This is a genomic window from Roseateles sp. AC306 (genome assembly GCF_979253795.1).
On sequence record NZ_CEEDEB010000008.1, the window covers coordinates 112,937 to 226,954 of the forward strand.

The following is a 114,018-nucleotide window of genomic DNA, read 5'->3' on the forward strand; positions in this document are numbered from 1 at the left end:
AACGGCGCGGTGCTGCCAGGCCTGGTGCGCTTCGGCAACACGCTGGCCACGAGCAACGAGCGCTTTGCCGCCTTCACGCAGGACGAGTGGAGCCCGAGCAAGCAGTGGTCAATTTACGCGGGGCTGCGCTACGAGCGCATCGAGACCACGGTCGCCGCCGCCGGCTCGCTGCCCGAGACCCGCAACCTGTCCCAGGTCACTTCACCGCTGCTCCACATCCTGTGGAAGCCCGAGGCCTTCCCCAAAGACCAGGTGCGCCTGAGCCTGACGCGCAGCTACCGCTCGCCCAACCTCAACGACCTGGCCGCCCGGCCCAGCATCAACACCACCTACCCCGAGGGCCCCAACGAGCAGACCCACGCCGACCGCGCCGGCAACCCCGACCTCAAGCCCGAGCTGGCCACCGGTGTCGACCTGAGCGTGGAGCACTGGCTGCCCACCGGCGGCATCATCTCGGGCACCGCCTTCTTGCGTGACGTCACGAACATGATCCGCCGGGACGTGCTGCTGGAGACGGTGAGCTGGGACACCGCGCAGCGCTGGGTCATTCGCCCGCGCAATATGGGCACCGCGCGCATGACGGGGCTGGAGTTCGAGTTCAAGGCCCGCATGGACGAGCTCTGGGAAGACGCGCCGGCCGAACTGCAGATGATGCTGCTGCGCTTCAACGCCGCTGTGTTCAAGAACAAGGTGCAAGGCTTTCCGGGCAACAGCAACCGCGTCGGCGACCAGCCGCGCGGCAGCTTCAACTTCGGCATCGACCACCGCTGGAAAGCCTGGGGCCTGAACTTCGGCAGCGGCTTCAACGCCAACTACGTGCCCGCCACCCGCGAGCAGGTGACGGAGACACTGCGCCGCGACATCACGGCGCGCCGCCAGTTCGACGCCTACCTGTCCTGGAGCAGCGGTGCCGTGCGCGACGGCATCAACTGGCGCCTGACCATGGCCAACCTGATGCCGCGCGACGCTGAGGACAGCTCGGTAGGCCTCAGCCCCAAAAGCGAAACTCAGCCCGAGTACCTGACCGAAAGCTGGTCGCGCAACAAGACCTTCCGCGTCATTTCCCTCCGGGCCGACATGCGCTTTTAAGGCACTGGCGAGAATGCGGCCATGACACGCCGCATCCTCTTCTTCTGCATGGGCAACATCTGCCGCAGCCCGACGGCCGAGGGCGTCATGCGTGCCAAGCTCAAGGCTGCCGGGCTGGATGTCGAGGTCGACTCCGCGGGCACCCACGGCTATCACATCGGCGCGCCGCCTGATGAGCGCAGCCAGGAGCATGCGGCCCTGCGTGGCTACGACCTCAGCGCGCTGCGAGCGCGCAAGCTGCTGGCTGAAGACTTCGCCCGCTTCGATCTGGTGCTGGCTATGGACGAGGACAACCTGGCCCACGCCGAGCGGCTTTGCCCGCCCAATCAGCGTCACCGGCTGAAGCTGTTGATGGATTACGCGCCGCATGCCGGGAATCCGCATGTGCCAGACCCGTACTACGGCGGCGCGGCAGGGTTCGATGAGGTGCTGGACCTGGTGGAATCGGCCTGCGACGGGCTGATCGCCTCGCTGCGCAGTCGCTGAGGAGGACTGCGCCAACGTAAACGTCAACCGCTGACTATGCGCGTGCCGCCGGCGCCGCCCCGTGCGGGGCCAGCTTGTTGTTCCCCCAGCATTCCTCGTACTTCCAACCCGTCAGTTCCTCGGCCACGGCACGGGCCTCTGGCGGCGCGTCGGCGATCAGGCCACCGGCCTTGATGCGGGCGATTTCCTGCAGCAGGACGGCGTGGTTCTTGCGGTCGAGCTTCATCTGGTAGGTGTAGTAGATGCCGCCCAGTGCCAGGCCGATGACGCCAAAGCAAAAGATGCCGACGATGGCGTTGACGGCGCTTTCCGGCTGGGTGGCCTGGCCGGAAAGGAAGCCGAACTGGCCGAGCATCCAGCCCATGGCGAAGACAACGGCCGAACGGGTGATCTTGCCGGCGAAGGTCATGGCGCCGGCATAGATGCCTTCACGCCGCCGGCCGGTCAGCACTTCGTCGACGTCTGCCAGGAAGGTGTAGACCGTCCAGGGGATGTAGTAGACCCCGCCGGTACCCAGGCCGAACACGGCCGTGATGGCGAAGAGTGCGATGGCAGTGGTCTGCTTGGACCAGCCCAGGTAGAACAGCGCGGTATAGGCCAGCACGCTTGCGCAGACGATCAGCAGTGCGATGCGGTAGGGACGTGCAAAACCGAATTTGATGCACAGGCCGATGAATACCATGGTCGATATCAGCTGCATCACTGAGCTGAAGCTATTCAGATAGCCGACAACCGATTTATCCTGCCCCATGCTGAAGACGATCAGATAGGTGAATATCGAAGCAAACAGCCATTCCGCGCCAAAGCCCAGCAGATACATGCCCAGGTGTTTGCGGAAAATCTTGAGGTGAAACGTGGACAGCATGTCCATGCAGAGTTTCTTGAGGGCCTGGCCCAGGCTGCCGGCGCGCTCCTGCACCACCTCGTGCACGGGCCGCTCCCAGGAGGAGAGGTAGAGGGCCGTCATGGCGCCGCACATGATGAGGGCGTAGATGATGCCGGTGAGCAGGAAGGGTGTGGCCGACTCCTTGCTGTAGATCAGGAAGAGCTGGGCCGGGATGAAGGCGGCCAGGAAATTGGCGCCCTTGCCGAACATGGCCTTGGACCCCGTGAGTTTGGAGCGGACGGCAAAATCGTCAGTCATCTCCGTCGCCAGGGTTTCATAAGGCACCATGATCATGGTGTAGACCAGCTCGAACAGTGCATACATGCTCAGGTAGTACCAGAACCCGAAACCCTCGATCCACATCAGCGGATACAGCAGCACGGCGGGGATGCCGACCAAAATGAAAAATCGGCGGCGTCCGAATTTTCGGCCCAGGCGCGTGTTGTAGAAGTTGTCGCTGATATACCCCATCACGGGGTTGCTGATGGCGTCCAGGATACTGGCCACCGAGAAGATCGTGGCGGCCTCGACGACCGTCAGCCCGCAGAAGGTCGTGTAGAAATAGAGCAACCAAGCCGCCGCGATGGCCAGGGCGCCGCTGCCCAGCAGGTTCGCACTGCCGTAGCTCAGCGTGTGCCTCATCGAGATCGTTTTGCTCATGACTCTTGCTGCCTCTTGATTCAAATGGAATTACGTTCCATTTTTTGTGGCCTATTGTTCCAGCACGCAAGTATCACATTTCCGGGTCCTTTAGGACCTGCCGTGAACCCTGGCCGGTTGCCGCCGGCTCACCAGGGAACGTCTGGTTTCCCCGGGTAAACCGTATTTGTTCGACCATCGAACAAAACGACGATATCGACACGAGAACAAGCCGTTTGAGAGACATGAACCCCATCAAGCCCCTGCTGGGCGCCCTGCTGCTGGCCGTCACGTCGGCGCATCTGGCCCAGGCTGAGCCACCCAAGGGCGAGCCCTACCAATGGCGCCCGGTTGCCATCGTCGGCGGCGGATTTGTCGACGGCTTTGCCTTCCAGCCGGCCGTGCCGGGCCTCGTGTACGCCCGCACCGACATGGGCGGCGCCTACCGTCGCGACACCGCCACCGGCGCCTGGCAGCCGCTGCTGGACTGGCTGCCGCTCGCCGAAGTGAATCTGATGGGCGTCGAGAGCCTGGCCGTTGACCCGAACAACCCCGACGCCCTCTATCTGGCCTGCGGCACCTACACCAACCCCGCCGTGCCCAATGGCGCCGTGCTGCGCTCGAGGGATCGCGGCCGCACGTTCCTGCGCACCGACCTGCCCTTCAAGCTCGGGGGCAACGAAGGCGGGCGCGGCAACGGCGAGCGCCTGGCCGTGGACCCCAACGACGGCCGCGTGATCTATCTGGCCAGCCGCCTCGCCGGCCTGTGGCGCAGTGGCGATGCGGCGGCCAGTTTCCAGCGTGTCGACGCCTTCCCCGACGCCGCCTGGCGTCGCAACGAGACCGACGGCCCGCCGCCCAGCTGGGGCGGTAGCGACGGCAAGGCGACCATCAACTTCGTCCTGTTTGACCCCACGAGCGGCACGCGCGGCAAGCCCAGCCGCACCCTCTACGCGGGTGTCTCGGTCGTCGGCCGGCCCAGCCTGTGGATCAGCCGCGATGCCGGCGCGACCTGGGGCCCGGTCCCCGGCGCGCCGACGCAGCACCGCCCCATGCGCGCCGCGCTGGCCAGCGACGGACGCCTGTACGTCGCCTATGCCAGCGAGCCCGGCCCGCACCGCATGCAGGACGGCTCCGTGTGGCGCCTGGACACCCGCAGTGGCCCCTGGGCCGACATCACGCCCGAACGCCCCAGCGCCACTGACCTCTTCGGTTACGCCACGGTGGCCGTCGACCCCAGCCACCCGCAGCGCCTGCTCGCCAGCACGGCCGGCCGCGGCAAGGGCGACCAGCTGTTCCGCAGCACGGACGGCGGCGCCACCTGGACGCCGCTCTTCCCCGCCGCCCGCTTCGACGCCACCGCCGCGCCCTACGTCGCCGACACCCACCTGCACTGGCTCTACGACGTCAGGATCAACCCCGCTAACCCCGACCACGCCCTCTTCACCACCGGCTACGGCGGCTGGGAGACGCTGGACCTGACCCAGGCCGACAAGGGCAAACCGACGACCTGGCGCGTCATGGCCACCGGCATCGAGGAAACCGTGGCGCTGGCCCTGCACAGCCCGACCAAGGGCGTGCCGCTGGTGACGGCCATCGGCGACTACTCCGGCTTCGTCCACACCGACCTCGACAAGCCCGCCCCGGGCAACCCCAAGCCGCCCTTCTTCGGCAACACGCACGACGTGACCGGCGCTGAAGCGGCGCCCGAGGTCATCGTGCGCATCGGCAAGGCGCGCGATGGCGCCAAGAACCTCGGCTACTCGCTGGACGGCGGCAAGACCTGGCGCGAGCCCGCCACCGTGCCCGACCCCAAGGCCGGCGACGGCTTCATCGCCGTGTCCGCCGACGGCAAGGCCTGGGTGTGGACGCCGAAATCCAGGGACTGGGGCGTCCCCTACGTCAGCCACGACCGCGGCGACACCTGGACCGCCGTGCAAGGCTTGCCCGCCGGCACCCGCGTCATTGCCGACCGCGTGAACCCCAGACGCTTCCACGCGATGGCGCTGTTCGACGACAAGCTCTACGCGAGTGATGACGGCGGCCTGACGTTCAAGTCTCAGCCGCTGGCCCTGTCCGACGGGGCCGTTGCCCGCACCGCGACAGGTAGCCACAACCTCACCGGCCGCGGCGACAACCGGGGCGGCCAGGACCGCCTCTACGCCACGCCCGGCCGCGAGGGCGACCTCTGGGTGGCGGCCTTCCACGGCCTCTACCGCGCCGCCAGCGGCCAGGCCTTCAAGCGCCTGCCCGGCGTCTCGCAGATCCACGCCTTCGGCTTCGGCCGCGCAGCGCCTGGCGCGGCCGACCCGGCCGTCTACCTCGTCGGCACCGTGTCCGGCCAGTACGGCGTGTTCCGCTCCGTCAACGGCGCCGCCAGCTGGCAGCGCATCAACGACGACGCCCATCAGTGGGGGTTGATCCTCCAGATCAGCGGCGACCCCAAGCTCTTCGGCCGCGTCTATGTCGGCACGCACGGGCGCGGTGTGCAGTACGGTGATCCCAAACAGCCTTGATCCTGGGTCGAGGCTCAGTACCGCTGCCCATCGACACGGCGCAGCGACGTCTTCACCAGCCGGTCATCCGCGCCGAACAGGCTGACCAGCTCCAGCTGCATCGGCGCGGGCGCCGCCTTGATCTCATGCAGATGGCGCTGCAGCCGCCGGCCTGATTCAAAGCGCGTGTCGTCGCCGGCTGTGCCCAGCCGCTGCGCGAGCTCGGCGGGCGTCAGGCCGGGTAGCAGAGCCAGCGCCGCCTTCGCCCAGTCGTCGGCCAGCGCCTGCACCGCCGCATCCGGCGGCACGGCGGGGTCATCCATGGCCTCGAAGACGACGCGCGTGTCGTCCGGCCAGCCGGGGTCGCCAATCGGCAGCCGGAACATGCGCTCGCGGAGCGAATAGCCCCAGTCGTAGTCCTTCGCGTCGCTGTCGCGCAGGCCGTGCAGCAAGCGCCCGCTGAGCGTCAGCCGCCGCTCGCCGTGCACCAGCGTGACGGCAAAGACGGGTCGGTCCGCAAAGTTGCTCGGGCTCCATTCGCGGTCGTCGCAGTCGTCGATGACCAGGGAGCGCAACCAGCCGAAGCCGGTCGCGCCCCGTGCGACACCGCTGCCAAAGCCCACGCGGCATTGCAGCCGCAGGTCGCCCAGCCGCCGCTCGCCGTCGGCCACGCCGGGCGTGCGAATGTCGGGCCGCCACGTCACGCGGCCATCCGCCAGGCGGCTGCGCAGCTCGGTGCGCTCAGGCAACGCGCGCCAGGCCGGGGCGATGACGAAGCGGTCGTCGGCATCCAGAGCCACCGGCTGCCGGCCGGCGGGCGTCATCAGGCCCAACTCCAGGCTGGGCGCCGACTCCGCCTGCTTGCGCGGGTAGACCTTGAAAGTCAGGGCGGCGGCAGGTGCGAGCGATCGGTACTGTTCGAACAGCGCCTCGGCCTTGAAGAGCTGCCCCAGCGTCTTCGTCTCCCGCACCAAGGTCGACTCGCCCTGGACCTGGACGCGGCCCAGCTGCGCGTCGGGCGGCGGCGCGCTGGCGGGCAGCGCGATCGCGCTGGCCAGCAGTGCCGTCGCAATGCCCATCACGCCACCGCGAACGCGTCCCGCGTCAGGTTCTCCGGCGCCTCGCCCGTCGCGCGGCAGGCCACGTCGTCCTCAATGCGGATGCCGCCGTAACGCGCCAGACGGTCAACGGCATCCCAATCCACGTTGCTGGCATGCCTGGACGCCCGAAGCTCACGAAGCAGCATCGGAATGAAGTACAGGCCCGGCTCGATGGTGACCACCATGCCGGCCTGCAGCGGTCGCGTCAGGCGCAGGTAGCGGTGGCCCTCGGGCTTGTCGGCCAGGCCGCCATCCTGGCTGGACATGAAGCCGCCCACGTCATGCACCTGCAGGCCCAGCAGATGGCCGATGCCATGCGGGAAGAAGGGCTTGGTGACGCCCTCGGCCACCATGGCTTCTTCGCTCATGTTGACGATGCCCGCACCGCCCAGCACGCGTGCTGTGCGGCGATGGGCGCTGAGATGGATGTCGCGGTAGTCCACGCCCTCGCGCACCTCGTCGACGAGGCCGAGCTGCTCGACCTCCATTGCCGCGATCAGCGCCTCGAACTCGTCATGGCCCGGCGCGGCCCAGGTGCGCGTGATGTCGCTGGCATAACCGTTCACCTGAGCGCCGGCATCGATGAGAAAGCTGCGCGACTGGGCCGGCGGGCTCTCGTCCTGGTACTGGTAGTGCAGCACGGCTGCATGCTCGTTGAGGCCGACGATGTTGCCGTAGGGCAGGTCACGGTCGGTGTGGCCGCTGGCGACGAGGTAGGCGCGGTGGATCCCGGCCTCGCTGGCGCCGGCCAGGAAGGCCTGGCGCGCGGCCCGGTGCGCCGGCACCGCGCGGCGTTGGGCGGCGCGCATCTGTTCCAGCTCGTACGGCGTCTTCACGCCGCGCGCCCAGTGCAGCAGGTTCAGCAGCAGCTCGGGGTTGTTCGGCGTGATGCCGGGCAACGCCGCATCCGTCTCGCCGACGATGGCCGTGCGCGGCGTGATGACATCGGCCAGCGCCTTGGCCGCGTCCTCTGGCTCGCGGATGACGATCAGCTCGACGGCATCCACCCACTCGCCGCTCGGCGCGCTGGGCGGCACATGCCAGTAGTCGTCGGGCTGGAAGTAGACGACGCGCGGCTTCATGCCCGGCCGCACGGCCAGCCAGGAGTGCGGATGGTTGGTCAGCGGCAGCCAGTGCTTGAAATGCGGGTTGGGCTGGAAGAGATAGGGCCGGTCGTCGAGAAAGGCGTATTTCTCGATGCCGGAGGCGATCAGCAGCGTGTCGAAGCCGGTGCGTTCAAGCGCCGATTCGGCCTGCTGTTGCAGTGTGGCGAGATGGTCGAGATACAGGCTCATGGCCGTCACCTCACTTGCGCACGTAGGTCAGCTTCTTCGTGCCGCCGTCGCAGCTGCCGACGACCTTGGCGTCGCCGACCTTGTCGTTCCCGACGGCCGTCAGCTCGTAACCCTTGACGCCTCTTTCATCGAGCTTGGTCGCGATCTCGGCCTTGAGTTCGTCGCAGGACTTGGGGGCGGCCTGAACGGATTGCGTCAGCAGCAGGGCGACGGTGGAGAGGATCAGCAGGGCCGGCTTGGACATGGCGGTTTGCTTGTGGCAAGTGAGGTGCCGGGATTGTCCGGCAGGCGCTATCTTCCCTTTTACGCTTCGCGGACATGCGCGTAGCTTGCGAAGGCCCATGCCGGGAGTCCCGCCCGGCAATGCAGAGAGTCGCGACAGCCCTCCGCAAGAGCAACCAAGCCAACGGCAACGCCCCTCACCCCTCCCGATCCCACACCACCCCCTCCTCCGTCAGCATCGCATCCAGCGCCACATCCAACTGACTCGGCTTCAGCAACGGCAAAAAGCCATGCGCATAGCCGATGCCCACCGACGCCGGCCGCGGGTCCATCTCGGCGAGCGTCTTGTCCATGAAGCCGCCGCCATAGCCCAGCCGCAGGCCGGCAGGCCCGAAGCCAAGGCAGGGCACGAGCATCAGCTGCGGCTTGAACTCCTCGGTGCCCTTGGGCTTGGGGATGTGGAAGGCGTCTTCCTCCATCGGGCAGCCGGGGTACCAGACGTGAAAGCGCAGCGTGCCGTGGACCTTGTCCACCACCGGCAGGCCGATGCGTCGGTGCGGGTGGGTCTCGCCCCAGCGGTAGAGGGCGGGCAGAGGGTCGAACTCGCCCTTGATGGGCCAGTAGGCGCCGATGGTGGTCTCGCGCCGGCGCAGCAGCCAGACGCTCAGCACCTCCTGCAACTCGGCCGCCAGGTCCAGCCGGTTGGGCAGGGCCAGGCGTTGTTCGATCAGCTTGTGCCGGATGGCGGCGCGGTCGTTGGCGTCCAAGGGCGTAGCCTCCTCGCTGGCCTGTGAATCCGGCCATTGTGGGCCAAGGCCCTGCGTCGGTAGAGTCGCGCCTCGCCACAGCCGCACCACGGCACGCAGGGAGAACAAGCATGTTGAACCGGATCAATCAACTCAGTGAATCGAGCGGCGCGCTCCAGCCGGGCAAGGGCCTGATCAGCGGCGTCATCGCGCTGTCGCTGGCCATCCTGTGCTTTCTGGGCGTGCTGGCCTTCCACTTCCCCGAGTACCTGACGACACCGCAGCTGCGCCAGTCCTACGACGTCGACGTGGTGCGCCGGCTGCTCTACTGGGCGCTGGTGCTGTCGGGCGGGCTGGCGCTGTTCAACATCGTCTTCAGCCGCTCGCGCTGGCTGGCGCTGTGGACCTTCGTGCTGCTGGGCCTGGCGCTCGCTTTAGGCGGGCACAAGGTGGAGGTGGACCCGAATTTCCCCGACAACACGCCTTACATCGGCCTGGACTGGTTCATCCTCGACCTGCTGGGCTCGACGCTGATCTTCGTCTTCATCGAGAAGCTGTTCGCGCTGCGCCGCGACCAGCCGGTGTTCCGCCCCGAGTGGCAGACGGACTTCCACCACTTCATCGTCAACCACCTGGCCGTGGGCTTCGTGATGCTGGCGACCAACCTGCTGGTGCACCAGTTGTTCGGCTGGGCGGCCAAGGACGGCATCCGCGCCTGGGTGCAGGACCTGCCCTTCCCCATCGCCCTCTTCCTCATCATCCTGGTGGCCGACTTGGTGCAGTACTGGACGCACCGTGCCTATCACGAGGTACCCACGCTCTGGCGGCTGCATGCGGTGCATCACAGCGTGAAAAGCATGGACTGGCTCGCCGGCTCGCGGCAGCACATCCTGGAGCTCGTCATCACGCGCACGCTGGTGCTGGCGCCGATCTTCGTGCTGGGTTTCAGCAAGGAGGTCATCGACGCCTACATCGTCGTCGTCGGCTTTCAGGCGGTGTTCAACCACGCCAACGTCAGCGTGCGGCTGGGGCCGCTGCGCTACGTGATCGTCACGCCCAATTTCCACCACTGGCATCACTCGCAGGACAACGAAGCGCTGGACAAGAACTACGCGGCCCACTTCGCCTTCCTGGACCATCTCTTTGGCACCGCCGTGCAGTCGGAGCGCAAATGGCCGGAGCATTACGGCGTGCTGGGCGACTACGTGCCCGACGGCTTCCTGCGCCAGCTGCACTTCCCCTTCACGTGGAAAGGTTGAAGGCTGACATGGACGGCTTCATCGAACTCTGCGTCGAGCTTCTCCAGCCCCTCGGCCCGGTGCGCGTGCGCCGCATGTTTGGCGGCCACGGCATCTACGTGGACGGCCTGTTCATGGCCCTGGTCATCCAGAACCAGCTCTACCTGAAGACCGATGACGTGACGCGCGAGCGCTTCGTCGCGGCCGGCTGCGAGCCCTTCAGCTACTCGACCAAGAACGGCGAGCGCCAGGTGATCAGCTACTACCAGCCGCCCGAGGAAACGCTGGAGTCGCCGCCGCTGATGCTGCCCTGGGCGCGGCTGGCGTTGGAGGCCGCGCTGCGGGCCGCGAACGCCAAGGCGACGCCCAAGCCAAAGAAACCAACGGTCAAATCAGCCGCCAAACAGCCGGCTGCCAAAAAGACCGCGGCTCGCCGAGGCTGAGCAGGGCGGCACCAGCAACTCGAAATCGGCCGCGGGCCAGGCTTCCAGCACGGCGGTTTGACCCGCTGCCAGCGCCACGGCCTCGCCGGCCTCCAGCCACTTGTCTTCGGCCGGCTCGGCGGCGGTGCCGGACAAGGTCAGCCAGACGCGGCCACGTGCCACTGCCAGGCGGCGCGCCTCGGCGCCACCGGCCAGGGTCATGGCCCGGCCACTGTCCAAATGCCATACAGATTGCGCATCGCTCATGATGAGACTCCTGGGTTGATGTGAGGGATTCTGCGTAGATCACCCAGGGCGGTCCAATGACTCCGCGGCGCGGATTGATACCATCCGCGCATGAATCAGCCCACCCAGCCCTTGCGGCAAAGGCCGCTGTCCATTGGCCCCCTGCGCGCCTTCGAGGCCGTGGCCCGGCTGCTGTCCTTTCGCGCGGCCGCCGAGGAGCTGAGTCTGACGCAGTCGGCCATCAGCCGGCAGATCCAGTCGCTGGAGGAGGAAATCGGCTGCACCCTCTTCCTGCGCGGCACGCGCAAGGTGGAGCTGTCCGGCGAAGGCGCCGTGCTGCTGCCCACGGCCGTGGCCGTGCTCTCCAAGCTCGACCAGACCGTGCGCCAGATCCGCCGCACGCGCGGCCGGCGTGTCGTCAACGTGACGACGTTCGCGTCCTTCGCGTCGCTGTGGCTGATCCCGCGGCTGGAGGCCTTCCAGCGCGAGCATGCAGACATCGACATCCGCGTCTCGGCCTATGACCGCCGCGTGGACCTCGAGGACGGCGAGAGCGACCTGGCCCTGCGCTACGACGACCGCCCGGCCGTGCCGGCGGACGCGGAGCAGCTGTTCGAGGAGACGCTGTCACCGACCGTCAGCTCCTGGTACTTGCAGAAGCCGCCCGCGCCGCTGAAGCGCGTGGCCGATCTCGCCGGCCATGCGCTTGCGGAGGAAGACGACCCGCGCCCCAGCGCCGAATACCTCGGCTGGCGCCGCTGGCTGACAGCCCACGGCGAGCCCGACCTGCAACCGCGCCGCTGGCTGTATCTCAACTTCACCTACCAGCAGGTGCAGGCCGCGCTGACCGGCCAGGGCGTGGCGCTGGCGCGGCTGCCACTGGTGCACGAGCAGTTGCAGCGGGGCGAGCTGGTCGAGCCCTTCGGCAAGAGCGGCCGACTGGGCAGCCCGTTCAGCTACTGGCTCATCGTCGGCCCGAACGCCGCGCGCCGGCCCGAGGTGCAGCAGTTTGTCGACTGGGTGCGCGAGCAGGCAGCGATCACGCGGGATCAGCTGGCCGGGGTTTGAACGGGAACGGCCACCACCCGCGCCAAGGCCTCGGCAAGCGCCTGCTGCGCCCGCAGCACATGGGTGATGCCGGCGTCGCGCAGCCACTGCGCTTCCTCTTCCGTGTGCGCCAGCACGGCGCAGCGCAATTGCGGGTTGAGCTGGCGCGCCAGTGACAGCACCGCCGGCACGCCGCGCACGTCTTCCAGCGTGATGACCAGCCAGGCCGCCTGGGCGATGTGGGCCTGCACCAGCGTCACGGCCTCCGCGGCGTCGCCCAGCACGGCGGCCTGGCCGGCGGCGCGCAGCTTCTCGACGATGTCGCGGTCCCGGTCGATGACGACGAGGGGCTGGCTGCCAAGCAGCTCATGCAAGGCGGTGCCGACGCTGCCGTGGCCGACGAGGACGATCTGCCCCGCCAGCGAGCTTTGCGGCGTGTCGGCCGGCAGCTCGGCCAGCGGGTCGTCGCGCGCCTCCAGCTTGCGCGCCCAGGCCGACCGCGCCAGCACCCAGCGCCGCAGCGGCTCGACGCCCGCAAACAGCACCGGGTTCAGTGCGATGGAGACGATGGCGCCGGCCACGACGAGGCTGGTCGCCTCGGGCGGCACGAGCTTGAGGCTGTGCCCCAGGCCGAGCAGGATGAAGCTGAACTCGCCGATCTGCGCCAGGCTGACGGCCACCGTCAGCGCCGTGCTGAGCGGGTAGCGCAGCAGCAGCACCAGCACGCCGGCCGCCACTGTCTTGCCGATGAGGATGACCGCGACCGTGGCCAGCACGGCGAGCGGCTGGTCGACCAGGATGCGCGGGTCGAACAGCATGCCCACGGCGACGAAGAAGAGCACCGCGAAGGCGTCGCGCAGTGGCAGGCTCTCGTGGGCCGCGCGCTCGCTGAAGGCCGACTCGCGCAGCACCAGGCCGGCGAAGAAGGCGCCCAGCGCCACACTCACGCCGAACAGCGCCGCCGCGCCCACCGCCAGGCCCACGGCCGCCGCCACGGTGGCCAGCGTGAACAGCTCGCGCGAGCCGGTGCGGTTGACCTGCCAGAGCATCCACGGCAGCAGTCGCCGGCCGGCGATCAGCATGACGGCGACGAAGGCGGCCACCGCGAGCAGCGTCGTGACGATGGTGACGGCGAGGTTGCCTTGGGAGCCGCCTTCGTTCTTGGCACCGAGCACCGGAATCAGCACCAGCGCCAGCACCATGGCCAGGTCTTCGACGATGAGCCAGCCCACGGCGATGCGGCCGTTGCCGGTGTGCAGCAGCTCGCGCGACTCCAGCGCGCGCAGCAGCACCACCGTGCTGGCGACGGACAGCGCCAAGCCAAAGATCAGCGACGCCGCCAGGTCCCAGCCCCACCACCAGTGCGCCAGTCCTGCGCCCATCGCCGTGGCCGCCGCCATCTGCACCAGCGCGCCGGGCAGGGCGATGCCCTTGACCGACATCAGGTCGCCCACCGAGAAATGCAGGCCCACGCCGAACATCAGCAGCATGACGCCGACCTCCGACAGCTGCTGCGCGAGGTGCACGTCGCCGACGAAGCCCGGCGTATGCGGCCCGATGAGCACGCCGGCCAGCAGATAGCCCACGAGGGCCGGCAGGCGTGCCCATTGCGCCAACAGGCCCAGCACCAAGGCAAGGCCGAACGCGGCGGCCAGCGTGGAGATGAGGGTCATGTTGTCGTGCATCGTGCGGGGGGCTTTCTCTAGTCGGGGGTGATGAGCTCGCGCTCGGTGAGGATGAGAGTCAGGGCGCGGTCATGCGCTTCGACAGGGAAATGGGTTTCAGCGCCCGACCAGGCCAGGCCGATGGTCGTCACGCCCGGATGCGCCGCCAGCCAGCGATCAAAGTAGCCGCCGCCGTAGCCGAGGCGAAAGCCCTCACGCGTGAAGCCGACGCAGGGCACGAGGACGACATCGGGCACAGCGACGGCGCCGGTGCTGGTCGCGATGCCGCATTCATCCTGCACCGCGGGCTCGCTGCCGTCCCAGCGTCGAAACACCATCTCGGCCGGGTCACGTCGGGCGAATGGGAGGGCGCGTGGGCAGTCGAAGGCGCCGGGGTCGAACTCGCCGGCCAGTGGCCAGTAGACGCCGAGCAGCTCGGGCTCCAACTGCGCGAGCAAGGCCGCCAGCGACTGCCGCACGGCGTGCTCGGCCGCCTGGAAAGCTGGTGTCGCAGCAAAGGCGCGGCGGCCGGCCAGCAGGCTGCGGCGCAGCTCGGCGCGGTCGTGATGGATGGCAGCAGACATGGGCGCGCGTCAGTGGAGTTGCGCTATTGGAACCCATGAAAAACAGCGCCCCGGGCAGCCTGAGCCACCGGGGGCGTGATCGGTTTCGGCGTCGCTTCAGCGGATGTGGCGACGGCGCAGCACGGCCATGCCGGCAGCGCCACACAACAGCAAGGCCCAGCTGGCCGGCTCGGGCACCGGCGTGGCGGTGACCAGCGTGACGACGATGCCGTGGTCGGCGTAGTTGAAGTCGCCGCCGCCGTTGAGGTCCTCGAAAGCGATGTGCAGGCCGGCCGGCAAGCTCGCGTCGCCCGCAAAGCTCGACGTCCACGCGTGGTTCTTGCCGTCGCTGCTTCGCGCCTTGTCGCTGTAGAAGCGCAGGGTGCTGCTGCCATCGTCGGAGTCGATGAAGAAGACCAGGCTGTCGCCCGCCGCCACCTGGCCCAGCACGAAGCTGGCGCCATAGGCACTGGTCTTGTTCGAGAGGCCGGGCAGGCCATCCACCCCGTTGATGCTGACGCCGACGACGTTGGTATTGCCGCCAGCCAGGCCGGTGTAGTAGGCCACCAGCGCGCCACTCGCGGCGGCCACGAAGCTGTTCGACGGCGCCTCGTTGCCACCGTTCGGATAAGGGTCGGGAGCGGCATGGGCAGCCAGGCTCAAAAACAGGCCGGCCGCCAGCAGGGCCAGCAAGTGCAGGGGCTTCTTCATGGACTGTCTCCTTGTCGTTTGCAGCGGAGCCTAGTGAATGGACAGCGCTATCACAACCCCCTCGAACAGGGCGAACGCCCTGATGCGTGGAGCCGATCTGCCCGTGGGTTAAATTCGTTGGCTAGGCGGGCGCGGGCATGAATGAAATCGGTGGGCGAGTGATCAAGGCAGCTTTGGCGCTGCTGGCAGCGGTGGCGTTGGGCGTAGGCGCGGCACCAACCCCGACTGACAACGACCTCGCCGTCCAGGCCCGTGAGGCCTGGGTCAAGCGTGACCGCAAGCGCCTGTCCGGCCTGGTGGACGCGGCCCGCGCGCAAAACCATCCGCTGGCCGGCTGGGTCGAGTATTTCGACCTGAACGCGCGCCTGGCCGAGGTGCGGCAGCCGGAGATGGACGCGTTCTACGCGCGCTTCCCCGGCAGCTATGTGGAAGACCGGCTGCGCAACGACTGGCTGCTGGAGCTGGGCCGCCGCCGCGACTGGGCCAACTTCCGCCGCGACCACGCCAGCTACCAGATGCGCGATGACCGCGAGGTGGCCTGCTACGCGCTGCTGGCCGACCACGTGGCGGGCAGCAAGATCAGCGCTGACACGGCGCGCACCGCCTGGATGGCGCAGAAGGATGGCGACGACGGCTGCAACCTGCTCGCCAGTACCTTTGTCGACGCGGGCCTGTTCAAACCCGACACACTGTGGGCCAGGGCGCGCCAGGCGACCGAGCAGGGCAAACCGCGCGCGGCGAAGCAGGCCGTGGCGCTGCTGGCAGCCAGGCCGCTGGACCAGAAGCTCGCCGAACTGCAGGACAACGCCGGCCGCTACCTGACGCGCAAGGCTCGCACGTCGACCCGCGCCGAGGCTGAGCTGACCGCGCTGGCCCTGGCCCGCGTGGCCGCCGGTGACCCGGATCAGGCTGGCGACGTGCTGCTGGACAAGTGGCGCCAGCTGCCCAAGGACCTGCAGGCCTGGCTGTGGGCGCAGATCGGCCGCCAGTCGGCGCTGCGCCTGCGCGACGACGCGCTGCCCGCCTTCGAGCGCGCTTACAGGCTCGCGCCCGACGTCGAGTTGAGCGACGACACCCTCGCCTGGGCCGCCCGCGCCGCGCTGCGCGCCAAGGCACCGGCCGTGGCCCTGCGTGCCATCGAGCAGATGAGCACGGCCGAGCAGCGCGACCCGGCCTGGGTCTATTGGCGGGCCCGGGCCACGCGCATGCAGGGCGATGCGGCTGCCGCACGCGCCCAGCTCGCCGCGCTGGCCACCACGCCTTTGAACTACTTCGGCCGCCTGGCCGCAGAGGACCTGGCCCTGCCCACGCCGCTGCCGCCCGTGCCCGCGCCGCTGACGGCCGACGAGCGCCGCGCCGCACGCAGCCACGCCGGCCTGACGCGGGCGCTGCGGCTCATCGACCTGGGCCTGCGCAGCGAGGGCGTGCGCGAGTGGAACTTCTCGCTGCGCGGCATGGGCGACCGCGCCCTGCTGGCCGCCGCTCAGGAGGCCTGCGACCGGGAGGTCTGGGACCGCTGCATCAACACCAGCGAGCGCACCAAGGCCGAGATCGACATCGCCCAGCGCTACCCCCTGCCCCACCGCGCGGAGCTGATGCGCGAGGCCCAGACGGCGGCGCTGGACCCGGCCTACGTCTACGGCCTGATCCGCCAGGAATCGCGCTTCGTGCTGGATGCTCGCTCCCACGTCGGCGCGGCCGGGCTGATGCAGGTCATGCCGGCCACGGCCAAGTGGACGGCCAAGAAGGCCGGCCTGGCCTACAGCCCCGACCTGATGCACGACCGCGACTTCAACCTGCGCATCGGCACGCACTACCTGAAGCTGGTGCTGGAGCGCTTCGACGGCGCCCAGGCGCTTGCCGCGGCCGCCTACAACGCCGGCCCCGGGCGGCCTGCGCGCTGGCGCGACGGCCCGGTCATCGATGCGGCCATCTGGGCGGAGAACATCCCCTTCAACGAGACGCGCGACTACGTGCGCAAGGTCCTGCTGGGCGGCGCCGTCTACGCCCAGGTGCTTGGCCTGCCGGCCACGCGGCTGCGCGAGCGTCTCGGCACGAGCGTCGGCCCCGCGGGCGCCCGAGAAGCCGACGTCAGCGATGTGCCGCCGGCCGCCGTGGGAGGCTACTGATCATGAGCCTGTCCGTCCTCATCCTCGGCGGCAGCGGCTTTGTCGGCCGCGCTCTTTGCGAACAGCTGACACGCCGCCTGGGTGCCGGCGTGCGCATCACGGTGCCGACCCGGCGGCTGCCGCATGCGCAGGCCGTGCAGAGCCTGCCCGGTGTCACGGTCGTGCAGGCCGATGTCTTCCGCGACCTGCCGGCGCTGGTCAGGGGCCATGACGCCGTCGTCAACCTCGTCGCCATCCTGCAGGGCAACGCGGCAGCCTTCGAGCATGTGCACGTGGAGCTGCCGCGGCGTATCGCGGCGTCGGGTGCGCGCCGCGTCGTGCATGTCAGCGCCCTGGGTGTGGCCGAGCATGCGCCGTCGCGCTATTTGCGCAGCAAGGCGGCCGGCGAGGCTGTGCTGCAGGTGGCCACGCAGACCGGCGCGCTGAACCTGACGCTGCTGCGGCCTTCGCTGGTGTTCGGCGAGGGCGACAAGAGCGTCAACCTCTTCGTGCGCCTGCAGCGGCTGTTCCCGCTGATGCCTCTCGGCGGCGCTGACGCTCGCCTGCAACCCGTGTGGGTGCAAGACCTGGCACAGGCGCTGGCGGAGGTGCTGCTGCGCCGCGAGGCCATCGGTCAGACCTATGAGATCGCCGGCCCGCGCGAATTGACCTTGAAAGAGCTGGTGCGTCTGGCTGGCCGGATGTCGGGCCATGAACGCACCGTGCTGGCGCTGCCGGGCCCGCTGGCCACGCTTCAGGCGCTGGCCATGGCGTGTCTGCCCGGCGAGCCCCTGCTGTCGCGTGACAACCTGGCCTCGCTGAGCGTGCCGAACGTGCCGAGCGGCAAGCTGCCAGGCCTGGCCGAGCTGGGCATCGTGCCGGCCTCGCTGGAGGCGGTGCTGCCGGGCTATCTGACGCCCGGCCACGGCATTGCGCGGCTGGACGCCTGGCGCGCCCGGCATTAATCCATTGCGGATTGCTCATCGCTCGAGCGGCGGCGCTCTCATAAGCTCGACGCCTTCGACATGAAAGGCCCCATGAAGCTCTACATCGGCAACAAGAACTATTCGTCCTGGTCCATGCGCAGCGGCGTGCTGCTGGCGGCCTTCGGCATTCCATTCGAGGAGGTCAAGCTGCGTTTTGACTTCACGCCGGGCTCCGAGTGGTACCGCGTCATCAGCGCCATCACGCCGACGCAGCGCGTGCCGGTGATCGTTGAGGACGACGGCTTCACGGTCTGGGACACGCTCGCCATCACCGAGTACATCGCCGACCGCCACCCAGAGCACGCCATCTGGCCGCGCGACGCCAAGGCACGCGCCCGGGCGCGCACGCTCTGCGCCGAGATGCACGCCGGCTTCACGCGGCTGCGCAATGCCTGCCCGATGAACATCGAGGCCTTCTTCCCCGACGTGGGACAGAAGCTGTGGGCCGAGGACGAGGCGTTGCGTGCCGACGTGGCGCGGCTGGAAGCGGCTTGGAGCGACGCGCTCAAGATCAGCGGCGGGCCTTTCCTGTTCGGTGAATTCAGCGCGGCCGACGCCTATTTCGCGCCGGTCGCCGTGCGGCTGAGCCGCTTCGGCTTGCCGGTGTCCGAAACCGCGGCCGCGTATCGCGACGCGCTGCTGGCGCACCCAGCCGTGGAGGACTGGGTGGCGGACGCGCTGCGTGAGCAGGACTTCATCGTCGAGGACGAGCCCTACCGGACGGCGCGCTGATGCTGGAACTCCGCCCCTGCTGCGAGCACTGCGCCGTGGCGCTCGCGCCCGAGTCGCTGGAGGCGCGCATCTGCAGCTTCGAATGCACCTTCTGCGCGGCCTGCGCCGAAGGGCTGCTGGGCAACGTCTGCCCCAACTGCGGCGGCGGCTTCATGCCGCGGCCGGTGCGGCCCAGCCGCGACTGGAAGGGCGGCAACTCGCTCGCCAGCTACCCCGCCCGCACCGAACCCAAGCTCCGGCCCGTCGACCTGGACGCCCATGCCCGCCTCGTCCAGGCGCTGCAGGGCCTGCCGCCCGAACAACGCTGATCTCGCATGACCACCCTCCACGGCTTCTCCCAATCCGGCAACACCTACAAGGTCGCGCTGCTGCTGCAGGCGCTGCAGCTGCCCTGGACGGCGCGGCACGTGCCGCTGGCCGACTTCGCCGCCGGGCTGACCCGCTCCGAGCCCTGGCGGCAGACGGAGAACGAGATGGGCGAGGTGCCCATTCTTGAAGTGGATGGGAAGCGGCTGACGCAGTCGGCTGCCATCCTCCTCTATCTGGCCGAGCGCCACGGCCAGTACGGCGGTGCGAATGACGACGAGCGGCAGGACGTGCTGCGCTGGCTGTTCTTCGACAACCACAAGTTCACGAGCTACTTCGCGACCTACCGCTTCATGAAGTCGTTCGCGCCCGTTGCGCCCGATCCGACGCTGATGGCCTGGTTCAAGGGCCGCATCGACAACGCCTTCGGCATCGTCGAGAAGCATCTGGCGGGCCGGCAGTACATCGTCGGCGACGCGCCCACGATCGCGGACATCTCGCTGGCGGGATACCAGTTCTTTCCGGTCGAGGAAAGCGGCATCGACGTGGCCACGGAGTACCCGGCCGTTGCCGCCTGGCGCGACCGGTTGAAGGCTGCGCTGCCCGGGTGGAAGCTGCCGTATGAGTTGCTGCCGGGGGAGCAGGTGGCGCCGCGTTGGTGAGGGTTGTCGGGCGGCGCCTCCGGAGCGGCGAAAAGGTTGCTCTTGCGAGGCGGTCTGCCTCATCGCTGCATTGCCGGGAGTCCGTCCCGGCGGCCGGGTAACTTTCTTCTGCGGGGCCAGAAGAAAGTCACCAAAGAAGAGGCCCTGAACCGCACACCAGCACCACGTGCACGAGCTGCGCCGTGCAACAGCCGGTCGGTTAGCGGGAAGACGCGAACCGCTTCGCTCCCGCTGCTGTCCCTATCACCAGCACCATCCATCGCACCGCCTGCCCGCTTAACGCGCGGCTGCACGCCGTGCTCGCGAGGAATGCCGAAGGCAGCGTCGCTCGGGCGACGCGATGGCTCGTGCTCCTCGTTGGGATGAACGCAGTGAATTCCAACGCCGCCGAGCGCATCGCTGTGGCGTCGCCCCAGCGACGCGGTATTCACTGATGAGCCCGGCGTGCAGCCGGCGTTAGGCGGCATGAAGGGGCGCGCCATGGCGGTCGTCACAAGGACAGCAGCGAGAGCGCAGCGGCTCGCGTCTGCCCGAAACGCCACTGGATGTTTTCGCGCGCCGCTCTCGGCGTCGTCGCGCTCGTGTGCGGTTCAGGGCCTCTTCTTTGGTGACTTTCTTCTGGCCCCGCAGAAGAAAGTTACCCGCCCGCCGGGGCGGACTCCCGGCAATGCAGCGAGCAAACACGCTCATCGCAAAAGCGACCGGCAAAGCAGAATCAACACCATGCCCACCTTCCAAACCTACCTCGTCGGCGGCGCCGTCCGCGACCGTTTGCTCGGCCTGCCCGTGCAGGACCGCGACTGGGCCATCGTTGGCGCATCCCCGCAGGACCTGTTGAACGCCGGCTACCTGCCCGTCGGCAAAGACTTCCCCGTCTTCCTGCATCCACAAACGCGCGAAGAAGTGGCCCTCGCCCGCACCGAACGCAAGACCGCCGCCGGTTATCACGGCTTTGCCTTTCACGCGGCGCCGGACGTGACACTTGAGCAAGACCTGGCCCGGCGTGATCTCACCATCAACGCGATGGCCGAGGACGAGCACGGAAACATCGTCGACCCCTACGACGGCCAAGGCGACGTGCACAAGAAAGTGCTGCGCCATGTGTCGCCGGCCTTCGCCGAAGACCCCGTCCGCATCCTGCGCCTGGCGCGCTTCGCCGCCCGCTTTGCCGACTTCACCGTCGCGCCCGAGACCGTCGAGCTGATGCGCGCCATGGTGACTGCCGGCGAGGTGGACGCGCTGGTGGCCGAGCGCGTCTGGCAGGAGCTGTCGCGCGGGTTGATGGAGAACAAGCCGTCGCGCATGCTCGAGGTGCTGCGCGAATGCGGCGCCCTGCAGAAGCTGCTGCCCGAGGTGGACGCCCTCTTCGGCGTGCCCCAGCCCGAGGCCCATCACCCGGAGATCGACACCGGCATCCACCTGCTGATGGTGCTGGACCAGTGCGCGTTGCTGAACGCGCCGCTGACCGTGCGCTACGCCTGCCTCTGCCATGACCTCGGCAAGGGCACGACGCGCAAGGAAGAGCTGCCGCGCCACATCGCCCACGAGGTGCGCAGCGAAAAGTTGGCGCGCACGGTCAGCGAGCGCTGGAAAGTACCGACCGACTGCCGCGAACTGGCCGAGCTGGTCGCCCGCGAGCACACCCATGTGCACCAGAGCAGCGGTTTCAGCGCCGAAGCCCGGCTACGGCTGCTGGAGCGCTGCGACGCCTGGCGCCGGCCCGGGCGCTTTGCCGAGCTGCTGTGGGCCTGCGAATGCGATGCGCGCGGCCGTCTGGGACTGGAGAAGCGCGACTACCCGCAACGCGAACGCCTGGCCGCCGACCTGGCGGCGACGCAGCAGGTCGACCTGGCCGCCGTCAGCGCCGCAGCGCTGGCGCGCGGCGCCCAGGGGGCAGACGTCGGCAAGGCCGTGCGGGCGGCGCGCCTCGGGGCTTTGCGTTCGTTCACCGGCGAAAGTCCCGCCTAGTCGCTACAGTCAGCGGCTTTGCCGGCAGACAGCTGGCAGCAAGACAAAAACTTGGGGTCGGGCATGAGGATTGCGGGATACGAGCGTGTGGCGGCACTGGCGCTGTCACTGGGCGCTTTGGGCGCGGGTCTCACGGGTTGTGGCAAAGGCAGCACCACAGCCGCGCCGCCCGCCCCGCCACCGCCCGAAGTGGGCGTCATCACGGCCACGCCAGCCCGCGCCGACCTCACGACCGAACTGCCCGGTCGGCTGGAGGCCTTTCGCGTCGCCCAGGTGCGCGCCCGCGCCGCCGGCATCCTGCAGAAGCGTCTCTTCACCGAGGGCTCGGACGTGAAGGCCGGCCAGCCGCTGTTCGAGATCGACGCGGCGCCCTACCGCGCCACGCTGTCGAGCGCCCAGGCGGTGCTGGCGCGCGCCGAAGCCAATTTGATGCAGGCCCAGGCGCTGGCGGACCGCTATGCGCCGCTGGCCAAGAGCCAGGCCGTCAGCCAGCAGGAAGCGCTGAACGCCCAGGCCTCGGCCCAGCAGGCCAAGGCCGATGTGGCCGCCGGCAAGGCCGCCGTGCAGACGGCGCAGATCAACTTCGGCTATGCCACCGTCACGTCGCCCATTGCCGGCCGCATCGGCCGTGCGCTGGTCACTGAAGGTGCGCTGGTGGGCCAGGGCGAGGCGACGCCGCTGGCCGTGGTGCAGCAGATCGACAAGCTGTTCGTCAACTTCACGCAGCCGGCCGCCGAGGTGATGCGGCTGCGCGCGGCGCTGGCCAACGGCCAGCTGCAACGCGCGGCGGGCAAGGAGGCGGCCCAGGTGCAGGTGGTGCTGGAAGACGGCAGCGTCTACCCGCAGCCGGGCAAGCTGCTGTTCTCTGACCTCAGCGTGGACGCCGGCACCGGCCAGATCACGCTGCGCGCCGAGCTGCCCAATGCGCAGGGCACGCTGCTGCCGGGCCTGTACGTGCGCGTGCGCCTGGCCCAGGCCGAGGTGGCGGACGGCATCTGGCTGCCGCAGCAGGCGGTGAGCCGCACGGCCCAGGGCGACACGGTGCTGGTCGTCGGCGATGACGGCAGCGTGGCGGCACGCCCGGTCAAGCTGGGCCCGCCGCGCACCGGCCAGGCGCTGGTGCTGGCTGGCCTGAAGACGGGCGAGAAGGTCATCGTCGACGGCCTGCAGAAGGCCCGTGCCGGCGGCAAGGCGCGCCCGGTGGCGTGGACGCCACCGGGCGCCGCTTCGTCGGCGCCGGCACCTGCCGCGTCAGCCGCATCGACGCCATCCAAGGCCTGACCCCACATGGCGCAGTTCTTCATCAACCGACCCATCTTCGCGTGGGTCATCGCCCTCTTCATCCTCGTCATCGGCGGCACCGCGGTCACGCAGCTGCCGGTCGCGCAGTACCCGCCCGTCGCGCCGCCCGCCATCTCGCTGTCGGTCACCTACCCCGGCGCCTCCGCGCAGACGCTGGAAGACGCCGTCATCAGCATCATCGAGCGCGAGATGAACGGTGCGCCCGGGCTGATCTACATGGAGGCCGTCAGTCAGGCCGACGGCACCGGCTCGCTGACGCTGAATTTCGACCCCGCCACCAACCCCGACCTTGCGCAGGTGGACGTGCAAAACCGCCTGGCCCGTGCCACGCCGCGCCTGCCCGCCAGCGTCATCCAGCAGGGCGTGCGGGTCGACAAGGCCAACCCCAACTTCCTGCTCTTCACCATCCTGTCGAGCGACAACCCGGCCTTCGACCCCGTGGCGCTGGGTGATTACGCCTCGCGCACCGTGCTGCCCGAAATCCAGCGCGTGCCCGGCGTCGGCCAAGCCAGCCTGTTCGGCACCGAGCGCGGCATGCGCATCTGGCTGGACCCCGCCAAGTTGCTCGGTTATCGCCTGTCGCCGTCGGACGTCAACGATGCGATCCGCGCACAGAACGCGCAGGTCGACTCCGGCACCATCGGCGACCAACCCAGCGTGCCCGGCCAGACGCTGTTCGCCACCGTCGTCGTGCGTGGCCAGCTGACCAGCGCCGAGCAGTTCGGCAACATCGTGCTGCGCTCCACGCCGGACGGCGCCACCGTGCGGCTGAAGGACGTCGCGCGCGTCGAGCTGGGCGCGCAGAGCTACGGCGGCCGCTCCACGCGGTTGAACGGCCAACCCTCGGTCGGCATCGGCGTGCAGCTGGCGCCGTCAGCCAACGCCCTGCAGACGGCCGACCTGGTCAAGAAGCGGCTCAAGGAGCTGCAGCCCTACTTCCCGGCCGGCGTGAAGGCCACCATCCCCTTCGACAGCTCGCTGTTCATCGACATCTCCATCTCGCAGGTTGTCGAAACGCTGATCGAGGCCGTGGTGCTGGTGTTCCTGGTGATGTTCCTGTTCCTGCAGAACATCCGCTACACCATCATCCCGACGCTGGTGGTGCCCATCGCGCTGCTGGGCAGCTTTGCCACGCTGCTGGCGCTGGGCTTCTCCATCAACGTGCTGACGATGTTCGGCATGGTGCTGGTGATCGGCATCGTCGTGGACGACGCCATCGTCGTGGTCGAGAACGTCGAGCGCATCATGAGCCAGGAGGGGCTCTCGCCGCTCAAGGCCACGCGCAAGGCGATGAGCCAGATCTCCGGCGCCATCATCGGTGTGACCGTCGTGCTGCTGTCGGTGTTCGTGCCGCTGGCCTTCTTCAGCGGCGCCATCGGCAACATCTATCGCCAGTTCGCGGCCGTGATGGTCAGCTCCATCGCGTTCTCGGCCTTCATGGCACTGTCGCTGACGCCGGCGCTGTGCGCCACGCTGCTCAAGCCCGTTGAGGCGGGCCATCACCTGGAGAAGAAGGGCTTCTTCGGCTGGTTCAACCGCCGCTTCTCGCGCTTGAACAAGGGCTATGAGAACAGCGTCACGCGCATGCTCAAGCGCGCGCCGCGCTGGCTCATCCTGTACGCCGCCGTCATCGCCGTGGCGGTGTTGATGTTCCAGCGCCTGCCCACGTCCTTCGTGCCGAATGAAGACCAGGGCAGCATCCTCGTCAACGTGCAGCTGCCGCCCGGCGCCACGCAGGAGCGCACGCTGGCCGTCATGAAGCAGACCGAGGACTACATGCTGGCTCAGCCCGAAGTGGAGAACATGGTCAGCGTGGTCGGCTTCAGCTTCGCGGGCGCAGGCCAGAACGCGGGCCTGGCGTTCATCACGCTCAAGCCCTGGGATGAGCGGCACGGCCCCGAGCACTCGGCGCAGGGCCTGGTGGCACGCGCTTTCCCGGCGCTGGGCAAGATCCGCGACGCGATCATCTTCCCGACCAGCCCGCCGCCCATCCGCGACCTCGGTCGTGCCAATGGCTTCGCGTTCCGCCTGCAGGACCGCGGCGCCCACACGCGCGCCGAACTGCTTGCCGCACGCGGCCAACTGCTGGCCGCCGCCGCCAAGAGCCCGCTGCTGGCCGCCGTGCGGCCGGACGGTCTGGAAGACGCCGCCCAGCTGGAGCTGAGCATCGACCGCGAACGCGCGCTGGCCCTGGGCGTGCCCATCGGCGCCATCAACGCGGTGCTCGGCACCTCGCTGGGCTCGAGCTATGTGAACGACTTCCCCAACGCCGGCCGGCTGCAGCGTGTCGTCGTGCAGGCCGAGGCGCGGGCGCGCATGCAGCCCGAGGACCTGCTCAAGCTCAACGTCATGAACACGGCCGGCCAGCCTGTGCCGCTGGCGGCGTTTGCCAGCAGCAAGTGGATCAGCGGCGCGATGCAGACCGTGCGCTACAACGGCTACCCGACGATGCGCATCGCCGGCGAAGCCGCCAAGGGCGTGTCCAGCGGCGCGGCGATTGCCGAGATGGAACGCCTCGCCGCCGAACTGCCTGCGGGCTTCGGGTATGAGTGGACGGGCCTGACGCGCGAGGAAAAGCTGTCCGGCTCCACCGCGATGATCCTGTTCGCGTTCTCGCTGCTGGCGGTGTTCCTGTGCCTGGCGGCGCTGTATGAGAGCTGGTCCATCCCGGCCGCAGTGCTGCTGGTCGTGCCGCTGGGGGTGCTGGGCGTGGTGCTGGCCGCCACCTTCCGCGGGCTGGAGAACGACGTCTACTTCAAGGTCGGCATGATCACGATCATTGGCCTGGCAGCCAAGAACGCGGTGCTGATCATCGAGTTCGCCAAGGACCTGCAGTCCCATGGCAAGAGCGCCGTGGACGCCGTGATCGAGGCGGCCCACCTGCGCTTCCGGCCCATCCTGATGACGTCGCTGGCCTTCATCCTGGGCGTGATGCCGCTGGTGCTCGCCAGTGGCGCCGGCTCGGCCAGCCAGCGTGCCATCGGCACCGGCGTGATGGGCGGCATGATCAGCGCGACCGCGTTTGCCGTGTTCTTCGTGCCGGTGTTCTTCGTGCTGGTGCGCAGGTTTTTCCCGGCCAGCGAACGACAGCGCCGCAGAGACGCCCACGAAAGGGAAGAAGAGCTGGGAGACCAGGTATGAAGGCGCGCCTTTCACTGATCGCCGCGGCCGCGCTGCTGGCCGCCTGCGCCGGCCCGGAGCCCAAGCGCCCGACCGCGCCCGAGGCCGCCCTGGCCGCGCTGCCCGCCACGGCCTTCCCCTACGCCAGCGGCGCCGGCACCGCGCCCGCCGAACTGCCGTGGGCGCAGGCCTTCCAGGGCGCGCGGCTGCAGCAGCTGATCCCGCTGGCCCTGGCCAACAACCGCGACCTGCGCGTGGCCGCCGCCAGCATCGAAAGCGCCCGCGCCACGGCGGCCGCGCGCGATGCCGACTTCTGGCCCACCGTCAACGCCGGCCTGAGCGGCTCGCGCGTGCCGAATGCGAGCGGCGGGATCACGAGCAACTACCAGGCGGGCCTGCAGGTCAGCGCCTACGAGGTGGACCTGTTCGGCCGCCTGCGCAACCTGGGCACGGCGGCGCAGGCCCAGCTGCTGGCCGCCGAGGCCAACCAGCAGGCGGTGCGCAATGCGCTGATCGCGGCCATCGCCACGACCGAGATCGCGCTGCAGGCCGACGAGGCGCTGCTGCGCATCACGCGCGACACGCTGGCCAGCCGCGAGCAGTCGCTGTCGCTGATCCGCCAGCGCTTCGAGGGCGGCATCACCGGCGAGCTGGATCTGCGCGCGGGTGAATCCGCCTTGCAGGCAGCCCGCGTGGCGCTGGCGCAGACGCAGCGCCAACGGGCACTCGACGAGAACGCCCTCGTGCTGCTGCTCGGCTCTGCCCTGCCCGCCGGCCTGCCTGCGCCGACCGGCCTGCTGACCGACTTCGAGCCCCTGGCCGAACTGCCTGCCGGTGTGCCCAGCGAGGTGCTGACGCGCCGGCCCGACATCCGTCAGGCCGAAGCCCAGCTCGCCGCCGCCGACGCCAACATCGGTGCGGCGCGCGCCGCCTTCTTCCCGCGCATCACGCTGACCGGCAGCCTCGGCACGGCCAGCAACCAGCTCGATGGCCTGTTCAAGAACACGGCCTGGAGCTTTGCGCCCTCGCTCATCCAGCCCCTGTTCGACGCCGGCCGCAACCGCGCCAACCTGGCCGGCGCCCGCGCCGCGCGGGACGTGGCCACGGCGCAGTACGAGAAGGCGGTGCAGAGCGCGTTCCGCGATGTCGCAGACGCCCTGGCAGGCCGGGCGACGCTGGCCGAGCAGCGCAGTGCGCAGGCCGCGCTGGTGGACGCCGAGGCGCGCCGCCTGGCGCTGGCCGAAGAGCGCTACCGCGCCGGCATCTCCAGCTCGCTGGACGTGCTGGATGCGCAGCGCTCCCTCTTCACGGCGCGGCAGGGGCTGGTGCAGGTACAGAGCCAGCGGGCGCAGAACCTGGTAACCGTCTATCGCGTGCTGGGCGGCGGCGGAACCTGAGCATGCGCAGCCTCGCGCTCGCCTGCTGCCTTCACTGCCGCTGCCAGGCTCGCAGGCCCAGGCCATGCTGCGCGAGCGCCTCCCAATGGCTACAGCAAGCAGCGCGGTGTGATGTGAGGCAAGTTCGCCACCTGGAACGCCAGCGGCTGCTGCGGCGATGCGCACGACAAGGGCGCTGGGTGCGGCCGACGAGATCGGGCGCTTTTTCGAGCAAGCGTCCCGCCACGCCTGTGCGGCTTCCGCAAACCCAACCGCCGAAAGTGAAACTTCAACCCCGCGCTTGACAACGTTGTCATCTGGCGTGCAACATAGGTTGAAAGCGCTTTCAGTTCGGCTGATTCAACCCGCTTTTCCAGCAAGAACCCACTCACCATGCGATTCCTGTCCAACTCACTGCTTCTCGCCGTCAGCGTCGCCACGTCGCTCGCCGTGCAAGCCGCCCCGCCGGCCATCTACGACGAAGCCGCCGACGCCAAGGCGGACATCCGCGCCACGCTCGCCGACGCCGCGAAGGCCAAGCTGCCCGTGCTCGTCGTCTTCGGCGCCAACTGGTGCGGTGACTGCCGCATGCTGGACACGACCTTCAAGACCGGTCCTAGCGCCCCGCTGATCGCCAAGCACTTCAAGGTCGTCAAGGTCGACGTGGGCCGCTTCGACCACAACGTCGACATCGCCGAGGCCTATCGCGTTCCGCTGAAGAAGGGCATCCCCGCCGTGGCCGTGCTGTCGCCGCAGGGCAAGCTGCTCTACGCGACCGAAGGCGGCGAGCTGGCCGACGCCCGCAAGATGGGCGACCAGGGCGTCTATGACTTCTTCACCCGCGTGGCCGCCACGGCCAAGTGACACGCCAAGTGATCTGCAAGGCAGCTGCCAAGTGACCCCTCCCTCCCTCGCCGGCGCGTCGGTCGCGCTGCGCACGCAGTTCTTCGTCATGGGCATGCTGTTCGCCACATGGGGCGTGCACGTGCCCATCGTCAAGGCCCACTACGGCATCGGCGAGCAGGCCCTGGCCCTGGCCATGCTGGCCAGCGGCGTCGGCGCGCTGGCGGCGCTGGCCTATGCCGGCCGCATCGTCGGCCGCTACGGGCCGCGCGTGGTCGCGACCGTCATGGGCTGCGTGAGCTGCGTGGCCATTGCCAGCCTGGAGTCGTCGGCCTACTACGCCGGGCTGCTCGCCGTCATGCTGGTGTTCGGCAGCTTCGGCAGCCTGTTCGACGTGTCGCTCAGCGCCGAGGCCAGCGAGATCGAGCGGCTGGCCGCCAAGCCCATGATGAGTGGCTTCCACGGCATGTTCAGCCTCGGCGGCATGGCCGGTGCCGGCCTGGGCAGCGCCGTGCCCATCCTGGGCCTCACACCTCAGGCGCACCTGCTGCTGGCCACGGGGCTGTGCGCCATCGCCATCCTCGTCGCCAGCCGCGCCATGCTGCCCCTGCCGGACAAGCACGACGCCCAGGAGAAGCAGCCGCTGAGCCTGCCGCGCGGCCCGCTGCTGCTGCTGGGCGTGCTGGCGTCCATGGGCCTGATCGCCGAGGGTGCCATCTACGACTGGAGCGTGCTGTTCATGAAGCAGGAGCGCGCCAGCAACGCCAGCACCGCCGCGCTGGCCTACGCCGCCTTCAGCGGCGCGATGGCGGCCGGCCGCTTCGGTGGCGACTGGGTGCGCGCCCGCGTCGTGCCGCGCCGTCTGCTGCGCGCCAGCGGCGTGCTGGCCGCTGCGGGCATGGCGCTGGTGCTGGCCGTGCCATCGCCCGGCATCGGGCTGGTGGGCTTCGCCCTCGTCGGCCTGGGCCTGTCCAACGTCGTGCCCATGCTGTTCAGCGCCGCCTCGCAGGTGCCCGGGGTGTCACCCGCGCACGGCATCGCCGCCGTGTCGGGCGTGGGCTACCTCGGCATGATGGCCGGGCCGCCGCTGATCGGCCTCATCGCCGAGCAGTCATCGCTGGCCATGGGCCTGCTGGTGGTCGTCGCGTTCGCTGTCTTCATGGCCTTGTCGGCAAAGCGGGCGCTGAGAGGCTGACGTCGCGTCGCCAAGCCGCGGCGGGCCCGACGCTGCCTACCGCTTTGTCTTGCGCATGGTTCGGGGCCTGGGCGGTGTGCCCCGCGCGCCGGTCCGAAACGGGTGCGCGTGGGACGCGGCGGCGCTGTAGATAGGCATGCCGGCCGGCGACCCCGGCTACAAACGAAACACGCCGGCGTCGGCGATGAAACACCAGGCAAACACCGGCTGGAGAGACTGCGCAGCCAGACCAGCCCGCGCCGCCTCATGTCCACCACCCTCGCCTCTGCCCTGACCCAGGCCACACACCGCCAATCGCGCACCGTGCGCGACCTCGGGATGGCTTGCTGTGCCTGGCTGCTGCTCTTCAGCGGCGGCGTGCTGCTTTGGCTGACCCGCAGCGGAGCGCCGATCAACCTGTGGACGTTAGGCGCGTGCGCACTGCCGCCGCTGGTCGGCCTTACGTTGGTCTGGCGGAACACCACCGACGCGCGGCAGTACGCGCTGAACATGCTGGCGGCCACGCTGATGTTGCCGATCCTGCTGCTGTTCTGGGCCAGTTCAGTCGACGTTGAAGCCCTCCAGGCACCGGTCGTCCCGCCATCGCTCGACGCGGAGCAGCTGTTCGACGGCGCAGCGACGGTGGAAGACGCTGAGGTGCGCGGTGGCAGCCTCGTGCTGCTTCGCGCCGGCCGGTTTGCCGATGGCAGCGAGCTGCGGCTGTCGCGCTTCACCGATGCCCACGCGGCGCAGAACTACGCCGTGGTGCTGACGCAGGCCATCCAAACAGAACCCTTCACCGACGCGGGCCGCAAAGGCTTGCGCCTGCTCGGCAACGGCGTCGGCGCGACGCTGCTCGTCATCGAACGCCACGGGCCCGACCTGCTGGAGCTGCGAGCGGCCGACCGGGATCTTGGGCTGGCCCGGCTGGCGACCCAGCGCGTGCCGCTACCGCAAGACGACCTGACCGCAGCGCCCGCAGAGCCGACTGCGCCGGCCACGCCGGCCGCCCACTGGCCCTTCTTCTCCACCATGGCCATCACCCACGCCCTCGTGTTCGTCGCCTTGATCGCCTGGGCCGGCTCGCACACCACACGCGTGCCGGCCCTGCGCAGCGCCGCGATGGCAGCGCCCGACGAGCTGCGTGCGCGGTTGCTTTCGCTGGCGCGCCCGGCCGGCCCCTTCGCCATCACCGAGCTGGCCGCGCAAGGTTCACGGGCTCTGCAGGTCGATGTGTCGCCCAGCCCGCGCCGCAGCCACCACATCACCCTGCACATCGACGCCCGCCGCGGCTGCGTGCGCGTGCACGAGAAGCTGACCATCAACGGCGACGCCCCAGAAGACGCCGACGAAGCCAGCATGCGCGGCCCCGGGGACGACGCGTTCGACCCGGCGCGACCGGATGCCCGGCAGATGTGGTCGTCAACGCTGCAGGCCACGATGGTCCTGCCGTCGCGGCTGGGTGCAGTCCCGATGCAACTGCAATCCCGCCACGCCGACCTGCCGGCCGACTACGCCGCCTCGCTGGATGGCGAAGGCGTGCTCACCGCGCTGTGCGCGCTGGTCACCCGGTCGGGCTGGCATTGGCAGCCACGCCTGCTCGGCCGCCGCGTATGAGTCGATTCCTCGTTCTGTGTGCGGCAACGCTCGCATGGGCAACCGCATCCGTCGCGCATGAAGCGATCCCCACGCCCGCCGACGGCCACGCCTTCGTCTCGCAGGTGCGCCAGGCGGCGGCCCAGCCCGGAGGCGCTGCGCTGGCCGATCTGACGCAGCTGCCGTTTCTGTTCGAAGGCTCAGCGCATCAGCGCGGCGCCTTCATCGCCAAGGTGGTACCGGCGCTGTTCACGACCGGCGTGCGGCAATGCCTGCAGCGGGTGCGCCCGCAGGCCGAAGGTGACCGCCTGGTCATGTGGTGCAAGCCCTATGCGTTCTACGCCGGGACGGTGCAAGGGCGCTGGCGCCTGATCGAGTTCGGGATAGATGCAGAGTGATTCGAGAACCTGCAAGCCGCGCGGTTTGGAAAGCCGCAGTGCCGCGAGCTCTGCAGGGTTCGGCCGCTCATACCTTGGCGAGGAAGGTCGCCGCATCACCCGCTTCACACTTCCAGTCTGCGAAGACCCCGACCAGATTGCATTCCACGCAGCGGCAGGCGATGTAGTACCAGCGCACGTCATGCGTGCCCTCGTACACGGAGACGCCGGACATCAGCTCGAACACCTCGTTCTCGCACACGCACTCGTGCGCCTCGGGCGCGGCTTCCTCAACGTAGTCCGCGCTGTCGCCCATCAGGTGTTCCTGCCCGCAGTCGGTGCAGGTGCGGATCGCCACGCCGGCTTCTTCATCGGTCTGCAGCGCGAAGGTCCGTCCCCCGCAATCGCACTTGGACGCGGCAAACCGGACGGCCTCATGGCGATTCGCAACGCTGTAGCTGCGCAGCTCGGCCTGGGTGTCGCCGGACGTCGTCCCGTACCAGAACTCGCCCTTCTTCGTCAGTGCCATTGATGCTGCTCCATTCTTCAAGGTGGGCTTCCCGGCAGGCCTGACGCCAGGATCGCCCGGCGTCATCGGGATTTTGCCTGGGAGGCCCGGCAAGTCGTCGTCAAGGGCCCTGGTCCGGTCGGCCGCCGACAGGAGCTCCGGACAACTTCGGGCCGCAATGCAGCGATTACCGCCGGTCGCAGACGTGCATGTCAGACCTGCGCTATCGCGCTCGCCGGATCTGCCAGGTTGCGGATCACGTCCATGAAGGCTTGAGCCGCGGTGCTGGGGGGCTCGTCTCGCAACGTGATCAGGCCGAAGTCGGGCATTCGATCGGGAAGGTCGGCCGCAATGCGCGTCAGCAGCCCACGCCGCACGTACTTGTCCACCAGCGCAGCCGGCTGCAGCGACAGCATGTGCGTGCTCTGCATCAGCTCGAACGCGAACAGGAAGGACGGCGTCTCGACAATGCCCGAGGTGAGCGACAGGCCCGTGCTGCTGAAGATGTCGTCCGACACCTTGCGCAGCGCCGTGGACGTGGGATAGAGGATCCACGGCCAGCGCGAGAGTTCCAAAAGGCCGGGCGCCTGAACGCCCCGCAGCGGATGGTGAACGCCGGCCGTGATCTGCAATCCCTCCCCGGCCAGCCGTTCGTACTGGAACTGGTCGCTCTGGGACTTGTCGGTGAAGCGGCCGATCATCACGTCGATCTTGCGCTCGGCCAGCCAGATGATCAGCTGGTCGCTGCTCTGCTCCAGGACCTTCAACACCAGCAGCGGACGCAGCCGCTGCAGCTCCGCCACCGCCGCAATCAGCAGGTGCGCTGCCGAACCCGAGATGGCGCCGATCGTCAGATGGCCGTGCCCGCCCTGCTTCAGGGTGCTGAACTCGTCGACAAACTTGCGATGGCTGTCCAGCGCCGAATGGGCGTAGCGCAAAGTGAACAGGCCCAGTTCATTGGGGCGCATGCCACGCGGCAGGCGGTCAAACAAGCGCGACTCCAGCATCTCCTCGATGTCCATCAGCACCTTGGTGGCCGCTGGCTGGGTGATGTGCATCTGCTCGGCCGTCAGCCGCAGATTGCGCGTGCGCCCCAAGATGTCGAGGAAGTGGAGGTGCCTGAAACGCAGCCGCGACAGTTGCGCCGCAGCCAAGGGTTTCCCAGAAGGCTTGTCGGGACTCATCAGCATTTGGAATGGATGCTAGCTAAAAAATTCAGTGGACTGAGACCCGAGGCTCACCTAGCCTCCGGCTGCATCAAGAACCGCCCCCAGAGGGGCCGGCAGGTCGGGGCAAGGTCACGCGCTCCGAACTTCACGATCCTGGAGACATCATGCAAATCAGATCCCTCGGCCTCGCCGCCGCCCTGCTCGCCGCCCTCGCCGGCCCCGCGTCGGCGCAAATCAAGGAACACGTGTTCAAGGTCGGCATCGGCCTCAGCGAGGACCATCCTCAGGCGAAGGCGCTGAAGTTCTTTGGCGAACAGCTGGCCGCCAAGAGTGGCGGCAAGCTGGTGGTGCGCGTCTTCGCCAGCGGCGCGCTGGGCAACGACATCAGCATGACGTCGGCGCTGCGGGGCGGCACCCTCGAGATGACGGTGCCCGACAGCTCGACGCTCGTCTCCCTCGTCAAGCCCTTCGGCGTGATCAACCTGCCGCTGACCTTCAACAACGAGAAGGAAGCCGATGCGGTGCTGGACGGCCCCTTTGGGCAGAAGCTGCTGGCCACGTTGCCCGAGAAAGGCCTGATTGGCCTGGGCTTCTGGGAGAACGGCTTCCGGCACGTCACCAACTCACGCCGCCCGGTGCAGCGCGCCGAAGACCTGAGCGGCCTGAAGCTTCGCGTCATCCAGAGCCCGCTGTTCCTGGACACCTTCAACGCGCTGGGCGCCAATGCCACGCCCATGCCCTTCACCGAGCTCTACACGGCGATGGAGCAGAAAGCGGTGGATGGGCAGGAGAACCCGGCCGCCACCATCCTGGCCAGCAAGTTCTACGAAGTGCAGAAGCACATGGTGCTGTCGCGGCACATGTACAGCGCCTGGGTGCTGCTGATGTCCAAGAAGACCTGGGACGGCCTCTCGGCAGAGGAAAGGAAGATCGTGCAGGACGCTGCGCGCGAAGCGACGCTGCATGAGCGCAAGATCATCCGCGCGTTCTCCGAGACGGCGTTGACCGAGCTCAAAAAGGCCGGCATGCAGATCACCGAATTGCCGGCGGCGGAACAGGCCAAGATGCGCAGCACGCTGCAGCCGGTGCTGGCCAAGTTCAGCAAGGAGTTCGGCGAGGACACGACGGCGGAGATGAATGCCGAACTGGCCAAGGTGCGCGGCGGCACGGCAGCCGCAAAGTAGAACGCTCGAGACGCCCAATGACTGCGACAACGACGGCCATGCCGGTGCGCCCCGATGGCCTGCACCCCCTGCTGCCGCAAGACGGCCTGACCGGCACGCTGGTGGGCCGCGTATGGCGCGCCGGCACGCCCGGTGGCCCGTCCGTGGTGCTGCTGCGCCCGGAGGGCGTGTTCGACGTCAGCCGGCACTTCGCCACCATGAGCACCTTGCTCGAGGCCGGAGACCCGGCGCAAACCGTGCGGTCGGTGACCGGCGAATTCCTTTGCACGGTCGATGCGCTGCTGGACAACAGCAAGGCTGAAGGCCGCGACGCCGCCGTGCCATGGTTGCTGGCGCCATGCGACCTGCAGGTGGTCAAGGCCGCCGGGGTGACCTTTGCCTCCAGCCTGATTGAGCGTGTCATTGAGGAGCAGGCGCGCGGCGACGCCAGCCGTGCACAAGCGCTGCGCAGCCAGGTGCTGGCGCTCATCGGCGACAGCCTGGCCGACATCCGCCCCGGGTCGCCGCAGGCGCAGGCGCTGAAGACGCTGTTGCAGCAGAAGAACCTGTGGTCGCAATACCTGGAGGTCGGCATCGGTCCGGATGCCGAGGTCTTCACCAAGGCGCCGGTGCTGGCGGCGGTGGGGCACGGCCAGGACATCGGCATCCGCGCCGATTCCGCCTGGAACAACCCGGAGCCCGAGGTGGTGCTGGCCGTCAACAGCCAGGGTGTCATCGTCGGCGCGGCACTGGGCAACGACGTGAACCTGCGCGATATCGAAGGCCGCAGCGCGCTGCTGCTGGGCAAGGCCAAGGACAACAACGCCTCCTGCGCCATCGGCCCCTTCATCCGCCTTTTCGACGGCACCTTCGGCCTGGACGAGTTGCGCGGCGAGACCGTGCACCTGCACGTCAGTGGCGACGACGGCTTCACGCTGCGCGGCATCAACACCATGGCCAAGATCAGCCGCGACCCCGTCGACCTGGTGGCCCAGACGACGGCCAGCCACCAATACCCCGACGGCTTCATGCTGTTCCTGGGCACGCTGTTCGCGCCCACCGAAGACCGTGACGAGCCCGGCAGCGGCTTCACCCACAAGCTGGGCGACGTGGTCACCATCCACAGCCACTGGCTGGGCGGCCTGCAGAACCGCGTGACGCATTGCGAGGCGGCGCCGCGCTGGCGCTTTGGCCTGCGCGCCCTCATCGGCAACCTCGCTGAACGTGGCCTGCTGCAGGGGGCTGCGCTGTGACGGCTGGGCATCTCGCGGCGGAGGCGCCTTGATCGACGCCGCCATCGCCCGGCTCTGCCGCGCCATCGATTTGGCTGTCGCTGCGGCGCTCGCCGTGATGGTGCTACTCGTGTTCGGCAATGTCGTGCTGCGCTATGCCTTCAATTCCGGCATCGCCGTCAGCGAAGAAGTCTCGCGCTGGCTGTTCGTCTGGCTGTGCTTCATGGGCGCCGTGGTGGCGATGAAGGACGGTGCCCACCTGGGCACCGACATGCTCGTGTCGCGCCTGCCGGTGGCCGGCAAGAAGGCCTGCATGGTGCTGGGCCACCTGCTCATGCTGTACCTGACTTGGCTGTTCCTTCAGGGCAGTTGGCAGCAGGCTCGCATCAACCTGGATGTGGCAGCGCCTGCGACCGGCGCACCCATGGCCATCTTCTATGCGCCGGGCGTGGTCTTCTCCGTGTGCGCCGGCGCCCTGCTGCTGTTGCAGCTCACGCGCCTGCTGACCGGCCGCCTCGAAGAGCGCGACCTCGTGATGGTCAAGGAGTCGGAAGAACAGGCCGAACTCGAAGCCCTGAAGGCCGGGTTGGCGCCCAGCGAACCGGACCGCGATCAGCCGCCGGCCCACGGCTCCGGCGATACGCCCGGCCGGCCCCGTCAATGACCGTCGTCATCTTCCTCGGCAGCCTGCTCGGCGCCATGGCACTGGGCATTCCCATCGCCTATGCCCTGCTGGCCAGCGGCGTGGCGTTGATGTGGCACCTGGACCTCTTCGACGCGCAGATCCTGGCGCAGAACTTCATCAACGGTGCCGACAGTTTCCCGCTGCTGGCGGTGCCGTTCTTCATGCTGGCCGGCGAGATCATGAACGTCGGCGGGCTGTCGCAGCGCATCGTCAACTTCGCGCTGGCCCTGGTCGGCCACGTCAAGGGTGGCCTCGGTTATGTCGTGATCCTCGCGGCCTGCCTGCTGTCGGCACTGTCGGGCTCGGCCGTGGCGGACGCCGCCGCGCTGACGGCGCTGCTGCTGCCGATGATGATCAAGGCCGGCCACAAGAAGGAAGTGTCCGGCGGGCTGATCGCGGCGTCGGGTGTCATCGGTCCCATCATTCCGCCGAGCATCGGCTTCGTCATCTTCGGCGTCGCCGCCAACGTGTCGATCACCAAGCTGTTCATCGCCGGCATTGTCCCGGGCATCATGATCGGCATCGGCCTGGCGCTGACCTGGTGGTGGGTCGGGCGCAAGGAAACGCTGGCTTTGCCGCAACGCAAGACGCGCGCCGAAGTCTGGGCCGCGGCACGCGAGTCGGTGTGGGCACTCATGCTGCCGGTCTTCATCCTGGTGGGGCTGCGGATGGGCGTGTTCACGCCCACCGAAGCAGCGGTCGTGGCCGCCGTCTATGCGCTGTTCGTCAGCACCGTGGTGTACCGCGAGCTGAAGCTGCAGGCGTTGGTGAGCATCTTCATCACGGCCGCGCGCACCACGGCGGTGGTCATGTTCCTGGTGGCTTCGGCCATGGTGTCTGCATGGCTGGTCACGGTGGCCAATTTGCCGGCGCAGATGGTGGACCTGCTCCGCCCGCTGCTGGACAACCAGACGCTGCTCCTGATGGCCATCATGGTGCTCGTGATGCTCGTGGGCACGGCCATGGACATGACACCCACCATCCTGATCCTGACGCCGGTGCTGATGCCGCTGATCAAGGCGGCCGGCATCGACCCGGTCTACTTCGGTGTGCTCTTCATCATCAACAACTCCATCGGCCTGGTCACGCCGCCGGTCGGCACGGTTCTCAACGTGGTGGCCGGCGTTGGTCGCATGAAGATGGACGAGGTCACGCGCGGTGTCCTGCCCTTCATGGCCGCCCAGTTCGCGGTGTTGTTCTTGATGGTCCTTTTCCCTCAGACAGTGCTCGCACCGCTGCGGTGGTTCTACTGAGCCGCAGCTGCTTCAGCCTGACGTTGAAGGTGCCACGGTGTACCTGTCTGGTGAACCAGAACAAGCCGACCAACGTTGAGCCAGAAAGCAAAAAGCCCCTGACTCCGTTAGGAATCAAGAGCTTAACGTTCTGGTGGCTGGGGCTCTATCGAAAGATGCCCTACAACCCGCGCGGATATTAGGTTTTCATGTCTTTGCCGCGCAGAGTTCTTGCATAAGTTCTTGCACTACGCGCGCGCTGCTCCGAACGCGGCCAGCTAGAACCGGGCGTGTCCGTCTGCCTTAAGTGCGCGGCACTGGTGGATCACGCTCCCCCTGGCATTCCAGTCCAGCCCGAACCGAGCGTTGCTTGGCAGTTTATTCGCATCGGGGGCAGCTCTCGATCAGGAGCCGTCTTGCGAAAATCGCCTTCTACGCTCTTGAATCTCGAAATTTAAGCTTATACAAGGGCTCAAATCGACTTGTTTTCCGATCACTCAGTTGGCCTCGACCGTTCGTTTGAAGGCGGATAGCGCCATTGCATTTTCGATATCTGTCTTGAACTGCCGAAGAATTAGCAACACCTCATCAGCCAGCTTCACCCAGTCGTCTTTCGCGACGTCGATATAGTCGCCATGGGCTATCGTGTTTCGCCGCCTCAGAAGACTTTCGTCAATAAGGTTTGCTTTTGTCTCGTAAGGTGTTGTCTCCAACCCGACGGCTTGCAGGATGTTCTCGAAGACCGCCGCGCTCAAGTTAGATTCAGTATTGATGGCAGTGTCGATCTTCAATTTAGATTTCCCCGCCATACCATCCAAAAGAAAGTCTACTAATGCCACGTTGAGTTGCGACTTCTTAGATAGCTGAGCATCGTGCAACGCCTTCTTGAAACCTAGAACGACAAAGCAGCTGCGCAGTTCCGAGTAGCTCAATGCCTGATTATTAACGTAGGTCACATATGCGGTCGCCGCGGACTTAATAAACCCTTCCCAATGCGCGTAAAGGAGCGCAATAGACGCGCGCACCAAAGTCTGCTCCGAGATATAGCCGGAGCTCTTTACCGCTGCTTTTAGCGCTGAAATCTCTTTGATGCGCCAGCTCAATTCAGCGTCCAAGAAGTCTTGGAGCTGGTTCTGAGTATGCAAACGCTTCATGGAGCAAAGAAGACTTGGCCCATTGGGAGCAGATTTGTCAAACGGGTTGTGCCACGTACACCTGCACCTGAACTCGCGTTAAATGCCGCGTCTCCCCATAGAGCTTGCACGCGTGCCACTATGTGGGCATTGCGCACTTCAGGTGTCATCGCCTCAAATGCCGCGGCGTTCGCCGCGACGCCAATTGATATCACTTCGAAGCCGGACATCAAAAATTTGCCCATGAACTGCTGCTGTTGTTCGTTCCACTTCCTGAAAGCGCGATCCTCCAACGCCTCCGCGAGCCAGGAGAATGTTTGGTTAAACACTTCCTCTTCAGCTTGGCGCGGAAAGTCTGCGTTCGACGCCATCTTTTCAAGGGCCTGATCGAGGTACTCGTGTACATCGAGACCTGGCGTATAAGGCACATTGCGGAAAGCAAAAAAGCGAAGGGCGAGTTCTACGCCCGCCTGCTGTTCGAGCGCCGTGTCCGTCTGGGCCGTTGTGCATTTGAAATTTGGATCATCAGACCGTTGAACAAGCCACTCAAACAGGTCGGGGTTCATCATCACTGCAACGCTATTGCGGACCTCTTGCGGCGTCAAATTAGCGCCGCCGCTATTCAAACGCTGAAAGAGCTCGAACTTTGCTTTCGGATCACTCTCTTTCTTGAGAATTTCAACTCTCAGCCGAGCACGCTTAATTTGCAGCTGCTGCTCTTTCCCAATGCCGTCATCCGCTTGATCACTGCTTGGCTCCCAACGCCTACCTGCCAAACTCGGAAGGAATGCGGTGCCGCCTAAACTCGACGCTGGCACCAGTGCATCGCCCTCTCCTCGCAGGAGTCCCGCAAACTCCAACACCGTGGACACGCGCTGAAGGCCATCGATCAGTTCCCATACGCCTTTTTCGCCCTGAACAACGAAAATAGGAGGTATGGGAATCCCAAGTAGCAACGATTCGATAAAGCGAGTCCTTTGCGAGTCAGTCCAACGGAATAATCGCTGGAACGATGGATTAATAACGATCTCTTTATCCTTGTAGAGGTTCATGATCTCCCCTACCGACATGTCGTAGCCGTCAGCAACGATTTCTTTACGCGCAACTGCGATTTCTTGATCTAGGCTCATTTGTCATCCTTGCTTATTGCGCGTTGATTTATTGGATAACCACGGCGCGAATCTGACGATAAATCGACTGGTACCCGCTGCCCGACATTCATCAACTAGCGGTTGAGATCCGTTTTCGGATGCCTCTTTAGCAAGCAGCCAGAGGCAAGTATTTGAACCGGCGCCTTATTTGGTCTCGTGCACATCGCAAACTGACGTGCCGGCGCCTCGTCAGCCAGCCCCGGCCCGATACGGCTACATGACGAACATCGCTGGCAGACGCCGGAATAAGCCTTCAGCCGAAGGACCAAAAAGTGCGATTTCGCCTCATTTTGGATGCGGTTTTACGGGATTTAGCATGAGGTTCCCATGCATCTTCGCCGCTCACACCGGCGCTTCACCCCAGCCTCGCCAAGACCAGTGGGTTGAAGTAGGCCAAATTGCGTTTCTGGCGAGAGCCGATGTTTTCAAGACGATGAAGCCATTGCCGGGGACCATCATGCTTATAGGTGCCGCCTCTATAAGGTCAGCCCGCCCACAGGCCCAAAAAATTTGCAAGGAAGGGCCAGCCGAATCCAGGACGTTGATAAGGGGTGCAAGGTTCCGTGAACAGCCTTCGACAACTTAGGGACTCAGCGAGTCGAGGAACTGCTGCGTCGCGTTGTGCAGGCCGTTGTTGTTCACCGGCTGGGTGCGGACCTGGCCACCCACCATCTGCGTGGACCAGATGCTGCCGGTGGCCATCACGAAGGCGTCGTCGCCGCGCTGCGTGATGAGGAAGGTGGTCTTGCGGACAGCCGGCGTCGAGTACGAGTTGCCGACGGCGAGCTGGGCAATGGTGGCCTCGGTGCCGTCAAGCACACGGGTGCAGGCGATAGTGTTGGCGCCCTGCTCTTCGATGGACATTCCGCGCATCGCGCAGCGCTCCAGGAGCTTGGCTCGTGCCGCGGCTAGCGTTGTGCCCTTGAGCAGTACCTCCGGGCGGCCGCTGTCGGTCTGCTTGTAGATGGGTGGCGGTGCGGCGCAACCGACGAGCGCTATGGTTAGCGCGGCAATGGCGATGGTTTTCATGATCTCTCCCCATGTTGTGCGGCGCATGGTAGCCAGCGCATGTGAGCCGAGGGTTAGGTTTCCGACCTATTGCCAAGCCAGACTGAAGGGGTTGCGGCATAGCCCATGCACGCAACCCCTTGGGCACCCTTTGGGCGCAACCCCATCAAGCCGCGCCAGCATTGGGGCGTATGAGGTTGCGGGGCACAAGCTGATCGAAGATCAGCAGGCACCCTCCATAGAGGAGGATCAACCGAATTGATCCACTCGCAGCACCCCCGCCACGATGGCGACTTGTTTGGACAGCGCCTGCCGCGTTAGTTGTTCGCCGGACAGCAGCCACCAGAACTCGACCGCACGGGTAGGGCGACGCGAGGCGAGTACGTAGACACGCCAAATCAGCGCACGCCGGGCGGCAACGTCCACGGCGCCTACCTTGCCCGACTTGTCGGGGCGCTCCCGCGCGTGGCTTTCCAGACGCTCCAGCAGTTCAGCGAACTGCCGGGGTTCCAATGCTCGGCGTGCGGCCCGCATCGCGTTGGTCTGGAGCGTCATCAGGTCCTGCCGCTGAGCGTCCGTCAGGCCCAGGCCCGTGGAACACCAGTGAGCCACCGAATGGCGGGCCGCAACGAACAAGAATTGCCGATGGGCGGCCGTGTGCCAGGCGGCAGTTGCGGGCGCTTGGCTCATGAAGTTGCGCCAGCCCCTGAACTTCGCTCGATGCACCGGATGGCGTCGGCATAGCCACAGCAGGTCCGCCAGCAGCGTGATGAACTCGGCTTGGGGAGTTGTGCGGTTCGCCGGCCAGCGAAGGCACGGCGGCACGCCCCGGCGGTCAAGTGCGAGGTGAAGTGCCCAGAGCGTCAGCGGGTCGCTGGTGGTCTCCAGCCTGAGGATCAGGTTACGGACGGACTGCTCGGCCATGGCTGCCACAACCCGCCCGAAGCGTTGCAAATCGCCGCTACGCCCTTTAATCGCGATCAACGTAGGGACCGAAAGGACAGCGCCCGGCTCGGGGCCGGGCGCTGTCCTGTCGAGTTCGCCTTGCGGGTCAGCCGCCGCCAGCATCGTTCAAGCCCAGCGACTGCCGGGCGTTGTCATGTACGGAGCCATCCTCGGCGTCGAAGCTGGAGCACGGGTAGACGACGGTTGCCCAGTCGTCGCCGGCTGCCGCATGAATGAGGATGTCTTGTCTGTCATATCGCAGGACGTAGGTCGTCATGCGTCCAGGCCCGTCGAGCTGGGCGAGGATTTCAGACTGTTCCAGCGTGTCGGCAAGCTGTTCAAGGTCGATGTGGTTCAGTTGCATGCCGGCAGCCTCCCATCACAGTTAACCGCCTCGGCCGGCTCACAGTAGTAAGCGCAGGGTGTGTACAGAGCTTGACCCAACAGCCTTGCGACTTTGTCGAACCTAGCTTCCTCATGTGACGGAATTTCGTTCAGCAACTGACGCAGTTCTGCGGCCTGGCGTTCTCTGGTGCATCGGTGTTCACTCATACCGGTCCCTTAGTGCTTCACCGTGACACGTGAGGCAATCCAAGCTCGGACCTCCTCGCTATTCCACGCCACGCACCTACTGGACAATTTGCGCGCTCTCGGAAACTGACCGCTCGCCTGCAGTTGATATAGGGTGCTCTTGGAGAGCGCGGTAATCTCCATGACGGCAGGTAGGCGCAGCAGCATTTCGGTCATCTTTGTTCCTTCTCGGAGTTGGGGAAGACCGAATCGTGACGGCAAGCCTTCGTATCAGGCAGGGTCGATTCAGAGACCAAATCGGCCCTGCTTCACTAGAACCGTTTGAGTCCAACGTTACGCATCAACTGCGCGGTATCGTTCAGCTCGATGCCTTGCTCACGAAGCATGGGTACGAGCACCTCTGCCACACGCTTGGCAGCTTTGCTTAGAACCACGTGGTACTTCCATGCATCGCGGTTGTCGTCGATCTGATGTTGGTCGCTCTCGAAAGGCTCGTCGAAGTACGCCGCATAAGCTGCCAACAGTGCTTTGCTTTCGTCCCCGTGCTCATCGAGCGCCCTGTCAAACGCCACACACGCCGCCAGCCGGGCTGCCCAGTCTTTAGCACGCGTCGGCCGGACCACACCCAACGCTCTACAAAAGCTCTTCTCGTCCCCGCCTTGCAGGGCAACGGCGATCCGCTTTTGTAGGGCAGCAGGCGCGCGCCCGCTATGCAAGAGACGAAGGGCAATCTCCCGCAACTGCCATATTTGATCGGAGCGGTCATGCAACATCCCCGGCATACCGTTGGCTACGAGGGCTGCATTGACCTCGAAGAGATTCCAGAGCTGCGCTGCCGATTCGTCGTCTCTAACGGGCGCCAACTGCACGTCATGGTCACCCCAAGCGGTGAGCGCATCCTTCGTCATGCCACTGCCCTACTCATGACCACCACCTCCGCGCCGACACGCAACCTGTCTAGGTAGTCCGCCCATACCTGCATCATGTCGCGCCGCTGCTCCAGGTACTGGGTGCGGTTGTAGGCGCGGCCGAGGCTGTCCTTAACGCTATGGGCTAGCTGTGCCTCGATCACGTCCACCTCAACGCCCAGGCGCTCAGCCAGCATCGTGCGCGCCGTGGCCCTGAAACCGTGGCCGGTAACCTCGTCCTTCGGAAAGCCCATCGCCCGCATCGCCGCGTTGACGGTGTTCTCGCTCATCGGTCGGTCATGGTGCCGCTCGCCACGAAACACCAGCGCGCCGCGGCCCGTCAGCCTCTCCAGCTCGCGCAGCACGGCCACGGCTTGGCGTGCCAGCGGCACCACATGCGGCGGACCGTCCTTCTTGCCGCTCTTCTCGCGCTTCATCCGATGGGCCGGGATGGTCCAGGTCGCGCCGTCCAAGTCAAACTCATCCCAGCGCGCGTGCCGCAGCTCGCCGGGGCGCAGCAGCAACATGGGCATCAGGCAGAGCGCAGCACGAACCACGTAGGTGCCGGCGTAGCCATCGAATGCGCGCAACAGCTCGCCCAGACGGACCGGCTGCGTGATGGCGGGGAAGTGCGTCACCTCAGGGCGCTTGAGCGCGTCCTTCAAATCCTGCGCGGGGTCTCGCTCAGCGCGCCCGGTGGCCACCGCGAAACGGAACACCTGCGAGCAGTTCTCGCGGGCACGGTGGGCCGTTTCGATCACTCCGCGCGCCTCGATCTTGCGCAGCACGGCCAGCAGCTGGGGCGGTGTGATCGCGCCCACGCCTTGGCGGCCGATCACCGGGAACACATCGGCCTCAAGCCTGGCCATGATTTTGTCGCCGTAGCTGGCAGACCAGTCCGCCCGCCGCGTGTCGAACCACTCGCGTGCCACGGCCTCAAAGGAGCCAGCGGCCGGCAGGCCGGCATCGGCCCGCCGCTCTGCCTGCACCCTCTCCACAGCTGCGGCCTTGCTTGCCTTGCGTGCGCTGCTTGGGTCAGTGCCATCACTCACCAGCTTGCGGGCCTCATCCGCCCGCTTGCGCGCCTGGCTCAGGCCCACGTCGGGATAGGTGCCGAAGCTCAGAATGTTGCGCCGGCTGGACAGGCTGTAGGCGAAGCGCCAGCCGTGTGAACCGCCCTTCACAAAGAGCTGCAAATAGAGGCCGTCACCATCGTTGATGCGCTTACGCGTGTCGCCGGGCTTGACGGCCTTCAGGGTCGCGTCAGAGGGGATCAGGTGCTTGGCCACTGCAAGAACTTTCGGGGTGCAAGAACCCCCATTCTCAAGTTCTTGCAGAAGTTCTTGCAAGGTGGGGCCGGAAGTGGGCGGAAGTTCTTGCACCTCGCCGGACAACAAAAAAGCCCTAGAGCGTTGATTTCTCTAGGGCTTTTGGACTTCAGCGGACCTTGCTGAACTCTTATTTGGTGGCCTGGGGCGGAATCGAACCACCGACACGCGGATTTTCAATCGGAATCCGCGTGTGCGGCAGGACCGAACCCACACGCAACAATCAACAAAATCAAGCACTTAGCGCGCACACAACCGCAGTCAAACGCAACGCTCCGCACTCGAATCCCGACGTGACTGCCAGACTTGTGCCAGAAATTTTTATACCTCTGGCGCCTGACCATCACTCGCATCGACAGTGTAGGCACCAGCCTTCCACCGTGGCAAGCTCGACTCTCAAGCCGAGGGCGCCGTGTCGGACGCAGCGCGGCCTGAAGATGCATAAAAGTGCCCCGGCCGCAGCGGCAGCCGGGGCACCGAATCAAAAGAGCCCTGCCTGGCTCATCTGAAGCCGGAGCGCTTGCCCTGCCCGCCCTCATCCAGCTCGGCCAGCGTTGAACCGCGGTCGGTCCGCCGAGCGCGCTTGCGCGGCGGTCGCAAGGCCACATGTCGCAGCGCCAGCGCATTCAAATGCTTGGCGATGGTCGTGTAGCTTCCCGCCGACAACTCCAGCCGGAGATTGCGCGGTCCCGGAATGCGCCCTTGCCTGAGCAGCGCAACGTACGCGCGAACAACGTCGACGCTCGTGATGCCTTGCCTTCCCATTGATGTCCTCACTAGGTTGCGGCAGCGCAGAAGTGCGCTGCCTGCAGCGTCTAGCGAGGGTTCGAGGCCGCCCTGAAAAGGGCATCGCGCCGCCGTTACGTAACCGGAATTGCTGGCGCGTTTAAAGCCCGCCCCGCAGCATTCGCAGCACCACAACTCTGGGAGCTACGACATGCACACCCTCATCAAAACTTCCCATCAGCCCGTTCGCACCGTGCTGCACCTGAGCCCCGCCGTTACGAGCGCCGCGCTCACCGAGGCGCAACGTCATAAACAAGGTCTGGCCGAATGGGTCGAGCGCCTGGTCGTCGATTCGTGCGCGGCTGGCGATGACCACCTGGAACGTCGCCTCAGCGAGCTCATGTCGGTCGAACTCTTTGCCCACGTGGCGAGCCACTGTCCCGGCGCGCTTGTTGGCCGCTGGCGGTTGCTGTTCGACCGGTGCGTGCTGGAGCCGGCGCTGTGGCGCTATCCGGAGGTGACGCTCGAAGAAGCAGAAACCGCGGGCACGGACCTCCAGCCCACGCTGGACGCCGCCGAGCTGCTGCGCCGCTGGCCGGCGCTGGTGGCCAGCGTCTGGCTGGTGTCCTGAGCAGCTCGATGGGCACGCACGCCGAGGCGTTGGCGCAGGAGGCTGCAAAGCTGCCGGAGGTCCTTGCGCAGCTTGCTGCGGTCACGCCTGACGGGAGTGCCGCGCGCGCTGCGCTGGTTCGACAACTGGAGCGGTTCCTACGGGAATTCGAGGCGCGCAAAGGAGAGAGCCTTGAGGCCCTGGTTCGAATCCTGGGCGAGCGGCTGCAGACGCTGGACGCTCAGGTGACGGCGGCGGCGCTGTTTGGGTCAGCGGCGCGCGACGACCTCGAGCCGGACAGCGACATCGACTTGCTCCTCATAGCTGACGGCCTGTCGCAGTTGGAGGCGCAGGCACATTTCAAGGCCGCGGGGCGGGAGCTACGGCGGCCGGTGAACGTCCTCCTCTACTCTCCCGGCGGCTGGCTGGCAGCGACGAGAAGCAAGGGCAGCTTGGCGCAGAGCATCTGCAGCCAGCCCGTAGTCCACCTGGTCGGCACCCTGCCGCCTGTCTAGGGAAGTCCTCGTCGCCAGCGCGCTCACGCGACGCAAACGGATAAAACGTGCTGGCTAATCTTGTCGTAGGGGGAGAGGGCTCAATACCCCGCGACCTACCTAGCGCACCAAGCGGGATGTCCATGGGTGCGGCCTGGGAGCAAGAACCAGAGGGCGTGACAGGTGCGGCGCAGTTCCCGCAGACAGTCTGGTTCGAGAGGCGGCGTGCTGCGACGACCGCCTTGCCCACGCCGCGCAGGACGCTTCCTGCGCATGTCCGGACGTTCAACCCGGAGCTCGGGGTGCGGCAAGGCTCGAAGCTGGCAGCGCTGCCGGCCAAGGGGGAGCCTTGCCCGCAGCACTCGGGGCTTCTTTACCGTCTGAGAACAAAGAACTCCTGAAATCCCCGAGGGTTCTTTCCTATCCTGAATTGACAGGAGCGGGCTCCCTGTGCCCGCCGCGTTGGCGATGAACGCAGCTTCCTGGCGCCAACCACCTTTGAGGCGCACGCCCCCTCCGTTGGCGCCGCAACCAAGCTGGCCACGATGCAGCCTCGAACTGCCGGCTGACCAGGGTCTTGGCGTTCGGACGCGCGCCGATTCGAGGGTGTCAAGGGCCCATCCCGTAGCGAGGCCACCGCGGATGTGTGAGTGCGCTCACACTTTTGGTTAACCTCCTCTCGGCGCTGTGAAACCGCTCACAAATCCGAGGCGATTTCCGTTGATGACGTCGGTCGCGGCCGGCACAGTGATGTTCGCGATTGGAGCAACCCTGGTCGCGCCGCCACAAGGACAGGAGTCACGGCCATACTCGGGGCCCGTGGCGGTTGCAGCACGCCATGTCGCCGGCCGTTGCCCGGAAAAAGAAGATGCTCATACGAGCAAGCGGAGGTTGAGGGATGCCATTTCTGCCGTTCTATGACCGCATCGACCCTGGCCAGGGTGGCTCAGCCATGGTCATCCCTGAATATCCACGCTGGAACATCGACCTCAAGCCAGAGGTGTTCCCGTGCGGTCAGTGCAACCTGACTTTCGGGACATACGACGAGTGGTTCGAGCACCGGTTTCAGTTGCACCCCGTCGCCAGACCCATGCTGGTACTTGGTGACGTCGAGATAGTGACGCCGCGCTTTGTTGTCATGCAGGCGCTGAAGACTGGTCAGGTGCGAGCAGTGAACGCGGAGTCATGTTTGGTCAACGGCGCGCTGACTTCGATGACCGAGTTCGCCGAGCGGCTCGCAATGGCGTCCAACGCGTTCTTCAACGTCACGCTTGTCGGCGCAGATGGCGGGTCGAAGACAAGCTATGAAATCTCCGTTGAGCTGCCAGCACCCGAGCAAGTCCAAGCGGTGGAACTCGCCTTCGCTCGCCTTGCTGCGACAGGCTCCCTCAGCCTCAACAGCATCAACTCGTTTGTCCGAGAGGTGGCCAACGCATCAACTGCGAAGCGCTACCTGGATGGTCTATCCAGCTATCTGTTCGGTGTGCTGGCAAAGGACCAGAGGGGAGACACCGGGCTAACGCAAGAGCAGGGCCGCACGAAACTCAATGAAGCCCACCAAACGTTGATGCTCATCGACCGGCCGCTCGCGAAGGTAGTGCGCGCCGTCATCGAGTTTCAGGCCAACGTGTTCTTGCGCACCCGTGGCGTCAGCGTCGCCCCTCGTCTTCTTCAGGCGATGCAATGGTTCGAATCCGCTCATGGTGGTCATCTCGCGCCATTCCCTGAAATGCAGGTCATTGACGGCCCTGCCCGGTCGCGCGTTCCGCTCGACGCTGCAACTGACGAGCTATTGACCTGGACCAGTCTGCCAGTTTCGCAACTGATGGAGCAGCTGCGCTCGGTCGAGAAGCGTTGCAGGCAGCCCGACTGGTTGCCCGACGATAGAGCGAAAGCGCGCGTTCTATTCGCAGCTCTGCAGCTCGCTCAGGGCGAGCACGCTGGCGCGATGCAGACTGCGCGGGCCTTCCGTCACGACCCTGTTTTTCAAGACCTTTCCGAGAACTTGCTTGCGAGCATCGCGAACCGGGTGGCCGATTGATGACTTCGAAGCACCCTCGCGACCGCAACAAAGGTTATCCGAAGCGACTTCTGAAGAAGTACGGACCTTCCCCTGCTGCTGCCAGCGCAGCAACCGAACCAACTATGAGCTCTACTCCCCAACCGCCGTACAGCGCAGCACCCCCGATGCCGGGCTCCTCCTCGCAGGCCGACACGCATCAAGAGCCGCAGGAAAAGACGAGCGCGGCTACGGAACAGGCATCGCAGAACAAGCCTGAAAAACGCCCTGAGCCACAAAGCTCTGCCGAGTTCGTCGATGCCTTCTACGCCGGGCGAACGAAGGTGCTGTCTGACGCAACGTTGCGGCGGCTCAAGTCCACCACCGTCAGTCTCGATGCCGGAGCCCGCGGCGACCTCTTGCGGATGGCCATCGACACCGACGAAACGCTGGACAAGACTCGGCGCCTGCTCCTTGTCGCATCAGAGGTCAGCGAGCTCAAGGTTCTAGGGCATCTGCTTCTGGACTTCGCCGCAGAAGTCGTACTGCTCCACCCGGCACTGCGAACCAATGGCTTGCGCGCCCATCTGTTCCCAGTCCACGGAGATGAGTACACCCTGGAAGATGCCTGGCGACTGCTGAAGAGCCTGGAACTGCCGGCGCCCCCTACAGCGTCGGCTGATGACGAGACTGAGCCGAAGGACGCAGCTACCGGTCAAGCGCCCGATGACGCCAGTGCAGACTTGGAATCTGGAACAGGTGGCAAGCGGCCAAAGGCCGGAAAGGCCAGCTCCGCGGCACGTGCAGCGCAACAGGTCGTCAGCAAAGCGAGGCGCAACGCCCTTCTTTGCTCGGTGGTCTGGCGTGTGCATCGAAACCAGCAATCCTTCTCCGACGCAATGCGCGGCTTAAGGGGAACGCTCTTCTCCCCAGGTGCAAGTCCGACAGCACTTGAGGCCGAGCTCCTTGAGGCCATCGCCTTGATGCCAGAGAAAGAGGATTCAAAGGTCGCGCTGCTGCTGGAATGGTCTGCGCGCCAACAGTCCGACCTCCTCAACAAGCTGACCAACGCGCAGCGCCGAAACGAAGCACTGACTGCACAAGGAGAGGCTCTCGATTTGGAACTCAGCGAGGCCAACGAGCGAATCGAGGCGCTGGATGGCGAACTTCAAGCCGAGCGTGCAAGCAAGGAGGCGCTCGACCGCCATATCGGCGTGGTGAAGACGCATGGTCAGGCCGACTACGAAGACCTCAGGGCATCGTCGCTCAAGGCGATTCGAGACGCGGTCCAACAGCTGGACCAGGTCTCCGTCGCGCTAGGGCGAGACGTTCCCAAGGTTGCCTTCGCGCGCGAAGTCCTCGACACCATCGTCGATTCACTTCGCGTTACGACAAAGAAACTGGAGGATGCGTGATGACGACCGTCGGATTCGACTTTGGGACGACCAACAGCGTGATGTCCATCGTTGTGGGCGACCGCTGCATACCCATCCTCGAGGATGGCTTCCCGCATCCATCGGTCGTCTCTTATCGGGGTGGGGTGCCGACAGTTGGGCGGCGTGCAAAAAACGAGTTGGAGTCATCTGGCGCAGGCGTGATGGGCAACATCGTCCGGTCGCCCAAGACCATGCTTGGTCGCTCCAGCGTGACGGTTGATGGACACACCTACAGCCCTCAAGTCGTTGTGCGCGACGTTGTTGCTCACGTGATGGCACACGCTCGCGGCGACCGCGTCGCCCGGCAGACCGGCAGCAGCTTTGACCGCGCCGTTGTCACCATTCCGGTAGACATGAACGGCGAGCGCCGACGGGAATTGCGTGAGGCTTGCCGTATGGCTGGTATGAGCATCTACCAGTTCGTCCATGAACCCCTGGCCGCGCTGTATGGACACTTGAGGAACATGCCCGACTACCAACTCGAGTTCGCGCGACTCAATCGACAGTTGGTACTCGTCTTCGACTGGGGCGGGGGAACGCTTGACCTGACGCTCTGCAGAGTCGCTGACGGGATGCTGGTGCAGGTCGCCAACGACGGGTGTAGCGACGTAGGCGGCGACGTCCTCGACGACATGCTGGTCAACGAGATTGAGCGCAAGGTTCTGCAATCCAGAGGCATTCACCACCCGGTCGGACGTCAGGTGGGCGCCCTCTCAGGGCTCCGGGCTGCAGCTGAGCGCGCCAAGATTGCGTTGTCTGACAAGGATGTGCATCCATTGCTGGTACCAGACTACTTCATGCCCGAGGCAGGCGACGTCGACCTTGAGTTCCGTTTGTCGAGGGCTGACCTTGAAGCTATCGTCGCCAGCAAGGTCTCCCAAGGCATCGGACGAATCGAGCAACTCCTGCTCAACGCGCGAGTTGACCCGTCTGGTGTTGCGATGTGCCTTGCCACGGGTGGCATGGTGAACATGCCACTCATCCAGGCCAGGCTCAGGGAGCTTTTCGGCGCCGGGCGGGTAGAGGTCTCTTCTCGTGGCAACACCATCATCTCCGAGGGCGCCGCGTGGATTGCGCATGATGGCGCACGCCTTGTTCTGGCCAAGAACATTGAGGTGCTGGTCTCGCGCCAAGCTTACTTTCCGGTAGTTCAGGCTGGCTCACTAATGCCGCGAGAGAGCGAAATCCACCGCTCGCCGGTTCCGCTCACGCTGTACTGCAGCGACCCAACCGACGGCATCGCCAAATTAGTGCTGACCACGCCAAAGCGCACGGGACGCAGTGTTCAGGTAAATGATGAGCGGGACATCCTGGGCACGCTCGCCGTCTCGGTTGATTCCAATCAGCGGCCCTTGCTGGAGCGCCTGCTTCTGGACGTCACGGTTGACGAGAATTTGGTTCTTCGCTCGAAGGGCACTTCGACGATTGCCGGAGCCACAGACGAAGTGGAGGTCCACACGCTTGAGTTCGGGCTACAGGTGGGGCCTGGCCAAGATGCTGGGAAGACGGAGGGTCTCTCATCGGCCAATGACGCCGGCCCGAATCGCGAGAGACCAGGCGATGTTCAGCTCAGACCCAACATTGCCACATCCGACACGGATTGGTCGACGGTCCCGGGAGAAGTGCTCTACCGGTTTAACCCGTTCTATTTCAACCGCGCCAGTCACACCCCTCCGCCGGCAATGCAAGAGCACGAGAAGGGCATGTACGAGCCATGCCTTGGATGCAAGCGCGTCTACTGCAATTGTGCTGAGCTGCGGGCGTTTGCCATTGCCAGAGCCAACGAGAAGCCAGGCGCAGGCGCGTCCTTTGAACAGCCTTAGCCGAAGAACCTATCCTCAACACCTGGTAACGGCAGTTGGACGCAGCTACTTCGTAGCGCTGGCAATTAGTTGCACAACATTCTCTAAGCGCACGAACACCCCGTGCGCGCGGACCAGCGCGTCACCAGGCAAGCGAATCAACATGTCGCCGGCGCCTAAAAGGTTTTCCGCACCTTTGTCATCCAGGATGATGGTGGACTCGGTTCCCTTCTGCACGGTCAGTGCGACGCGCGCCGGGATATTGCTTCGGATGAGTCCACTGAATGTTTCTGCGTCAGGCCGTTGCGTCGCCAAAATCAGATGGATGCCTGCGGCACGCGCCTTTTGAGCAAGGCGAGCAATTAGCTGCTCGATGTTCGGGTCCTGCATGACAAGGTCGGCCATCTCCTCGACAACCACGACTATGTTGGGCAAAGATTGACCCTTGCGGCGAGCCTCGACGATGTTGTTGACGCTCAGCTTGTTGAACACCGCATAGCGCGCCTCCATCTCCGTCACCAGCTCAGTAAGCATTTCACGAGCTTGCGTGACCTCAGTGGCAATTTCACCCCGATAGAGATTTGGCAGCTTTGAGTACGGCGCAAACTCCACCTGTTTCGGGTCGATAAGGGCAAGCTGCAGCGACTCGAACTTGTGCCTCAGCAAGAGGGACAAGATGAACGCATGGAGACAGACGCTCTTGCCTGAGCCTGTAGTGCCACCGACAAGCAGATGCGGCGCACTTGCCAGGTCGAACGAAACATCATCTCCGGTGACAGTTACCCCCGCGTACACCTTTAGGTCATTTGCATCGCGAGCAGTGCCGTAAGCCCAATCTCGGAGACGTTCGATGCCAACGGGATTCCATGTGGACTTCGGCCTCGGAAGGTCGATGAAGACCGTCTTTGCCTCGTCGCCGTTCGTCACGGTCGGCAACGCGTTGCCGAGGCTTAGAGCAAGGCCAAGCTGGGACATGCTGCGCTTCAACTTGCCAGAATCGGCGAGGTTGACCAGGAGGACTCGATAGCGCGTGATTCTTGGCCCTTGAATGGCCTCCTTCACTTGCACCTTTATTCCAAGTTCATCCAGCGCCTTGACTAACTGCGTTGAGACGTCCGCAGCACGCGCCACTGGGCTCGCTTTCTGGCCCTCTTCTGAGTCGTCACGCTTGTCTGCGAACTCCGGCATCTCGGAACGACGCATTACAAGCGTCTCGACGAACTTGTCGTAGTTCTGGTCGCACGCTTCCCAATCGCTCCAAAGGGCCAAGGCCCCGCGGTGCCAGTGCGCGCGCACCCCCGACCGAAAGGCTTCCATAGAGTCGATAGGCGTCCCCTCGGAAGTCAGCGAGTGGGTGACCAAGAGACCCATCCAGGCTCCCATGTTCTCTAGGGAAAAAAGGGACGTAGCAGGGATGTCCTTGCCTTGCGAGTCGACGCTTCCACTGGGAAGCCTTCCCATTGCAAGTGAGCGGCCAATCGCCAACCGCGCCACTTGAGCCTTTGTATCCAAGCCCATGAATTGCCGAAGCTGGTCAGTGCGGTTGTCAGCCTCCTGGCTCGTCCGGTACCGCATCGACAGAGCTTGCTGAACGTCAAGGTCACTCATCGACCGCCTCCGAAATATTTGCCTTCTGTGACGGTGGTGCGTCCAATGCCATCTCCAACGTCCTCATGCTCCAAAAGGAACGTTGCGCAAACATTGTTGTGGATTCGGGCATAGAACGATTCGTCGATTTCCTCATCCTGAGACAACAAGATGACCTGGCGGTCGAGGTTGCTCGTCCAGAACTTGAAAATGTTCTCGCGATGCCGGCTATCGAGCCGCCCCAACGGGGTGTCGACAACCATTGGCGCTCGAACGCCCGACACTTCGGCGAGACCAGCAATCAACGCAGTAGCAAATATCTGGTTCTCGCCTGCCGAGCGGTCGAAGGCAATCTCTTTGCCCGTCTTGCTGAGGATGCGCGTTGTCCCATCGTTCGCAATAGCAATCCGCGAGACTTGGTCCTTGTGCGCAAGCTGCTTGTACACACGCGTCATCGCAGTAGCCAAAGCTTGGACTTTTAGCGGGAACAGGTGCGGGACGACCTCTTCGATGACCGAACGAACGCGCTCCGACTTGCTTAGCAGCTGTCTGACCGGGCTGGATTCATCTCGTCGCTTGGTCTCCTGGCTGTAACGAGCACGCGTATTGCCTACCGTCACTTCGAGGCCGATGATGTCCCGCGCGTCGTCCTTAAGACGGCTCTCGAGTTCGTCAATTCCACTGTTGATGTCGCTGAGCTGCCGTTTCAATTCGGCCAAGGTGCCGTCTCGGTCGATGCCTTCGACACGATGAATCTTGCGATTGAGCTCCTCAACGCGCTCCTGGTGTTCGCGCTGGCTAGACAGCAGGTCGTGCACGTCTTGCTGCCCAACAGCAATTGAGTCCAAGAAATGGAGCGCCCGTCCTCGAAGTCCTTCGTGCAGATATCCGTGGACTAGCTTGTCAGCGCAATCAGTAGGGGGCGGATGGAAGAGCGAGGCCCATGCCGTCTCAATACGCGCCCTCATCGTCGCAATCTGGGCATCGGTTAAAGCTGGCGTAATAGCCGGCTCATCAGCACCCAAGAAGGCTCGTTCGAACGTGTCCCGTTTCGGCTGCAGGGCTCGACACTCCGTCTCCCATGCCACGAGCGCCATTTCGCGTTGAAGCTGCTTCTTGAACTCAGCAAGCAGTGAGCGAGGCATTAGGTGGAAGGGGAGCTTCTCAGCGAGGATGCGCTCCAGCGCCTTCTGTGAATCGCGCTGCGCACTCCGGTATTGCTCGCGTTCCTCGACAAGGTCCTTGACGGTGGCAATGTCTCCGCCGCCACCGCCTGCAGCAGCAATTCGCTCGAAGAGCGAAGTGCGCTCGTCCTTGAGCGCTGTCAACTTCGCCTTGCTTTCATCCTCGTCCCGCTTCAACGCGTCAAGCTTGACCTCGTCCGCCGAGAGTGCTTCAAGCATCTTGTCGATGCTCTCGTGGTCAACGCTTGCAATGCCCGCGCGCTTTGCATTCTCAAAGGAACGCAGTCGCTCAGCCAGGTTTCGCAACAAGACAATGCCGAGGAGGCCTTCAAGCCCCTGTTTCACCTGCTCGATGCGCGACTGGTCCGCCAGCTTCTTGACCTCTTCACCGTCGAAGAAGAAGAACGGCGCAATGTGAGCCGGCACGAACTGGTCATCCAGCAAGTCGCCAAGTTGGAAACCTGCCTTGCCGTCGGTCTTAGGAACGCCAGGGACTCCGCGCGTAATCTCGCGGACGACAGCCTCGTCTTCAATCCAATTGCCTGTCGAGGTGCGGAAATACCACCGGCGAAGAACGTCAATCGCCTTGGTCTTCGTGCGATTCACTACGACGCGAACAGACATGACGTCTTCGCTTGCCCTCCGCGCCTCACCGTTGAAGGCTCGCTCCAAGAAGGTGGGATAGCCGCGCACGTCCTCGAGCTTCAGCCCCGCGCGCGCGAGGTGAGCCATCGCGTCTTTACCGTACAAGCACAAGTACAACGCTTCAAGGACAGAAGTCTTTCCGAAGCCGTTCATGCCCCCGATGAGGACAATGTTCTCCCCATTCTGGGGCTCCGGAAAGTTGAACTCGGCGCGCCGATAGCTCTTGAAGTTGGTTAGCTCAATCTTTGAAATCCACAAGGCCCGTCTCCCTCAGTCCATGCTTCCGAGAATTTCTTCAAAGCGCGCGAAGATGCCCGCGGCTCGTTCTTGGTGTTGGCGTTCTCGCTGCAGGGTCACTAGGTCAGTGACTACGTCGACGGGCACTCGGTGCTTTCGGCAGACTTCCGCTAAAACGGCGCTCGCCTGAGCGTCCGCCCACAACGGGAGGTCACTGACACTGGTCTCATCAGGGTTAGACATTGGCTAGCTTCTCCTCTTGCTGCAGCTCTTCGGACCAAATCTTATGTATGAGGTCTATCTCGTCTGGAGAAATCAACTTGCCGCCGAACTGCAGTTGCACTGCTAGCAGGCGGTCAAGAATTTCCTGTCGAGCTTGGATAGTGAACGGTCCAGGGATGTGTTTGCCGGTCAAATCGAATGTTAGGCGCCCATTGCGCCTGATGGCGCTTCGCCGATTGGGGTCGTTTCGAATGTCGACCAGCCAGTCCCTGAATGCGACCAGCGGCTTGTACGCATGCTGTCCTGAGTCGATGAACCCTTGGAGGCTCTTGTCCTTCTCTACAACTGTGCAGGTCCAGCAACCGAATCGACTGTTAGGGGTTCCACAGCCCGGCGCCTCATCCTTGCTAAGCACAACGGGACATTCGCCCCCTTCAGCGTCTCGATAGAGCTGGAACAGCTTGTTATGAGTGCCTCCCCATGGGGCGGGGAAGCTTCCAAGAATCTCCCAAACGTCATCCGTCGTCAGGTCAACAATCGGACGGAAGATGTAGGCGCCCGTAATGCTCGAGTGCGGGTTGAGATTGGTACCTCTCTCGTTCTCGTACTTGTCGACGGTCATCATCCGTCGAACACTCTCAGTGCGTCGCACACCAAGTACAACAATCGCAGCGCCGAATTCCGAAATGTTGGCGTTGATGTATCCGCTGGTGGGCTGTATCTTCAGCCGGTCCGTGCACCAACGCATTTGAGAGTTCGGACTTGGGTAGCCTTTGCCAATGAGCAGTACCCAGAACGTCTTAGTCAGCTCTGGGTGCGTGCGCGCAACCGTGAAGGGAAGCCCTAGGCTTTCAGCAGCCTCCTGGATGACCGCCGTCACCTCATCCAGGTGAGCCATCACGAGGGGGCTTTCTACCAGCGTGTCGTTTGAGACGATGTGGACCGGGCGAAGACGCTGCGACGGCGGAATGGCGAGGAGAGCCTCGAACACTGCGTGCGCTACCACGGTTGAGTCCTTGCCGCCGGAGAAGCCGAGAATCCACGGGTAGTGCTGTGCCTCGGAAAGGTACTCTTCCTTCACATGCTGGACGATTTCACGCCAGCGGTCTTCGATGGGAACTTCAGGGGCTTCGGACACGACAATGACGGCTGCGAGGGCGTCAGCCAAAAGGCAGCGCCGGCGCGGCTGACGTCCCCCTAGATGTGGATTGCGGGCATCCTACCGGAACGCTCCGCGCTACCTGCCCAGAACAACCCTCAGCGCACGCCAGTCGGCACACGCACCGCGGCGCGGTGGTCCAAGTTCGTCCGAGCTGGTCCACCTCACTGTACACCTTCACAGGTTTAAGCCTGGAGTCGACGGTCTTGCGTCGCGCTTGAACACCCAATCGTGATGCCAGCGGACGAAGTGCGAAGCCGGTCGATGTTCGAGACGAACTGGGGCGCGGACCGGCTGACCGTGGTGACGCATCAAGACCTCATCGAAGCGAGCGGTTCCGTGCACTTGTTCGGACACCTGAACGCGAGCGGCCAAGTCTACGGTCAGCGCACCGAAGTCAAACAGCTTATGGTGCAGTGCGCAAAGTGCGAGACCGTTCTCCACGACATCGGGACCGTGCGCCTGATGCCACTTAATGTGGGCAGCCTCCAATCCAACTGTGACACTACCTATGCGAAGGTCGAGTTCGCATATGGCGCATCGGTACTCGTAAGCCTGCAGAACTGCGCTCCTGAAGTTCGGGTCGCGCCTTTGCCGGAACACCAAACCTACTCTGCGCATGCCCGTACTCAAGCCGACAGCGTCGACGATGTCGCTGTGCAGCGACTGTGGGAAATGCGCGTCTAGCAAGCGCTGAGCTGCTTGCTCTATCAGCGCAGGGTCCACTTCAAGCTCGGTCACGATGTCGTCCGCAAGGTGCCCGCGGGCGTTCGCTGCACGCAACTCAGACCTCGGCGGGTCGGTGTTTGTGAGGCGTGCTCGCATCGGTCTGTCACTTTCGACCGACCAGACGCCATCATTTTGCAAGCGCCAAAATGGATACTCCGGATGTACGGAACGGCTCGACGGCCCAAATTCCTTAATTAGGGCCGCAAGCGCAGCTTCGCAATCGCGATAGGGTAGTGTGCGGAGCCCCCGACTGAGCCTGCCCAGCGCAAGTAGCACAAGCAAGGGCTTGTGTGGCGCGCGACTATCAGCTCGTCGCCAGATATTTAAACTTTCAAGTCGCTCTGCGCCCATAAGCCCCTTGAAAGTTAGCGGTTAAACAGGCACAAATGTATCTAGTGCAGCCGCTCCGGCAAAGCGTCCACATCTATACCGGCGCTATTTAGAGCCTTTCTATACCGCTCAAGTAGTTTGTCGCCGGCTCCCAGCCCCGCAATATGTCTTAGCAAATCTCTAGCCAATAGCCTGCCACTGGAAACTACATTCGCCTTGACCGGGTTCCAAATTACGTTTAGATAAGGAGGGCTTGATATTTCAATTGGTATATTGGAAAGTTTCTTAATGGCCAGTAACAACGAGATTTCATGCACATCGGCGAATTCAATGGCAACCTCCGTGAACATTTCAAGACCTATTGGCCTGAAAAGCAGATGGCCACCGTGGTCCCCCCGACACCCTTCCGTAACCAACGCAGGGTCCGCGCTGGAAAGCACTGCATTTATTTCAGGGAAGGCCTCGCCCAATGCGGAGAAATAGTCAACCGCTTGAGCCTCTAATTGCACGAGTTTATCGTCCGCGGGGCGGTTAAACCGCAGCCTGCGGTCGCTTCGAGCACGGGTGTAATGTATGAAAATCTGCTTTAGGACGTCATATAACGTCGATATAGTAGTCAATGAAATTCTATTGCCGGCGGGAATGTTTGGACTTCCAATCACCGCGATGCGCGGGTGTTTAAATTGGGGGTTCCCTTCCACCAAGCGGCGGGAAACGATTGCCATAGCATCGTCCTCGTCCAACGCAATGATGTCCCGCTTGCGCACAGGGACGGCAGTCTTGTTAAGCGTCGTAAAGAGCCTACGCGTTCGCTCCATCCCAGCAGCGTCATTCTTATGGCCAACTAGGATTACAGGAACGTGTTCGGACCCGATATTCGCCCCCGATTTAATGGCTTCCTTTATGCCGGCAAGCCGATGCTGACCGTCAATTGCGAAGATTTTCTCCTTCCCAGAGAGACTAAGGAAACCCAAGGTGTCTGCAGCTTCGCTCGGGAGATTCTTTAGCACGTCGGCAGCCTGCAAACCGGAGCGAAAGTTTCCTACCTCAACCCAATCGGGACTACCTCCATATGTCGCTAGAACAAGAGAGTTAAAAAACCGCTCTTTCGTTGTCACAAGGTAGTCAGCGATTTCTTTGCCTCGCTTTTCCTCAAGAGCGCGTTGGATTAAGGCAGAAAGAGCTTTGTCCGGATGAATATCTTCAGCATAGGCAACTCGACTCTCAATTTCCTTCAGCGGCACCAAGCAAGAATAGAATATCCAATCGCCCATGTAGCCACGAAGCGCAGGGAGCAATATAGGTGGGTGTTCCATTAGAAAGCAGCAGCCTTTACAGCAGTTATTTCCGCTCCCAAGTCTCGCTTGTTAACGGGTGGAATTATCGCCTGAAGAAAGGCCTCCTCAATTTGTCCCAAATCCACTGCGGAGTTCGGTATTGGAACGTAGTTGAATTGAAGGTCGCCGTCCCAATTAGCCAGCATGTAATAGACCGCAGGACGGCCTCCTTCAGTTTTTAAGTCCGCCAAATAGTCGCCGAATCGCTTCCTGAGATTTCTAGCAGGCGAAGTGTCACCTGTTATGCCCATGTACAGTATGTATCCATGGACCGGCAAGTCGAGCCCCTTCGCCTCCACGGTGAAAGCGTAAATTCCGCGTTCCTCGGGAATGAGCGGTTGACTCGAAGCACTAAATGGCTGTTGCTGCCAATTTAGTTTATAGGTGGTTTTAAACTGCCGCCAGCTGTCGATGTCTAGAAAAAATTTGTGTACGCCGGCCTTGTACTTCTGTGTGAAGTCGACCAGGTCGTGATGCTTACCCACCACGCAATCTCCCTAAGCTTGTTCTTGGCCGGCATCGTATTTGAAGATACACCCGACCGCACTCCGTGGGAGCCCGCGTGCCCAAGCGGCAAAGCACATAGCAACTGGCACGATGAAGACCATGCCGCATGAACCCGTTGGCAAGCGTGTGCTGGATGAACTCTACGTTCATCTCAGCGCCATTCACCACCTCAGCAACCCGGCGCACGTAGAGGCCATTGCCGCCGCACGGGCCGCTGTGCCGGCGGACCACCCGTACTACCCGAACGTAGCCAAGTTCAACGTTCGAACGGGCGCGCTATCGCTCCTGCACTATCGAGATTTCGAAAGCGCCGCATTTCCAGAGCTTCAGGCGAGCTGGGTGCTTAAGGCCATGAGCCCCGCTCCGGTATTCAACCTGCGACTCTACACAGAGTCTTTGAACCCGCCGGTTCTGCACCGCAAGGAGCGGCTTGTCGCGCCAGACCACCTGTCCCGCAAGGAATGGGAAGCTACCACTGCAACCGCAGAGTCTCTGGGACTCTTCGATGAAACGAGGACCATCGGCTTTCGTTTGAACTGGGAACGATTGATTGCCAAGAGCGGATTTCGCCTGGTAGGCACGGAGTTCTTACCACTGGGCAATGACACAACAGAAGTCAGCGCCTCCGACAGCGTAGCTACCGCCTCACCCGATGTACTCCGCCACCTAACGGCCTTGAGTCGCACTGACGTTTCTGCGCCCGTGCAGCTACTGCTACGACATGGACTGCTCAACACGGACAGCACCTTCTTTGACTACGGATGCGGCCGACGTGGCGACGTCACATCCCTTCTCGAGCAAGGGCTCTCAGCCGGCGGGTGGGACCCGCACTACTGGCCCGAGGAAGAGCGTCTGGCAGCAGACGTCGTGAACCTTGGTTTTGTCATCAACGTCATTGAGGACCCCGCGGAGCGCGTGGAGGCGCTGCGCGCTGCGTTTCGCTTGACTAGACGCGTACTTTCCGTCGCTGTGATGCTCGCGAGTCGCGATGCCGGTGGTGTGCCGTATGGTGACGGCGTACTTACCTCCCGCAGAACGTTCCAAAAGTACTTCACCCAAGGCGAATTCAAGGACTATGTCGAGCAGGTACTCCACTCGCCTGCAGTGATGGTCGCGCCCGGCATTGCCTTTGTGTTTGTCGACAAAGACCTCGAACAGCAGTTTCTATCCGGCAGGTTTAGAACTTCTGACATGGTGCAGCGTCTGCTTCGCACCAGCAGAACGACTCGGGTCGCGGAGAGAGCAGGACGCGCAAGACGGCCGCGTACAGAGCGAGCTGTCATCCGGCGCGACGGCCCGATGGCCAGGCAGCTGCATGCTGCACGTCCGCTGCTCGAACTGCTTTGGGCACGGACGTTAGACCTGGGTCGATATCCAGACCCGACCGAATTCCCGGCTACAGCTGACCTACTGTCTCTCGTCGGCACGTGGACAAGAGCACTACGCCTTCTAAAAAGCTCGACGGACCAAAGTGCATTTGAGGCGGCGAGAGTCTGCCGGCGTGATGACACCGCTCTCTTTATTGTTCAGCAGCTGCTGTCCAAAAGAACGGCGTACCGCAAGCTCGAGCCTGGTCTACAACGCGATATTCGGGAGTTCTTCGGCGACTATGCATCAGCAACCATTTACGCCAAGCGGCTGCTCGAAACGGCGGCCAGTCCCGATGCTGTGCTTCTAGCCTGTCAGCAAGCAGCGCAACTCGGCCTTGGTCACATCGACGGTCAACATTCCCTTCAACTACACATAAGCCTGGCCAACCGTCTACCAGCCTTGCTCCGAGCGTTCATCGCCTGCGGCACCATCTTGTGGGACCAGACTTCGAACGTGCAGATGGTCAAGGTACACATCGGCTCGGGGAAGCTCACACTACTCGAATACGACGACTTCGATTCAAGCCCTGTCCCCCTGCTGCGTCGACGTGTGAAGGTGGGTCTTCGACGTCTTACCTGCGAGGTGTATGACTACGGGAACGAGCAATTTCCTCAGACGGTGCTCATCGGCAAAAGTCGGTTCCTTCACGAGGACCTACCGGGCTATGAAGAACAGGTTCGCTTCGATGAGCAGCTGGAGCAGTCTGGGATTGGTCTAGCCTGGACAGGTACCAAGGAATCCCTCGAGAAACACTTGGCGGCGCATCGCGTTGAACTGCGAGATGGGCTGCTCCGTCCATCGTCAAGAATCCCATCGCTGGATGAGTCGTGTGGGGCAACGTTCTTCTTCCGCCAACTAGTCGAGTGCGGGGAGACGCAAAGGCGTCTGGGAGTAGCAAATGTCCCCGTACAGCCGGAGACCTACAACGCTCTTCATGCCCTGGCAGTCAACATCTTGGACCCGTTGGTTGAATACTTCGGGAGCATCGAGCTAACTTACGGCGTGTGCTGTCGCGATTTGGGAAAGCACATCACCCGAAACGTTGCGCCGCGGTTGGACCAGCACGCCTCTCACGAACTGAACGGAAGAGGCGGTCGCATTTGCGAGCGAGATGGAGCTTCTTGCGACTTCCTCATTCAAGACGAGGATATGCGCGAAGTGGCGCTCTGGATATGCAACAACTTGCCGTATGACAGGCTCTACTTTTACGGCAAGGACCGTCCAATACATGTCAGCTTCGGCCCCTCGAGAAGTGGGGAGGCATATGAGATGTCCAGAACGACATCCGGGCGACTGGTACCGCGAAAGTTCGCCTGATAGCGCGAGTTACAGGCTTCGGTCTCTCGATAGCCGAGGTCTTCCGTTGAAGCATTGACGAAGGCGACCGAATCACCGGCTCTACGCTTGGTCGACGGGCTCGCCGGCCGAAGACGTTGGCATTGCTAGAAGCTTCGCCAAGCGAGCCGCACTCGGGTCGAGGGCCTGAACCGCTTGCTGCGCCTGGTCGAGCCAAGAAATGCTGTCAGCTGACAAGGAGTTAAGGTCTTCAGGCAGGCTGGCTTTCAGGCGTGAAAGGTAATCAGCAGCTTGCTGGTGTTGAGCCCACGCTCCGGCTTCTGCCACGAAACGGTCGCGGAATTCCTTGATGCGTCGAGCCTTCTCCGCCGCAAGCTGACGCTGCCTTTCAGCTTCTGCCCAGCGACGACTCTGTTCCGCCCACTCTTCCTTGCGAGCGCGAATTGCGAGCCCTGCAGCTGTCACTCCGGCCACGACATCGAGCAGCTTGTCTTCCAGGCGCTCTCTGCTGCCATCACCCCAGGACTTCCTGCCTTGGTAGTTGCCTTCAAGCTTGAGCTGCAGCCGGCCGTCGAATGTGTAGGTGTAGACGTGGGTCTTGCTCCAGGAGTACTTTGGGTCGACGTGCACCGTGTCTTTGCGTGCGTACCCCTCCATGAGCGCAATGCCGACTTGCTCGCCTTCGGCCACGAGCACGACGCGCCGGGCTTCGCGGTCTTGCTTGATTTGGATTCCTGCTGCCTTGAGACCGCGTTCAAGGGCGTCAAGTATCTCTACGGCTCGCTCGACGGTAGCTGAGCTGAGCGAGCAGTGGAACGTGTTCGCAGCGTCCGACGCCACGAAGCCGTATTCGTTGGGCTTGCGTTTGACAAGCGCAGCATGCGTCCCCGCTGCGATGGGGGCGAGCTCAACCTCACTGAGGTCGAGAGCTGGCGGGTGCACTTGAATCGGCGGAATCGCTGGAAGGGGTGCGCCTCGTTTGACCGAAGGCGTTGCCGCGCGGAACAAGGCTGCCTCCAGCAGCACTTCCTTGATGTCGCTTGGAGGCAGGGGTGGGCGCGCTGGCGCTTTGCCGTGGGCCTTCTTCGCCCAGTAGCCAACAGGGGGCGTCGGTATACCGTTCTTGCGGCAAGCCTTCGCCAGGCCGACGTCCGAGATGTCGAACTCCTTAGCCAGCCTGGACATGGGGGTGGACCACACTCGCTCGTAGAGCTCATGCCGTGAGATTTTCATAGCGGTATCGGGCGAGCGTGCCTGCAAAAGAACGGCTAGGTTTTATCGTTTCAGGCTCTCTGTATCTGCTCCCTATAAGTGGTGCCGAGGCTGCGTCTGCAGCCAGCATCGCTTTTTGGAGCTCCACCGTGACCGGGCTATTTCTCTAGGGAAGTGCCGGGGCAGGTAGCACACCGAACGCAAGTACCTTGGGGCTAGTGCCAAGCCGACTCAGTCCCCAACATCTGCACGTACTTCGCACCATCAGTGACGATGGAGAGTTCTCAGCGCCAGGCACCCGAGTGTCTGAAGATGGCCGGTTCCTCATGTTTCCTCACGACGTTGAGGACCAGGACGAACTAGAGGCTCTGTGCGAGCACTCTCTATCTGATAGCGATTTGTGACACGGTGACGAGCGCGCCGTTGGGAGCGCTCATGATGTGCCGGTTACGGCTGCAGGACAAACTGTGCGATGACAGCCGCCACCAAAGCGATGACGCTCGTCGCAGCTGCGATAGCAGCCAGTACGGTGCGAGACCGCTCTTCGTTTTCCAGCACGAGGGTGATGAAGGTGCTCATACGGGTTCCTTTCCGTCTTTTTCCATTGTTCGGTTCGTGCTGTCAAGTGAGCTTGACGGGTGCCTTCTTGCGGTGCTTCGCATAAGGGGGGCTCACCGCGACCCGCACCGACGATGGAGAAGAGGCGTACAAGCTCCATTCAGCCGCCGTTTCGAGGGGAAAGCATCGCATCCATGGTCAGCTCGGCCGGGCCCACTTCAACGAGGGGAGCGACCGCGTCTTCATCGGCGCTGGCCTGCTGCACGAGAGGCTGAGGGAGGGATTTAGTTGGTTTTACGCCCAAGTCGCGCAACATTTCGGCCTGCCGGATGACGTTGCCCTTGCCGATGGCCAACTTGTTGTGGGCGGCGGTGAATGAAGCCTGTGCCTGCTCAAGGCGCTCTCCGACCTTCTGCAGGTCGGCAACGAACCCACAGAGCTTGTCGTAGAGCTCTGCACCTCGCCTTGCAATGTCCTGCGTATTCCGGCTCTGCGCCTCCTGCCGCCAAAGATGCGCAACCGTCCGCACTACGAAGAGCAGGGTCGATGGGCTGACAAGCAGGACATTGCGCTGCCAGGCGTCCATGAAGAGGTCGCCATCCGCAGTGACGGCGACCATGAAGGCCGGCTCAATCGGGATGAATGCCAGGACGAAGTCCATGGAGCTCAAGCCATAGAGCTCTTGGTAACGCTTCTCCGACAGCCCCTTGATGTGTGCGCGCACCGAGTCGAGATGCTGCTTGGCGCTTACAGCCCGCTCTTCATCGGTGTCGGCCGTCACGTAGCGTTCATAGGCGACCAGCGAAACCTTGGCGTCAACGACAAGCTTGCGGTCCTCGGGCAGCTCGATGACAACGTCAGGCTGAGCGCGAGTGCCATCGTCCCGCACCTGGCTCTCTTGAACCTTGTACTCGTAGCCCTTGCGTAGGCCAGACGCTTCCAGGACCTTCTCCAGGATGAGTTCACCCCAGTTCCCCTGCGTCTTTGCCTGCCCCTTGAGCGCCATGGTGAGGTTTTTGGCGTCCTCGCTCAGGCTGTTGTTCAAGGTAACCAACTGCTTGACCTGCTCGGCGAGAGCAAACCGCTCCTTGCCTTCCTTGTCGTAGACCTCCTCGACGCGACCCTTAAATTCTGTGAGCTGCGTCTTCAGTGGCTCCAGGAGCTGCCCGAGGGACGCCTGATTTTGCTCGGCAAACCGCTTGGACTTCTCCTCGAGGATGTCCGATGCGAGAGCCTTGAACTGGACAGTCAGCGTCTCCTTCGCATCCAACAGCAGCTGCAACTTTTCAGCCGAGCTTTGACGCTCCTCGTCGGTCCGCGCTCGCAGCTCAGTCAGCTCCTCCATCAACGCAGCTACGCGCTCCTCGGCCGCTTCCTTCCTGGACGTCAGTTGCACCAGTTCACCGCGCACGAGCGCCAACGCCTCGCGCTCTGCCCTCAGCTCGGCCGCCAGCCCAGAAGTCTGTCTGCCAGATGACTCACGCAGGGTCGCCAGTTCGTCTTGTGCGGCCGCCAGCCCAGCCCGCAACTGCGATAGCTCGTGCTCCAACTCGGGCACGCGGGTCGCCAACTGCTGGAAGGTAGCCTTCGCCTGGTTCGACTCGTTCAGTGCCAAATCGGAGGCATTTAGTCTGGACTGCGTCGAAAGCAGTGCCTGCTGTACTTCCGCCAGCTGTTCAGCCAACTGGCTGGCACGCTCGGCGTTCTGTCCGTTTAGCGTCGACACCCGAAGGTGCTCGGCCTCTCGCGCTCGACCAGCGGCCTCTAGCGCGGTCACCTCTGCCTCCAAGGTCGGAACGCGTCCAGCCCGTTCGGTCAGTGTGGCAATCTGGTTCGACGCGTCGTCCAGCGACGTCCTCCAGCCCTCCGCAGCCCGCTCAAGCGCCTCGTGTCGCTCTTGCTCAGCTTGAAGAGCTCGCACCAGGCTTGAAGCGCGCTCGGTTAGGGTGGCCTCGTTGACCTGCGAAGCTGCGCTTGCTTTGGCAACAGCGGCTTCGACCTGCGCGCTCGCTCGAGAGCGAGCAAGCAACAACCCCACAACAAGGCCTACGACCAAGCCGGCCACGGCCGCCAGAATAAGAAATGTCGGTTCGTTCATCGCGCTTCCCCCTGCACTGTGGGATGCACTTTCGCACGACCATCTGGAAACGGCCAAACCAGCCACCGGTCAACTCCTGTGCGGTGGGGCGCCCTCTCGAACTTTTGTATTGACGACGCCCAAAGCGGCCTTCAAAGAGAAGCTAGCAGCTCAACCAGACGGGGCGCTACCTAGTCACTCTTGATGATGAATGGCAGGTACTCGGCTGTCTACATCTCATCACTGATGGGAGTGAACAAGATGAGCAAGGGAATAGCGTTCGGGTGCGTGCTTGCCTTGGCCTCAGGCAATTGCGGTGCCAACCACGGTTTTCCGTCACGCGGTAGCGAACGAGCAGGATGCCGTCCAGGAACGAAATGCATTCAAGCGCTGGTCGTGACACTCAACGCCCGAACAGTCCGCGAAGTAGCGCAAACACTACGAACGCCCCCACCAACCATACCCATCCGGGCGTGCTCTTCGTTGGCGCCGGCGGCGGCACGGAGACCTGCCGATGCTGCGATGGACTGGCCGGCGCGCCCAGCCGACCACCTGTCGATGACGCTGGCGAGCTTTAGCGCATGGAGTCGAGAACGCGCTGATTGGCTGCTGTCGGAGGTGTCAGAGGGGTTCGGAGACGGGGTGCACAGCGCTGGAAGGGCACTTGTTCCATGCGAGCTCCCGAGTGCGCTGAGCTTGCCTAGCGTGGATGTCGTCGCTCCCATAACTCGGGCCATCCACCGACGCGAGGCGGTCTTTAAAGTACCACTCGAGGTCAAGCGGGCTGACCGAAGGCGAAGTCGCGCCGCTAGCCTGGGCCATATTGGCACTCGCTGGCATGCGCGAGTGTTCGACCGCAGGAGTCGTTCCTTCCGAGATTTCGTTCTAACCCGGATGCTGGCCCTGCTGATGTTGGAAGAATCTCCGGTCCTCGACGAGGAAACCGCGCAGAGCGATGCTTCGACCCAACTTGGCTTCAACGCCATTTTTCATTTGCTACTCCCTCTGCATCAGTCTCGCGCGACGGGGCGATGCCTGCGCCGCAGCGGGGGTGAAGGCTAGTTCGCGCCGGATGGTGGCAAGCAGCAGCAATGTGGAACTTCGTGAACTGATACGCCAAAACTGGATATTGGGGCGCAGCGAGGTGCTGCCTCAGAGGGGTTCGTCCAGCACTCCCGGGAACAGGATGCGAATCAGCGCGTCGTGGGTGGGGTCCGGCTCGAAGCTGGCTATCTCGCGTTGGCGATGAACAGCTCCCATAGGAACTCCGCCGCACCTTCCGGCGACAACTGCTTGTCGCGGCTGCCGCTGAAGGACATCCCCATCGTCGTCAAGAACATGGACTGTTCGTCCGACTTCACGTTCAGCAGTTCGTTGAACGAGTCCTTCTGGACCGATGCGTCGTGTGAAAAGGCGATGCCGTTGTCGCGGCCGAGGCCGTCTAGCCTCACCGAACACTCGGCAATCTTCTTCCCACCTCGGTAAAGCAACGCTGCCATCCGCCGGGAGTCGATGCGCTCGAAGTGGCCCGTGACATCAAGGTTGCGTTCGCCCACCGCTTGAATTGACCCGTCGAAGAACTTGCAGACAAATTCAAAGGTCGAGCGGAGGAACTCGTCGCGGTCTTGCTCGGTGAACTCTTTCTTCAGGCGCAGGTTGCTCGAACGTGGCAGTGATGCAGTCGGATTGGACGAAGCCGCGCGTTGAGTGGCTGGTGCCGCAGCGGCAGTCCGCGATGCCGACCTGCCGGCAGCAGCCGCTTCAACCGCCTTGCGAATCTGCTTGGCAACGTCGGCAAGCGCCTCGTCGCGGTCGGGCCATGAAGTGACTGGCTTGCCGTCACGGGGCGCAGCCATGAGCGTGCCGAACGGTGCTCCGTGCCAGTCGCAATGGCGCATGATGACCGGGATGACCCGGGCCTCTTTCGCGTCGTGTCTCTCCATCGCCCGCTGCATCTCCCGCGAGTAGCAGTACGGGGAGCTTAGAAAGTCTGAGCTGACCAGCAGCAGGATGACGTCCGCGGTGTCAAGCTTCTCGAAGATGCTGTCGTCGACCTCACTTCCAGCAAGGATTCGGCGGTCGTACCAGGCGTCAATCAGACCTTGGTTCTTCAGCAAGGCCAGATGGGTTTCAAGTTGGTCTCGTAGAGCTTCGTCCTTGTGGCTGTACGAGAAGAAAACGCTGGCCATTCCCTGCCCTCAAGTCTTAGTAGACACGGATTGTCGCGTAGGCATCGCCGCCGAACGTCAGTTATCCACAGGTGCTGCCCGCGTTTCCGGTCGGCTTTCTGCTCGGAGATGGAGAAGGACGTCCCTGTACGGCACATCCAATCAGGCGGACGCGCAGTTCTTGGCGCCCCGAGCAGTCCGGGCACTGTTCGGACGAGAGCTTTGAGCTGTAGTCCGGGTTGCTGAACCAACATACGTCCGCCTAGCGATGTCCCGGGGACTGCGTTTTCGGTGAGCGATTGGCGACAAAGAAGCTGTGGCCAGCGCAGAACTATTTGGCTGTGCGGCCTCCCGCTCGCAGTTCTATTTGGCAGTGGGAAATGCCAAGCAGTTGATTCTTATGGCGATGAAGGCGCCTTGTGCTTGTCAAACTGTGAGCGGCAGCGTAAATCCCCGCAACGTGGGACCAGCGGGCGGGGGAGAAAAGCTGAATGGCAACAACGGCTTAAGAGCCGTGGCGCAGAACTATTTGGAAGGCAGCCTGGCGGCGTGTCGAGCTGAGCGCAGAACTATTTAGCAGGGCGCAGAACTTCAATGGCAATCACCAGCGAGGGGGGACGTCCGGGGATAAACACCGTGTCGCTATACGAGCAGTTCGACTGCCAGACCGAAGTGGACATGGCGGGGCCCCGAACCCATCGCCCAAGGCGGTGGCAACCACCGTAACGGCAAATGTTCTGGTCTTCATCAACCAAGACCGAATGAAGATTTTCTTGCCACACCCACTGCACACACGGAACTTCGAACAGTTGCCGTTATGGGCGTCGTAAAGCAGCCGTTATTGCAAACATCAACTGCCTGTATATGTTCACTGAATCTCGAGCGGACAACCCGCGAGGCGAGCCGGCCCTCGCAGCATCCACACCTAAGTCACCCTTGACCTACGCATGCCTACTGCAGCAGGGTGGCAACTACCTTGAACAACAAGGCATGGGCCACCAGCAAACTAAGAACTACTTGTCGGCGCTACGCGGCTGGCTCGATGTCCACGGATTTTCGGCGCAACGGTTAATTGGCGACGAGTTCGGCCAGGAATTCGACCGTCACTTCTTGCGCTACTGCGACGCAATTGCTGAACGTGTCGCCCCTCGCACACAAAAGGACCGGCAGGAGCAAATCCTCCGCTGGCGGCGCGTCGCCGAAACGTTGCGCAAGCAAGATTCGCTTCCGGAATCTTTTGCTGTAGCCCTTCAGCAGTGCGTGGACGCGTCACCGCTCTCGAAAGCGGAAATCGCTCGCACCTGCGGCGTAACAGTGCAAACCTTGCGCTATTGGATGAGCGGGTCGGGGGCTCCGCGCGGCGAGACTCTCTTTGCCGTGGCAAAGCTAGAGGAGATTCTCGAAGCTCCAAAGGGCGCCCTCACCGGACGGGTACCGCTGGCTCGACATACGCGCTATGCCAGAGGTGTGCGCCGGGACACCAGCAGTTCGTTTACCAAACTACGGCAGGAACAACTCCGGCAAAGCAAAGAGTACGGAATGCTCCTGACGCCCCGGCTTGGAGGCCAGTGGCAAGAGCTCCTTCGCCACAAGACTTCCATAGAAAGCGAAGTTGATGACGCGCGATACGACAGAAGCTGGAGACTGAAGCCCATCGAGGCTGTTTCCGTGCGCGTGACGCCAGCGATGCTCATCGACGGACAGGTGTGCGTCACCGCTGGCGTTCAGTGGGGCATGGTGCGCTCCTATCTAGGATGGCTGTGCATGAAGGCGCCTGTCGGGAGAGGACTGTCCCGGGACTGCGGCGACACGCTGGCGTGGCTGACCGACGTTGACAACGTCAAGGAATACGCGAAGTGGTTGGAGCGTCGTTCAAGAAACACCTTTCACAACGGCATTAACGTCTTCCTCCAAATGGTCGAGAGCCACCTCCGTCCTGAAACTGGCTTCGTTTGGCTGAGGGCGGAACTCGCCGGCACCATTGGCGAGGCCCATCAGGCGCGCTGGGACGCACAGTCGCCGAATTGGACGGAGGTCGAGGGTTGGCGAGCTCGGTGCGCGGCCGCCCGGTCTGCGCTGCGCAAGTACCGAGAGGCGAAGGCTGGCAAACGGAACAAGAAGCCCATCTCCAAATCCCGCAATCCGGTGGAGCGTGTAGCAGTGGTACTCAACGACGACTTTCCGTTGAAGAAGTTGGTTGAATTCGTGAACACGCTTGAGCGTTCGATGCCCCCGCCGGCGCATCAGCGGGACTATTGGGCTTGGCTTCGAGACGTTGTGCTCTGCAAGATGATGGTCTCGAATCCGCTGCGCATCGGGCAATACGCTGCAATGACCTGCCGGGCTGATGGCAGCGGCAACCTTGTGCGGGTGGGGCCGGGGCGCTATCGCCTCAATTTTGAGCCGTCTGACTTCAAGAATGAAAAAGGGGCGGCGTCCGAGCCGTACAGCGTGGCTGTCGATGAAAGCGTGGGGCCCTGGATTGACCGCTATTTGACCGAAGCACGCTCAAACTTGGTCGGAGCCAATGAGACGTCGCGCTTTTTCCTGCCGGCCGCCAAAGGCCCTCAATCAACTCCTCAGTTCCTGGCGGATTTGGGGCTCTCACAGAACGCTGGATACAAGGCCGAAGGCCTGTCGACGAGGGTCAAGACGTTGACGGCTCTGTACATCGACGGATGCCCAGGCTTTGGCCCTCACGCGTTTCGGCACGTCATCGCTACCGACCATCTCCGGAGAAATCCAGGCGACTATCTAACGGTGGCGACGCTACTTCACGACAAGCTGGAAACCGTACTCCGCAACTACTCGCATCTAAAGGTTCAAGACGGGCTCAAGCAGCTGTCATCCGGCATTCAGCTCGCGCAAAAGGAGCTGGCCTCGGAGCGGGGGGCCATTCGCAAGTCGTAAAGCTGGCCGTTTTGCGGACCGGGAGAGGCTATCTGCAGTATCTCCGTCGGATGCCGCGCTCCGAAGCAAGCAGATTTCAGGCCGGCGCAACCACTGCCTATACGAAGTCCCTAGGCCATTTAAAAGGACTTATATGCAGGCACTTCCCGCAAACGAAACAGCAGCGTTTCTCCGAAACGCTCGCATCGGCAGCATTCTGCGCCCCCCTGACTTTCGCAGTGCCGTAAGCGCAGCAAAGCAGCTACCTCCCACGGCGAGCTACGCCGTCACAGCATCGGTACCCAATTGGCTGGTGGAGCGACTAGATGCCAGTCAGCCGATGGTGCCGCACTACCAAGTGATTCCAACGAGCGACGGGCGAGACTGCTTGCTGTTGCTGACCCTGCAGTGCACGAGCATCCAGTTGCGTTGTGTGATGCAGCTCAGCAATCCGTTGACACAAGACTTCTTGGTCGACGCACTGAACCACGAACTTTTCACCATGCTTTTGTGCATTGAGAACTCGAAGCAGAACGCCGTGCTGGGCGTTCCGATGAACTTGGAGGACCCGCAGGCGCTACGAAGGCACTTAGTCGACTCGGAGCCTTGCTCTGACGGAGCGGCGCCGGCGCTTCAACTGGTGTACCTCGCGAGCCAAGCGGGATTCCAGCCGAGCTTCATCGAAGGGCACACTGTCAGTGACGTTGTAGCCGTCTTCGCCGGCACTGCGACCGAGAAGGATGTGGACAACGCGTTGGGCATCAGCCAAACGAAAAGGGCACCTGACGTCCGTCGTCCGCTTCACTGACAGCGAGCGGAATTCATCGGGACACGGCAATCGCCGTGTCCCTTTTTTCGTGCGCCAGGCTTACGCCCGTTCTCCGTACCAGGCGACTTTCACCGCTTCGGCCTCCCGCGTGTAACGCAGGTCGAAGAGCTTGGACTCGTGGAGCACGTGCGGCCAGGAACGACAGCGTCCCAGCCGCCTTTGCACCTAGTGCTGCTTGTCATCAGTCTCCTTCACACCGCCTCCCCGTCATCCTGCGAAGCAAGCTTACAACCAGGCCAGCGGAGGCGCTGAACGTCGCCAATCGCTCGATTTCGTGACGCAAGTCACGCGGGGTCGATGACTCCGCCGAAGAATAAACATGGGGACTAGACGAAGGCATAGGCCAACCATCTTGGAGTCGTCATGTCCTCTGTAACCACCCCACTCATGCTCAAGAAGTCCGACGTCTGCGAGCGCCTCAGCATGTCCGCAAGAACGCTCGAGGGCCTCGTGAAAGAAGGTGCATTCCCCCCCGCAGTCCGCATGGGAAAACACATCTACTGGAGCGAGAGGTGCGTTTGCGACTTTGTCACGCGCCGGTTCGCCGCTCAGAACGCATGGCGCCCCATTTGAGCTCGCTCAACGGATGAGCCACAGGACGCGCATCATCCCTTGAACAGGGCCTTGGCCATGTCCGATGACCCGACGAGGGCTCACCGGCACCGCTCTGGCAGAGGCGTGTGAAGTCAGTAAGGAGGCCGTTTCCAACTGGCTGAGCGGCGAGTCCATCCCGCATTTGAGCAAGCTCACCTCCCTTGCCGCCGCCCTCAAGGTCGCGGTCGAGGACCTGTTCGTATCAGACCCGTCCGAACCACCGACGCCGGTCATCGCTTTTCGTACGCGCACGAACAAAGCAACTTCGCTGGAAGCACAAGAGGCCGGCGAAGAAGTCGGACGCCATCGTGCGGTGCAGGTCTGTCGACAAAGTCGGGGACGATGGCACTTCGTCGAGCATCTGCCAAACGCGGCCATACGCCTCTTTCAGTTCTTGATGCTACAGCTTTCGCTCCCCGCCATCATCGAAGGCCACCTCCATCCTCGTTTCGTAAACGATTGCCTCCTCGAGGCGGAGCTTTACGTCGTCGGTGACAGAGGTCACTGCTAGCCTTCCGCCGAGGTTTCTTTAGCCTGAGCGGCCTTCCGGCTCTTGCGGCCAATTGGAGCTTGTTTGACGGCCGGAGGCTTGCGTTTAGTGGTCGCCTTCGAGGCGCTCCGCGTGCGGCTGACCGGCTCTGCAGCTTCAACCTCTGCAGGGGATGCGCCAGGGCTCTTGTTGGTTCGTTTGGCCGCAGCAGATTTGCCCGAGAGCAAGAACTCATCGAGGCTGGCACCTGCTTCAATGCGCTCACGCAACCAATGCGGACGCTTTCCCATGCCGCCCCACTCGTTTCCAGTGCCGTCGCCGTACTTCGCCGCTCGCTTGCCGCTAGACGCGCGCTTCGATGCTGCGGTGCTTGCCCTCGCCGTCAGTCCGTTGCCCACGTCCACACCACCACCCCATCCACCGGCAGAACCGAAAAGGTCTTCTGCTGTTAGTCCGTGCGACTTGATTTCGCGTTGGAGGCGGGACACGACTTGGCGTTTCATCGTCTCTGCTTGTTGCTCGAGCTTTGCAATCTGAGCGCGGAGACTGGGAAGGCTATTACGCGGCATGGCTGACCAAATAGTTTTAACTCGCCGAGTTTACGAAAGGAGTGAAGTTCCAGAGAGAGGAATTTGGTGCCGGATACGGCATGGCACGAAATGCCGGCGAGCCGATTGTGGCGACCCCGTTACTTGCGGCGGCAAGGACCGATTGCCTGCTACCTGAAGTCCCGGCTTGACGTCGCGCTCGCCAGTCGCCCCAACATCGGCGTCAGGTCCCGCCCCTTCCTGACCTTCAGTGCCGCAACGCCATCGCGATACTGCCAAGTGCCTTCGACTGCGAGGAGCTTTGACTTCAGCAAGATGCGTTCGTGCGCCAGGTCAGTCCGCAGGCTCGGCGCCACGATGAGCTGAATCTCGCCCTCCTCGTCTTCGAGGCTGATGAACATCGTCCCCTTGGCCGTCTCCGGCTGCTGTCGCAAAGTCACGATTCCGCACGTTCTCACCGTCTGGCCGCTTCGCATGCGCTGCAGTTTGCTCGACTTCAGCAGCCGGAGCTTCAGCGCATCCAGTTGGTCGCGGAGCAACCGTAGCGGATGACTGCGCAGTGTGAACCCCACGCTTGCGTAATCGTGGACGACCTCATGTGCCTCGGGCGCCTCCTCGAGCTCCAGCGGCTCTTCCTCGATTGGTACCTCCTCCAGCAGTCCGAGCTGCAACCCCAGCGCCGCGGCGTCCCAGGCCTGCTGCCTGCGATGGCCAGACAAGCTCCGCAACGCGTCGCCACCTGCCAGCAACCGCATGACCGGCTGCTCCAGCCTCGCGCGCAAGCACAGGTCTTCGGCGGTGAGGAACGGCGCCTCCTTGCGAGCAGCCATGATGCGTTGCGCCGCCGCCTCCTTCAGGCCGTTGATGAGCCGAAGCCCCAGCCGCACAGCAGGACGGGTCTCGATGTCCTCAAGCGTGCTGCCGTAGTCGCTGTGCATAACATCCGGCGGGCGCACTTCGACGCCGTGGCGGATTGCGTCGTGGATGAGCTGGCCCTCGCTGTAGAAACCGAGCGGCGACGCATTCAACAGTCCTACGAGAAACTCGGCCGGGTGGTGGGTTTTGAGCCAGGCGCTCGTGTAAACGAGCAGCGCGAACGAGGCGGCGTGGGACTCTGGAAATCCATATTCCGCGAAGCCACGGACCTGCTGGAATATGGACTCAGCGAACGCTGTGTCGTAGCCGCGCTCGGTCATGCCTCCGATGAGCTTGTCCCTAAAGTGGCCCAGACCGCCCTTGCGCTTCCACGCCGCCATCGCGCGCCGAAGCTGGTCCGCTTCGCCAGGCGTGAATCCGGCCGCGATGATGGCCGTTTGCATCACCTGTTCCTGAAAAATCACCACGCCCAGCGTGCGTTCCAGGGCTTCCCGCAACGAATCACTCGGGTAGCTCACCGGCACCTTGCCCTGCCGGCGCTGTAGGTACGGATGCACGGCATTGCCCACAATCGGCCCCGGGCGGACGAGTGCGACTTCGATGACGAGGTCATAAAAGCATTTCGGCTTGAGCCGCGGCAGCATCGAGCGCTGGGCGCGGCTCTCGACTTGGAAGACCCCGACGCTGTCGCCGCGTGAGAGCCGCTCGTAGACCTCTTCGCACTCCGCCGGGATGTCACCTACCTCGAAGGTGTGGCCCTTTCGCCTGCTGACGAATTCCAACGTCATGCGGATGGCCGTCATCATTCCGAGCGCGAGGATGTCGACCTTCAGGAACCCCAGAGCGTCGAGGTCGTCCTTGTCCCACTCGATGACGGTGCGGTCCGCCATGGTGGCGTTCTCTATGGGCACCATGCGAGACAGCGGCTCACCTGTTAGCACAAAGCCGCCCGTGTGCTGGCCCAGGTGCCTCGGGAATCCGCGCAACTCCGCCGTCAGTTTGAGCAGCTGGCGCATGTCCAACCGGTCGACGTCGACGCCGAGCTGCTTGAGCTTTGCAGGCGCCGCGTCGGGGTCGTCCCACCAGTTGTTCTCAGCGGCGAGCTCTGCAGCCTCCTCGAGCGTGAACCCCAGCGCCTTGCCCACGTCGCGGAACGCGCTTCGCGAGCGATAGCTGGCGACCGTTGCGGTCAGCGCCGCACGGTGCCGGCCGTACCGTTCGTACAAGTACTGGATGACCTCTTCGCGCCGGGCGTTTTCGAAGTCGATGTCGATGTCGGGCGGCTCGTTGCGTTCGCGGCTGATGAACCGCTCGAACAGCACGGACATCCGCGACGGGTCGACCTCCGTGATGTGCAGGCAGTAGCACACGACCGAGTTCGCGGCCGACCCGCGGCCCTGGCAAAGGATGCCCCGACTGCGGGCGAACTTGACGATGTCCCCGACCGTCAAGAAATAGTGCTGGTAATTCAGCTCGTCGATGAGCTCCAGCTCGTGCTCAATCAGGGCCTGGACCTTCGCTGGTGCACCGTTGGGCCACCGCTGCCCTGCCCCTTCGTACGTCAGCCGTCGCAGGTAGCTCGTTGGCGTCTCTCCCTCTGGAACAACCTCAGCGGGATAGCAATACTTCAGCTCGTCGAGCGAGAAGTGGCAGCGCTCGGCGACGCGCAGCGTTTCGGCCAAGAGCTCCGGCGGGAAGGTGCATGACAGACGAAACCTGGTGCGCAGGTGCCGCTCGCCGTTTGGCTGCAATGCGTAGCCGCACTCGGTCAGCGGCTTGCCGACGCGGACCGCCGTGACGACGTCCTGTAGCCCCTTGCGAGCACGCGTGTGCATGTGCACGTCGCCAACGGCCACCAGCGGAATGGCGGTGGCCTCGCTGGCCAGGCGCAACTTGTGCAGCCAAACCGCGTCATCGAGTTGTCGCAGCTGCTCAACCCCGAGCCAGCAGCGCCCGACGAAGCGGAACAGCAACCACTCGGCGACGCGCTGGACCTGAGTCGCATCACAGCTGCGGTCGGGACAGGCGATGAGCACGCAGTCGTCCAGCGCCGACGGCTGGATGCCTCTTAGCTCCAGCCGGTAGGTGCCTTTTGGAGAAGCCCGCCGCAGGTCCGTGATGAACTCGCAGAGGTTCCCGTAGCCGTTGCGGTTCGTTGCCAGCACGACGAGCGTGAACGGCGTGTCGCACTGGACGCGGAACTGCGAGCCGACGACGAGTTTGAGGCCGGCCTCCTTCGCCGCAACGTGGGCCCGGACAACGCCGGCGAGTGAGCATTCGTCGGTAATTGCCAGGGCGCTGTAGTCAAGCTCCTTGGCACGCTCGACAAGCTCGTGCGGGTGGCTGGCGCCGGTGAGGAACGAAAAGTTGCTGAGACACCGAAGCTCGGCGTAGTGGACCTCGCCGCTTGCCTGCTCGCCGTCGGTCATGAGAACGACCCGTGCAGGAACCAGTTGTCCTGGGACTGCTGGCGCTCCTTGTAGACCCAAAGGAATCCGCCATGCGGGCTGAGCGCCAGCCAGTAGTCCCGGCGCACCTGGGTGTGCTCCTGCTCCTCGCGCGGACCGACCCGATGCCACCAGCCACCTTCAACCAAGTGAGGACCGAGCAAGAGCTTCAGCGGCCCCTGGAAATGCGGCCGGCTGTTTCGCACAGCGAGCGGCAAGGGCGTATCGAGCACACAGGTTGGCGCCGGGAACGGCGGCGTAGCGCCTTTGCGCTTCGGCGGCTGCTGGTCAAGCGGAAGCCAATGCTGGGTCCACTCGGTCCGGTAGTCCTCACGCAGCACCGGCCTCTGGACGTTTTCAGGGCCGATGCGCGCGGCTATGCGCTCTCGCAGCAGCGCTCGCGCCTGCGTGCGGTTCACGACGTCGGGCAAGAACGACAAGTTCTGCTGCTCGAGCCTCACCACTTCGGTAGCGGTCAGCATCACTTCGCCGGCGGGAGCTGCCAGCTCGACCTTGGCCAAATGCTCCGTGAGCAGCCGCTCCAAGTGGTCGATGTTCCGACTTGGAATCGCCGTCCGGATGGTCAGGCCGCCTGTGGCTTCGACATTCTTGGCGCGCATCGTGTCGTGCGCCCACCCAAACGCGAACGCCGTGACACCGGCATGCCGCGCTGTGAGCCAGCCACAGAGCTGCAGCAGAAGGACATGGGCGCCAGCAAGCAGCGCTGGGGCGAGTTCCACCCGGGACATCAGCTCCAGCCGGGCGTGGAAGTCGTCCGATGGCTGCACCCAGTCGTGGGCCAGCGGCCGGTCGCCGTAGGCCTGGTCCAGCGCGATGAGCAGCTCTTTGCCAAAGCGATGGTTCAGACCGTTGCGCGGGAGTCGTCGCAGGTCGCCGAGCCGGCTGCAGCCGACGTGCCCCAACGTCACCAGGTGCTTATGGGCTGCCGTCAGCACATTGAGTGGCAGCCCGTTCAGCAGCCCGGTCAGCTGAGCGTTATCGTTGTTCTCATTCCCGGCCCTGGCCAAACACAGCGCCGCCAAGCTGTTGGAGGCCCAAGCCACGCTGGCGCAGCCCAGCTCTGCAGATTCGAGGACGACCCGGTCCCTAAGCGCCTGTCGACCACCGAACAGACGCGTCGACGCCGCCACCTCCATGACAACGGACTCTTCAAAAAGGGCCACCCGCGGGGTGAATTGCAGCGCCCAGTTCGTAAGCCTCTGTTGGACATCAGTGGTGGGCGGTGTCGCTGGGTCGCGTGGCGGTAGGAGTGCTGCCCACCACATGGGGCACCTCGATGGAAATCGGTTTGTCGTCGAGCTGGCTGGGGCGCATCAACTCGGGTGTCAGTACGCGGGCGACCCCGCCGGCGTACGCAGGTAGCAGTAGGTCACCCTCGTGAAGCGGCCCCTTGCGCTTGGCGACTCGGACCCGAAGGTCCCAATCCAGGCCCATCTCAGCCACGACACGTAGCGGCGCCGGTGACGAATCCCTGAGGGCTTGCGCCGGTCGGATGAGGAAACAGACGCCTTCGAACCCTTGGGCGCAGGCCTGCAGGCGGCGAAGCTGTTCCGGTCTGACCTGCGGCAGCCACGAAACCAGCACGTCGGCACCGTTGTCCCGAAGAAGCTGCTCCGTGACCCACAGCCGTCGGGCGGGCTCGTCGACGTTGTAGCGCCAGAACCGGTCGGGCTCGATGCCGTCCTGCACCAAACCTTCCATCGACGGCGGCCGCGCTGGTCCAACGACGGCAACTTCACCGCCGCCGGTCATGATGGGACGGATGGCTGGCATCAGCAGGCGCCATTCCAGCGTACCCGGCTGCGATGTCAGCAGCTCGGTGATGGCCATCCCGGGCCAGCCACCACCCGGCAGCTCGTCGTCCAGGGCGGCCCAGCCGCTGGCGTAGACCTTGGAGGGAGGCGGATGCAGCTCACCACCCCGCCACAGTGCAGCTTCCACGTGTGTAGGCAGCGGCTCCACCATGGGAACAGCGGTGTTTTGGGCGGGTGGGGTGAGCTGCACGGTCGGCTTGATGTACTGATGTTTTATACAGTACCATCCAGCCCATGGGTCTGTCGAGCCGTTCGGTCGCGGGGAGTGAAAACCGCCCGGTGGCACGGCTTTTGGCCCGAGGAAGGACGTAGCCGTGTGTTCAAACTATGAAGCTGTCACCAACAACGCCAAGCTGCTGGGCGCGTTCGGTGTGACCCTGCCGGCAGGTGCCGAGGCCTCCCCCCACCCCAGCGCTGGCGCGCTGGCGCCGTTCATCGTGCGCTCGACGGTTCGCAAGCCCAATTCCCTGGGCGACGCCAAGCTTGGCGTGCTTGGCTTGCTTCCATCCTTCGCAACGTCTGTTGAGTTCTCGGAACACACGTACAACTGCCGCACCGAGACCATGCGGCAGAAGCCTGCATTCAAGGACAGCTGGTGGGCGGGGCGCCGCTGCGTGATTCCCGTCCAGCGCATCGCCGAGTGGTGCTACGAGACGGAGGACGGTCACCCGGAGCTTTGGGGTGTGAGCCTGGCGGACGCTGAGCCGATGGGGCTAGCCGGCATCTGGAACGAGTGGTCCAGCCCACAAGGTGAGAAGGTACTGTCGTTCTCGATGCTCACCATCAACGCCGACGGCCACGCCGTGTTTGGCCACCTCAACCATCCCGACCACGAAAAGCGGATGCCGGTCATCCTGCCGATGTCGGCGCAAGAGACCTGGCTCTACGGGTCCACCAAGACGGCCGAGCAGCTGCTCGTGCGGTTTCCCGCTGAAAAACTGCACGCCGCAGCGGTGGACCCGGTGGCACGGCCGCTGCGCGAGCCGCCGCAGTGGGTCAACGAGCCGGACATGTTCCAAGAGGAATGGCGCGCCACCGCGGCCGAGCTACCGCGCAAGCGAACCGCAAAGCCGACCGCTTTGCCCCCTCCTCCGCCGGAGCTGCCGGGGCCCCTCAACGGCGACCTGTTTGGATGAAGGAGAGCGCGATGTTCCTGAACCTCAACGACCCTCACAGCATCGTCACTTGGTGGCGGGTCTGGCCCGAGCGGCACAGCGCTTTTTTGAACCACAAGCTGACGTCGAGCCCGCAGTTCGCCTCTGCAATCCGCGAAGCGCAGCGCTTGATAGCGCAGGACCCAGACCTGAATGCCCAATGGGCGCAGTCGGTTCGCGAGCGGCGCGCACGTGAAGCCCTCGCAGCAGAGAATGTCGTCAACGTGCCAGCGCACGAACTTCGTTGGCGAGAGCTAGCAACTGCTGCCTGATGAGACTCATCCTGGACGATGTTGACTTCGGGTCGTCCAACAGGGCCGAGCTAACGCAATGACTCAACTGAACTTGCATCCGTACGCCCTTTGGTTCGACTGCAGCCCGTTCGATGCCGAGCAAGAGGAACTCGCTCGTCGGGTGGCGCGAACGGTGCTCGATAGGCATTTCGGGGCCTGGAACGTCATCGCAGCGCACGACGCGGCGCTGGCCACGGGAAAGCGGTATGTCTGCGAAGCTGGTCAAACGCCTGAAGCAGTCAATCGGTGGCTTGCGGCAATTAGTGAGGCGTATCGCGCAGCGTGGACTGCCGCCGGTCTGCCCGCCATGTCGGCGGAGCTGTTGCGTGACAACCCTCAGCTCGACGAATCGTGCGTGATGGTCGGGCGCGAGGTGCCGCTGCACGCCAGGGGAGCAGGTGGGCTGACGTTCAGACTGTTTGAGGTTTGGGTGGAGTGGAGCGTGTTCGAGCCGTTCGACGACCCATCCGCCGCCGAGTTAGCTCGTGAAGCGCTTTGGAGCAGGTTTGGCAGTCAGGAAGCCGTCCTTGAAGCGCGCCATGCCTGCGAATTAGCTGGCGGCGTCCACGCCCCTGGACCGCAACCCCGCGCCGTCGAAACGTGGCAGCGGGCGATTCGAGAGGTGTTGGCGGACGTCATTGAAGACGCCGTCGGATACGACGAGCAGGCCGCGCAGCGCGTCAGGGAGCACTTCAATCTTGAGCGCTGCCGCATCGAAGTCGGAAGGCTGCTGCCCCCGGAGTTCGGGGGACCACCCGAGGACGCATCTGTCCCGAACGAACAGTGGCGCTCGCGATGGCTCATCGACCTGACACGAAAACCAGAGGCGCGACATGCTTGTGGCCTGGCGTTCGAGGTCGACGAGTCCGTGCCGGAGCTGCAGGTTCGTCGTGTCCCAGACGTCGAGGTCGATGAGCGGCTGGAAGGCGCATGGCATGTCCGGCGCCCCTTGGATGTTCACGCGCGCCTGGGTGCTCAAGCGCTGCAGCTAATCCTGGAACGCCGGATTCGGCCCACGACAGAAGCTGCATCTCACCATCCGTGAGCCATCTTTCGGTGATTCCGGCATACCGAGCTCGCTCAGCCGTCGCGGCCTTGCTCGCTGTACTGCTGGCGTGTCCAGTGATGGCCGATACGCTTTTTGGCGAGGTCGTTGGCATCGCTGACGGCGACACGGTAACGGTCTTGGATGCAGAAAGGCATCAGCACCACGTGCGCTTGGCAGGCATCGACGCTCCAGAGAGACGCCAGGCGTTTGGCACAAAGGCACGCGAAGCGCTTGCGGGCTGGGTGTTCCGAAAACACGTCCAGGTCGAGTACCAAAAGCGGGACCGCTGGGGTCGCATCGTCGGCAAGGTTCGAGTCGATGGAGGCGACGTGTCCCTTGAGTTACTGAAATCAGGATTCGCTTGGCACTACGTCGCCTATGCAAGGGAGCAGTCGCCGGAGGACCGGGTTAAGTACAGCACGGCCGAGGCCGAAGCGAGGGCCGGACGCCAAGGTCTCTGGCATGACACCGGTCCTATTGCACCTTGGGACTTTCGGGCCAGCAAGCGGGCACCGAGACGCCGCTAACCTTGCGGCTATGCGCGACTCGTCGACACCTTCCACCAGCTACCCGACGACGCCGGATGGTCGGTACTTGGTAGTGCGTGGGCGGCTCTGGCGCAGGACGAATCCAAACCTTGCCGAGAGCGAGCGCGTCGAACTGACGGCAAAGCTGATGGGGGCGCGTCGAGCGCTCAGGGGTAACAGCTCCGCCGAGCGGCGCGCTGAAGCACGCGCTGCTGTCGACGAGGCAAAGATTGCTCTAGGAGAACGCGGTCCCGTATGGTGGTCCGACGGTGCACCGGACTACAACCGGCACCTTGCGAGGAACACGCCTTACGCCGCGTGGTTCCAGTCTCTTGAAGGTTAAGCGGCCGCGCGGCGAAGTTGCACGACCCGCCCGAAAGTTCAGTCTCCGTCGACTGACCGAACCTCAACGCGATTGCGGCCACCCACCTTTGCATCGTTTTGTGCCGTATCTGCGGCTGCAAACAGCTTCTCGAACGAGCTGTCTCCCTCGGTCAAAGCCACGCCGATAGACGCTGTGAGGAAGGAGCGGTTGGACCCTAAGGCCAAGGAGTTGGACGTTAGCTGCCTCGGAACCTGCTCCCGCATCAGGAGGAAATTCTTGTCCTGCTCGATGCGCCGCCTGATTTCTTCAGCCAAATCCACAGCTGCCGCGGGACGCTCGATGTAGATGACGAACTCTTCACCCCCGAAACGGCCGATGAGCATGCCGCCGACAACGTCCCGCACGATGCCGACGAAGCGCTGTAGGCATCCATCCCCATGAGCGTGGCCCCAGGTGTGGTTGACCCAGCCAAAGTCGTCTATGTCGATGAAGAGCAAGGCGCCGCCCTGCCTCCGCGCCAACGCACCGCGAACACGCTTGATGAATTCGTCTCGCCAGTAGGCACCGGTCAGAAAGTCGCGCGGGAAGAGCCAGTTGCGGAGATGAAGCAGCCCTTGGCTGAGCCACCGTGCACGTCGAGTTGGCCGGCCCCTCTCAAGGCGCCGTTGTAAACGCCATAAGTACGAGTACAGCCGAGGGGTGCCACTTGCCATGCGACCCAGTCTACTGGCCGCTCTGGCCGGCACGCGGTTTGCCGCAGCTGCTTTTCAAACAGCTACGAGGAGCCGTCGTGGACGCCAAGAAGATTCAGCCGCATCCGGGCCGTCGTCCGGTCTATCCCGTCGATTCGGAAGGACAGGACGTTCCGCAAGCTCAGCAACCAGTCAGACCGCAAATTCCACCGTCAGGGAGCAAGGACGACCCCGCTTCCGATGAGAACACGGAGCCAGCGAACCATCCCAACGACGAGTAAACATGCGCGCCGATGTCTAGAGGAGGTTGACCCAGACGGGTGTGTGGTCGCTCGGCTTCTCGCGGCCGCGGTATTCAACGTCAACCTCAGCCGCAGCTAAGCGACCAATCAGGTCGGGGCTCAAGAGTAAAAAATCCATCCGAAAGCCAGCGTTCCGGGCAAAAGCCTCGCCGTTGACCCAAAAGCTGTAGATGCGCTCGCTCGGATGCAGGTGGCGCGTAGCGTCTATCCAGCCTTGGCTGAGCAGCCGCTGATAGGCATCGCGTGTCTCCTGCTGCATCACCGCGTCGAACTGCCACGCCCATGCGTTGTAGATGTCTGCGTTCGTCGGGACAACGTTCAGGTCGCCCGCGAGGATTGTTGGCCTCCGTCCCGCGACGAGCGTCTCGGTGTAGGCGATGAACTGCTCGAACCACCGCAACTTGTAGTCAAAGTTGGGGCTCGGGACTGGGTTGCCGTTCGGCAAGTAGACGGAGGCGATGCGTAGGCCGAAAACATCTACCTCAAGATACCGCGCTTGGAGGTCCGTGGCGTCGCCTGGCAGACCACGGCGCACTTCGACCGGCGTCTCTCCACGCGCGAGAACGGCTACCCCGTGATGCCGGGGCTGTCCGTGCCACACCGCCTGGTAGCCGGCCGCTTCGATAGCTTCGATGGGGAATGTCGCGTCGCCGGTCTTGATTTCCTGCAAGCAGGCGACGTCCGGCGTTGTCTCCTCGAGCCACTCGATTAGCCGAGGAAGACGGCCCTTGACGCCGTTCACGTTGTACGTTGCGACCTTCATGCCAGAGCAACCTAAGGACAGGCGACGCACAACGGCAAGCGTCGTGCCCTCGCCGGGCGATGGTCCTCATGCGGTTCAACTTGAAAAAGAACGGACAAGGTTCGAAGATTCCGAGAACCTGGAGCGAGCAATGTCGGATTTGTACGTTTCCCCGCACGTCACCTTGTTTCCATCAACACGTCGTTCGGGTACGTGGTTCGTGGGCGTGGTATCGGCCCTTCAAGGCCCTCGTGCACTACGGGTCGAGCACGAGTGCCTGCCCCTCCGTGACACTGAGCTCGAGGCGCATTTGGACGCTTGCGACGACGCCGAGAAGCTGCTTGGAATGTGGGGTGACCGCGTGAAAATCTAGGCGGTGGGGCGCACCTTCATGGCCCGCAATCAACGCCCAAGCTGGCCTTTGCGCTGTCGCTTGACCGCAAACATGCGCTCGTCGGCCTCTCGGATTGCTCCGTCGAGCGAGCTGCCTTGGGCCACAAACACCACGCCAGCGCTTGCGCCAAGTCGCGCATTGACTCCATCGAGTCTCCATGCCCTGATTGCGGCTACTGCCTTACTTGCAACGTGCTCCACGTCGGCGGGAGAGGTCGGCATTCCGACAACGATGGCGAACTCGTCACCACCCATTCTTGCCACGAAATCCGCGTTCCGCACAGTTACCGTGAGGAGAGCGGCCACTTGTCGAAGCGTCTCGTCACCGACGTCGTGCCCATAGTTGTCATTGACTGCTTTGAAGCCGTCCAAGTCTAGGTACACCAGTCCAACCGCCGCCTTACTCTTTCCCTCATGGTCGGACAGCTGTGACCATGTATCGTCAAATCCTCTGCGGTTGAGCACGCCAGTCAATCCATCAAGGCGCACAGCGCTTTCAAGGTGAGAGGCACGGGCCTCGGACTGACGCCTCTGAACCTCGATGGTCTGCACGAGCCTGACCACATACATCGGCGCGATGAATGCCGTTGCCGCCATGCCCAATGAAACCTCCAGGGGAAAGCGCCACAGCGGCCCATAGTTTGTGGCGAGGAACATGCACACACCGCCCAGCAGGGCCGCTATCACTCCACGGTGACCGCCAAACCGAAGACCGTGTCCAACGCTTGTGGTGACCGGCACCCAGGCGACGAACGCCATACTCTTGCCACCGAGCGCAAGGCACGTGGCGAAAATGAAGTGGTCCAACAGAACGGCCGTCCACTGGCGCTGGTTGGCCGCGCCAATCTGTTTGGAGACTACCCAAGCCCAGACATACGCGTATGTCAGGTAGCAGACGACCGAAAAAATCTCCCTGGGACCAATCGACTGCGGCCAGACGACCCAGCCAGCAGCGGTGAACGCAAGAACAACCAGCGCCATTCGCAGCCGAAAGGTTGCCTGCCCGTCCTCGGACTCAATTCGTCTGTCGTGTATTGGCGGTAGCAGAAACATGAACAAATACTGAAAAGCTTTGGGGCTTCACGCAACTACTGAAGCGGCACGTACCGCCCGATTGCGGCCTTCTCGCTTTGCTCGCAGGAGCGCTTGGTCTGCCCGCTCGATGGCCTCGCTGAACGGCTCAAACCCCTCCTCACGGTGGCCTGCAACAGCAAAGCCTACAGACACCGTGTACTTCAGCGACAGCCCATTGGGCAGCCGAACCGGCTGTTGGGCAGCTTCCTCGACGGCCCGGTTCGCCAGCGAAGCGACTTGGGTTTCGGTGCAGTTCCGCAAGAGGATGCAGAACTCTTCCCCGCCGTACCGTCCGACGGCATCGCTTATCCGAACGGAGCTCCCCAAGAGACGTCCAGCGTGCGCCAGCACAAGGTCACCTACGCCATGCCCGTAGGTGTCGTTGATACTTTTGAACTTGTCGATGTCCACCATTAGCACCCCATACTGGACACGACCTGCCGACTTCTCCATCTGTTCGACCTGTTCGAAGAACGCCTTCCGAGTGCGGACGCCAGTGAGGCTATCCCGACTCGTTGCCTCTAACAGGTCCTGCCGTTGCAACTCGTAAAGCAGCGAATTGAAGCCGACCGAGGCCGCGACGATAAAGACAGCTCCTGCCAGTAGCGCGCTGAGCTGCATTGGCGAGCTGGCATTCGGCGAAACGCTCCCGACGTCGCCGAAAACCGCAACCATTGCACGTGCTGCAAAGGCTGCGGACGTCGCTGCTGTAGCAACGGCTGCACCACCCACGATGGCGCTCCGACCGACCCAGGCTTGGCGGGAAAGCAGCACTGCGCTCATACCAAGTAGACCAGCAGTTCCGGATGAAATCGTGACGACTGCGCCGCGGATAGGCATGTCAAAGCAGTAAGTCGCGAGCACGCCAGACATGCCAAAGGCCGTCGCGGCAGCAAACGTCTTGCGACGCTCAGCCTTCTGGAGCAACTGCGCGAACGCCACATAGCCATAGCCCGCACAGCCAATGGCTAGCAGGTTCGCTACGACAAAGGTCAAGAACCACGGTGCGTGACCGCGGAGAAAATAAAGCAAGAAGCCGGCGCCAGCAGCGGCCATGGCCAGACACCAGGTGAGCGCGGCGTTTCGCCTTGCTGGCATCGCATTCGCGGCACTGAAGGCAAAGCTCGCCATCACAAAGCCGGACATCGAGATGGCAAAGAGCAGCGTGCCCGGATGCAGACTAAGAGCTGTGCCTCCATCTGCCACGAGGTTCACAAGCTCGCTGCTAGACATCGCAATGGCTCTCACATCGGTTGCCGGACCCGCCGGCGAGCCACTTCTTCATTCTTCCCCCTGTGCGACCTCTTCGTTGGAGACCGAGTAGCCATTTATCCATTGCCGGTACAACGCCAAGCCTCTCGACCAAGCTTAGTGCCAGCGATTTGGTCGCCTCCCTGCAACCGGTGCGTATTCTCAGTTGACCGCGAGCTAGCCCTCCGCCATCCAGGACATGGCCGGCCGGTGCTGCAACGCGTGCTCTTGCAGTCCGGTATTTCTGCACGTCCAGAGCAGGGAACGACGGCTTACTGAAGGTTACTTTCCGAGCTGCTTCATCGCCTGAGTCAACGTCTGCCTGCTCTTCCAGTAGCCGGCCCACGGGTCGACGCTCAGTGACGCCATGTAATTCGGTGCGGTAGCGATGGTCCAGTGGGCGCCGCTGTTCAGCTCTGGAAGCTGCTCCCAGGCAACCGGCATCGACACGCCCATGCCGGGCCTCGCACGCGCGGAGAACGCCGCGGCGGTGGTCTGGCCGTGCCCGTTGCGAAGGTAATCCACAAAAATTTTGCCGACGCGGTTGGAGCCGCCGGACTTGGCGACAAAGCGCTGGGGAATGACCTTGGCCATGTGCTGCACGACCGCTTGCGAAAAGTCTTTGACCGCGTCGTAGTCCAGCTTCGGTGCAAGCGGCACGACAACGTGCAGGCCCTTGCCGCCGCTGGTCTTGAGCCAGGCATTCAGCCCAAGCTGCTCCAGCAGTCCCCGGGTAAGCATCGCAGCCTCTTGAACGTGGCCCCATGTGACGCCCTCCCCTGGGTCCAAATCAAAGATGACGCGGTCCGGTTGGTCGATGCGCTTTGACGTGGAGTTCCACGTGTGCAGCTCGATGCAGTTGAACTGCGCGGCGTGGACCAGGGCCTCGGCGGTGTTGACCGCCAACAGCGCGTCATGACCTGGCCAGAGCGACGGGTCGAGCTCCGTCATGCCAGGCATGCGCGCTTCGCTGTGCTTTTGGAAGAACAGCTCACCGCCGATGCCGGACGGCCCCCGCACGAGTGACACAGGGCGGTCCTTTAGGTGGGGGAGCATCCAAGGGGCGATGGCTTGGTAATACTCAACGAGCTGCAGCTTCGTAGCGCCCGTGCTTGGGTCGATGACTCGCTGCGGATTGCTGACTTTGACGCTGACCGCCGGTGGGACTGCGGCCTTCCTGGAAGGGGCTCCAGCGGCCGCGGCATCCTCCCGCACGATGCTCTTTGCAGCCTTGTCCGTGCGCACACCCCGGAAGGTGGCATGCCGAACGTGTCCATCAGGCGTCCATTCTCCGAACGCAACCTCCACAACCAACGTGGGTTTAACCCAGCGCTCGGCGCCGGACCGCCGTTTGGACCATCTTCCCGGCGTCACCATGGCGGCATCCACCGGCGGCTCCTTGGTCTCCAGCTTCAGCAGCTTTGCCTGGAGCTCGCCCCCCTGGGCAGATGACCAGCCGGTACCTACGGAACCTCCGTACCGGAGCTTCCCGTTCTCGTAATAGCCGAGGAGCATCGCGCCGACGTCCCGCGGCGCGTTGGCACGGTCAGTGAAGCCCACGACAACGAACTCTTGCCTTCGTTGGCATTTCAGTTTCAGCCAACTTTCCGAGCGACGGCCGACATATGGTGCGTCCGCCTTCTTGAGCATCACGCCCTCCAGGCCCAGCCGGCAAGCGGCTTCGAGCACGTCACGGGGTGCGGCTTGAAGCTCCTCGCTGAAACGAACACGGTCTGAGGGCTTCTCTTCCAGAAGTTTCTGCAGGACCTGTCTCCTCGCGCGCAGAGGCACAGCGCGTAGGTCGTGCTCCCCCAGGAACGGCACATCGAACAGGTACAGCACGATGCCGGCGCTGCGAGAGTTGTCTATGGCGTTCTGCAGGCGGTTGAAGTCCGGCACGCCGTGCTCGTTGAGCACAACCATCTCGCCATCGAGCCAGGCTCGCTGGACGCCAAGTTGTTCTACCTCCGCAGCGAGAGACTTCAGCTTGCTGGTCCAGTCGTTCCCGTTGCGCGTGATGAGGCGCGCCTTGCCTCCGTCGATGCGTACGAGAACTCTGTAGCCATCGAACTTGTTCTCGACCACCCAATCGTCGCCTGCTGGCGAGCCGGCAGTCAGCGTTGCGAGTTGGGGGTCGAGCTTCAGCGGGAATGCGGCTTTGACTGCCTTGGACAGGTTAGGGCCATCGTTGACGGGTTCAGCAGCCGCGGCAGGCTTGGCGGCGATAACGCGCTTGGCCGCTGGCGCCGCGCTCTTCACTTGCCGCTTGCCTGAAGCCAGCTTTAGCTCGGCCCAGACAGGGGCATGGTCACTCGCGTTCTCTTTGCCCCGTTCCTCTTTATCTACGCCGGCGTTCAGCACCTCTATTTTTCTGCTGACGAGGACGTGGTCAATACGCAGGCCTGCGTCACGTTCCCACCGCTTCCTCCGGTAGTCCCAGAAGGTGAACGGCACCTGCCGTTCAGCGTAGACCTGGCCGATGGCATCGGTCCAGCCTTGCGCGAGGACCTTGGAATACGCCTCGCGCGTCTCGGGCTGCAGCAACGCGTCATCGCGCCACGTGTCTGGCCTGTAGATGTCGGCGTCAGTCGGGACGACGTTCCAATCGCCGAGGAGCACAACTGGGTTGCCCGTCGCCCACAACTCGGCAGCGCGCTTGCGCATCCGCTCGAACCATGCGAGCTTGAACGCAAACTTCGGCCCGGGCTGCGGGTTGCCGTTGACCAAGTAGAGGCAGCCGTAGAGCACGCCGCCTATAGCGGCTTCCACGTACCGTGCTTCCTTGTCGGACGGGTCACCCGGTAGCGCGCGGATGACAGGCACGATTTCCTGGTCGCGTGCGAGCAGCGCGACGCCATTCCAGCTACGCTGACCGACCACAAGCGAGTTGTAGCCCGCCTCCTTTAAGGCCTCAGCAGGAAACGCGTCGGTGGTCGCCTTGAGTTCCTGCAGCGCGACCACGTCGGGCCGCGTGCGGTCGAGCCAGCTGAGGAGCAAGTCGATGCGCTTAACGACGTTGTTTATGTTCCACGTCGCAACGCGCACAGAGTCACCCCTTACGGCCCTTCAAATGCGCTTCGACGGCCTTGGCGTCGTTGCCGACAGCCTTGACTGCAGCAATTAGCTCATCGACGGTGACACCGAATTTCTTGGACCAATCGCGGACCTCGTACTCCTCACCGAGGCTGATGCGGCCGCGGTCCTGACCACCGGACTTGGATTTGTCATCAGACATCATGGTCTCCGTTGTTGGAATGGAGCCATGGTTTGCAAGCAGCGCCAACGCGGATAGCGGAAAAGACCCCTTCCCGCTGCCAGCGGTTGCCTACAAACCCCGCTGTCGCCTGAAAACTTGCAGGCCGTATCTGCTGAAAGCATCGCATGGCTCGATGAAGCGGAACGAGCAGTTCCGGCCTTAACCGGAGCGCTACTCGACTGGCGAAGCTTTTAGCCGCGACATTGCCCCGATGAAGGTGGCGCTACAAAATGACCGCTTAAAAGGAGCCGGCAAGTTGGTCTGCGGGGTCATTGAGGAACTTAAGAAACTCCTCTTCCTCTTCCCTCGAAATAAGCGTGTGTCCGTGTTCCGCTGCGGCAGGGACGGTCTCGACAGTTCCAAGTGCGGCCATCCGCTCCGCAGTTGCTTCAGAGCCAGCGCTGAGCTGGTCTGTGAGGTACCTGGCCACTTCCGCATTGCTGCTACCCGGAACGTCCACAGGAATCTGCACAACCAAAACCCCGGAGTCTTCGAGCACTTCGTAATCCTCCAGAGACAGACGCTGGTATGGGCGCACTGCCGCGATTCGGATAGCTTTGCGCTGCGACGTGTACCGTGCCTTGAGCACCGAGAAAATGCTAGGCCCCGCCCACATTCGCACAACTTCAGATGCACGCACACGAACCTGGGGAGTGCGCTCCGCCTGTTGAGGTCGCCGCGTTTTTTCTGGCTGCATGAAGGCAGTCTCGCTGAATGGCGTGCCGCTTGCAACGCGTGGTGCACGTGTCGCCCGACTTTCGGACCAAGCTGCGCCGCTTCTCGCGAGTTCTCACAGGTTTTGAGAATGGTTGCGCGCAATCCGACGAAGTCCTCCGGGTACCACGCCAGCCCATCTGAAAGCATCACATCTACAGCGTCCTGCCCGTCCTTCGCTTTTAGCCGGCAGACGTGACGCTGAAAACGGTCGACCTTGTAGCAGTCCACAACGCTTCCGCCAGAAGCAAGTTTCCGAAGTCGTGCACGTGCTTGGCGCCGCGCCTGAACAGTCTCCGGTGCGACGATGCTCGCAACCCTGACGACAAACGCGGCAGCAGCCTGCCCTAGTGAACAGGTGAACGTGTCGCCGTCGTGATGGGTCAACGTCTCGGTGCAGCGGACCAGCCCAGACTGTGCGTCCGGCACTTGCGCGTATCGGCTTAGGCGGGGGGCGGCCGCGCTTGCACTGATGCGACGTCCGGGCCATTTGAGATGCTTGGACGTGACGGACCGCCTGGCGTCGCACGCCAGGCGCTCCTTCACGCCTTTCGACGCAACCCAAAATCCCACCGCACGACATTGGCCGGAAGAGACTCGTCCACAGGAGCATCGACGCTCGCCGCCGACGCTTGCTCCGTGGCAGTTCCTTCTGCCGCAGCCAGTTCCGCCGCGGCCTGCTCCGTGGCCGCCCGTTCTGCAGCAGCATGCTCCTTCGCAGTCTGGGTCTCCATGAACTTCACGACGTCACCGGCCTTCACGTTCACGTAGCGCTCGAGCATCGTCAGCGTCTTGTGCCCCGTCAAAGCTCGCACGAGGAAAACATTCCCCGACGCCAAGGCCATGCGAGTTGCGGCTGTGTGGCGCAGGTCCTGCAACCTCAGGTCGTCAACCTTTGCGCGCTCGCAGGCTCGCTTCCAGGCGGCCTTGAGGGCTTCGTAGCTCACGTGAACGATTTTGTTCTCAGGCCCACTCGGGTTGAGGACCTGGAGTTCCTTCAGCGCTTGCAACGCCGTGGAAGACAGCGGCACCTCACGTTTTCCGGCCTTGGCGTCAGTGAGCTTCAGCACTTTGCGCTCCCAGTCCACATCGCACCACCGCGCATGCTCCAGCGGCTCAGACGCGCGCATCGCCGTTTCTCGCAACAGCGTGAGCGTGGGGCCCACGAGACCGTTACGGCAGTCCTGAATCGCCTCATCAAGCCGCTGCTGCTCTTCCGCGGACATCACCCGTTCGCGCGCGTTGTCCACCTTGGGCATCTTCAAGCCGGCGGCGGGGTTCTCATTCGGCTCGTTCCAGCACCACTGCTCTTGTGCGTAGTAGAACAAGCTGCGCACGAACGCGCGCTCGTTCTGGATGGTTGCGGCGCCGAGCCCGTCATCACGCAACGCATGAATCAGGGCTTGCATGTGATGGCGCTGCACTTTGGCCATCGGCATGCAGGCGACGCGCGCCCGTTGCTCGTCGCTCTCAGTGGTGGCCTTGGACAGCTTTTCGCGATGCTCGCCGAGGCCTTGCGGAACATCGCGCTCAACCTTGGCCGGCACGAGTTCGACGAAGAACACAGGCCCGCTGCCCTCACCGTCCCTCACCGGCGCAACATCCACGACCTTGCCTTCGGCGACGGCCTTGGCCCACCCGGTCACCTTGAGAGTTGCCAGCCCTGACACCCGAAGGTACTTGTTTATGCGATTGGCTTCCTGAACGGCCCCCTTGAGGAACCGCAAACGCTCCATGGCGTAGTCCTGTGCAGCTTGCGCCACGGTCGTGTGGTGCGGGCCTGCGCCCTTAGGCTTTCCGCGCTTCTTCAGCGGGGTGACCCGGTCTTCCATCGCCTTCTTGGCAGCGGTGGCGGTCTTGTGACCCGACTCGAATAGCTCTTGGCCGTAGATGCGGCGACGCATCGACCAGGTATCCCCTTCTCTATACGGCTTGGCATCAGTCGCCATGGCGAGCCTCCGTACCGGTCGAACGGGGGGAGACCATCGGCGTCAGGGCGACGCCTTGGGACGGGGGAGAACTCAAAAACCTCATCTTGCAACTCCGAATAACTAGGAGTTGCGTCTAGGAATCGACCCCGCGTTTTGTTTAGCCTTCTGCCAACTGGTCCGCATCGGCGTGAACTACGTCACACCTGCAGCCCCGACACCGCCAAAACGGCGGCGGTAGCTGCCGCGCAGCAAGCCGAACTGGACCGCAATGCCGCGCAGCGAACGACGCCGGCGCGCAGTGAATTCCTGTTGGACTGCCAGACCATTGCCAGAAACAGGCGTTTTAAACGCAAAACGGCGACCCCACCGAGGCCGCCGTCGTTGCTAAGTACTTGTCGCACTTAGAGAATTTCTGGTGGCCTGGGGCGGAATCGAACCACCGACACGCGGATTTTCAATCCGCTGCTCTACCAACTGAGCTACCAGGCCTTGATCTGTTCACCGGCAGCCAGAAGAAGAACCTTGGCCGCTCAGCGAAGTCAGCGACTGTAGCACAAAGTGCGGCTCAGCCGCCAGCCCCGCGCTTGTTGCGGCTCAGGTCGACGCCCAGTTGCTTGAGCTTGCGGTAGAGGTGGGTGCGCTCCAGGCCGGTCTTCTCCGCCACGCGGGTCATGGAGCCGTTTTCCTTGGCGAGATGGAACTCGAAGTAGCTCTTCTCGAAGGCGTCGCGCGCCTCGCGCAGCGGGCGGTCAAGCTCGAAGGTCTGCTCGGAGGCCAGCGCGTGGCTGCCGCTGCCGCTGGGGAGGTGACCGGACAGGCTGACGCCCTGGCTGGGCGTGACCGGCATGCCCAGGTTGAGGCCAGAAGAGGGCTCGGGCCGGGAGTAGCTGGGCAGGCCGATGGCGGCCGGCGCCGGGCGGGCCGGAGCGGTCTTGACCAGGGCCTGCTCGACGGCGCGCAGCAGCTTCTGCAGCGTGATGGGCTTTTCGAGGAAGGCGATAGCGCCGAACTTGGTCGCCTCCACGGCCGTGTCGATGGTGCCGTGGCCGCTCATCATGATGACGGGCATCGTGAGCAGGCCGGCACCGCCCCATTCCTTCAGCAGCGTGACGCCGTCGACGTCGGGCATCCAGATGTCGAGGAGGACGAGATCGGGTCGCTTGCGCTCGCGCGCCGCCCTCGCCTGGGCGGCGTTCTCGGCAAGCTCGATGGTGTGCCCCTCGTCACTGAGGATCTCTGAGAGGAGGGCGCGAATGCCCAGCTCATCGTCGACAACAAGAATCGTGGCCATGAATCCTTAGGTCCTGGCGCTCGCGCCACCGGGCTCGGTGGCGGGCGCAAGATTTGAAAATGATAGCGAAACTTGCGCGCCGGTCACCGGCAGCTCCGTTCCTTCATCGGTCGGAGAGCCTGCATCCGCGGCGGCATGCAGGTTGCGCAAGGAGATGCGGGCGCCGTGTTCGTCGGCAATTTTCTTCACGACGGCCAGGCCCAGGCCGGTGCCTTTGCTCTTGGTGGTCACATAGGGTTCGAAGGCGCGCTTGAGCACCTTCTCGGCGAAACCAGGGCCGTTGTCGGTGATGTGCAGGCGCACGGAGCGCGGCGCGCCGGCGTCGGTCAGCGACAGCGACGAGCGCACGGTGACGCGGCCGTCGGGCCGGTCCTGCACGGCGTCCAGCGCGTTCTGCACGAGGTTGTGGATGACCTGGCGCAGCTGGCTGGCGTCGCCCTTGATGTGCAGCAGGCTGGGCGCAAGCTCGGTGAGCAGGCGGCCCTTCTCCTGCGCTTCGGCGTAGAGGCTGAGCACCTCATGGATGAGGCCGTTGAGCTCCAGGGGCTTCAGCTGCGCCGACGGCAGGCGGGCGTAGTCGCGGAACTCGTTGACGAGCTGCTTCAGGGCCTGCACCTGGTTGACGATGGTGGCCACCGAGCGCACGAGCATGGCCTGATCGCTGCCCTCCAGCTTGGCTTCGAGCTTGTGCTGCAGGCGCTCGGCGGAGAGCTGGATGGGCGTCAGCGGGTTCTTGATCTCGTGGGCCAGGCGGCGGGCAACTTCGCTCCAGGCCGCCGAGCGCTGGGCGGAGACAACCTCGGAGATGTCGTCGAAGACGACGAGGCGGGCGCCATAGGGCAGCGGCGCGCCGCGCACGAGCAAGGCGAGCGCATGCCGCTTCGGGTCGAGCTGGAGCTCGAAGGATTCCTGCCAGAGCTCGCGGTCCATGTCGGCCGCGCCGTCGTTGCTGAGGCTCTGCTCGAAGCGCTGCACCAGCGAGGCGGAGAAGTCGGCAAGACCTGGCACGTCGGCCAGCGGGCGGCCGATGTAGGCCGACAGTGGCAGGCGCAGGATGCGCGTGGCGCCGGGGTTGACGGTCTCGATGTGGCCGTCGGGGTCGAAGACAAGGACGCCGGCAGTGAGGTTGTCGAGGATGGTCTGCAGGTGGGTGCGGGCGGCGTCGAGCTCGGCCACGGTGCGCGACACCTGGGCGCGCGCGTCGGCGAGCTGGCCGGTCATGTCGGCAAAGGAGCGCGTCAGGCCGCCGAGTTCATCGCGCGAGGCAAGCACGGGGCGCACGGACAGGTCGCCCTGGGCCACCAGGCGCATGCCGTCGGCCAGCATCAGCAGCGGCCGCGCGAGCTGGTTGCCCAGCGTGACGGCCAGCAGCAGTGCGGCGAACACAGCCAGGATGAGCACGAGCGTGAGCGTGCCCAGGTACATGCGGCGCAGGCCGACGCGCTCCAGCGCGCGCTGCTGGTACTCGCCGTTGGCCGTCTGCACGGCCAGCGCGTTGGCGAGCGTGCTGGCCGGCACGCGCTGGATGACCATCAGGTAGCGCTCGTCCAGGCCCAGGCGCAGCGCGGTGTTGGGCAGCAGGGCGAGCGCGCGGATCTGGGCACCGCCCTGCAGGGCCGCGGCTTCGTCTTCCAGACCTTCGAGCTGGCTGACCACGCCGCCACCGCGCGCCTGGCGCAGCATGGTGCTGCTGGGGCGGTCAGGCGTGAGCTGACGGGTGTCACCACCCCCCTCCAGCAGGATCTGGCCGTTGCCGCCGACGAGCGCGACCGTGCGGGCCCCGAGCTTGTCGCGCACCCGCTCCAGCGCGAGCAGGTGCGGCGTGGTGGTGTCGGCCAACTGCTCAGCGGCGTCGCGGGTCTTGGCGCCGAGGTCGGCCACCATCGCATCCAGCGTGCCCCGGCCAAGGTTGAGGCCGGCCTCCAGCGCGCTGGCCAGGCGCACGTCGAACCAAGTCTCGATGCTGCGGTTCACGAACTGGTAGGAGACGGCGTAGATCATCAACCCCGGCACCACGCCGACGAGGGCAAAGATGCCGGCGAGCTTGAGCAGCAGCCGGCTGCCGAAGCGGCCGCGGCGCACGCGCACGAAGAGGCGCACGGCGGCAGTCAGGATGACGAGGGTCAGGACTGCGGCGACACCGACGTTGACCCAGTAGAGCCAGTGGTAGTGGCGCTCGAAGAAGCCGCGCTCGGAGGTGGTGCCGACGATCAGCACGAAGGCCAGCACCCCGGCCACGCCCGTGAGGGTCACCAGCGTGATGACCCAGCCCCAACGGGATGCCTTTGTCATTTCAGACTGAAGTCAGCCGCGAAGTTGCGCTTCTGCTCGATGCTCAGCGCAAACCCCGACTGCAGGCCGATCTGCATGGGGCGGGGCAGCTGGGTGACGTCGAGCTTGTAGCTGAACTCGAGGTAATAGCTGCCGCCGTCCTCGATGTCCTTGGGCTCGGCGATGCGCCAGTTGCTGATGCCACGGATGACGCTCAGGGCTTCGTCCAGCGTGGCAAAGCTCTGGTGCAGGCCGCCGTTGGAGATGCGGTACTGGCGCGTCAGCGACTGCCAGGCCAGGCGCCAGGTGCGCTCGACTTGGGAAATGCGCGCGTCGCGCCAGTACCAACGGTTGCGCAGCACCTGGGCCTCGGCCACGAAGTACAGCGGCACCCCCTTGTGCAGCGCGTCCTCGGCCAGGCGGCCGAGTTCAAAGCGGGTCATGAAGCTCAGCTCCAGCCCGTCGTCCGCGCGTCGCGTGGTCAGCTGGGCCAGCTCGACGCCGTCGGCCCGCGCCGCACCCGGTGACAGGGCGAGCAGCAAGGCGACGAAGGCAGCGATGGCGATGCGGGCGAACAAATCAGGGCTTGACCAACAGGGCGTAGAAAAAGCCGTCCAGGGGCGACGGGTGTTGCGAACCATTGTCAGTCAGGGGCAGCAGGTGACCCGTGAACCCGGGCACGGCAGGGGACTTCGCGTCGGGCTGGCGTTGCAAAAATGCGTCGAGCTGGGCCTGGCCCTCGGCGCGGAAGACCGAGCAGGTGGCATAGACGAGGCGCCCGCCCGGCGCCAGCAGCGGCCACAGCGCGTCCAGCAACTCGGCCTGGATGCGGGCCAGCGCGGCGATGTCGTCGGGCCGGCGCAGCCAGCGCACGTCGGGGTGGCGGCGGACGATGCCAGAGGCGCTGCAGGGGGCGTCCAGCAGGATGGCGTCGAACTGCTGGCCGTCCCACCACGTGGCCGGCTGGCGGGCGTCTGCGGCCTTCAGCGTGGCCGTCTGGCCGAGGCGGTTGAGGGTGTCCTGCACGCGGGTCAGGCGCTGCGCGTCGGCGTCCAGCGCGGTGAGCTTCAGGTCGGGCTGCAGTTCCAGCAGGTGCGCCGTCTTGCCGCCGGGCGCGGCGCAGGCGTCCAGCACGCGGGCGCTGGGTTTCAGGCCAGCGCCGATAAGCAAGGGCGCGGCGAGCTGAGCGGCGGCGTCCTGCACGGAGACCAGGCCTTCGGCGAAACCCGGCAGCGCGGTGACGGGCGCCGGCTTGTCGAGCACAAGCGCTTGGGGCGTCGGCGCGCCGAGGACCTGGGCGCCCATGCCAAGGCCGGCCAGGCGCTCGGCGTAGTCTGCCGCCGTGCTGCGCTGGGCGTGCACGCGCAGCGTCATCGGCGGCGGGCGGTTGTTGGCGGCGAGGATGGCCTGCCACTGCGCCGGCCAGTCGAGGCGCAGCTTCTCGACCCACCAAGCCGGGTGGTTAAAGGCGCCCAGCGGGCTGCGTTCGGCGGCGGCGACGAGGGCGTCGCGCTCGCGCAGGAAGCGGCGCAGCACGGCGTTGATGAAGGCCGCGCTGGCGGGCGCGCGCTGCTTGGCGGCCTTGACGGCCTGGTCGACCAGCGTGTGGTCGGTGTAAGCCGGCTCGGGGTCGGGCCACAGCAGGGCGAGGGCGGTCAGCAGCAATGCATCGACACGCGGCGGCGGCGCCTTGGGCGCGAGCTGCTGGCGGACGGCCTCGGCGCCGCCCAGGCGGCGCAGCGCGGTGAAGGCCAGGGCCTGGGTGCCGGGGCGCAGGTCGGCGGGCACGCGGCCCAGGAGCTCGGTGAGGGACTTGCCCTCGCGCACGCCCTGCACCGCGTCGGCGGCCTGGAGCAGCAGCCGGTGCAGCGGGGCAGATTGAGGGCTTTGGGACATCGCTTCAGTGTAGAAGTGCTCTTTGCCGAGACAATCCGCGCCTATGAACGCCCCTGCCCCCGACGCCCCCGTCTCTGAGCGCATCCGCTACCGCCTCGTGTCGGCCGGCTGCCGCCACCACGCCAACGACAACATCGCCGGCTTCATCGAGCCCGGTGAGCTGGACGCGCTGCAGGCCGAGGTGCAGGCCAAGATGCAGGAGGTGCTGAAAAGCCTCGTCATCGACACCGACAGCGACCACAACACGCAGGAAACGGCCAAGCGCGTGGCCAAGATGTTCCTGCGGGAGGTGTTCGCCGGCCGCTACGCCGCGGCGCCCAATGTCACCGAGTTCCCCAACGTCAGCCGCCTCAACGAGCTGATGATCGTCGGGCCCATCACCGTGCGCAGCGCCTGCTCACACCACCTGTGCCCCATCATGGGCAAGGTCTGGATCGGCCTGCTGCCCAACGAGCACTCGAACCTCATCGGCCTGTCCAAGTACGCGCGGCTGTGCGAGTGGATCATGAGCCGCCCGCAGATCCAGGAGGAAGCCGTGACGATGCTGGCCAACGAGCTGCAGGAGCGCGTGCAGCCTGACGGCCTGGCGCTGGTGATGGAGGCCGACCACTTCTGCATGCACTGGCGCGGCGTGAAGGACAGCCAGGCCAAGATGACGAACAGCGTCATGCGCGGCGCCTTCCTGAAGGACGCCAACCTGCGCCGCGAGTTCCTGTCCCTGATCTCCAAAGGCTGAGGCTGAACACCATGCTCGTCCGACTCATGTACGCCAGCCGCTCCACTGCGGCGCCCGCCGACGCCGACCTCGCCGCCATCCTGAAGGCCTCGCGCGAGCACAACCCGGCCGAAGGCATCACCGGCCTGCTGTGCTTTACCGACGGCGTGTTCGTGCAGGTGCTGGAGGGTGGGCGCAACGCCGTCAATGCCCGCTACAAGCGCATCGTCGAGGACCCACGCCACCGCGACGTGATCCTGCTCGGCTATGAAGAGATCACCGAGCGCGGCTTTGCCGGCTGGACCATGGGCCAGGTCAACCTGCACCGCCTCAACCCCGCGCTGCTGCTGAAGTATTCCGAGAGCGGGCGGCTGGACCCGTACACCATGAGCGGCCACGCCATGGCCGCGCTGTTCCGCGAGATGTGCGACTCGGGCGCCATCGCGGTCAGCTGAGGGGCTCGGCGCCTACAGCGAGCGCGCCTCGCTGAACCCATACAGGTTGGCCAGCACCCGCGTCGGGAACTGGTGCAGCGCCTCGTTGTACTGCCCCACGGCCTGGTTGAAGACCTGGCGGGCGAAGGCGCGCTGGCGTTCGATGAGCTTCAACTCGCTGACCAGCGCGTCAATCTCGGTCTCGCTGCGCAGTTCCGCCTGGTGGTCCAGCAGCGACATCAGCCGGGTCAACGCCGCCGCGTGCAGTGCGCCGGCGACGGCGAGGCTGCCGGCAGGGTCGGGGGCCCAGGGCTTGGCGCGCACCGCCTGCGTCGCTGCGTGTGACTCCGCCTGGGCGCTGGCCAGCGCGTCGAAGGTCGCCTGCTCGCTGGGCAGGCGCGGGGCGACGGTGGCCAGCAGCTTGTCGCAGACCTCGCCGCGCTCCTTCAGGTGAGCGTCGAGCTGGGCGAAGGCCTCGCCGATGGCATTGCGCAGGGACATCAGGCGGTTGTAGGCGCCTATGCCCCAGAAGAACAGCAGCGCCGCCGCAGCGACGCCTGCCCACTGCCAGGCGGTCATGCCTGTTCCCGATACTGAGCGAAGCCCCGTGCTCGCAGCGCACACGCGGGGCAGTGGCCGCAGCCACGGCCCCAGTCGTGCAGCTCGCCCCGTTCGCCCAGGTAGCAGGTGTGCGTGTCCTCGACGATGAGCTTCACCAGCGCCTCGCCGCCCAACTGCTCGGCCAGGCGCCAGGTCGCGGCCTTGTCGATGAACATCAGCGGCGTGTCCAGCGTCATGGGCGAATCCAGGCCCAGGCTGAGGGCGACCTGCAGCGCCTTCAGCGTGTTGTCGCGGCAGTCCGGGTAGCCGGAAAAATCCGTCTCGCACATGCCGCCCACCAGCACCGTCGCGCCACGGCGGTAGGCCAGCGTCGCGGCGAAGGTCAGGAAGAGCAGGTTGCGCCCCGGCACGAAGGTGTTGGGCAGGCCGTTGGCCTGCAGCTCGATGGCGCGCTCACTCGTCAGCGCGGTGTCGCTGATCTGACCGAGCAGGCTGAGGTCCAGCAGATGGTCGGCGCCGAGCCTGCCAGCCCAGTGCGGGAATTGGCGCGCGATCTCGGCACGCACGGTGTTGCGGCAGTCCAGCTCGATGCGGTGGCGCTGGCCGTAGTCGAAGGCCAAAGTCTCGACTTCGGCGAAGCGGTCCAGCGCCCAGGCCAGGCAGGTGGTGGAGTCCTGGCCGCCGGAGAAGAGGACGAGGGCTTTGCGGGAGTCAGTCATGGGGCGGCATGCTAAGACAACGGGCTGGAAAGCTTTGCAGCAAGCGGCCGACAGCGGGCAAACCCGGCGCCCAGAGCTACCACGGCGGAACGGCGATTGCTCGGCGAATGTGCCCTTCAACCCTCCGATTCCACAAGGAGTTCGCCATGCCTCTTTCCGACACCACCCCGCGGACCCACGCGCCCATGCGCGATGCACCCGCCACCGGCCGCGCGACCGCGCTGGACTGGGTTGCCCTGATCTTGATGATCGTCGGCGGCCTGAACTGGGGGCTTGTGGGCCTGTTCCAGTTCGACCTGGTGGCCGCCGTGTTCGGCAACATGACGGCGGCGGCGCGCGCCGTCTACACGCTGGTCGGTCTTGCTGCGGTCTACGGTCTGGTCATCGCCGCCAGGTGGGCCAGCCGCTGAGCTGAACCGACCCAGGCACGCGCCGGCAGGCCAAGCGCAGGCCCTGGCGTGGAGGATGCAAACTTCGGCACCTCCGCCCACCGGGCCATCCGGCCCTGCCTGCCATGAAGCGTGTGCACCTCGTTCTTCTCGCCGCCGTTTCGCCCTCGCTGCTGTTCGCCCAGCAACAGCAGGCGCCCGCTGCCAGCCGCATCGACGAAGTGCTGGTCTACCCCGGCGGCGCCCAGGTCACGCGGCTGGCCACGGTGGCGGCCGGCGCGCGCGAGCTGGTGCTGAGCTGCCTGTCGGCCCGCTTCGACCCGGACTCGCTGCAGATCGACGCGCCTGCCGGCGTCAATCTCGGGCCGGTGCAACTGGAGACGCTGCCGCGCGAGCGCGTGCCGGAGTGCGCCACCAGCCCGCTGGACGAGCAGGTGCGCAAGCTGGAAGTTCAGCGCGACGCGCTGGCCGCCGAAGCCAGCGCCCTGGAGACCAGCCTGGGTTACCTGAAGGCGCTGGGCTCGGGCGAAGCACGCTCGACGCCGGCCCCCGGCATCGCCGCGACGGCCGACAGCATCCGCAAGGCGGCGCACGAGGCGGTGCTGAGACAGCTCCAGCTCCAGCGGCAACTGACCGACCTCGAGAAGCAGATTGCGCCCTTGAAAGGCGAGCGCGACCGCGTGGCCGCCGCCAACCCGCAGTGGCGCAGCTTGCGCTTGCGGCTGTCCACGGCGCGCGAGGCCGAGCTGAAGCTGAACTACCGGGTGACGCAGGCGGGCTGGGCGCCTAGCTACCGCGCGTTGCTGGACACCACGAGCGGCGCACTCAGCCTGGAGCGCCTGGCCCAGGTGTCGCAGCAGAGCGGCGAGGACTGGAAGAATGTGACGCTGCGGCTGTCCACGGCGCAGGCAACACAGAAGGTCGGACAGAACCCGCCCTGGCCGTGGCCGCTGGGCATCCGCCCGCCCGTAACCGGCGGCGTTGCGATGGAAGCACGCGCCTTGTACGCCGCTCCGCCAGCGCCCGCACCCGCCGTGATGTCCGCGCCGCGGGCGCCTGGCGAGCCCGAGCCGGAACGCTTCGACCTCAGCGTCTTCCAGGGCGCCTTCGCCACCGAATTCGTGCTGCCGCTGCGCGTCAACATCGACAGCGGCACGCAGCGCGCCAGCCTGTCCCTGGGCACGGAGAAGCTGCAGGCCAGGGTGCTGGCCCGCGTGCAGCCGCAGAGTGAAGCGGCGGCCTACCTCGTCGCCGACACGCCCAAGCCCGGCGGCGCCTGGCCGCGCGGCGCCTTGCAACTGGTGCGCGACGGCGCGCTGGTGGGCAGCAGCACCCTCAACGTCGCCAGCGGCGAGGAGCGGCTGGAGCTGCCCTTCGGCCGCGACGACGCGGTGCGCGTGCAGACTGAACCCGAGCAGCGCAACGCCGCCAACACCGGCTTCATCGGCACACGCGCGGAGCACCGCTACGGGCGCGCCTGGGTCGTCGAGAACCGCCACACGGCGGCCATCACGCTGCAGCTCATCGAGGCCGCGCCGGTGTCGCAGCATGAGGACATCAAGGTGCAGAGCCAGTTCAGCCCGGCACCGGCGACACAGGCCTGGCGCAAGCAGCCCGGGCTGGTGCTGTGGGAGCTGCCGCTCGCGGCAGGGCAGAGCCAGCGGTTCACGGCGGAGTACGTGATCAGCGCGCCGAAGGAGGCGCAGGTGACGGGGTTGCGCTGAGGCTCCGGAACACCGTTTGCCATGGGCGATTACTTCGGAACGACTGAGGTGTCGTCATGGCGAAATTCATCACCGTCGGGTATGGCGATGAGCGGGGCTACAACCGGACCGATCACGCTGTGCGCGACGCGGCCCATGCGCACGATGCACGGCTGAAGGATGCCGGCGCCCTGATCGGCCGGGCCGGCAAGCCCGTGCAGGTGCGCAACCCTGAAGGCGCGGGCGTGCAGACTGCGGACGGGCCCTATCTGCGCAGTGACCTGCCGATTGCAGGCTTTGCCGTCATCGATGCAAAAGACCTGCAGGAGGCCATTGCGCTGGTGTCCAAGTCACCCTGCGCGGTGGCGCATGGCGTGGTCGAGGTGTGGCCGATTGAAGAGATGTCCTGATCCGCGCGGCATTGGCGCGCGCCGTCAGGCGGTAACAAGCAACCTCGGTTCGGCGAACACCAGTTCCGCCGCCGCCTCGCTGCCGATGATGGCGCCGCGCTCGAAGACCAGGCCCAGCGGCGCGACGGCACCCGCGCCGGCCGGCACCTGGAACTCCAGCGTGTTGGAGCCGCTGCCGCCGACGTAGCGCGCGCGGCGGCCGGCGCCCAGCGCCAGTTCCGGCGCACCCTTCACGGTGACGAGGCGGTCGAACGCGACGGCGACGCGATCACCTCGCACGCCGACGGCGACGGCGCGCGGCCCCTGGCGGCTCTCGGGGTCCCAGGTGCCGCCGAAGGTCCAGCGGGCGGTGATGTCCTCGGCTCGTGGTGCACTGGCCGCCTGGGTCAGGTTGTCGGCCAGCCAGCCGAAGTCGCCGCTGCGGCGGTGGTTGCCGTGGAAGTAGCTGCGCACGCCCACGCTCGTCTCGCGGGCGATCTTCTCGTTGGCGGCGATGTCCTTCTCGCTCGGCACGCCGCCGTCGAGCGGGTAGCGCACGAGGTAGGGCGGCTTGTCGCGCATCCGCTCGGTGAACGTGCAGCCGATGAAAAAGAACTGCGCGTCGCGGTGGGCGCGGGCGAGGAAGAAGTCGGGCGGCCCGTCCACGCGCGTGCGGTGGATGACGAACTTCTTGTCAGCGTTGTTGTTGCCGCCGTCATGCCAGAAGGCCGCCTCCGCCTTGGGGTAGACCTGCTCGATGTCGCAGTCCGTCATGTAGCACCAGCCGCGCGGGCAGACGAAGTCCACCGAGCCGATGACGCGCAGGCTGCGGTGGTAGTAACGCCCGCCGTCCTCGGTCAGTGGCGTGGCGCCGGGCCCGCTGGACAGACCGGCTTCCGCAGCCGTCTTGCCCTGGCGCCACAGCGACAACGTGTCGGCGCCGCGGCTCAGGATGTCGGCGTTCTGGATGACGGTGCGGTCCGCCCGCCCCAGCACTGCGAAGGCATGCGGGCCGGCGGCCTCGACGGTGTTGTGAATGGTGAGGTTCTCGGCGACGAAGTCATGCGCCGTCGAAGAGATGTTGAGCACCGCCGTACCGATGTCGTCCCTGGGCGCGCTGGCCGGCCGGTTCAACGCGATGCGCGTGCCATGACGGCTCTCGCCCCGCAACGTCACGTAGGCGGCGTCGACGCGGACATGCTCTTCGTAGACGCCGTCGCGGACCAGCACGATGCGGCGCTCGCGGTTGTCCTTGGGGATGGATTGCAGGGCGGCGTGGACAGAGGTGAAGTGGCCGGAGCCGTCTTTGGCGACGATGAGGTCAGGTTGGACCTGGTAGCGCCCTGCGGCCAAACCGTGCGCCGTAGCCCCAGCCAACAGGCCGCCAATCGCGACGCGGCGATTGACCCGGGCAGATGAAATTTGTGCGGTGCCATTCATGGTCGGCGCATGCTACTTCGCGAGCCGACGGGTGCGTATTTGGCTGTTCCATCACCCCCTTTGGAGGAGCCGAGAAGCGCAGAACGGCTAGGCGTGCGCGCAGCGCACTTCGACATCTGACTCCGCACGGTTGTCTGAGCGCAGCGTAGCGAAGCGAGTTCCGGGCGGGCCTCGCCGTTCGAGCATCGCAGGGGACCCGCAGCGAAGCGAAGGGCGACGGAGCAGGGGGCGACTCTTTGCCTACTTTCTGGTCGCTCAGAAAGCAGGTCGCCCGCCGGGCGAACTCCCGGCACGGGCCTCACGCGAACGGCCGCTCGCTGCTCGCCGGGATTTGTTGGAGTTCACTGCGTTCACTCCAACCTTCCGCGCCCAAGTTATTCGGCCGATGGGTTGCATGCTCTGCTTCCCACTTGCGAAGGTCACCACGAACCGATAGGCGAAACGAGTCACCGCATATTGGGCAGCGGGCGAACGGCATCAGGCCTCAGCCCCTCACCTCACCCTGCCCCAACACCACCCACTTCATCGACGTCAGCCCCTCCAGCCCCACCGGGCCGCGGGCGTGGAACTTGTCGGTGGAGATGCCGATCTCGGCGCCCAGGCCGTATTCGAAGCCGTCGGCAAAGCGGGTGCTGGCGTTGACCATCACGCTGGCCGAGTCGACCTCGCGCAGGAAGCGCATCGCGTTCGGGTGGTTGGTGGTCAGGATCGCATCCGTGTGATGCGATCCGTAGCGGTTGATGTGGGCGATGGCGTCGTCGAGTGAATCGACCACCTTGATGCTGATGATGGGCGCGAGGTACTCGGTGGACCAGTCTTCCTCCGTCGCCGCCACTGCCGCCGGCAACAGCGCGCGGGTGCGGCCGCAGCCGCGCATCTCCACGCCCTTGGCCGCGAACACCTCGGCGATCAACGGCAGGAAAGCCCGCGCCTGTGCCGCATGCACCAGCAGCGACTCGGTCGCGTTGCAGGGGCTGTACTTCTGCGTCTTGGCGTTGTCGACGACCTTGACCGCCTGGGCCACGTCGACCTCGGCGTCGACATAGCTGTGGCAGTTGCCGTCCAGGTGCTTGATGACGGGCACTTTGGCCTCGGCGCTGATGCGCTCGATCAGGCCCTTGCCGCCGCGCGGGATGATGACGTCCACCCATTGCGGCTGCGAGATCAGCAAGCCGACGGCGGCGCGGTCGGTCGTGTTGACGAGCTGCACGGCGGCGCGCGGCAGGCCGGCTTCTTCGAGCGACGCGCCAACGATCTCAGCCAGCGCGAGGTTCGAATGAATCGCCTCGGAGCCACCGCGCAGGATGCAGGCGTTGCCGCTCTTGATGGCCAGCGACGCGGCCTCGATGGTCACGTTGGGGCGGCTCTCGTAGATCATGCCGAACACGCCCAGCGGCACGCGCATGTGGCCGACGCTGATGCCGGTGGGGCGGCGCTTCACGCCGGTGATCTCGCCGATGGGGTCGGGCATGGCTGCGATCTGCTCGCAGCCTTCGGCCACGGTCGCCAGCGTCTTGGCGTCGAGCTTGAGGCGGTCGCGCAGCGGGCCGCTGAGTTCGGCAGCGCCGGCCAGGTCACGGGCGTTGGCGGCGGCGAGCGCCGGGCCGGCTTCGCGCAGGCGGCGGGCCAGGGCCAGCAGTGCGTTGTTCTTGGCGGCCGTGGGCGCGGCGGCCATCGCGGTGGCGGCAGCGCGGGCGGCGCGGCCGAGGTCGTCCATGTAGGCAGTCAGGCTCATGGGGCCGATTGTCACAAAGGCCGGCGCTGCGGCGCTTCGTGAAGGCCTTATCGACCCTTGCTCACTCCACGTCGAGCGTGTACGTCACCGCTTGCGACATGCCCGGCAGAATGCCGCCGAAGTTCAGCGTGTAGCGGCCCTTCTTCAGCGGGCCGAGTGCCACGTAGAAACCGTTGCCGGCGGCCCGCGTGTCGTCATCCTCAGCGACATGGAAGCAGCGGCGGGTGGCCTGGCGGTGGGCGGCGAGGCCGTTGAAGCGCTTGCCGTTGACTTCCAGCACCAGGGCGTCGGGCGCGGGCGTCAGCTCAGCCGCGCGCTTCTTGAGCGAGGCGCAGGACTCGTCCGCGTCGTCGGGTTCGTAGGTGATGTAGTTGATGAGGGGAAAGAACAGCGTCTTGCCGACCGGCACGCGGCAGCTGCGCACCGTGCGCGCCGTCCCGTAGGTGCCGGCCAGGAACCACACCGGGCCGTCCTGCCCTTCGGCGCAGAAGCGGCCGTCGCGGTCGGCGACGGGGCTCTCGTCGTCATCGAAGGACAGGGCCCAGCGCCACCAGCGCTTGGACCATTCCTCCTGCGAGGCGCCGGCGATGGCCTTGCCCGGCGCGATCAGCGGCGCGGTCTGGGCCGCGGCGGGCTGAATGGCCGCGAGCAGGAAAGCTGCGGCGAGAGCGAAGGTGACCTGCATCGAATCTCCGTGGGGCGTTTTCAGCCACCAAACATCATGCGGCGGGCCACCGCTGTCTTCAGCGGCGTGGCCAGCTCCAGGCCTGCGAGCGCCAGGCCGCGCAGGCCAGGCAGGCCGGGCAGGCGCCAGGCAAAGCTGCGCGCGAGGAAGTCCGTCGCGGCGATCATGGGCCAGCGGTCGGGGGCGCGGTGGCGGTCGATGCGGGCCAGCGTGGCGTCCAGGCCTGCGCCGGTCTCGGCGGCTTCGCGCAACGCATCGACCAGCGCCTGGGCGTCGCGCAGGCCGAGGTTGAGCCCCTGTCCGGCGACCGGGTGCAGCGTCTGCGCCGCGTTGCCGATGCGCAGCGTGCGGCCCTGCAGCAGCCGCGTCTCGGCGTTCAGGCCGAGGGGGAAGCACTTCAGCGCCGAGATGCCCGTGAGGCGCCCGGCGGCGGCGGGCAGTTGCTGCTGGATGACCACCAGGCGCTGCGCGTCGTCCAGCGTGGCGATGTCATCCTCGGCCTGGGGCAGGCACCAGACGAGCGCCGCGCGCGGGCCTTGCGCGTCGTCCGGGAGCGGCAACAGCGCCAGCGGCCCGTTGCGCGTGAAGCGTTCGACGGCCAGGCCCTGCAGGCCCGGTGCGGCCAGGCGCACGCTGCCGACCCAGGCGTTCTGGTGATAGTTGCTGCTGATGCGCTTGCGGTCCTGCTCGGCGAACACGCCGCCTTCGGCGACGACGGCGAGGTCAAAGCGCTCCACGAGCGGCCCTTCGCCGCTGTCCAGTTCGACGCCCGAGGCGTCCGAGCGAATGGCGTGCACCGGCGTACCAAAGCGCGTGAACAGGCGCTGCGGCTGCTGCGCGGCGCGGTCCAGCCAGCGCTGCTGCAGCGGCGCCACCAGCGCGCCATAGGGCAGCACGGCGCCGAGCTGGGGCACGCCGAGGTCGGCCGCGCGGATGCGTACTTCGCCAGAGATGGGCGAAGGCGGCGCCTGGCTGACGTGCACGGTCCGGATGGCCTGGGCCACCTCGGGCCGCCAGGCGGCCAGGCGTTCCAGCAGGCGGATGCTGCCGAGGTTGAGCGCCAGCGTGCGCGCGTCGCCGCTGATGTCGCGGTCCAGCGGTCGGGTGTCGAAGAGGTGGATCTGGGCGGCCGGCAGGCGCTCGGCGGCCAGCAGGGCGAGCGCGAGGCCGGCGGGGCCTGCGCCGATGACGGCGAGATTCATGAACGCAACGATAACCGCGTGGGCGACCTTCACGGCACTGTCATCGGCAGCCGCCAGAGTGCGGAGGTTTGAACCCGACCACCCGCAGGAGCCCGCCATGAAAGGCAAGTCCCACCCGACCAATGACCAGACGATCAACCCGTCCGGCAATGACTCCATTCACGACGTCATCGACCGCGTCGACGCCAGCCGCCGGCTGTTCGTCAAGGGCGGCATCGGCGGCGCGGCACTGGCCACGGCCGGCGGTCTGACCCTGGGCGGCTTTGTCAACACCGTGTCCGCTGCGCCCGTGGCGCCGGGCCTGGGCTTCCCGGGCATCGGCTTCGAAAGCATCCCCGCCGAGACGCGCGCGCGCAACGTCGCCGTGCATGGCGGCTCGGCCAGCGCCGTGGTCGACCGCGTCACCGTGCCGGCCGGCTACAAGGCCGAGCTGTTCGTGGCCTGGGGCGACGCCGTCCTGCCCGGCGGCCAGCCCTTCAGCGGCACGGCCAGCGAGACTGCGGCCGAGCAGCTCAGGCAGTTCGGCATGCACAACGACGGCATGCACTTCTTCCCATTCACGGGCGCGGACGGCAAGCCGACGTCGGACCGCGGCCTGCTGGCGATCAACAACGAGTACACGCACGAGGAACTGCTGTTCACGGACGGCCAGGTCGGCAACGGCTACACGCTGGCCAAGACGCGCAAGTCGCAGGCCGCCCATGGCATGTCGGTGCTGGAAGCCCGCCGCATCGGCGGCAAGTGGCGCGTCGTCAAGACCTCGCCCTACGGTCGCCGCATCACCGCCAACACGCCGATGCGCATCGCCGGCCCAGCCGCCGGCCACGCGCTGCTGCGCACGAACCAGTTCGTCATCACCGACACGGCGTCCATCGCCACCGGCAACCTGACCGACGGCACGACCTGCTTCGGCACGATCAACAACTGCGCCCACGGCATCACGCCCTGGGGCACCTACTTGACCTGCGAGGAGAACTGGAACGGCAACTTCGGCGGCACCGGCGCCGTCGACACCTCGGCCGCGACCGAGATCGGCAAGCTGAACCGCCGCTACGGCCTTGTTGCCGCCGGCTTCGGCTACCGCTGGCACACCACCGACCCACGCTTCGACCTGAGCACCAACCCCAACGAGCCGCACCTGTTCGGCTGGGTTGTCGAGGTAGACCCGTATGACCCGAAGGCCGTACCCGTCAAGCGCACGGCACTGGGCCGCCTCAAGCATGAAGGCGCGCAGTACGTCGTCGACAAGGACCTGAACGTCGCCTTCTACATGGGTGACGACGAGCGCAACGAGTACATCTACAAGTTCGTCTGCGCGGGCAAGTTCAACCCGACGAACAAGGCCGCCAACCGCAACCTGCTGGACAGCGGCACCCTCTATGTCGCCAGGTTCAGCAGCGACCTGTCGGGCCAGTGGCTGCCGCTGCTGCCCGGCACGGTCGGGACGAACGGCGTGGCGCTGCGCGACAACCCGAACTTCGCCGGCGCCAACAACGCCGAGGTGCTGGCCAAGATCCTGATCAAGACGCGCATGGCGGCCGATGCCGTCGGCGCCACGATGATGGACCGCCCGGAATGGACCGGCGCCCGCCCGCGCATCGGTGGCTTCGACGAAGTCGAGGTCTACTGCACGCTGACCAACAACAACCGCCGCGGCACCACACCAGCGTCCGACAACCTGGCCGACGGCAGCACCACGGCCGCCACCGCCCGCCCCGGCGTCGACGCGGCCAACCCGCGCGAAGACAACATCTACGGCCACATCATCCGCTGGCGCGAGACGGGCAAGTCGGTGCTGGCCACGAGCTTCGGCTGGGACCTGTTCGCGCAGAACGGTGACATCGCCACGGCCAAGGCTGCCAAGCCGACCAACGACTACAAGGGCAGCCTGGTCGACACGCCCAACGGCAGCGTCGACTTCGGCGCGCCGGACGGCCTGTGGTTCGACTACTTCGGCCGCCTCTGGGTGCAGACCGACCAGGTCGGCGATGGCTCGGGCGACTGGATCAACATCGGCGCCAACTGCATGGTCTGCGCCGACCCGAACACCGGCGAGATGCGCCGCTTCCTGACCGGCCCGAACAAGTGCGAAGTCACCGGCGTGACCATGGCACCGGACGGCAAGACCATGTTCGTCGGCATCCAGCACCCGGGCGAAGACGCGACGGCCACGAACCCGACACAGTTCTCCAACTGGCCGCAGGGCCAATGGACGGTCGCGTCGGACGGCGTCACCGCCCTGCCGGCGGGCCGGCCGCGTTCGGGCGTCGTCGTCATCACCAAGGACGACGGCGGCGTCATTGGCAGCTAAGCGCCCCATCCCAATTCAAGGACCACTTCAATGAAGACCTCTTTCCCATCCCTGGCCCTGGTCGCAGCGCTGTCGCTGGCAGGCACCGCCCATGCCGCCAGCATCGTGTCGTCGACCGCCACGTTCGCGCCCGCCACGCTGATCGACTTCGACGCCAATGACGGCCAAGCCGTTGGCGCCGCCGCGCGCAAATGGCTTGACGCCGACACCTACTTCGTCACCGACGCTAGCGCCGTGCTGGGCGCCAACGAGCAGAGCCTGGACGGCAACGGCCTCTGGGGCGCCCGCTTCGACGCCACGCCCACCGGCAGCGGCAATTTCGTGTCCGCCACCGGCCCCGTGCTGTTCGGCTTCTTCGGCGGCGCGCAGGCTCAGGTCGGCGCCTTCTTCAACCTTAGCCAGCCGATGGACGGCGTCAAGCATGCGACGCTGACGCTGACCGCCTACAGCGCCGCCAACCAGGTGCTGGAGTCGTTCTCGTACACGGTCGACACGTCCTGGGACAGCTACAACGAAGGCAAGTTCCTCGGCTTCTCCCGCGCGAATGCAGACATCTACAGCTTCGGCGTGACGGTCAGCGCCGGCCAGTCGCTGGTGCTGGACAACCTGCACCTGAGCGCCGCCCCGGTGCCGGAGCCGGCCAGCCTCGCCCTGCTGGCTGCCGGCCTGGCCGTCGTCGGCAGCGTGGCACGCCGTCGCTCACGCCAGGCCTGACACAACTGGGCAGCCGGCGCGACCGGCTGCAACCCCTGCTCCGGCAGGGCTTGAGGGCCGCGCTTATGCTGCGGCCCTTTTTCATTCCTGCTGCGGAATCCACCATGCAATACCGCCGCCTCGGCCGCGCCGGCCTCCAGGTGTCCGAACTTTCGCTCGGCTCCTGGGTCACGTATCACAACCAGGTCGACACCAAGGCCGCCACCGAGATGCTGGCCGCGGCCTTCGACGCCGGCATCAACTTCTTCGACAACGCCGAGGTCTACGCCCAGGGCGAGAGCGAGGTCGTCATGGGCCAGGCCTTCAAGGCGCTGGGCTGGAACCGGCTGGACTACATCGTCTCGAGCAAGTTCTTCTGGGGTTTGCAGCGCGACGGCGTGACGGTGAACCGCAAGGACACGCTGAACCGCAAGTACCTGATGCAGGCGGTGGACGCGTCGCTGAAGCGCTTCCAGCTGGAGCACCTGGACCTCATCTACTGCCACCGCCCCGACCCCAATACACCCATCGAGGAAACGGTCTGGGCCATGAGCGACATCATTCGCCAGGGCAAGGCGCTGTATTGGGGCACGAGCGAGTGGAGCGCGGGCGACATCCGCGCCGCCTGGGAGATCGCCGAGCGCCATCACCTGCACAAGCCGGTGGTGGAGCAGCCGCAATACCACCTTTTCCACCGCCGCAAGGTGGAGCAGGAGTACGCGCGGCTGTATGACGAGATCGGCCTGGGCCTGACGACCTGGAGCCCGCTGGCTTCGGGCCTGCTGACCGGCAAGTACCGCAACGGCATCCCCGAGGGCAGCCGTGGCGCGCTAGACAACATGGCCTGGATGCGCGAGCAATTGCAGGACAAGGCCAGGAACGACGCCGTCGGCAAGCTGACCGAGATCGCCGCCGAGCTGGGCTGCGACACGGCCCAGCTGGCCATCGCCTGGATCAACCGCAACCCGCGCGTGTCCACGGTCATCCTGGGCGCCAGCCGCATCGAGCAGCTGCAGCAAAACCTGGGCGCATTGGCCGTCACACCCAAGCTGACGGCCGAGGTCGTGGAACGCATCGACGCCATCGCCAAACCGCTGGCCCAGTGACGATTCACATCGACCGAGGGCAAGACCCGGCCTGACCGGGCTTGCGGCTGCCTGAGAATCCGCCGCATGAGGGTTTTCACAAAAAGGGGTTGGGCAGCCCTGCTGATCGTCACGGCAACGGCGCTGGGGCTGGCGCAAGGCGCGGCGGCCGTGGTGCCGCGCTTCGAATCCATCGGCGAGCCGGGCGCCGTGCGGGACAACGTCGTCTCCGCGCTGGCCCAGGACGCCCGCGGCCTGCTCTGGGCCGGCTCGCCCGAGGGCCTGCTGCGCTTCGACGGCTACACCTTCAAGCATTACGCGCTCGCCGCGCCGGACGGCCAACTGCTGCCCGAGCAGTTCGTGCGCGCCATGCTGCCCGACCCGCGGGGCTGGATGTGGGTAGCCGCCGGCAACAGCGGCCTGGTGCGCCTGGACTTCGCCACCGGCCGCTGGGCACGCTGGGCGCGCGACGGCAACTCTGCCGACGAGACCGCCCCGGCCGCCAACACCGTGCGCACGCTGGCGCTGGAGAAGGACGGCACGCTGTGGATAGGCGGCAGCGGCGGCCTGGACCGCTTCGACGTCAAGCGCGAACGCTTCACCCACCACCGCGGCAAGGAAGACGGCCTGCCCGACCCGCGCGTGCAGACCCTGCTGGTGGACCGCCAGGGCACGCTCTGGATAGGCACCTGGCGCGGCCTGGCGCGCAAGGCGCCCGACGGCCCCATCGAGACGCTGGACGTGGGCCTGGGCGACCAGCTCATCACGCTGCTGGCCGAGACGCTGGACGGCCGCATCATTGCCGGCACCGCCCAGGGCCAGCTGCGCGCGCTGGCCACCACCGGCCAGCCGCTGCCCTTCAGCGCCGGCGCCCAGGTAGACGGCAAGGCCAGCGTCTGGCCCGTCATGGCCATGGCGCAACCGGATGCCGACGAACTCTGGTTTGGGGACTCGTCGGGCCTGTCGCGCCGGCGCGCCACCGATGGCAGCCTGATCGAACGCCTGCCCGCGACCGGCAACGGCAGCGGTGCCGCCACCGGCCCGCGCAGCGATGTGCGCGCGCTGATGCGCGACCCCTCCGGCACCATCTGGGCCGGCAGCTACGGCGGCGGCCTGATGCGCCACGTGCCGTCACTGCCCGGGCTGAGCATGGTGCGCGACGGCGCCGGTACGGCCGCGCTGGACGTGCGCAGCATCCTGCAGCTGAAGAACGGCGAGGTCTGGCTGGGCACGCTGGCCGGCGGCATCGAGCGGCGCGACCGCCAGCTCCAGCCCCTCGCCCACATCGCACCGGGCGCGGGCGGCCTGCCGGCCGGGCGCGTCAACGCCCTCGGGCAGACGCCGGACGGCTCGGTCTGGGTGGCTGTGGACACGCAGCTGCTGCGCTTTGACGAGCAGGGCCGCTGGAAGGAGACGCTGCGCAGCGGCAACGCGGTGCCGCGGCGCTTCTACGCCGGCGAGGACGGCGCGCTGTGGATTGCCACGCTGGACGGCCTGATGCGCTGGACGCCCGGGCGGCCGCAGATGCGCGCCATCCCGACGGCCGGCCTGGTGGGCGGCACCGGCGAGGTCAATGCCTTCGCCCGCCTGCCTGACGGCAGCCTGTGGGCCGGCGGCGCGGCGGGGTTGTTCCGCGTCGCCAAGCCCGATGACGAGGAGCCGGTGGCCGAATGGGTCGAGCCCAAGGGCCTGACCGGCCAGACCGTGCTTGGCATGACCGTGGACCAGGCCGGCCGCCTGTGGGTGGACACCGGCACCGGCCTGCACCGCCTGGTGGAAAGCCAGGGCAGCCAGGCACGCTTCGAGGCCGTGGCCGCGTCGGAAGCGGGCGGGGCCTTCGGCGCCAACCTGCTGCTGGACAAGCAGGGCCGCATCTGGTCGCAGCGCAATATGTACGACCCGCGCAGCGGCGAGCGGCGCGAGCTGGGCGCCGCCGATGGCGCCGACCTGGGCACCGGCTGGTTCCGCGCCTATGCCCAGCTCGACGACGGCCGCATGCTGTTCGGCGGCGCGCGCGGACTGCTCGTCATCGACCCGGAGCGCTTTTCGCCGTGGTCGTACAAGCCGCCGCTGGTCATCTCGGAGCTGCGGGTGGACGGCGAGGAACGGCCGCTGCCGACCACCGGCGGCCAGCTGGTGCTGGCGCCGGGCGAGAACGCCTTCAGCCTGGCCTTCGCGTCGCTGGACTACAGCCAGCCCGGCCGCAACCGC

The 114,018-nt window shown here is 65.0% G+C and carries 101 protein-coding genes and 1 tRNA gene (2 of these 102 only partly in view); 47 read left to right on the plus strand and 55 right to left on the minus strand.

Annotation, left to right across the window (positions count from 1 at the left end; translation table 11 throughout):
* Together AC0IZJ_RS16875 and AC0IZJ_RS16880 are read left to right on the plus strand one after the other, a co-directional pair.
* On the plus strand, positions 1-1,089 hold the end of the coding sequence (locus AC0IZJ_RS16875; RefSeq protein ID WP_471852002.1) for a TonB-dependent receptor plug domain-containing protein. It extends 1,212 nt beyond the left edge of the window; only the last 1,089 of its 2,301 coding nucleotides appear in the window; the start codon falls outside the window, past its left edge; it ends in the stop codon at positions 1,087-1,089.
* A 21-nt stretch (positions 1,090-1,110) separates the two neighbouring features.
* A complete protein-coding gene (locus AC0IZJ_RS16880; RefSeq protein ID WP_471852005.1) occupies positions 1,111-1,575 on the plus strand; it encodes a low molecular weight protein-tyrosine-phosphatase in 465 nt (154 codons plus the stop codon).
* A gap of 34 nt (positions 1,576-1,609) precedes the next feature.
* On the opposite strand, the gene AC0IZJ_RS16885 is transcribed toward AC0IZJ_RS16880, so the two are convergent.
* Positions 1,610-3,121 (minus strand): MFS transporter, encoded by a 1,512-nt coding sequence (locus tag AC0IZJ_RS16885; RefSeq protein ID WP_471852008.1) that lies wholly within the window; start codon positions 3,119-3,121, stop codon positions 1,610-1,612.
* A 224-nt stretch (positions 3,122-3,345) separates the two neighbouring features.
* Here AC0IZJ_RS16885 and AC0IZJ_RS16890 point away from each other — a divergent pair, with 224 nt between their 5' ends.
* Positions 3,346-5,616: a WD40/YVTN/BNR-like repeat-containing protein gene (locus AC0IZJ_RS16890; protein ID WP_471852011.1), complete on the plus strand. Its 2,271-nt coding sequence runs from the start codon at positions 3,346-3,348 to the stop codon at positions 5,614-5,616.
* 14 nt (positions 5,617-5,630) lie between these two features.
* Here AC0IZJ_RS16890 and AC0IZJ_RS16895 read toward each other — a convergent pair whose 3' ends face one another.
* The 4 genes from AC0IZJ_RS16895 to AC0IZJ_RS16910 form a co-directional block, all read right to left on the minus strand.
* On the minus strand, positions 5,631-6,674 hold the full coding sequence (locus tag AC0IZJ_RS16895; RefSeq protein WP_471852013.1) for a hypothetical protein: 1,044 nt from the start codon (positions 6,672-6,674) through the stop codon (positions 5,631-5,633).
* Positions 6,674-7,990 carry a Xaa-Pro dipeptidase gene (gene pepQ / locus AC0IZJ_RS16900; protein WP_471852014.1) on the minus strand — a complete coding sequence of 439 codons (1,317 nt, stop codon included), beginning with the start codon at positions 7,988-7,990 and terminating at the stop codon, positions 6,674-6,676. Before pepQ ends, AC0IZJ_RS16895 begins: the two co-directional genes overlap by 1 nt.
* A gap of 10 nt (positions 7,991-8,000) precedes the next feature.
* Positions 8,001-8,234 (minus strand): DUF1161 domain-containing protein, encoded by a 234-nt coding sequence (locus AC0IZJ_RS16905; RefSeq protein WP_471852017.1) that lies wholly within the window; start codon positions 8,232-8,234, stop codon positions 8,001-8,003.
* A gap of 175 nt (positions 8,235-8,409) precedes the next feature.
* Positions 8,410-8,979, minus strand: a complete 570-nt coding sequence (locus tag AC0IZJ_RS16910; RefSeq protein ID WP_471852019.1) for a 5-formyltetrahydrofolate cyclo-ligase — start codon at positions 8,977-8,979, stop codon at positions 8,410-8,412.
* A gap of 110 nt (positions 8,980-9,089) precedes the next feature.
* Between AC0IZJ_RS16910 and AC0IZJ_RS16915 the strand changes: the two genes are divergently transcribed.
* Positions 9,090-10,217, plus strand: coding sequence for a sterol desaturase family protein (locus AC0IZJ_RS16915; RefSeq protein WP_471852022.1), 1,128 nt, complete (start codon positions 9,090-9,092; stop codon positions 10,215-10,217).
* A gap of 8 nt (positions 10,218-10,225) precedes the next feature.
* Entirely contained in the window at positions 10,226-10,639 is a 414-nt protein-coding gene (locus tag AC0IZJ_RS16920) for a TfoX/Sxy family protein (RefSeq protein WP_471852025.1), read from the plus strand.
* Here AC0IZJ_RS16920 and AC0IZJ_RS16925 read toward each other — a convergent pair.
* Entirely contained in the window at positions 10,589-10,885 is a 297-nt protein-coding gene (locus AC0IZJ_RS16925; protein ID WP_471852028.1) for a DUF2917 domain-containing protein, read from the minus strand. The two genes, AC0IZJ_RS16920 and AC0IZJ_RS16925, sit on opposite strands and share 51 nt — an antisense overlap.
* A 90-nt stretch (positions 10,886-10,975) precedes the next feature.
* Between AC0IZJ_RS16925 and AC0IZJ_RS16930 the strand changes: the two genes are divergently transcribed.
* Positions 10,976-11,932, plus strand: coding sequence for a LysR substrate-binding domain-containing protein (locus tag AC0IZJ_RS16930; RefSeq protein ID WP_471852031.1), 957 nt, complete (start codon positions 10,976-10,978; stop codon positions 11,930-11,932).
* Here AC0IZJ_RS16930 and AC0IZJ_RS16935 read toward each other — a convergent pair.
* The 3 genes from AC0IZJ_RS16935 to AC0IZJ_RS16945 form a co-directional block, all read right to left on the minus strand.
* Positions 11,914-13,596, minus strand: coding sequence for a cation:proton antiporter domain-containing protein (locus AC0IZJ_RS16935; RefSeq protein ID WP_471852034.1), 1,683 nt, complete (start codon positions 13,594-13,596; stop codon positions 11,914-11,916). The two genes, AC0IZJ_RS16930 and AC0IZJ_RS16935, sit on opposite strands and share 19 nt — an antisense overlap.
* A 17-nt stretch (positions 13,597-13,613) precedes the next feature.
* Complete coding sequence (locus tag AC0IZJ_RS16940; protein ID WP_471852037.1) at positions 13,614-14,159, minus strand: 5-formyltetrahydrofolate cyclo-ligase; 546 nt, start codon at positions 14,157-14,159, stop codon at positions 13,614-13,616.
* A gap of 96 nt (positions 14,160-14,255) precedes the next feature.
* Positions 14,256-14,849 (minus strand): PEP-CTERM sorting domain-containing protein, encoded by a 594-nt coding sequence (locus tag AC0IZJ_RS16945; RefSeq protein ID WP_471852039.1) that lies wholly within the window; start codon positions 14,847-14,849, stop codon positions 14,256-14,258.
* A gap of 137 nt (positions 14,850-14,986) precedes the next feature.
* On the opposite strand from AC0IZJ_RS16945, the gene AC0IZJ_RS16950 reads away from it, so the two are divergent.
* The 13 genes from AC0IZJ_RS16950 to AC0IZJ_RS17010 all read left to right on the plus strand — a co-directional run bounded on the left by AC0IZJ_RS16950 (position 14,987) and on the right by AC0IZJ_RS17010 (position 31,420).
* The gene (locus AC0IZJ_RS16950; protein WP_471852041.1) at positions 14,987-16,978 is read left to right on the plus strand and encodes a lytic transglycosylase domain-containing protein; all 1,992 of its coding nucleotides are present in this window, start codon (positions 14,987-14,989) and stop codon (positions 16,976-16,978) included.
* Between the two features lie 2 nt (positions 16,979-16,980).
* Positions 16,981-17,922 carry a complex I NDUFA9 subunit family protein gene (locus AC0IZJ_RS16955; protein ID WP_471852043.1) on the plus strand — a complete coding sequence of 314 codons (942 nt, stop codon included), beginning with the start codon at positions 16,981-16,983 and terminating at the stop codon, positions 17,920-17,922.
* Between the two features lie 72 nt (positions 17,923-17,994).
* Positions 17,995-18,675, plus strand: coding sequence for a glutathione S-transferase (locus AC0IZJ_RS16960; RefSeq protein WP_471852045.1), 681 nt, complete (start codon positions 17,995-17,997; stop codon positions 18,673-18,675).
* A complete protein-coding gene (locus AC0IZJ_RS16965) occupies positions 18,675-18,983 on the plus strand; it encodes a DUF1272 domain-containing protein (RefSeq protein WP_471852047.1) in 309 nt (102 codons plus the stop codon). Before AC0IZJ_RS16960 ends, AC0IZJ_RS16965 begins: the two co-directional genes overlap by 1 nt.
* Before the next feature lie 6 nt (positions 18,984-18,989).
* Positions 18,990-19,643, plus strand: a complete 654-nt coding sequence (locus AC0IZJ_RS16970; RefSeq protein ID WP_471852049.1) for a glutathione S-transferase family protein — start codon at positions 18,990-18,992, stop codon at positions 19,641-19,643.
* A gap of 723 nt (positions 19,644-20,366) precedes the next feature.
* Positions 20,367-21,611, plus strand: coding sequence for a multifunctional CCA addition/repair protein (locus AC0IZJ_RS16975; RefSeq protein WP_471852052.1), 1,245 nt, complete (start codon positions 20,367-20,369; stop codon positions 21,609-21,611).
* 63 nt (positions 21,612-21,674) lie between these two features.
* The gene (locus AC0IZJ_RS16980) at positions 21,675-22,892 is read left to right on the plus strand and encodes an efflux RND transporter periplasmic adaptor subunit (protein ID WP_471852055.1); all 1,218 of its coding nucleotides are present in this window, start codon (positions 21,675-21,677) and stop codon (positions 22,890-22,892) included.
* 6 nt (positions 22,893-22,898) lie between these two features.
* A complete protein-coding gene (locus AC0IZJ_RS16985; RefSeq protein ID WP_471852058.1) occupies positions 22,899-26,054 on the plus strand; it encodes an efflux RND transporter permease subunit in 3,156 nt (1,051 codons plus the stop codon).
* Positions 26,051-27,430 carry an efflux transporter outer membrane subunit gene (locus AC0IZJ_RS16990; RefSeq protein ID WP_471852061.1) on the plus strand — a complete coding sequence of 460 codons (1,380 nt, stop codon included), beginning with the start codon at positions 26,051-26,053 and terminating at the stop codon, positions 27,428-27,430. The genes AC0IZJ_RS16985 and AC0IZJ_RS16990 overlap by 4 nt, the downstream gene beginning before the upstream one ends.
* A 372-nt stretch (positions 27,431-27,802) precedes the next feature.
* Positions 27,803-28,273, plus strand: a complete 471-nt coding sequence (locus tag AC0IZJ_RS16995) for a thioredoxin family protein (RefSeq protein WP_471852063.1) — start codon at positions 27,803-27,805, stop codon at positions 28,271-28,273.
* A 31-nt stretch (positions 28,274-28,304) separates the two neighbouring features.
* A complete protein-coding gene (locus AC0IZJ_RS17000; protein ID WP_471852065.1) occupies positions 28,305-29,447 on the plus strand; it encodes an MFS transporter in 1,143 nt (380 codons plus the stop codon).
* 246 nt (positions 29,448-29,693) lie between these two features.
* Positions 29,694-31,043 (plus strand): hypothetical protein, encoded by a 1,350-nt coding sequence (locus AC0IZJ_RS17005; protein WP_471852067.1) that lies wholly within the window; start codon positions 29,694-29,696, stop codon positions 31,041-31,043.
* Positions 31,040-31,420: a hypothetical protein gene (locus tag AC0IZJ_RS17010; RefSeq protein ID WP_471852069.1), complete on the plus strand. Its 381-nt coding sequence runs from the start codon at positions 31,040-31,042 to the stop codon at positions 31,418-31,420. The genes AC0IZJ_RS17005 and AC0IZJ_RS17010 overlap by 4 nt, the downstream gene beginning before the upstream one ends.
* Before the next feature lie 67 nt (positions 31,421-31,487).
* Here the strand turns inward: AC0IZJ_RS17010 and AC0IZJ_RS17015 are convergent, their stop codons facing one another.
* Entirely contained in the window at positions 31,488-31,928 is a 441-nt protein-coding gene (locus tag AC0IZJ_RS17015) for a hypothetical protein (protein ID WP_471852071.1), read from the minus strand.
* A 191-nt stretch (positions 31,929-32,119) separates the two neighbouring features.
* Positions 32,120-33,091 (minus strand): LysR family transcriptional regulator, encoded by a 972-nt coding sequence (locus AC0IZJ_RS17020; RefSeq protein ID WP_471852073.1) that lies wholly within the window; start codon positions 33,089-33,091, stop codon positions 32,120-32,122.
* Positions 33,092-33,240: 149 nt separating this feature from the next.
* Between AC0IZJ_RS17020 and AC0IZJ_RS17025 the strand changes: the two genes are divergently transcribed.
* From AC0IZJ_RS17025 to AC0IZJ_RS17040, 4 genes are read left to right on the plus strand one after another with little or no spacing between them, the layout of a single operon-like run.
* On the plus strand, positions 33,241-34,260 hold the full coding sequence (locus AC0IZJ_RS17025) for a TRAP transporter substrate-binding protein (protein ID WP_471852075.1): 1,020 nt from the start codon (positions 33,241-33,243) through the stop codon (positions 34,258-34,260).
* A gap of 17 nt (positions 34,261-34,277) precedes the next feature.
* On the plus strand, positions 34,278-35,492 hold the full coding sequence (locus tag AC0IZJ_RS17030; RefSeq protein ID WP_471852077.1) for a fumarylacetoacetate hydrolase family protein: 1,215 nt from the start codon (positions 34,278-34,280) through the stop codon (positions 35,490-35,492).
* A gap of 28 nt (positions 35,493-35,520) precedes the next feature.
* On the plus strand, positions 35,521-36,135 hold the full coding sequence (locus AC0IZJ_RS17035; RefSeq protein ID WP_471852079.1) for a TRAP transporter small permease: 615 nt from the start codon (positions 35,521-35,523) through the stop codon (positions 36,133-36,135).
* On the plus strand, positions 36,132-37,409 hold the full coding sequence (locus AC0IZJ_RS17040; protein ID WP_471852081.1) for a TRAP transporter large permease subunit: 1,278 nt from the start codon (positions 36,132-36,134) through the stop codon (positions 37,407-37,409). The genes AC0IZJ_RS17035 and AC0IZJ_RS17040 overlap by 4 nt, the downstream gene beginning before the upstream one ends.
* 476 nt (positions 37,410-37,885) lie before the next feature.
* Here the strand turns inward: AC0IZJ_RS17040 and AC0IZJ_RS17045 are convergent, their stop codons facing one another.
* The 9 genes from AC0IZJ_RS17045 to AC0IZJ_RS17085 form a co-directional block, all read right to left on the minus strand.
* Entirely contained in the window at positions 37,886-38,542 is a 657-nt protein-coding gene (locus AC0IZJ_RS17045; RefSeq protein ID WP_471852084.1) for an MAE_28990/MAE_18760 family HEPN-like nuclease, read from the minus strand.
* Positions 38,539-39,651, minus strand: coding sequence for a GmrSD restriction endonuclease domain-containing protein (locus tag AC0IZJ_RS17050; RefSeq protein WP_471852086.1), 1,113 nt, complete (start codon positions 39,649-39,651; stop codon positions 38,539-38,541). The genes AC0IZJ_RS17045 and AC0IZJ_RS17050 overlap by 4 nt, the downstream gene beginning before the upstream one ends.
* Positions 39,652-40,254: 603 nt before the next feature.
* Positions 40,255-40,701, minus strand: a complete 447-nt coding sequence (locus AC0IZJ_RS17055) for a hypothetical protein (protein ID WP_471852088.1) — start codon at positions 40,699-40,701, stop codon at positions 40,255-40,257.
* Between the two features lie 228 nt (positions 40,702-40,929).
* The gene (locus AC0IZJ_RS17060) at positions 40,930-41,664 is read right to left on the minus strand and encodes a hypothetical protein (RefSeq protein ID WP_471852090.1); all 735 of its coding nucleotides are present in this window, start codon (positions 41,662-41,664) and stop codon (positions 40,930-40,932) included.
* A 67-nt stretch (positions 41,665-41,731) separates the two neighbouring features.
* Positions 41,732-41,989 (minus strand): hypothetical protein, encoded by a 258-nt coding sequence (locus tag AC0IZJ_RS17065; protein WP_471852092.1) that lies wholly within the window; start codon positions 41,987-41,989, stop codon positions 41,732-41,734.
* 197 nt (positions 41,990-42,186) lie between these two features.
* Positions 42,187-42,372 carry a helix-turn-helix transcriptional regulator gene (locus tag AC0IZJ_RS17070; protein ID WP_471852094.1) on the minus strand — a complete coding sequence of 62 codons (186 nt, stop codon included), beginning with the start codon at positions 42,370-42,372 and terminating at the stop codon, positions 42,187-42,189.
* 95 nt (positions 42,373-42,467) lie between these two features.
* On the minus strand, positions 42,468-43,064 hold the full coding sequence (locus AC0IZJ_RS17075) for a hypothetical protein (protein ID WP_471852096.1): 597 nt from the start codon (positions 43,062-43,064) through the stop codon (positions 42,468-42,470).
* On the minus strand, positions 43,061-44,353 hold the full coding sequence (locus AC0IZJ_RS17080; protein WP_471852263.1) for a tyrosine-type recombinase/integrase: 1,293 nt from the start codon (positions 44,351-44,353) through the stop codon (positions 43,061-43,063). Before AC0IZJ_RS17080 ends, AC0IZJ_RS17075 begins: the two co-directional genes overlap by 4 nt.
* 540 nt (positions 44,354-44,893) lie before the next feature.
* On the minus strand, positions 44,894-45,157 hold the full coding sequence (locus AC0IZJ_RS17085; RefSeq protein ID WP_471852099.1) for a DNA-binding protein: 264 nt from the start codon (positions 45,155-45,157) through the stop codon (positions 44,894-44,896).
* Positions 45,158-45,329: 172 nt separating this feature from the next.
* Between AC0IZJ_RS17085 and AC0IZJ_RS17090 the strand changes: the two genes are divergently transcribed.
* The 5 genes from AC0IZJ_RS17090 (at position 45,330) to AC0IZJ_RS17110 (ending at position 51,480) form a co-directional block, all read left to right on the plus strand.
* Positions 45,330-45,749 carry a hypothetical protein gene (locus AC0IZJ_RS17090; RefSeq protein ID WP_471852101.1) on the plus strand — a complete coding sequence of 140 codons (420 nt, stop codon included), beginning with the start codon at positions 45,330-45,332 and terminating at the stop codon, positions 45,747-45,749.
* Positions 45,750-45,757: 8 nt separating this feature from the next.
* Positions 45,758-46,243 carry a nucleotidyltransferase domain-containing protein gene (locus tag AC0IZJ_RS17095; RefSeq protein ID WP_471852103.1) on the plus strand — a complete coding sequence of 162 codons (486 nt, stop codon included), beginning with the start codon at positions 45,758-45,760 and terminating at the stop codon, positions 46,241-46,243.
* An 877-nt stretch (positions 46,244-47,120) separates the two neighbouring features.
* Positions 47,121-48,263, plus strand: coding sequence for a hypothetical protein (locus tag AC0IZJ_RS17100; protein ID WP_471852104.1), 1,143 nt, complete (start codon positions 47,121-47,123; stop codon positions 48,261-48,263).
* 146 nt (positions 48,264-48,409) lie between these two features.
* Positions 48,410-49,636 carry a hypothetical protein gene (locus AC0IZJ_RS17105; RefSeq protein WP_471852107.1) on the plus strand — a complete coding sequence of 409 codons (1,227 nt, stop codon included), beginning with the start codon at positions 48,410-48,412 and terminating at the stop codon, positions 49,634-49,636.
* Positions 49,636-51,480: an Hsp70 family protein gene (locus AC0IZJ_RS17110; protein WP_471852109.1), complete on the plus strand. Its 1,845-nt coding sequence runs from the start codon at positions 49,636-49,638 to the stop codon at positions 51,478-51,480. Before AC0IZJ_RS17105 ends, AC0IZJ_RS17110 begins: the two co-directional genes overlap by 1 nt.
* 45 nt (positions 51,481-51,525) lie before the next feature.
* Here AC0IZJ_RS17110 and AC0IZJ_RS17115 read toward each other — a convergent pair whose 3' ends face one another.
* From AC0IZJ_RS17115 to AC0IZJ_RS17145, 7 genes are all read right to left on the minus strand, one after another.
* Complete coding sequence (locus tag AC0IZJ_RS17115) at positions 51,526-53,067, minus strand: DNA translocase FtsK (RefSeq protein ID WP_471852111.1); 1,542 nt, start codon at positions 53,065-53,067, stop codon at positions 51,526-51,528.
* Positions 53,064-55,133 carry a DNA sulfur modification protein DndD gene (gene dndD, locus AC0IZJ_RS17120; protein WP_471852113.1) on the minus strand — a complete coding sequence of 690 codons (2,070 nt, stop codon included), beginning with the start codon at positions 55,131-55,133 and terminating at the stop codon, positions 53,064-53,066. Before dndD ends, AC0IZJ_RS17115 begins: the two co-directional genes overlap by 4 nt.
* A 12-nt stretch (positions 55,134-55,145) precedes the next feature.
* Positions 55,146-55,355 (minus strand): DNA modification system-associated small protein, encoded by a 210-nt coding sequence (locus AC0IZJ_RS17125; protein WP_471852115.1) that lies wholly within the window; start codon positions 55,353-55,355, stop codon positions 55,146-55,148.
* Complete coding sequence (gene dndC / locus AC0IZJ_RS17130) at positions 55,348-56,502, minus strand: DNA phosphorothioation system sulfurtransferase DndC (RefSeq protein ID WP_471852117.1); 1,155 nt, start codon at positions 56,500-56,502, stop codon at positions 55,348-55,350. Before dndC ends, AC0IZJ_RS17125 begins: the two co-directional genes overlap by 8 nt.
* 168 nt (positions 56,503-56,670) lie before the next feature.
* Positions 56,671-57,573: a phosphorothioated DNA-binding restriction endonuclease gene (locus AC0IZJ_RS17135; RefSeq protein WP_471852120.1), complete on the minus strand. Its 903-nt coding sequence runs from the start codon at positions 57,571-57,573 to the stop codon at positions 56,671-56,673.
* Between the two features lie 41 nt (positions 57,574-57,614).
* Positions 57,615-58,868: a DGQHR domain-containing protein gene (locus tag AC0IZJ_RS17140; protein ID WP_471852122.1), complete on the minus strand. Its 1,254-nt coding sequence runs from the start codon at positions 58,866-58,868 to the stop codon at positions 57,615-57,617.
* Positions 58,868-59,374: a hypothetical protein gene (locus AC0IZJ_RS17145; protein WP_471852124.1), complete on the minus strand. Its 507-nt coding sequence runs from the start codon at positions 59,372-59,374 to the stop codon at positions 58,868-58,870. Before AC0IZJ_RS17145 ends, AC0IZJ_RS17140 begins: the two co-directional genes overlap by 1 nt.
* Before the next feature lie 112 nt (positions 59,375-59,486).
* Here AC0IZJ_RS17145 and AC0IZJ_RS17150 point away from each other — a divergent pair, with 112 nt between their 5' ends.
* Positions 59,487-62,084, plus strand: a complete 2,598-nt coding sequence (locus AC0IZJ_RS17150; protein WP_471852126.1) for a DNA phosphorothioation-associated putative methyltransferase — start codon at positions 59,487-59,489, stop codon at positions 62,082-62,084.
* Between the two features lie 81 nt (positions 62,085-62,165).
* Here AC0IZJ_RS17150 and AC0IZJ_RS17155 read toward each other — a convergent pair whose 3' ends face one another.
* From AC0IZJ_RS17155 to AC0IZJ_RS17165, 3 genes are all read right to left on the minus strand, one after another.
* Positions 62,166-63,248 carry a hypothetical protein gene (locus AC0IZJ_RS17155; RefSeq protein ID WP_471852128.1) on the minus strand — a complete coding sequence of 361 codons (1,083 nt, stop codon included), beginning with the start codon at positions 63,246-63,248 and terminating at the stop codon, positions 62,166-62,168.
* A gap of 474 nt (positions 63,249-63,722) precedes the next feature.
* A complete protein-coding gene (locus tag AC0IZJ_RS17160; RefSeq protein ID WP_471852130.1) occupies positions 63,723-63,854 on the minus strand; it encodes a hypothetical protein in 132 nt (43 codons plus the stop codon).
* Positions 63,855-63,993: 139 nt separating this feature from the next.
* Positions 63,994-65,931, minus strand: a complete 1,938-nt coding sequence (locus AC0IZJ_RS17165) for a DNA recombination protein RmuC (RefSeq protein WP_471852132.1) — start codon at positions 65,929-65,931, stop codon at positions 63,994-63,996.
* 873 nt (positions 65,932-66,804) lie between these two features.
* Here AC0IZJ_RS17165 and AC0IZJ_RS17170 point away from each other — a divergent pair.
* Positions 66,805-66,972: a hypothetical protein gene (locus AC0IZJ_RS17170; RefSeq protein ID WP_471852134.1), complete on the plus strand. Its 168-nt coding sequence runs from the start codon at positions 66,805-66,807 to the stop codon at positions 66,970-66,972.
* 167 nt (positions 66,973-67,139) lie between these two features.
* Here AC0IZJ_RS17170 and AC0IZJ_RS17175 read toward each other — a convergent pair whose 3' ends face one another.
* Positions 67,140-68,099: a toll/interleukin-1 receptor domain-containing protein gene (locus tag AC0IZJ_RS17175; protein WP_471852136.1), complete on the minus strand. Its 960-nt coding sequence runs from the start codon at positions 68,097-68,099 to the stop codon at positions 67,140-67,142.
* Between the two features lie 915 nt (positions 68,100-69,014).
* On the opposite strand from AC0IZJ_RS17175, the gene AC0IZJ_RS17180 reads away from it, so the two are divergent.
* From AC0IZJ_RS17180 to AC0IZJ_RS17195, 4 genes are all read left to right on the plus strand, one after another.
* Positions 69,015-70,988 carry a helix-turn-helix domain-containing protein gene (locus AC0IZJ_RS17180; RefSeq protein WP_471852139.1) on the plus strand — a complete coding sequence of 658 codons (1,974 nt, stop codon included), beginning with the start codon at positions 69,015-69,017 and terminating at the stop codon, positions 70,986-70,988.
* A gap of 133 nt (positions 70,989-71,121) precedes the next feature.
* The gene (locus tag AC0IZJ_RS17185; RefSeq protein WP_471852142.1) at positions 71,122-71,775 is read left to right on the plus strand and encodes a hypothetical protein; all 654 of its coding nucleotides are present in this window, start codon (positions 71,122-71,124) and stop codon (positions 71,773-71,775) included.
* Positions 71,776-72,183: 408 nt separating this feature from the next.
* The gene (locus tag AC0IZJ_RS17190; protein ID WP_471852265.1) at positions 72,184-72,369 is read left to right on the plus strand and encodes a helix-turn-helix transcriptional regulator; all 186 of its coding nucleotides are present in this window, start codon (positions 72,184-72,186) and stop codon (positions 72,367-72,369) included.
* A gap of 64 nt (positions 72,370-72,433) precedes the next feature.
* On the plus strand, positions 72,434-72,901 hold the full coding sequence (locus tag AC0IZJ_RS17195; protein WP_471852144.1) for a helix-turn-helix domain-containing protein: 468 nt from the start codon (positions 72,434-72,436) through the stop codon (positions 72,899-72,901).
* On the opposite strand, the gene AC0IZJ_RS17200 is transcribed toward AC0IZJ_RS17195, so the two are convergent.
* The 4 genes from AC0IZJ_RS17200 to imuA form a co-directional block, all read right to left on the minus strand.
* A complete protein-coding gene (locus AC0IZJ_RS17200) occupies positions 72,898-73,383 on the minus strand; it encodes an H-NS family nucleoid-associated regulatory protein (RefSeq protein WP_471852146.1) in 486 nt (161 codons plus the stop codon). The two genes, AC0IZJ_RS17195 and AC0IZJ_RS17200, sit on opposite strands and share 4 nt — an antisense overlap.
* Before the next feature lie 215 nt (positions 73,384-73,598).
* On the minus strand, positions 73,599-76,733 hold the full coding sequence (locus tag AC0IZJ_RS17205; protein WP_471852149.1) for an error-prone DNA polymerase: 3,135 nt from the start codon (positions 76,731-76,733) through the stop codon (positions 73,599-73,601).
* The gene (locus AC0IZJ_RS17210; RefSeq protein WP_471852152.1) at positions 76,730-77,935 is read right to left on the minus strand and encodes a Y-family DNA polymerase; all 1,206 of its coding nucleotides are present in this window, start codon (positions 77,933-77,935) and stop codon (positions 76,730-76,732) included. The genes AC0IZJ_RS17205 and AC0IZJ_RS17210 overlap by 4 nt, the downstream gene beginning before the upstream one ends.
* A gap of 46 nt (positions 77,936-77,981) precedes the next feature.
* Positions 77,982-78,737, minus strand: coding sequence for a translesion DNA synthesis-associated protein ImuA (gene imuA / locus AC0IZJ_RS17215; protein WP_471852155.1), 756 nt, complete (start codon positions 78,735-78,737; stop codon positions 77,982-77,984).
* Between the two features lie 163 nt (positions 78,738-78,900).
* On the opposite strand from imuA, the gene AC0IZJ_RS17220 reads away from it, so the two are divergent.
* From AC0IZJ_RS17220 to AC0IZJ_RS17230, 3 genes are read left to right on the plus strand one after another with little or no spacing between them, the layout of a single operon-like run.
* On the plus strand, positions 78,901-79,722 hold the full coding sequence (locus tag AC0IZJ_RS17220) for an SOS response-associated peptidase (protein WP_471852159.1): 822 nt from the start codon (positions 78,901-78,903) through the stop codon (positions 79,720-79,722).
* 11 nt (positions 79,723-79,733) lie between these two features.
* Positions 79,734-80,012, plus strand: a complete 279-nt coding sequence (locus AC0IZJ_RS17225) for a hypothetical protein (protein WP_471852162.1) — start codon at positions 79,734-79,736, stop codon at positions 80,010-80,012.
* Between the two features lie 58 nt (positions 80,013-80,070).
* Positions 80,071-81,078 carry a hypothetical protein gene (locus AC0IZJ_RS17230; RefSeq protein ID WP_471852164.1) on the plus strand — a complete coding sequence of 336 codons (1,008 nt, stop codon included), beginning with the start codon at positions 80,071-80,073 and terminating at the stop codon, positions 81,076-81,078.
* Positions 81,079-81,113: 35 nt separating this feature from the next.
* Here the strand turns inward: AC0IZJ_RS17230 and AC0IZJ_RS17235 are convergent, their stop codons facing one another.
* Complete coding sequence (locus AC0IZJ_RS17235; protein WP_471852271.1) at positions 81,114-81,356, minus strand: hypothetical protein; 243 nt, start codon at positions 81,354-81,356, stop codon at positions 81,114-81,116.
* Between AC0IZJ_RS17235 and AC0IZJ_RS17240 the strand changes: the two genes are divergently transcribed.
* Entirely contained in the window at positions 81,246-81,608 is a 363-nt protein-coding gene (locus AC0IZJ_RS17240) for a thermonuclease family protein (RefSeq protein WP_471852267.1), read from the plus strand. The two genes, AC0IZJ_RS17235 and AC0IZJ_RS17240, sit on opposite strands and share 111 nt — an antisense overlap.
* Before the next feature lie 381 nt (positions 81,609-81,989).
* On the opposite strand, the gene AC0IZJ_RS17245 is transcribed toward AC0IZJ_RS17240, so the two are convergent.
* The 13 genes from AC0IZJ_RS17245 to rsmB form a co-directional block, all read right to left on the minus strand.
* Positions 81,990-82,646, minus strand: a complete 657-nt coding sequence (locus tag AC0IZJ_RS17245) for a GGDEF domain-containing protein (protein ID WP_471852167.1) — start codon at positions 82,644-82,646, stop codon at positions 81,990-81,992.
* Positions 82,647-82,922: 276 nt separating this feature from the next.
* Entirely contained in the window at positions 82,923-83,690 is a 768-nt protein-coding gene (gene xth, locus AC0IZJ_RS17250) for an exodeoxyribonuclease III (RefSeq protein ID WP_471852170.1), read from the minus strand.
* A 381-nt stretch (positions 83,691-84,071) separates the two neighbouring features.
* The gene (locus tag AC0IZJ_RS17255; protein ID WP_471852269.1) at positions 84,072-85,115 is read right to left on the minus strand and encodes a GGDEF domain-containing protein; all 1,044 of its coding nucleotides are present in this window, start codon (positions 85,113-85,115) and stop codon (positions 84,072-84,074) included.
* A gap of 27 nt (positions 85,116-85,142) precedes the next feature.
* The gene (locus AC0IZJ_RS17260; protein ID WP_471852173.1) at positions 85,143-86,369 is read right to left on the minus strand and encodes a GGDEF domain-containing protein; all 1,227 of its coding nucleotides are present in this window, start codon (positions 86,367-86,369) and stop codon (positions 85,143-85,145) included.
* Between the two features lie 300 nt (positions 86,370-86,669).
* On the minus strand, positions 86,670-89,432 hold the full coding sequence (ligD, locus tag AC0IZJ_RS17265) for a DNA ligase D (protein WP_471852176.1): 2,763 nt from the start codon (positions 89,430-89,432) through the stop codon (positions 86,670-86,672).
* Positions 89,433-89,436: 4 nt separating this feature from the next.
* Positions 89,437-89,622, minus strand: coding sequence for a DUF3606 domain-containing protein (locus tag AC0IZJ_RS17270; protein WP_471852179.1), 186 nt, complete (start codon positions 89,620-89,622; stop codon positions 89,437-89,439).
* A 259-nt stretch (positions 89,623-89,881) separates the two neighbouring features.
* A complete protein-coding gene (locus AC0IZJ_RS17275) occupies positions 89,882-90,142 on the minus strand; it encodes a hypothetical protein (protein ID WP_471852182.1) in 261 nt (86 codons plus the stop codon).
* 757 nt (positions 90,143-90,899) lie between these two features.
* Positions 90,900-92,306, minus strand: a complete 1,407-nt coding sequence (locus AC0IZJ_RS17280; RefSeq protein ID WP_471852185.1) for a tyrosine-type recombinase/integrase — start codon at positions 92,304-92,306, stop codon at positions 90,900-90,902.
* A 395-nt stretch (positions 92,307-92,701) separates the two neighbouring features.
* A tRNA-Phe gene (locus tag AC0IZJ_RS17285) sits at positions 92,702-92,777 on the minus strand.
* Between the two features lie 76 nt (positions 92,778-92,853).
* On the minus strand, positions 92,854-93,579 hold the full coding sequence (locus AC0IZJ_RS17290; protein WP_471852188.1) for a response regulator: 726 nt from the start codon (positions 93,577-93,579) through the stop codon (positions 92,854-92,856).
* Between the two features lie 6 nt (positions 93,580-93,585).
* Entirely contained in the window at positions 93,586-95,871 is a 2,286-nt protein-coding gene (locus AC0IZJ_RS17295; RefSeq protein WP_471852191.1) for a sensor histidine kinase, read from the minus strand.
* Entirely contained in the window at positions 95,868-96,428 is a 561-nt protein-coding gene (locus AC0IZJ_RS17300) for a DUF4390 domain-containing protein (protein ID WP_471852195.1), read from the minus strand. The genes AC0IZJ_RS17295 and AC0IZJ_RS17300 overlap by 4 nt, the downstream gene beginning before the upstream one ends.
* 1 nt (position 96,429) lies before the next feature.
* A complete protein-coding gene (gene rsmB / locus AC0IZJ_RS17305; protein WP_471852198.1) occupies positions 96,430-97,746 on the minus strand; it encodes a 16S rRNA (cytosine(967)-C(5))-methyltransferase RsmB in 1,317 nt (438 codons plus the stop codon).
* Between the two features lie 43 nt (positions 97,747-97,789).
* Between rsmB and folE the strand changes: the two genes are divergently transcribed.
* Entirely contained in the window at positions 97,790-98,482 is a 693-nt protein-coding gene (gene folE / locus AC0IZJ_RS17310) for a GTP cyclohydrolase I (RefSeq protein ID WP_471852200.1), read from the plus strand.
* An 11-nt stretch (positions 98,483-98,493) separates the two neighbouring features.
* Positions 98,494-98,916, plus strand: coding sequence for a BLUF domain-containing protein (locus AC0IZJ_RS17315; RefSeq protein WP_471852202.1), 423 nt, complete (start codon positions 98,494-98,496; stop codon positions 98,914-98,916).
* Positions 98,917-98,928: 12 nt separating this feature from the next.
* Here the strand turns inward: AC0IZJ_RS17315 and AC0IZJ_RS17320 are convergent, their stop codons facing one another.
* The gene (locus AC0IZJ_RS17320; RefSeq protein WP_471852206.1) at positions 98,929-99,474 is read right to left on the minus strand and encodes a LemA family protein; all 546 of its coding nucleotides are present in this window, start codon (positions 99,472-99,474) and stop codon (positions 98,929-98,931) included.
* Complete coding sequence (gene queC / locus AC0IZJ_RS17325) at positions 99,471-100,175, minus strand: 7-cyano-7-deazaguanine synthase QueC (protein ID WP_471852210.1); 705 nt, start codon at positions 100,173-100,175, stop codon at positions 99,471-99,473. Before queC ends, AC0IZJ_RS17320 begins: the two co-directional genes overlap by 4 nt.
* Before the next feature lie 146 nt (positions 100,176-100,321).
* On the opposite strand from queC, the gene AC0IZJ_RS17330 reads away from it, so the two are divergent.
* From AC0IZJ_RS17330 to AC0IZJ_RS17340, 3 genes are all read left to right on the plus strand, one after another.
* Entirely contained in the window at positions 100,322-100,585 is a 264-nt protein-coding gene (locus AC0IZJ_RS17330) for a DUF378 domain-containing protein (RefSeq protein ID WP_471852214.1), read from the plus strand.
* A gap of 104 nt (positions 100,586-100,689) precedes the next feature.
* Complete coding sequence (locus AC0IZJ_RS17335; RefSeq protein WP_471852216.1) at positions 100,690-102,288, plus strand: DUF4139 domain-containing protein; 1,599 nt, start codon at positions 100,690-100,692, stop codon at positions 102,286-102,288.
* A gap of 56 nt (positions 102,289-102,344) precedes the next feature.
* Positions 102,345-102,677, plus strand: a complete 333-nt coding sequence (locus tag AC0IZJ_RS17340; RefSeq protein WP_471852218.1) for a YciI family protein — start codon at positions 102,345-102,347, stop codon at positions 102,675-102,677.
* Between the two features lie 24 nt (positions 102,678-102,701).
* On the opposite strand, the gene AC0IZJ_RS17345 is transcribed toward AC0IZJ_RS17340, so the two are convergent.
* The 4 genes from AC0IZJ_RS17345 to AC0IZJ_RS17360 form a co-directional block, all read right to left on the minus strand.
* Positions 102,702-104,096 carry a pectinesterase family protein gene (locus AC0IZJ_RS17345; RefSeq protein WP_471852220.1) on the minus strand — a complete coding sequence of 465 codons (1,395 nt, stop codon included), beginning with the start codon at positions 104,094-104,096 and terminating at the stop codon, positions 102,702-102,704.
* Positions 104,097-104,580: 484 nt separating this feature from the next.
* The gene (locus AC0IZJ_RS17350; RefSeq protein ID WP_471852223.1) at positions 104,581-105,831 is read right to left on the minus strand and encodes a glutamate-5-semialdehyde dehydrogenase; all 1,251 of its coding nucleotides are present in this window, start codon (positions 105,829-105,831) and stop codon (positions 104,581-104,583) included.
* A 61-nt stretch (positions 105,832-105,892) separates the two neighbouring features.
* Complete coding sequence (locus AC0IZJ_RS17355; protein WP_471852225.1) at positions 105,893-106,516, minus strand: hypothetical protein; 624 nt, start codon at positions 106,514-106,516, stop codon at positions 105,893-105,895.
* A 20-nt stretch (positions 106,517-106,536) separates the two neighbouring features.
* A complete protein-coding gene (locus tag AC0IZJ_RS17360; protein WP_471852227.1) occupies positions 106,537-107,718 on the minus strand; it encodes an FAD-dependent monooxygenase in 1,182 nt (393 codons plus the stop codon).
* Between the two features lie 97 nt (positions 107,719-107,815).
* Between AC0IZJ_RS17360 and AC0IZJ_RS17365 the strand changes: the two genes are divergently transcribed.
* From AC0IZJ_RS17365 to AC0IZJ_RS17380, 4 genes are all read left to right on the plus strand, one after another.
* Positions 107,816-110,029, plus strand: coding sequence for a PhoX family protein (locus tag AC0IZJ_RS17365; protein ID WP_471852229.1), 2,214 nt, complete (start codon positions 107,816-107,818; stop codon positions 110,027-110,029).
* A gap of 30 nt (positions 110,030-110,059) precedes the next feature.
* Entirely contained in the window at positions 110,060-110,743 is a 684-nt protein-coding gene (locus AC0IZJ_RS17370; protein ID WP_471852231.1) for a PEP-CTERM sorting domain-containing protein, read from the plus strand.
* A gap of 104 nt (positions 110,744-110,847) precedes the next feature.
* The gene (locus AC0IZJ_RS17375) at positions 110,848-111,828 is read left to right on the plus strand and encodes a potassium channel beta subunit family protein (RefSeq protein ID WP_471852233.1); all 981 of its coding nucleotides are present in this window, start codon (positions 110,848-110,850) and stop codon (positions 111,826-111,828) included.
* Positions 111,829-111,894: 66 nt separating this feature from the next.
* Positions 111,895-114,018, plus strand: the 5' portion of a protein-coding gene (locus AC0IZJ_RS17380) for a diguanylate cyclase (RefSeq protein ID WP_471852235.1). The gene runs 1,047 nt beyond the window's last position; only the first 2,124 of its 3,171 coding nucleotides appear in the window; the start codon lies at positions 111,895-111,897; the stop codon falls past the right edge of the window.

Coding starts and splice junctions, on each gene's coding strand:
- AC0IZJ_RS17150 (WP_471852126.1), top strand. CDS start 59,487: ATGAAGACCATGCCGCATGAACCCGTTGGCAAGCGTGTGCTGGATGAA.
- AC0IZJ_RS17070 (WP_471852094.1), bottom strand. CDS start 42,372: ATGACCGAAATGCTGCTGCGCCTACCTGCCGTCATGGAGATTACCGCG.
- AC0IZJ_RS17175 (WP_471852136.1), bottom strand. CDS start 68,099: ATGGCCAGCGTTTTCTTCTCGTACAGCCACAAGGACGAAGCTCTACGA.
- AC0IZJ_RS17095 (WP_471852103.1), top strand. CDS start 45,758: ATGGGCACGCACGCCGAGGCGTTGGCGCAGGAGGCTGCAAAGCTGCCG.
- AC0IZJ_RS16895 (WP_471852013.1), bottom strand. CDS start 6,674: ATGGGCATTGCGACGGCACTGCTGGCCAGCGCGATCGCGCTGCCCGCC.
- AC0IZJ_RS17135 (WP_471852120.1), bottom strand. CDS start 57,573: ATGGGCGCAGAGCGACTTGAAAGTTTAAATATCTGGCGACGAGCTGAT.
- AC0IZJ_RS17320 (WP_471852206.1), bottom strand. CDS start 99,474: ATGACCGCCTGGCAGTGGGCAGGCGTCGCTGCGGCGGCGCTGCTGTTC.
- AC0IZJ_RS17315 (WP_471852202.1), top strand. CDS start 98,494: ATGCTCGTCCGACTCATGTACGCCAGCCGCTCCACTGCGGCGCCCGCC.
- AC0IZJ_RS16995 (WP_471852063.1), top strand. CDS start 27,803: ATGCGATTCCTGTCCAACTCACTGCTTCTCGCCGTCAGCGTCGCCACG.
- AC0IZJ_RS17340 (WP_471852218.1), top strand. CDS start 102,345: ATGGCGAAATTCATCACCGTCGGGTATGGCGATGAGCGGGGCTACAAC.
- AC0IZJ_RS16960 (WP_471852045.1), top strand. CDS start 17,995: ATGAAGCTCTACATCGGCAACAAGAACTATTCGTCCTGGTCCATGCGC.
- AC0IZJ_RS17115 (WP_471852111.1), bottom strand. CDS start 53,067: ATGAGTGACCTTGACGTTCAGCAAGCTCTGTCGATGCGGTACCGGACG.
- AC0IZJ_RS16880 (WP_471852005.1), top strand. CDS start 1,111: ATGACACGCCGCATCCTCTTCTTCTGCATGGGCAACATCTGCCGCAGC.
- AC0IZJ_RS17050 (WP_471852086.1), bottom strand. CDS start 39,651: ATGAGCCTAGATCAAGAAATCGCAGTTGCGCGTAAAGAAATCGTTGCT.
- AC0IZJ_RS17045 (WP_471852084.1), bottom strand. CDS start 38,542: ATGAAGCGTTTGCATACTCAGAACCAGCTCCAAGACTTCTTGGACGCT.
- AC0IZJ_RS17020 (WP_471852073.1), bottom strand. CDS start 33,091: ATGAGTCCCGACAAGCCTTCTGGGAAACCCTTGGCTGCGGCGCAACTG.
- AC0IZJ_RS16990 (WP_471852061.1), top strand. CDS start 26,051: ATGAAGGCGCGCCTTTCACTGATCGCCGCGGCCGCGCTGCTGGCCGCC.
- AC0IZJ_RS16925 (WP_471852028.1), bottom strand. CDS start 10,885: ATGAGCGATGCGCAATCTGTATGGCATTTGGACAGTGGCCGGGCCATG.
- AC0IZJ_RS17290 (WP_471852188.1), bottom strand. CDS start 93,579: ATGGCCACGATTCTTGTTGTCGACGATGAGCTGGGCATTCGCGCCCTC.
- folE (WP_471852200.1), top strand. CDS start 97,790: ATGAACGCCCCTGCCCCCGACGCCCCCGTCTCTGAGCGCATCCGCTAC.
- AC0IZJ_RS16940 (WP_471852037.1), bottom strand. CDS start 14,159: ATGTCTGCTGCCATCCATCACGACCGCGCCGAGCTGCGCCGCAGCCTG.
- AC0IZJ_RS16965 (WP_471852047.1), top strand. CDS start 18,675: ATGCTGGAACTCCGCCCCTGCTGCGAGCACTGCGCCGTGGCGCTCGCG.
- AC0IZJ_RS17375 (WP_471852233.1), top strand. CDS start 110,848: ATGCAATACCGCCGCCTCGGCCGCGCCGGCCTCCAGGTGTCCGAACTT.
- AC0IZJ_RS16890 (WP_471852011.1), top strand. CDS start 3,346: ATGAACCCCATCAAGCCCCTGCTGGGCGCCCTGCTGCTGGCCGTCACG.
- AC0IZJ_RS17030 (WP_471852077.1), top strand. CDS start 34,278: ATGACTGCGACAACGACGGCCATGCCGGTGCGCCCCGATGGCCTGCAC.
- AC0IZJ_RS16905 (WP_471852017.1), bottom strand. CDS start 8,234: ATGTCCAAGCCGGCCCTGCTGATCCTCTCCACCGTCGCCCTGCTGCTG.
- AC0IZJ_RS17105 (WP_471852107.1), top strand. CDS start 48,410: ATGCCGGGCTCCTCCTCGCAGGCCGACACGCATCAAGAGCCGCAGGAA.
- AC0IZJ_RS16970 (WP_471852049.1), top strand. CDS start 18,990: ATGACCACCCTCCACGGCTTCTCCCAATCCGGCAACACCTACAAGGTC.
- AC0IZJ_RS17015 (WP_471852071.1), bottom strand. CDS start 31,928: ATGGCACTGACGAAGAAGGGCGAGTTCTGGTACGGGACGACGTCCGGC.
- AC0IZJ_RS16975 (WP_471852052.1), top strand. CDS start 20,367: ATGCCCACCTTCCAAACCTACCTCGTCGGCGGCGCCGTCCGCGACCGT.
- AC0IZJ_RS16885 (WP_471852008.1), bottom strand. CDS start 3,121: ATGAGCAAAACGATCTCGATGAGGCACACGCTGAGCTACGGCAGTGCG.
- AC0IZJ_RS17350 (WP_471852223.1), bottom strand. CDS start 105,831: ATGAGCCTGACTGCCTACATGGACGACCTCGGCCGCGCCGCCCGCGCT.
- AC0IZJ_RS17085 (WP_471852099.1), bottom strand. CDS start 45,157: ATGGGAAGGCAAGGCATCACGAGCGTCGACGTTGTTCGCGCGTACGTT.
- queC (WP_471852210.1), bottom strand. CDS start 100,175: ATGACTGACTCCCGCAAAGCCCTCGTCCTCTTCTCCGGCGGCCAGGAC.
- rsmB (WP_471852198.1), bottom strand. CDS start 97,746: ATGTCCCAAAGCCCTCAATCTGCCCCGCTGCACCGGCTGCTGCTCCAG.
- AC0IZJ_RS17185 (WP_471852142.1), top strand. CDS start 71,122: ATGCAGGCACTTCCCGCAAACGAAACAGCAGCGTTTCTCCGAAACGCT.
- AC0IZJ_RS17040 (WP_471852081.1), top strand. CDS start 36,132: ATGACCGTCGTCATCTTCCTCGGCAGCCTGCTCGGCGCCATGGCACTG.
- AC0IZJ_RS17195 (WP_471852144.1), top strand. CDS start 72,434: ATGACCCGACGAGGGCTCACCGGCACCGCTCTGGCAGAGGCGTGTGAA.
- AC0IZJ_RS17295 (WP_471852191.1), bottom strand. CDS start 95,871: ATGACAAAGGCATCCCGTTGGGGCTGGGTCATCACGCTGGTGACCCTC.
- AC0IZJ_RS17010 (WP_471852069.1), top strand. CDS start 31,040: ATGAGTCGATTCCTCGTTCTGTGTGCGGCAACGCTCGCATGGGCAACC.
- AC0IZJ_RS16945 (WP_471852039.1), bottom strand. CDS start 14,849: ATGAAGAAGCCCCTGCACTTGCTGGCCCTGCTGGCGGCCGGCCTGTTT.
- AC0IZJ_RS17055 (WP_471852088.1), bottom strand. CDS start 40,701: ATGAAAACCATCGCCATTGCCGCGCTAACCATAGCGCTCGTCGGTTGC.
- AC0IZJ_RS17330 (WP_471852214.1), top strand. CDS start 100,322: ATGCCTCTTTCCGACACCACCCCGCGGACCCACGCGCCCATGCGCGAT.
- AC0IZJ_RS17170 (WP_471852134.1), top strand. CDS start 66,805: ATGCTGGCCCTGCTGATGTTGGAAGAATCTCCGGTCCTCGACGAGGAA.
- AC0IZJ_RS16920 (WP_471852025.1), top strand. CDS start 10,226: ATGGACGGCTTCATCGAACTCTGCGTCGAGCTTCTCCAGCCCCTCGGC.
- AC0IZJ_RS16935 (WP_471852034.1), bottom strand. CDS start 13,596: ATGCACGACAACATGACCCTCATCTCCACGCTGGCCGCCGCGTTCGGC.
- AC0IZJ_RS17065 (WP_471852092.1), bottom strand. CDS start 41,989: ATGCAACTGAACCACATCGACCTTGAACAGCTTGCCGACACGCTGGAA.
- AC0IZJ_RS17125 (WP_471852115.1), bottom strand. CDS start 55,355: ATGTCTAACCCTGATGAGACCAGTGTCAGTGACCTCCCGTTGTGGGCG.
- AC0IZJ_RS17025 (WP_471852075.1), top strand. CDS start 33,241: ATGCAAATCAGATCCCTCGGCCTCGCCGCCGCCCTGCTCGCCGCCCTC.
- AC0IZJ_RS17335 (WP_471852216.1), top strand. CDS start 100,690: ATGAAGCGTGTGCACCTCGTTCTTCTCGCCGCCGTTTCGCCCTCGCTG.
- AC0IZJ_RS17270 (WP_471852179.1), bottom strand. CDS start 89,622: ATGTCTGATGACAAATCCAAGTCCGGTGGTCAGGACCGCGGCCGCATC.
- AC0IZJ_RS17205 (WP_471852149.1), bottom strand. CDS start 76,733: ATGACCGACGGCGAGCAGGCAAGCGGCGAGGTCCACTACGCCGAGCTT.
- AC0IZJ_RS17365 (WP_471852229.1), top strand. CDS start 107,816: ATGAAAGGCAAGTCCCACCCGACCAATGACCAGACGATCAACCCGTCC.
- AC0IZJ_RS17090 (WP_471852101.1), top strand. CDS start 45,330: ATGCACACCCTCATCAAAACTTCCCATCAGCCCGTTCGCACCGTGCTG.
- AC0IZJ_RS17345 (WP_471852220.1), bottom strand. CDS start 104,096: ATGAATGGCACCGCACAAATTTCATCTGCCCGGGTCAATCGCCGCGTC.
- AC0IZJ_RS17140 (WP_471852122.1), bottom strand. CDS start 58,868: ATGGAACACCCACCTATATTGCTCCCTGCGCTTCGTGGCTACATGGGC.
- imuA (WP_471852155.1), bottom strand. CDS start 78,737: ATGGTGGAGCCGCTGCCTACACACGTGGAAGCTGCACTGTGGCGGGGT.
- AC0IZJ_RS17200 (WP_471852146.1), bottom strand. CDS start 73,383: ATGAAACGCCAAGTCGTGTCCCGCCTCCAACGCGAAATCAAGTCGCAC.
- AC0IZJ_RS17190 (WP_471852265.1), top strand. CDS start 72,184: ATGCTCAAGAAGTCCGACGTCTGCGAGCGCCTCAGCATGTCCGCAAGA.
- AC0IZJ_RS17160 (WP_471852130.1), bottom strand. CDS start 63,854: ATGAGCACCTTCATCACCCTCGTGCTGGAAAACGAAGAGCGGTCTCGC.
- AC0IZJ_RS17110 (WP_471852109.1), top strand. CDS start 49,636: ATGACGACCGTCGGATTCGACTTTGGGACGACCAACAGCGTGATGTCC.
- AC0IZJ_RS17355 (WP_471852225.1), bottom strand. CDS start 106,516: ATGCAGGTCACCTTCGCTCTCGCCGCAGCTTTCCTGCTCGCGGCCATT.
- AC0IZJ_RS16930 (WP_471852031.1), top strand. CDS start 10,976: ATGAATCAGCCCACCCAGCCCTTGCGGCAAAGGCCGCTGTCCATTGGC.
- AC0IZJ_RS17155 (WP_471852128.1), bottom strand. CDS start 63,248: ATGTCCAGGCTGGCTAAGGAGTTCGACATCTCGGACGTCGGCCTGGCG.
- AC0IZJ_RS17225 (WP_471852162.1), top strand. CDS start 79,734: ATGTTCCTGAACCTCAACGACCCTCACAGCATCGTCACTTGGTGGCGG.
- xth (WP_471852170.1), bottom strand. CDS start 83,690: ATGAAGGTCGCAACGTACAACGTGAACGGCGTCAAGGGCCGTCTTCCT.
- AC0IZJ_RS17260 (WP_471852173.1), bottom strand. CDS start 86,369: ATGTCTAGCAGCGAGCTTGTGAACCTCGTGGCAGATGGAGGCACAGCT.
- AC0IZJ_RS16955 (WP_471852043.1), top strand. CDS start 16,981: ATGAGCCTGTCCGTCCTCATCCTCGGCGGCAGCGGCTTTGTCGGCCGC.
- AC0IZJ_RS17165 (WP_471852132.1), bottom strand. CDS start 65,931: ATGAACGAACCGACATTTCTTATTCTGGCGGCCGTGGCCGGCTTGGTC.
- AC0IZJ_RS17100 (WP_471852104.1), top strand. CDS start 47,121: ATGCCATTTCTGCCGTTCTATGACCGCATCGACCCTGGCCAGGGTGGC.
- AC0IZJ_RS16980 (WP_471852055.1), top strand. CDS start 21,675: ATGAGGATTGCGGGATACGAGCGTGTGGCGGCACTGGCGCTGTCACTG.
- AC0IZJ_RS17370 (WP_471852231.1), top strand. CDS start 110,060: ATGAAGACCTCTTTCCCATCCCTGGCCCTGGTCGCAGCGCTGTCGCTG.
- AC0IZJ_RS16985 (WP_471852058.1), top strand. CDS start 22,899: ATGGCGCAGTTCTTCATCAACCGACCCATCTTCGCGTGGGTCATCGCC.
- AC0IZJ_RS17280 (WP_471852185.1), bottom strand. CDS start 92,306: ATGGCGACTGATGCCAAGCCGTATAGAGAAGGGGATACCTGGTCGATG.
- AC0IZJ_RS17360 (WP_471852227.1), bottom strand. CDS start 107,718: ATGAATCTCGCCGTCATCGGCGCAGGCCCCGCCGGCCTCGCGCTCGCC.
- AC0IZJ_RS17255 (WP_471852269.1), bottom strand. CDS start 85,115: ATGTTTCTGCTACCGCCAATACACGACAGACGAATTGAGTCCGAGGAC.
- AC0IZJ_RS17245 (WP_471852167.1), bottom strand. CDS start 82,646: ATGGCAAGTGGCACCCCTCGGCTGTACTCGTACTTATGGCGTTTACAA.
- AC0IZJ_RS16950 (WP_471852041.1), top strand. CDS start 14,987: ATGAATGAAATCGGTGGGCGAGTGATCAAGGCAGCTTTGGCGCTGCTG.
- AC0IZJ_RS17075 (WP_471852096.1), bottom strand. CDS start 43,064: ATGACGAAGGATGCGCTCACCGCTTGGGGTGACCATGACGTGCAGTTG.
- AC0IZJ_RS17005 (WP_471852067.1), top strand. CDS start 29,694: ATGTCCACCACCCTCGCCTCTGCCCTGACCCAGGCCACACACCGCCAA.
- pepQ (WP_471852014.1), bottom strand. CDS start 7,990: ATGAGCCTGTATCTCGACCATCTCGCCACACTGCAACAGCAGGCCGAA.
- AC0IZJ_RS17230 (WP_471852164.1), top strand. CDS start 80,071: ATGACTCAACTGAACTTGCATCCGTACGCCCTTTGGTTCGACTGCAGC.
- AC0IZJ_RS16915 (WP_471852022.1), top strand. CDS start 9,090: ATGTTGAACCGGATCAATCAACTCAGTGAATCGAGCGGCGCGCTCCAG.